The 115,343-nt window shown below is 56.8% G+C and carries 96 protein-coding genes and 6 pseudogenes (2 of these 102 only partly in view); 50 read left to right on the top strand and 52 right to left on the bottom strand.

Annotated elements, in window-relative coordinates:
* From ACODTO_RS01790 to ACODTO_RS01780, 3 genes are all read right to left on the bottom strand, one after another.
* A protein-coding gene (locus ACODTO_RS01790) for a nitrilase family protein (RefSeq protein WP_489105870.1) crosses the window boundary here: on the bottom strand, window positions 1–242 show its beginning. Its footprint begins 655 nt before the window's first position; 242 of the gene's 897 nt are visible here — the first part of the coding sequence; it begins with the start codon at window positions 240–242; the stop codon falls past the left edge of the window.
* Between the two features lie 379 nt (window positions 243–621).
* The gene (locus ACODTO_RS01785) at window positions 622–1,857 is read right to left on the bottom strand and encodes an aromatic ring-hydroxylating oxygenase subunit alpha (protein WP_139642053.1); all 1,236 of its coding nucleotides are present in this window, start codon (window positions 1,855–1,857) and stop codon (window positions 622–624) included.
* A gap of 257 nt (window positions 1,858–2,114) precedes the next feature.
* The gene (locus ACODTO_RS01780) at window positions 2,115–3,083 is read right to left on the bottom strand and encodes a LysR family transcriptional regulator (RefSeq protein ID WP_139642051.1); all 969 of its coding nucleotides are present in this window, start codon (window positions 3,081–3,083) and stop codon (window positions 2,115–2,117) included.
* A 331-nt stretch (window positions 3,084–3,414) separates the two neighbouring features.
* Between ACODTO_RS01780 and proV the strand changes: the two genes are divergently transcribed.
* From proV to gbdR, 9 genes are all read left to right on the top strand, one after another.
* Window positions 3,415–4,575, top strand: coding sequence for a glycine betaine/L-proline ABC transporter ATP-binding protein ProV (gene proV / locus ACODTO_RS01775; protein ID WP_489105869.1), 1,161 nt, complete (start codon window positions 3,415–3,417; stop codon window positions 4,573–4,575).
* A gap of 96 nt (window positions 4,576–4,671) precedes the next feature.
* A complete protein-coding gene (gene proW, locus ACODTO_RS01770; RefSeq protein ID WP_489105868.1) occupies window positions 4,672–5,625 on the top strand; it encodes a glycine betaine/L-proline ABC transporter permease ProW in 954 nt (317 codons plus the stop codon).
* Between the two features lie 55 nt (window positions 5,626–5,680).
* A complete protein-coding gene (gene proX, locus ACODTO_RS01765; RefSeq protein ID WP_139642046.1) occupies window positions 5,681–6,709 on the top strand; it encodes a glycine betaine/L-proline ABC transporter substrate-binding protein ProX in 1,029 nt (342 codons plus the stop codon).
* Window positions 6,710–7,021: 312 nt separating this feature from the next.
* On the top strand, window positions 7,022–8,341 hold the full coding sequence (locus ACODTO_RS01760; protein WP_175361455.1) for an NAD(P)/FAD-dependent oxidoreductase: 1,320 nt from the start codon (window positions 7,022–7,024) through the stop codon (window positions 8,339–8,341).
* 137 nt (window positions 8,342–8,478) lie between these two features.
* Complete coding sequence (locus ACODTO_RS01755) at window positions 8,479–9,381, top strand: dihydrodipicolinate synthase family protein (protein ID WP_175361454.1); 903 nt, start codon at window positions 8,479–8,481, stop codon at window positions 9,379–9,381.
* 1 nt (window position 9,382) lies between these two features.
* Window positions 9,383–10,873 (top strand): aldehyde dehydrogenase, encoded by a 1,491-nt coding sequence (locus ACODTO_RS01750; protein WP_489105867.1) that lies wholly within the window; start codon window positions 9,383–9,385, stop codon window positions 10,871–10,873.
* Window positions 10,874–11,017: 144 nt separating this feature from the next.
* On the top strand, window positions 11,018–12,364 hold the full coding sequence (gene dddP, locus ACODTO_RS01745) for a dimethylsulfonioproprionate lyase DddP (protein WP_024778802.1): 1,347 nt from the start codon (window positions 11,018–11,020) through the stop codon (window positions 12,362–12,364).
* 10 nt (window positions 12,365–12,374) lie between these two features.
* Entirely contained in the window at window positions 12,375–13,331 is a 957-nt protein-coding gene (locus ACODTO_RS01740; RefSeq protein WP_489105866.1) for a GlxA family transcriptional regulator, read from the top strand.
* Window positions 13,274–14,404: a choline metabolism transcriptional regulator GbdR gene (gene gbdR / locus ACODTO_RS01735; protein WP_489105865.1), complete on the top strand. Its 1,131-nt coding sequence runs from the start codon at window positions 13,274–13,276 to the stop codon at window positions 14,402–14,404. The genes ACODTO_RS01740 and gbdR overlap by 58 nt, the downstream gene beginning before the upstream one ends.
* Before the next feature lie 29 nt (window positions 14,405–14,433).
* On the opposite strand, the gene ACODTO_RS01730 is transcribed toward gbdR, so the two are convergent.
* From ACODTO_RS01730 to ACODTO_RS01700, 7 genes are all read right to left on the bottom strand, one after another.
* Entirely contained in the window at window positions 14,434–15,429 is a 996-nt protein-coding gene (locus ACODTO_RS01730) for an isopenicillin N synthase family dioxygenase (RefSeq protein WP_053193808.1), read from the bottom strand.
* Between the two features lie 279 nt (window positions 15,430–15,708).
* The gene (locus ACODTO_RS01725) at window positions 15,709–15,951 is read right to left on the bottom strand and encodes a ribbon-helix-helix protein, CopG family (protein ID WP_024778806.1); all 243 of its coding nucleotides are present in this window, start codon (window positions 15,949–15,951) and stop codon (window positions 15,709–15,711) included.
* A 46-nt stretch (window positions 15,952–15,997) separates the two neighbouring features.
* Window positions 15,998–16,618, bottom strand: a complete 621-nt coding sequence (locus tag ACODTO_RS01720) for a dimethylsulfonioproprionate lyase family protein (RefSeq protein ID WP_254704919.1) — start codon at window positions 16,616–16,618, stop codon at window positions 15,998–16,000.
* A gap of 40 nt (window positions 16,619–16,658) precedes the next feature.
* Entirely contained in the window at window positions 16,659–17,657 is a 999-nt protein-coding gene (locus ACODTO_RS01715; protein WP_217505281.1) for an Ldh family oxidoreductase, read from the bottom strand.
* Window positions 17,658–17,745: 88 nt separating this feature from the next.
* Window positions 17,746–18,645, bottom strand: coding sequence for a glycine betaine ABC transporter substrate-binding protein (locus ACODTO_RS01710; protein ID WP_024778809.1), 900 nt, complete (start codon window positions 18,643–18,645; stop codon window positions 17,746–17,748).
* A 202-nt stretch (window positions 18,646–18,847) separates the two neighbouring features.
* Window positions 18,848–19,783: an electron transfer flavoprotein subunit alpha/FixB family protein gene (locus ACODTO_RS01705; RefSeq protein ID WP_489105864.1), complete on the bottom strand. Its 936-nt coding sequence runs from the start codon at window positions 19,781–19,783 to the stop codon at window positions 18,848–18,850.
* On the bottom strand, window positions 19,783–20,532 hold the full coding sequence (locus ACODTO_RS01700) for an electron transfer flavoprotein subunit beta/FixA family protein (RefSeq protein WP_024778811.1): 750 nt from the start codon (window positions 20,530–20,532) through the stop codon (window positions 19,783–19,785). Before ACODTO_RS01700 ends, ACODTO_RS01705 begins: the two co-directional genes overlap by 1 nt.
* 212 nt (window positions 20,533–20,744) lie before the next feature.
* On the opposite strand from ACODTO_RS01700, the gene ACODTO_RS01695 reads away from it, so the two are divergent.
* The 3 genes from ACODTO_RS01695 to ACODTO_RS01685 are packed head-to-tail and all read left to right on the top strand — an operon-like array spanning window position 20,745 to window position 24,392.
* Window positions 20,745–22,781, top strand: a complete 2,037-nt coding sequence (locus tag ACODTO_RS01695; protein WP_024778812.1) for an NADH:flavin oxidoreductase — start codon at window positions 20,745–20,747, stop codon at window positions 22,779–22,781.
* A 57-nt stretch (window positions 22,782–22,838) separates the two neighbouring features.
* On the top strand, window positions 22,839–23,963 hold the full coding sequence (locus ACODTO_RS01690) for an S-(hydroxymethyl)glutathione dehydrogenase/class III alcohol dehydrogenase (protein ID WP_033034517.1): 1,125 nt from the start codon (window positions 22,839–22,841) through the stop codon (window positions 23,961–23,963).
* Window positions 23,964–24,008: 45 nt separating this feature from the next.
* The gene (locus ACODTO_RS01685) at window positions 24,009–24,392 is read left to right on the top strand and encodes a VOC family protein (protein ID WP_024778814.1); all 384 of its coding nucleotides are present in this window, start codon (window positions 24,009–24,011) and stop codon (window positions 24,390–24,392) included.
* A gap of 44 nt (window positions 24,393–24,436) precedes the next feature.
* Here the strand turns inward: ACODTO_RS01685 and ACODTO_RS01680 are convergent, their stop codons facing one another.
* Window positions 24,437–25,222 (bottom strand): pyrroline-5-carboxylate reductase family protein, encoded by a 786-nt coding sequence (locus ACODTO_RS01680; protein ID WP_139642031.1) that lies wholly within the window; start codon window positions 25,220–25,222, stop codon window positions 24,437–24,439.
* The gene (locus ACODTO_RS01675; RefSeq protein WP_024778816.1) at window positions 25,219–25,920 is read right to left on the bottom strand and encodes a TetR/AcrR family transcriptional regulator; all 702 of its coding nucleotides are present in this window, start codon (window positions 25,918–25,920) and stop codon (window positions 25,219–25,221) included. The genes ACODTO_RS01680 and ACODTO_RS01675 overlap by 4 nt, the downstream gene beginning before the upstream one ends.
* A 454-nt stretch (window positions 25,921–26,374) precedes the next feature.
* Between ACODTO_RS01675 and choW the strand changes: the two genes are divergently transcribed.
* From choW to ACODTO_RS01640, 7 genes are all read left to right on the top strand, one after another.
* Window positions 26,375–27,223, top strand: a complete 849-nt coding sequence (gene choW, locus ACODTO_RS01670) for a choline ABC transporter permease subunit (RefSeq protein ID WP_024778817.1) — start codon at window positions 26,375–26,377, stop codon at window positions 27,221–27,223.
* Window positions 27,220–28,443, top strand: coding sequence for a choline ABC transporter ATP-binding protein (gene choV / locus ACODTO_RS01665; RefSeq protein WP_053193827.1), 1,224 nt, complete (start codon window positions 27,220–27,222; stop codon window positions 28,441–28,443). The genes choW and choV overlap by 4 nt, the downstream gene beginning before the upstream one ends.
* A gap of 29 nt (window positions 28,444–28,472) precedes the next feature.
* Entirely contained in the window at window positions 28,473–29,411 is a 939-nt protein-coding gene (locus tag ACODTO_RS01660; protein ID WP_489105863.1) for a LysR substrate-binding domain-containing protein, read from the top strand.
* 129 nt (window positions 29,412–29,540) lie between these two features.
* The gene (locus ACODTO_RS01655; protein ID WP_489105862.1) at window positions 29,541–30,797 is read left to right on the top strand and encodes an aromatic ring-hydroxylating oxygenase subunit alpha; all 1,257 of its coding nucleotides are present in this window, start codon (window positions 29,541–29,543) and stop codon (window positions 30,795–30,797) included.
* A 9-nt stretch (window positions 30,798–30,806) separates the two neighbouring features.
* Window positions 30,807–31,943, top strand: coding sequence for an FAD-binding oxidoreductase (locus ACODTO_RS01650; protein WP_489105861.1), 1,137 nt, complete (start codon window positions 30,807–30,809; stop codon window positions 31,941–31,943).
* A 243-nt stretch (window positions 31,944–32,186) separates the two neighbouring features.
* On the top strand, window positions 32,187–33,101 hold the full coding sequence (locus ACODTO_RS01645; RefSeq protein ID WP_139642021.1) for a LysR substrate-binding domain-containing protein: 915 nt from the start codon (window positions 32,187–32,189) through the stop codon (window positions 33,099–33,101).
* 349 nt (window positions 33,102–33,450) lie between these two features.
* Entirely contained in the window at window positions 33,451–34,404 is a 954-nt protein-coding gene (locus ACODTO_RS01640) for a 2-hydroxyacid dehydrogenase (RefSeq protein WP_489105860.1), read from the top strand.
* Between the two features lie 40 nt (window positions 34,405–34,444).
* On the opposite strand, the gene ACODTO_RS01635 is transcribed toward ACODTO_RS01640, so the two are convergent.
* Complete coding sequence (locus tag ACODTO_RS01635) at window positions 34,445–35,386, bottom strand: LysR family transcriptional regulator (RefSeq protein WP_139642019.1); 942 nt, start codon at window positions 35,384–35,386, stop codon at window positions 34,445–34,447.
* Window positions 35,387–35,587: 201 nt separating this feature from the next.
* Between ACODTO_RS01635 and ACODTO_RS01630 the strand changes: the two genes are divergently transcribed.
* Entirely contained in the window at window positions 35,588–35,968 is a 381-nt protein-coding gene (locus ACODTO_RS01630) for a nuclear transport factor 2 family protein (RefSeq protein ID WP_024776544.1), read from the top strand.
* A gap of 303 nt (window positions 35,969–36,271) precedes the next feature.
* On the opposite strand, the gene ACODTO_RS01625 is transcribed toward ACODTO_RS01630, so the two are convergent.
* Genes ACODTO_RS01625 through ACODTO_RS01615 form a run of 3 tightly spaced genes read right to left on the bottom strand, consistent with a single transcriptional unit; the run spans window position 36,272 to window position 38,276 of the window.
* Complete coding sequence (locus ACODTO_RS01625; RefSeq protein WP_489105859.1) at window positions 36,272–36,904, bottom strand: VOC family protein; 633 nt, start codon at window positions 36,902–36,904, stop codon at window positions 36,272–36,274.
* Window positions 36,905–36,912: 8 nt separating this feature from the next.
* Complete coding sequence (locus ACODTO_RS01620) at window positions 36,913–37,731, bottom strand: helix-turn-helix transcriptional regulator (RefSeq protein ID WP_489105858.1); 819 nt, start codon at window positions 37,729–37,731, stop codon at window positions 36,913–36,915.
* Window positions 37,732–37,736: 5 nt separating this feature from the next.
* Window positions 37,737–38,276 carry a kinase inhibitor gene (locus ACODTO_RS01615; protein WP_489105857.1) on the bottom strand — a complete coding sequence of 180 codons (540 nt, stop codon included), beginning with the start codon at window positions 38,274–38,276 and terminating at the stop codon, window positions 37,737–37,739.
* Between the two features lie 410 nt (window positions 38,277–38,686).
* On the opposite strand from ACODTO_RS01615, the gene ACODTO_RS01610 reads away from it, so the two are divergent.
* Entirely contained in the window at window positions 38,687–39,091 is a 405-nt protein-coding gene (locus tag ACODTO_RS01610) for a hypothetical protein (RefSeq protein WP_489105856.1), read from the top strand.
* 41 nt (window positions 39,092–39,132) lie between these two features.
* On the opposite strand, the gene ACODTO_RS01605 is transcribed toward ACODTO_RS01610, so the two are convergent.
* Entirely contained in the window at window positions 39,133–39,345 is a 213-nt protein-coding gene (locus tag ACODTO_RS01605) for a hypothetical protein (RefSeq protein ID WP_489105855.1), read from the bottom strand.
* Between ACODTO_RS01605 and ACODTO_RS01600 the strand changes: the two genes are divergently transcribed.
* A complete protein-coding gene (locus ACODTO_RS01600; protein ID WP_489105854.1) occupies window positions 39,344–39,736 on the top strand; it encodes an ester cyclase in 393 nt (130 codons plus the stop codon). The two genes, ACODTO_RS01605 and ACODTO_RS01600, sit on opposite strands and share 2 nt — an antisense overlap.
* Window positions 39,737–39,810: 74 nt before the next feature.
* Here the strand turns inward: ACODTO_RS01600 and ACODTO_RS01595 are convergent, their stop codons facing one another.
* Both ACODTO_RS01595 and proA read right to left on the bottom strand, forming a co-directional pair.
* Window positions 39,811–40,074 carry a YceK/YidQ family lipoprotein gene (locus tag ACODTO_RS01595; RefSeq protein ID WP_489105853.1) on the bottom strand — a complete coding sequence of 88 codons (264 nt, stop codon included), beginning with the start codon at window positions 40,072–40,074 and terminating at the stop codon, window positions 39,811–39,813.
* 678 nt (window positions 40,075–40,752) lie between these two features.
* Window positions 40,753–46,590: pseudogene (gene proA, locus ACODTO_RS01590) on the bottom strand (anti-phage protein ProA).
* Between the two features lie 363 nt (window positions 46,591–46,953).
* Here proA and ACODTO_RS01585 point away from each other — a divergent pair.
* The 5 genes from ACODTO_RS01585 (at window position 46,954) to ACODTO_RS01565 (ending at window position 50,920) form a co-directional block, all read left to right on the top strand.
* Entirely contained in the window at window positions 46,954–47,781 is an 828-nt protein-coding gene (locus tag ACODTO_RS01585; protein ID WP_489105852.1) for a DUF6216 family protein, read from the top strand.
* A 736-nt stretch (window positions 47,782–48,517) separates the two neighbouring features.
* Window positions 48,518–48,808: a type II toxin-antitoxin system ParD family antitoxin gene (locus ACODTO_RS01580; RefSeq protein ID WP_489105851.1), complete on the top strand. Its 291-nt coding sequence runs from the start codon at window positions 48,518–48,520 to the stop codon at window positions 48,806–48,808.
* A 2-nt stretch (window positions 48,809–48,810) separates the two neighbouring features.
* Complete coding sequence (locus tag ACODTO_RS01575; protein ID WP_489105850.1) at window positions 48,811–49,167, top strand: type II toxin-antitoxin system RelE/ParE family toxin; 357 nt, start codon at window positions 48,811–48,813, stop codon at window positions 49,165–49,167.
* Window positions 49,168–49,269: 102 nt separating this feature from the next.
* A complete protein-coding gene (locus tag ACODTO_RS01570; RefSeq protein ID WP_489105849.1) occupies window positions 49,270–50,460 on the top strand; it encodes a hypothetical protein in 1,191 nt (396 codons plus the stop codon).
* A gap of 292 nt (window positions 50,461–50,752) precedes the next feature.
* The gene (locus ACODTO_RS01565) at window positions 50,753–50,920 is read left to right on the top strand and encodes a hypothetical protein (protein WP_489105848.1); all 168 of its coding nucleotides are present in this window, start codon (window positions 50,753–50,755) and stop codon (window positions 50,918–50,920) included.
* A gap of 558 nt (window positions 50,921–51,478) precedes the next feature.
* Here ACODTO_RS01565 and ACODTO_RS01560 read toward each other — a convergent pair.
* Window positions 51,479–52,360 carry a restriction endonuclease gene (locus ACODTO_RS01560; RefSeq protein ID WP_489105847.1) on the bottom strand — a complete coding sequence of 294 codons (882 nt, stop codon included), beginning with the start codon at window positions 52,358–52,360 and terminating at the stop codon, window positions 51,479–51,481.
* 490 nt (window positions 52,361–52,850) lie between these two features.
* Here ACODTO_RS01560 and ACODTO_RS01555 point away from each other — a divergent pair.
* Window positions 52,851–53,189: pseudogene (locus ACODTO_RS01555) on the top strand (P-loop NTPase family protein); the annotation flags it as partial.
* On the opposite strand, the gene tnpB reads toward ACODTO_RS01555, so the two are convergent.
* From tnpB to ACODTO_RS01525, 6 genes are all read right to left on the bottom strand, one after another.
* Entirely contained in the window at window positions 53,086–53,337 is a 252-nt protein-coding gene (tnpB, locus tag ACODTO_RS01550) for an IS66 family insertion sequence element accessory protein TnpB (protein WP_489105925.1), read from the bottom strand. The pseudogene ACODTO_RS01555 and the gene tnpB sit on opposite strands and share 104 nt — an antisense overlap.
* Window positions 53,334–53,663, bottom strand: a complete 330-nt coding sequence (gene tnpA, locus ACODTO_RS01545) for an IS66-like element accessory protein TnpA (protein ID WP_489105846.1) — start codon at window positions 53,661–53,663, stop codon at window positions 53,334–53,336. The genes tnpB and tnpA overlap by 4 nt, the downstream gene beginning before the upstream one ends.
* 308 nt (window positions 53,664–53,971) lie before the next feature.
* Entirely contained in the window at window positions 53,972–55,819 is a 1,848-nt protein-coding gene (locus tag ACODTO_RS01540) for a P-loop NTPase fold protein (RefSeq protein ID WP_489105845.1), read from the bottom strand.
* A gap of 109 nt (window positions 55,820–55,928) precedes the next feature.
* Window positions 55,929–56,069 carry a hypothetical protein gene (locus ACODTO_RS01535; RefSeq protein ID WP_489105844.1) on the bottom strand — a complete coding sequence of 47 codons (141 nt, stop codon included), beginning with the start codon at window positions 56,067–56,069 and terminating at the stop codon, window positions 55,929–55,931.
* 211 nt (window positions 56,070–56,280) lie between these two features.
* The gene (locus ACODTO_RS01530; RefSeq protein WP_489105843.1) at window positions 56,281–57,726 is read right to left on the bottom strand and encodes a hypothetical protein; all 1,446 of its coding nucleotides are present in this window, start codon (window positions 57,724–57,726) and stop codon (window positions 56,281–56,283) included.
* Window positions 57,726–62,708 (bottom strand): AAA domain-containing protein, encoded by a 4,983-nt coding sequence (locus tag ACODTO_RS01525; RefSeq protein ID WP_489105842.1) that lies wholly within the window; start codon window positions 62,706–62,708, stop codon window positions 57,726–57,728. Before ACODTO_RS01525 ends, ACODTO_RS01530 begins: the two co-directional genes overlap by 1 nt.
* 716 nt (window positions 62,709–63,424) lie before the next feature.
* On the opposite strand from ACODTO_RS01525, the gene ACODTO_RS01520 reads away from it, so the two are divergent.
* On the top strand, window positions 63,425–63,637 hold the full coding sequence (locus ACODTO_RS01520) for a hypothetical protein (protein WP_043042088.1): 213 nt from the start codon (window positions 63,425–63,427) through the stop codon (window positions 63,635–63,637).
* A 133-nt stretch (window positions 63,638–63,770) separates the two neighbouring features.
* Here ACODTO_RS01520 and ACODTO_RS01515 read toward each other — a convergent pair whose 3' ends face one another.
* The 4 genes and pseudogenes from ACODTO_RS01515 to ACODTO_RS01500 all read right to left on the bottom strand — a co-directional run.
* Entirely contained in the window at window positions 63,771–64,019 is a 249-nt protein-coding gene (locus ACODTO_RS01515; RefSeq protein WP_489105841.1) for a hypothetical protein, read from the bottom strand.
* Window positions 64,020–64,254: 235 nt separating this feature from the next.
* On the bottom strand, window positions 64,255–64,962 hold the full coding sequence (locus ACODTO_RS01510; protein ID WP_489105840.1) for an RES family NAD+ phosphorylase: 708 nt from the start codon (window positions 64,960–64,962) through the stop codon (window positions 64,255–64,257).
* A complete protein-coding gene (locus tag ACODTO_RS01505) occupies window positions 64,955–65,659 on the bottom strand; it encodes a hypothetical protein (RefSeq protein WP_489105839.1) in 705 nt (234 codons plus the stop codon). The genes ACODTO_RS01510 and ACODTO_RS01505 overlap by 8 nt, the downstream gene beginning before the upstream one ends.
* A 299-nt stretch (window positions 65,660–65,958) precedes the next feature.
* Window positions 65,959–66,225, bottom strand: a pseudogene (locus ACODTO_RS01500) (Arm DNA-binding domain-containing protein); the annotation flags it as partial.
* Window positions 66,226–66,569: 344 nt separating this feature from the next.
* Between ACODTO_RS01500 and ACODTO_RS01495 the strand changes: the two are divergent.
* Window positions 66,570–66,757 (top strand): annotated as a pseudogene (locus ACODTO_RS01495) (IS4 family transposase); the annotation flags it as partial.
* A 62-nt stretch (window positions 66,758–66,819) separates the two neighbouring features.
* Here the strand turns inward: ACODTO_RS01495 and ACODTO_RS01490 are convergent.
* The 7 genes from ACODTO_RS01490 to ACODTO_RS01460 form a co-directional block, all read right to left on the bottom strand.
* Window positions 66,820–67,593 carry a hypothetical protein gene (locus ACODTO_RS01490; protein WP_489105838.1) on the bottom strand — a complete coding sequence of 258 codons (774 nt, stop codon included), beginning with the start codon at window positions 67,591–67,593 and terminating at the stop codon, window positions 66,820–66,822.
* A 176-nt stretch (window positions 67,594–67,769) separates the two neighbouring features.
* Complete coding sequence (locus ACODTO_RS01485) at window positions 67,770–68,216, bottom strand: hypothetical protein (RefSeq protein ID WP_079302855.1); 447 nt, start codon at window positions 68,214–68,216, stop codon at window positions 67,770–67,772.
* 313 nt (window positions 68,217–68,529) lie between these two features.
* On the bottom strand, window positions 68,530–69,750 hold the full coding sequence (locus ACODTO_RS01480) for an efflux RND transporter periplasmic adaptor subunit (protein WP_258632678.1): 1,221 nt from the start codon (window positions 69,748–69,750) through the stop codon (window positions 68,530–68,532).
* 55 nt (window positions 69,751–69,805) lie between these two features.
* Window positions 69,806–71,281, bottom strand: coding sequence for a TolC family protein (locus ACODTO_RS01475; RefSeq protein WP_258632677.1), 1,476 nt, complete (start codon window positions 71,279–71,281; stop codon window positions 69,806–69,808).
* Window positions 71,274–72,491: an ABC transporter permease gene (locus tag ACODTO_RS01470; protein WP_258632675.1), complete on the bottom strand. Its 1,218-nt coding sequence runs from the start codon at window positions 72,489–72,491 to the stop codon at window positions 71,274–71,276. Before ACODTO_RS01470 ends, ACODTO_RS01475 begins: the two co-directional genes overlap by 8 nt.
* Entirely contained in the window at window positions 72,484–73,203 is a 720-nt protein-coding gene (locus ACODTO_RS01465) for an ABC transporter ATP-binding protein (protein ID WP_258632673.1), read from the bottom strand. The genes ACODTO_RS01470 and ACODTO_RS01465 overlap by 8 nt, the downstream gene beginning before the upstream one ends.
* Window positions 73,204–73,386: 183 nt before the next feature.
* Entirely contained in the window at window positions 73,387–73,821 is a 435-nt protein-coding gene (locus tag ACODTO_RS01460; RefSeq protein WP_258632671.1) for a DCL family protein, read from the bottom strand.
* A gap of 571 nt (window positions 73,822–74,392) precedes the next feature.
* Between ACODTO_RS01460 and ACODTO_RS01455 the strand changes: the two are divergent.
* The 5 genes and pseudogenes from ACODTO_RS01455 (at window position 74,393) to ACODTO_RS01435 (ending at window position 78,916) form a co-directional block, all read left to right on the top strand.
* Window positions 74,393–75,162, top strand: a pseudogene (locus ACODTO_RS01455) (SDR family oxidoreductase).
* 151 nt (window positions 75,163–75,313) lie between these two features.
* Window positions 75,314–75,583, top strand: a complete 270-nt coding sequence (locus ACODTO_RS01450; RefSeq protein WP_258632669.1) for a hypothetical protein — start codon at window positions 75,314–75,316, stop codon at window positions 75,581–75,583.
* A gap of 16 nt (window positions 75,584–75,599) precedes the next feature.
* Entirely contained in the window at window positions 75,600–77,351 is a 1,752-nt protein-coding gene (locus ACODTO_RS01445; RefSeq protein WP_258632667.1) for a monovalent cation:proton antiporter-2 (CPA2) family protein, read from the top strand.
* Window positions 77,352–77,385: 34 nt separating this feature from the next.
* Window positions 77,386–77,937, top strand: a complete 552-nt coding sequence (locus ACODTO_RS01440; protein WP_258632665.1) for a DUF924 family protein — start codon at window positions 77,386–77,388, stop codon at window positions 77,935–77,937.
* Window positions 77,938–78,007: 70 nt separating this feature from the next.
* Window positions 78,008–78,916 (top strand): LysR family transcriptional regulator, encoded by a 909-nt coding sequence (locus tag ACODTO_RS01435; RefSeq protein WP_258632663.1) that lies wholly within the window; start codon window positions 78,008–78,010, stop codon window positions 78,914–78,916.
* 138 nt (window positions 78,917–79,054) lie between these two features.
* Here the strand turns inward: ACODTO_RS01435 and ACODTO_RS01430 are convergent, their stop codons facing one another.
* Window positions 79,055–79,972, bottom strand: coding sequence for a LysR substrate-binding domain-containing protein (locus ACODTO_RS01430; RefSeq protein ID WP_258632661.1), 918 nt, complete (start codon window positions 79,970–79,972; stop codon window positions 79,055–79,057).
* Between the two features lie 195 nt (window positions 79,973–80,167).
* On the opposite strand from ACODTO_RS01430, the gene ACODTO_RS01425 reads away from it, so the two are divergent.
* From ACODTO_RS01425 to ACODTO_RS01400, 6 genes are all read left to right on the top strand, one after another.
* Window positions 80,168–80,917, top strand: a complete 750-nt coding sequence (locus ACODTO_RS01425) for an SDR family NAD(P)-dependent oxidoreductase (RefSeq protein WP_258632659.1) — start codon at window positions 80,168–80,170, stop codon at window positions 80,915–80,917.
* A 99-nt stretch (window positions 80,918–81,016) separates the two neighbouring features.
* Entirely contained in the window at window positions 81,017–82,315 is a 1,299-nt protein-coding gene (locus ACODTO_RS01420; RefSeq protein WP_030141715.1) for an MFS transporter, read from the top strand.
* Window positions 82,316–82,332: 17 nt separating this feature from the next.
* A complete protein-coding gene (locus ACODTO_RS01415) occupies window positions 82,333–83,181 on the top strand; it encodes a transketolase (protein WP_258632657.1) in 849 nt (282 codons plus the stop codon).
* Window positions 83,178–84,200: a transketolase family protein gene (locus ACODTO_RS01410; RefSeq protein ID WP_258632655.1), complete on the top strand. Its 1,023-nt coding sequence runs from the start codon at window positions 83,178–83,180 to the stop codon at window positions 84,198–84,200. Before ACODTO_RS01415 ends, ACODTO_RS01410 begins: the two co-directional genes overlap by 4 nt.
* A 64-nt stretch (window positions 84,201–84,264) precedes the next feature.
* Window positions 84,265–85,227, top strand: a complete 963-nt coding sequence (locus ACODTO_RS01405) for an alpha/beta hydrolase (protein ID WP_258632653.1) — start codon at window positions 84,265–84,267, stop codon at window positions 85,225–85,227.
* 138 nt (window positions 85,228–85,365) lie between these two features.
* Complete coding sequence (locus tag ACODTO_RS01400) at window positions 85,366–87,309, top strand: sigma-54-dependent Fis family transcriptional regulator (RefSeq protein ID WP_258632651.1); 1,944 nt, start codon at window positions 85,366–85,368, stop codon at window positions 87,307–87,309.
* Between the two features lie 105 nt (window positions 87,310–87,414).
* On the opposite strand, the pseudogene ltrA reads toward ACODTO_RS01400, so the two are convergent.
* The 4 genes and pseudogenes from ltrA to ACODTO_RS01380 all read right to left on the bottom strand — a co-directional run bounded on the left by ltrA (window position 87,415) and on the right by ACODTO_RS01380 (window position 94,147).
* A pseudogene (gene ltrA / locus ACODTO_RS01395) lies at window positions 87,415–88,708 on the bottom strand (group II intron reverse transcriptase/maturase).
* A 510-nt stretch (window positions 88,709–89,218) separates the two neighbouring features.
* Window positions 89,219–90,655 (bottom strand): aldehyde dehydrogenase, encoded by a 1,437-nt coding sequence (gene aldA / locus ACODTO_RS01390; protein ID WP_258632649.1) that lies wholly within the window; start codon window positions 90,653–90,655, stop codon window positions 89,219–89,221.
* A gap of 66 nt (window positions 90,656–90,721) precedes the next feature.
* A complete protein-coding gene (locus ACODTO_RS01385; protein ID WP_258632647.1) occupies window positions 90,722–92,899 on the bottom strand; it encodes a PQQ-dependent dehydrogenase, methanol/ethanol family in 2,178 nt (725 codons plus the stop codon).
* A 372-nt stretch (window positions 92,900–93,271) separates the two neighbouring features.
* Entirely contained in the window at window positions 93,272–94,147 is an 876-nt protein-coding gene (locus tag ACODTO_RS01380) for a DMT family transporter (RefSeq protein ID WP_258632645.1), read from the bottom strand.
* Between the two features lie 218 nt (window positions 94,148–94,365).
* Between ACODTO_RS01380 and ACODTO_RS01375 the strand changes: the two genes are divergently transcribed.
* From ACODTO_RS01375 to ACODTO_RS01365, 3 genes are all read left to right on the top strand, one after another.
* Window positions 94,366–94,983 carry a TetR/AcrR family transcriptional regulator gene (locus ACODTO_RS01375; RefSeq protein WP_258632643.1) on the top strand — a complete coding sequence of 206 codons (618 nt, stop codon included), beginning with the start codon at window positions 94,366–94,368 and terminating at the stop codon, window positions 94,981–94,983.
* A 189-nt stretch (window positions 94,984–95,172) separates the two neighbouring features.
* On the top strand, window positions 95,173–96,474 hold the full coding sequence (gene soxC, locus ACODTO_RS01370; RefSeq protein ID WP_258632641.1) for a sulfite dehydrogenase: 1,302 nt from the start codon (window positions 95,173–95,175) through the stop codon (window positions 96,472–96,474).
* Complete coding sequence (locus ACODTO_RS01365) at window positions 96,461–97,036, top strand: c-type cytochrome (RefSeq protein ID WP_489105837.1); 576 nt, start codon at window positions 96,461–96,463, stop codon at window positions 97,034–97,036. The genes soxC and ACODTO_RS01365 overlap by 14 nt, the downstream gene beginning before the upstream one ends.
* A gap of 84 nt (window positions 97,037–97,120) precedes the next feature.
* Here the strand turns inward: ACODTO_RS01365 and ACODTO_RS01360 are convergent, their stop codons facing one another.
* Both ACODTO_RS01360 and ACODTO_RS01355 read right to left on the bottom strand, forming a co-directional pair.
* The gene (locus tag ACODTO_RS01360) at window positions 97,121–98,296 is read right to left on the bottom strand and encodes a sensor histidine kinase (RefSeq protein ID WP_258632638.1); all 1,176 of its coding nucleotides are present in this window, start codon (window positions 98,294–98,296) and stop codon (window positions 97,121–97,123) included.
* 5 nt (window positions 98,297–98,301) lie between these two features.
* Window positions 98,302–98,991, bottom strand: a complete 690-nt coding sequence (locus ACODTO_RS01355; RefSeq protein WP_258632636.1) for a response regulator — start codon at window positions 98,989–98,991, stop codon at window positions 98,302–98,304.
* A gap of 97 nt (window positions 98,992–99,088) precedes the next feature.
* On the opposite strand from ACODTO_RS01355, the gene ACODTO_RS01350 reads away from it, so the two are divergent.
* Genes ACODTO_RS01350 through ACODTO_RS01335 form a run of 4 tightly spaced genes read left to right on the top strand, consistent with a single transcriptional unit; the run spans window position 99,089 to window position 105,582 of the window.
* On the top strand, window positions 99,089–100,570 hold the full coding sequence (locus tag ACODTO_RS01350; protein ID WP_258632635.1) for an efflux transporter outer membrane subunit: 1,482 nt from the start codon (window positions 99,089–99,091) through the stop codon (window positions 100,568–100,570).
* Window positions 100,567–101,379, top strand: a complete 813-nt coding sequence (locus ACODTO_RS01345; RefSeq protein WP_258632632.1) for a MipA/OmpV family protein — start codon at window positions 100,567–100,569, stop codon at window positions 101,377–101,379. Before ACODTO_RS01350 ends, ACODTO_RS01345 begins: the two co-directional genes overlap by 4 nt.
* 16 nt (window positions 101,380–101,395) lie before the next feature.
* The gene (locus ACODTO_RS01340; RefSeq protein WP_258632630.1) at window positions 101,396–102,514 is read left to right on the top strand and encodes an efflux RND transporter periplasmic adaptor subunit; all 1,119 of its coding nucleotides are present in this window, start codon (window positions 101,396–101,398) and stop codon (window positions 102,512–102,514) included.
* On the top strand, window positions 102,511–105,582 hold the full coding sequence (locus ACODTO_RS01335) for an efflux RND transporter permease subunit (RefSeq protein ID WP_258632628.1): 3,072 nt from the start codon (window positions 102,511–102,513) through the stop codon (window positions 105,580–105,582). Before ACODTO_RS01340 ends, ACODTO_RS01335 begins: the two co-directional genes overlap by 4 nt.
* A 72-nt stretch (window positions 105,583–105,654) precedes the next feature.
* Here the strand turns inward: ACODTO_RS01335 and ACODTO_RS01330 are convergent, their stop codons facing one another.
* The 8 genes from ACODTO_RS01330 to ACODTO_RS01295 all read right to left on the bottom strand — a co-directional run bounded on the left by ACODTO_RS01330 (window position 105,655) and on the right by ACODTO_RS01295 (window position 113,820).
* Entirely contained in the window at window positions 105,655–105,963 is a 309-nt protein-coding gene (locus ACODTO_RS01330) for an Mpo1-like protein (RefSeq protein ID WP_258632626.1), read from the bottom strand.
* A 108-nt stretch (window positions 105,964–106,071) separates the two neighbouring features.
* Window positions 106,072–108,039, bottom strand: coding sequence for an SDR family oxidoreductase (locus ACODTO_RS01325; protein ID WP_258632624.1), 1,968 nt, complete (start codon window positions 108,037–108,039; stop codon window positions 106,072–106,074).
* Between the two features lie 24 nt (window positions 108,040–108,063).
* Window positions 108,064–108,684, bottom strand: a complete 621-nt coding sequence (locus ACODTO_RS01320; RefSeq protein ID WP_258632622.1) for a hypothetical protein — start codon at window positions 108,682–108,684, stop codon at window positions 108,064–108,066.
* 10 nt (window positions 108,685–108,694) lie between these two features.
* Window positions 108,695–110,176 carry an aspartate aminotransferase family protein gene (locus ACODTO_RS01315; RefSeq protein ID WP_258632620.1) on the bottom strand — a complete coding sequence of 494 codons (1,482 nt, stop codon included), beginning with the start codon at window positions 110,174–110,176 and terminating at the stop codon, window positions 108,695–108,697.
* Window positions 110,173–110,850, bottom strand: a complete 678-nt coding sequence (locus tag ACODTO_RS01310; protein WP_258632618.1) for a class II aldolase/adducin family protein — start codon at window positions 110,848–110,850, stop codon at window positions 110,173–110,175. The genes ACODTO_RS01315 and ACODTO_RS01310 overlap by 4 nt, the downstream gene beginning before the upstream one ends.
* Complete coding sequence (locus ACODTO_RS01305) at window positions 110,847–112,475, bottom strand: xylulokinase (protein WP_258632617.1); 1,629 nt, start codon at window positions 112,473–112,475, stop codon at window positions 110,847–110,849. The genes ACODTO_RS01310 and ACODTO_RS01305 overlap by 4 nt, the downstream gene beginning before the upstream one ends.
* A gap of 10 nt (window positions 112,476–112,485) precedes the next feature.
* The gene (locus tag ACODTO_RS01300) at window positions 112,486–113,367 is read right to left on the bottom strand and encodes a TorF family putative porin (RefSeq protein WP_258632616.1); all 882 of its coding nucleotides are present in this window, start codon (window positions 113,365–113,367) and stop codon (window positions 112,486–112,488) included.
* A gap of 27 nt (window positions 113,368–113,394) precedes the next feature.
* Window positions 113,395–113,820 (bottom strand): DUF2147 domain-containing protein, encoded by a 426-nt coding sequence (locus tag ACODTO_RS01295; RefSeq protein WP_258632614.1) that lies wholly within the window; start codon window positions 113,818–113,820, stop codon window positions 113,395–113,397.
* Window positions 113,821–113,982: 162 nt separating this feature from the next.
* On the opposite strand from ACODTO_RS01295, the gene ACODTO_RS01290 reads away from it, so the two are divergent.
* The gene (locus ACODTO_RS01290; protein WP_258632612.1) at window positions 113,983–114,657 is read left to right on the top strand and encodes a TetR/AcrR family transcriptional regulator; all 675 of its coding nucleotides are present in this window, start codon (window positions 113,983–113,985) and stop codon (window positions 114,655–114,657) included.
* 149 nt (window positions 114,658–114,806) lie between these two features.
* Window positions 114,807–115,343 carry the 5' portion of an amino acid deaminase/aldolase gene (locus ACODTO_RS01285; protein WP_258632610.1) on the top strand. The gene runs 684 nt beyond the window's last position, so 537 of the gene's 1,221 nt are visible here — the first part of the coding sequence; it begins with the start codon at window positions 114,807–114,809; its stop codon lies beyond the right edge, outside the window.

Raw genomic sequence — 115,343 nt, 5'->3', positions numbered from 1 at the left:
AGGCCTGCCGGTACGGATTCGGCTAGTTCAAATGCTTCTTCGCGACAAGAAAAGACATATCCGCTGTTGACCAACTCGGGCAGAACAATGATCTGCGCACCGGCGCCGGCCGATTCAGCTATCAGGCGTAGCGACACTTCCAGATTTTCAGCCTTGCAGCCCACTCGTGGCTCCATCTGCACGGCTGCCACGGTAATGCTCGGAAATACTTGGGTTTCATCAGAGGATCGCAAAGCAGGCATTTTATTTTTTCCAAAAAAAAGCCCCCGAATGCGCTACTCACGCAAATCGGGGGCTTCTATAGCCGATATGTACCCAGCACTACTGCCGGGGGTCTGCGATTTCGAGTACGAAATGGCGACCTATGGCGCTCAACCTACAGAGACATGTCGAATGATGTCAACGTTTTTTTGAGTGAATAACGTGAGGAAGCGACGCTCATCGTCGGCAGGTCCGTTCGAATCAGCGAGGCTTTGGCGACGAGATCCCCCTGCTGTCCTTGACCGGGATGAAGTTGGGAAATCTCGCTCAAATGGCAAAACAGCCGCACCAGTAAGCCTTTCCTGGCTGTATACATGCAGTTGTGGCCAACGCAGAACCGCTGGCCGTTGTCTCACGAAATCAATCCACCGGTTTGAGTGGTATCTGAGCCGGCAGACGCGTCAGCATGGTTTCACAGTACCAATCATCGAACTGGCATACGCCGTTTTCTGCGATGTCCGAAAAAGGACCGGGTTCGTAAGTCGGAGAGGTAACACCGGCCTGCGTACCTTCAACCAAACGACGGTCTTGATCGTTGGTGGCGAGCCAGACTTTTGTCAGCCGGTCGATATCGTAGTCAACACCTTCAACGGCAGTACTGGGTACAAGCCATTTGGTCGTCACGAGCGTTTCGCCAGGGCCGATTGGAAGTACGCGAAAACTCAATGCGTGATCGCCGAGAAAATGGTTCCAGGTAGACGGGTAGTTAAAGTAGAGCAACGCACCGATGTCCGGCTCCCCGCTTTTATCCAGGCGTCCCGCCACAGCAGGCTTGCCATCCATTGTGTAACTTACGGCGCCCGCGGAAAGAGGAATGCGCGTCATACGGAAACGCCCATTCGGATCCATGACGAGTTTGCTCGGCATACCCGCGCTTTCGCAGCGTTGCCAGTGCGCAGTCAGTTCAGGATCATCTTCGCCCCCGACTCCTGCCACCGACAGATTCTCGACAAAGGAATTCATCAATTCAGGATGCGTACCGTCACAATGGAAGCACTCGCGATTGTTTTCAAAGACGAGCTTCCAGTTACCCTTTTCCACGAGATTGGACTCGAAAGCAACTTTGCAGTTATCCAGGAAATGGGGGGCAATGAAAGGACTTACAGAGTTCCTGAAACTATCGAACTCCGGCGCCTTATCAGCGACGCATACATAAATGTAAGTGTGGACAATTTCACAATGTACCGGCTTCAGATCATATTGAGTCCTGTCGAAATCGGCCCCCATGTTACCGGCAAATAAAAGACTGCCATCCAGCTCGAAAGTCCACTTGTGATAAGGACACACCAGCTTCGCGACTTTGCCTTGGGCGTGCTCGCAAACTTTAGAACCACGATGACGACAGGCGTTGTGAAAAGCACGGACCTGGCCGCTCTTATCCCTGATGATTAAGATCGGATAGTCGCCGATCTGCAACGTCAAGTACTGTCCGGGTTTTTCAATTTCAAAGGTATGACCGGCAAAAATCCAGTCTTTGTGCCAGATCTGCTCAAGATCCTGACGAAACACCTCAGGTTCGATATACAGTTCACGAGGTAGCGCGTGACGTGCTTTGCGCTTTTGAATCAGGTCAATCACGGATGTTGGCTTATTCATTATTATCCTCTACACATCAACCTGACGGTTAACGGCAAATATGTCCGGAAAACAGCGTCATGACCAACGAAGCCTGCGCGCAGAATCGTCAACTTAGACGCCGATACGCATGTCCCAGCCATGTTTAACAAGAGGGTACGACGGCTCACTCAGTCGGCAAAACTACATTTTCGTCGCTCAACTGATAACTTGCCGTTATGAGCCATCAAATCCGGACAATTCCATGCTTACAGCTGCTCTGTAATCAGAGGGAAAACCTACACGCTCCATCTGGAAAACTTCGAAAGGATCCAGTCCCGTACTCGCCGACAGGCATCTTCATATTCAGACCTTTCATTGCAAGCCACGTAATGAAGACTGTTTCGAAGCGTCACTTGGTGCTCGACGGGACGAACAAGCTGGCCCCTTTCGACCATTGCCCCGACAAGCTGATTCCAGCCCAATGCGACACCTTGGTGGGTCAAGACCATATTCATGATCAGGTTGTAGTCATTGGCATGAAAAATAGGCGGACAGTCGGCAGGACGCTCATCGATATCAACGTTCAGAAAGGCCAGCCACACCCCCCAGTCCACATGCTCAGCCACGCCCGAGCGTCCATATGGACTTAGATTAAGCAGCGAAGAATCGCGTACCCCTTCAAGTGAGGTCAGTTCGGGATGCGCTTCCAAAAATGCTGGAGAGCAAACAGGATAAATAATATCGTGGCACAGCTGGTAGCTTTTATACCCGTCCCCCACCTTGCGAATTTTTGAAATGATGATGTCCGGCTCTACGCCAGGTTCCATATTCACGAAATTCTGAGTGGTGATCAGATTGAACTCAATATCCGGGTTGGTCGCACGAAACTCCGGAAGATGCTCGGTTAGCCATAACGCAGAAAAAGCAGGTGAGCAACAAACGGTCAGAATATGCTTCTGCGTCGGAGCGGTTCTAATTCTTTCAGCTGCCTGCGCGATATTAACGAACGACAGTTGCGCCGCCTCAAAAAAAATCTTTCCTTCGGCGGTTAGTTCTACTGTGCGTCCGGAACGCATGAACAGTTGAGCGCCCAAGGAGTCCTCAAGCTCTCGAATCTGCCGGCTGATTGCGGCTTGTGATACGCACAAGGCCTCTGCTGCCCGAGTAAAGCTTTCATATTTAGCGGCGGCGACAAACGCTCTGACAGCCCGAAGGGAAGGCATCCTAAGCAGTAATGTATCGGGGTCAACGTGTCTGCTGAGCATGGTAAGCCCTCATCCTCCTATCATCCGCGAAAGCGGCGGAGCGTAACTCAATAGCCTAGCCCAGGCCATAAGAAGCGTCGTGATTGCGCCAAGGCAGTCGCTTCAGCCAGCAACGATAACGTTAGGTTATCCAAAAAGCCCTGTAAATGTTGTTGGATTTAAGACCCGGATCCCCATAGATTTAAAAAAAGCCCGACCACAAGGGCAAACAATAAAAACCAGGTACAGGTCATGCGCATATCCATCTTCTATTACTGCCCGCCTAAATTACCAACGCTCGATCTCAATTTGGTTTCGTGCGCTGTAGCGTTACACGCAAAGGAGGGACGCAATGACTAATCCAGACGAAATAATTTCCGTTAAGAATGTTTTTAAAATATTTGGCGCACAACCTGATGCGGCGATGAAAATGCTTAGCGTCGGAGCAAGCAAAAAGGATGTTTTCGAGAAAACGGGCCAAGTAATTGGTGTTTTCGACGCCAGCTTTGCCGTCAAGCGCGGTGAAATCTTTGTAATCATGGGACTTTCAGGCTCTGGCAAGTCCACGATGGTGCGATTGTTCAACCGCCTTATCGAGCCGACGTCCGGCAGTATTTATCTGAACGGTCGAGAAATTACCGGGCTGGATGACAAAGCGCTTCTCGATGTTCGCCGCAAAGAGATGGGCATGGTGTTTCAATCCTTTGCCTTGATGCCCCATATGAGCGTTCTCGAAAACACCGCCTTTGGGCTGGAAATTTCCGGCATCAGTGAAAAGGAACGTCATGAGCGCGCCAGGGAAGCCCTCGCCCAGGTCGGGCTTGCAGGGCAGGAGCACAGTTATCCGCACCAACTTTCCGGCGGCATGCAACAACGCGTAGGCCTGGCCCGTGCGCTTGCCAACGACCCGACTATCCTGCTGATGGACGAAGCCTTTTCCGCTCTGGACCCGCTTATCCGCAGCGAGATGCAGGGTGAGCTCATTCGCCTGCAAGCCGAGCAAAAGCGGACCATTATCTTCATCTCCCACGACATCGAGGAAGCCGTTCGCATCGGCCATCGCATCGCAATCATGGAAGGGGGACAGGTGGTGCAAATCGGCACGCCTCAAGAGTTGATCAGTCAACCAGCCAATGACTATGTGCGTACATTCTTCAAAGGATTCGACAGCTCCCGCATTCTCAAGGCAGGCGATGTGGCCAGGCTTGATCCGGAATCGGTTCGCAAGGCAAATGGCCAAGCACCACGATTCAAAGCTGGCCTACCGTTTGGTTATTTGATCGACGAACTTGGACAACTACTCGGGGTCGTCGATATCGATACGAGCGGCGCGGGTGGCAGCACGCATTACACCCTCCATAAACACCAGCCCGTATTTACCGATACTCCCCTGCACGAGGTGCTGGAGATTGCAGCCCACCTGCCCTATCCGGTCCCTGTACTGGACCGTTCGGGCGCGCTCACCGGGACGCTGTCAAAGAGCGAGTTACTGCAAACGCTCAGCCGCCATTAATACAGCCGCGCCCCGCCAAGCTGGCGCGTCCCTGATGACCTGAAGTATCCGCGGCCCTTATAGCGCCGCTACGGTGATATGAAGAGGTAAGCCCTGATGTCCGAGTTCAGTTTTCTCGATCCGTTTCAAGTCGCCACTATCCCACTGGGTGATTGGGTTGAAAGCATCCTCAATTTTCTGGTGCACAACTTTCGCGATGTGTTCCGCGCCATCCGTTGGCCGATTGACCAGGTACTAAACGGCATCGAATACATTCTGCAAAGCATTCCACCCAGCATCGGGATCCTCCTGTCTTCTTTGCTGGGATGGCAACTGGCCGGGAAACGCATGGCCTCACTGTGCTTTGTGACCCTCACGCTGCTAGGCCTTATCGGCGTCTGGTCCGAGTCGATGACCACCTTGGCACTCGTACTGACATCGGTATTCTTTTGTGCATTGCTAGGTGTACCGCTGGGGATTCTCTGCGCCCGCAGTGACAATCTGGAAAAGGTCCTGCGCCCCGTACTCGACGCCATGCAGACGCTGCCGGCGTTCGTTTATCTCGTGCCCGTCGTCATGCTGTTCGGCATCGGCAACGTGCCGGGCATCCTGGTGACCATCGTCTTCGCCCTGCCCCCTCTGGTGCGCCTGACGAACCTGGGCATCCGCCAGGTACCTGAGGACAAAATAGAAGCTGCTCGCGCTTTTGGCTGCACTCCACGGCAGATGCTGACCCGCGTTCAGTTGCCACTGGCGACGTCGACCATTATGGCCGGACTCAATCAGACCTTGATGCTGTCCCTGTCGATGGTGGTCATCGCTTCAATGATCTCGGTGGGTGGTCTCGGCCAGATGGTCCTGAGGGGCATCGGCCGCCTGGACATGGGCTTGGCCACGGTCGGCGGGACAGGCCTGGTGCTGCTTGCCATCTTCCTTGACCGCCTGACCCAGGCCATGGGCGCCCGCACCGGAGCCGACCCAAGCCTGAGCTGGTATCACACCGGTCCCGCAGGCCTTCTGCTACGCCTGTGCGGCGCGAGACAGCCTGCGGGGCGGAGCAAGACCGCCTGACCCTTCCATTCGATCTGCCGCAATGAAGATAAAACCCCAAAAAAGGTACGCGACGATGTCTGAATTCAAGCTTTCCCGCAGCATGCTCAATTGCGCTACAGCCCTCGCCATTGCGGCCATGTCGCTTTGTGCCAACGCTTCGGTGAACCAACCGGGAGACGGTGTGAAGATCACCCCTATCTTCCCTTCTATTGCTGAAGAGCGGTTTCGCGGTGAAGTGGCCGTCGAGGGTCTTCGAGAGCTGGGTTACAAGGTACAAGAGCCCAAGGAGACAGAGTACAGCGTCATGATGATGGCCTTGGGTAACGGTGATGCAGACTTTACGGTGCACTTGTGGGACAAGCTGCACGACAAGTTCTATCAGCAGGCCGGGGGCGACAAGGTCATGGTCAAGGCGGGCGACATCATGCCCGGCGTACTCCAGGGTTATTTGATCGACAAGAAAACCGCGGACGCGTATGGCATCAAATACATCACTGACCTGAAAAAGCCTGAAATCGCCAAATTGTTCGACACCAACGGCGACGGGAAAGCAGACATGACAGGATGCAACCCTGGATGGGGCTGCGAGCTGGTCATCGCCCATCACATGAAGGCCTATGACCTGGAGAAATCGATTAACGTAAACCAGGGTTCCTATTTTGCACTGATGGCCGACACCATCACTCGCTATAAAGAAGGGCAGCCGATTCTCTACTTCACCTGGGTCCCCCAGTGGATCGCCACTGTTTTGGTAGAAGACAAGGATGTGGTCTGGCTGGAAGTACCGAAAACCGACCTGCCGGATGGCAAGAATGATGTCGACACGATGTACAAGGGCAAGAACCTTGGCTTTGCAGTAGACAAAGTCGAAGCCGTGTTGAACAAAGACTTCGCCCAGAAAAATCCGGCGGCCTTGAAGTTCCTCTCAGTGATGCAAATCACCACCGCTGACGAAAGTGCCCAGAACTTGAAGATGCAAGAGGGCGAGAAAAAGCCTGCCGATATCCGTCGTCACGCCAAAGAGTGGGTAGCCGCACACCGGCAGCAGTTTGACGAATGGTTGCAAACCGCTCGCGCTGCGGCGACACAAGCTAACAATTGATATGAATACAGCGGTGGGGCAAGTCGATGACGGGCTCCACCCTGTAGATTTTAGCCAAGTTTGGGATGTAGGCCGGTATAGATTCGATAACCCAGGCAACTGCAAAAACACTTCAATACCGTCAGACCACATAGTCGTTTGAAACTTTAAAAGCTTGATAGCGACGTCTATTGAATACTCGCTCGCATGAATTGCCAACTTTCGCTGGCGCATACGGTGGTTCAACGGTTGATAGGACGATGACCGCACTCCTTGGCGCTCGGTCGTTTTGCATGACTGGCGTCGGATCGGTTGAATGAACAGGATCTTGAAATGTTGAAAGTATCTTCGTTACCTGCCGATGACCAATCCTGCGGGTGGTACCACTTGAGCAAGGGGCGCCAGATCAAGCCAGCCCACCAAGGCCATAGCCACGCACGCTGGGTCATTGTCGGTGCCGGCTTCACAGGGCTTGCCGCCGCCCGTCAGCTGGCGGCTCATTTTCCCGATGACACCATCCTGTTGATCGAAGCTCAGGAAGTGGGTTTTGGCACCTCCGGTCGCAATGCCGGGTTCGCTATCGATTTGCCGCATGACATCGCCGCGGAGGATTACATAGGCGATATCGCCACGGCAAAAACAACACTTAAACTTAATTTGAGTGGCCTGAATTATCTAAAAGAGTTAGTTGAACAACACAGCATCGATTGCCAAATGAAGCATTGTGGCAAATATCAGGCCGCCGTTGAACCAAGAGGCATCGCCGTTCTGGATGCCTATCGCCGCGGACTCGATAAACTCGATCAGCCCTACCAGATGATTGAGGCTGGTGAATTACCCGAACATATTGGCACGCATTTCTACCGTAAAGCATTGTTTACCCCAGGGACTTCTTTGCTTCAGCCTTCGGCGCTTGTCAAAGGCTTGGCCGACAGTCTTCCCAGTAATGTGACGCTGTACGAAAACACTGCAATCACTCATGTGGAATATGGCACAAAGACGGTACTCAAGCATGCCGCAGGTTCAATCACCGCGGACAAACTGATCCTGACCAATAATGCCTTTGGTATGAGTTTCGGCTTTCTCAAAGGACGAATGCTGCCGGTGTTCACTTATGCCAGCCTGACCCGCCCCATGACCGAACAAGAGCAAGCTCGCCTCGGCGGCCGACCTTATTGGGGTGTCATCCCTGCGGATCCATTCGGTACTACGGTACGTCGCACACCGGACCACCGTCTTCTGATCCGTAACAGTTTCAGCTTCAATCCGGACGGCCGCAGCGATTCAAAATACTTGAAACGCTTTGTCGCCAGGCATCAGGCATCTTTCGAGCAACGCTTTCCTATGTTGCCTGAGATGAAGTTCGAATATACCTGGGGAGGCGCATTGGCGCTTTCACGTAACCACATGGGGCATTTCGGCGAACTATCGCCCAATGTCTATGGAGCACTCTGCTGCAACGGGTTGGGGGTTACCCGTGGGACAGCCACCGGCAAGCTCTTAGCGGACTGGCTGGCCGGGGAGCACTCTGAACTCATCGATTTCGTCTTGAAATCGCCGGGGCCATGCCCTAATCCCCCTGCTCCACTGGTTTCAGCAGGCGTCAATATAAGTTTGCGCTGGGGGCAATACCGAGCCGGTAAAGAAAGCTGACCCGCCCCATATTTTAAGAAGTTCCAGTCCGCTTGTTCGTTCTTCTGCAGGCGGCTTCCCATGGTTGAAAAACTGGCGGCGCTGACCTATCGAGCGGCGCCGCTTGAAAGACAGTGATACTAATTGGAGCGAGATTGATGAAATTTGAAGGCATTTACACACCGGCCATTACGCCCCTGACCTCTGACGGCAGTATCGATAAGACAGCCTTTGCCGAAGTCCTGGAGTATCTGGTCGACTCCAAAGTGCACGGTGTCATTATTGGCGGCTCAACCGGCGAATATTACGCCCACACTCCTCAGGAGCGTTTCGACTTGGCCGCCCAGGCCAAAGACGTGTTGCGCGGTCGTCTACCGCTGATCGTGGGTACCGGGGCCATTCGCACTGAGGACTCGGTCGCCTACGCCGAAGCGGCGAAGGCCATCAAGGCCGATGCATTGTTGGTTGGCTCGCCCCCCTATGCGCTGCCAACGCAAAAAGAGATCGCATTGCATGTCAAGGCTGTGGACCGCGCGGCCTCGCTCCCCATCATGCTTTACAACTATCCAGGCCGCATGAGCGTAAGCATGGGCGAGGAATTCTTTGATGAGGTCAGCGATGTGACAAACATCGTCGCCATCAAGGAAAGCTCCGGCGACATGGCCCAGTTGCACCGTTTGGCCTGCAAATACCCGCGCATCGCCCTGTCTTGCGGATGGGACGATCAGGCCCTGGAGTTTTTCGCATGGGGCGCCCGCAGCTGGGTGTGTGCCGGTTCCAACTTCATCCCTCGCGAGCACGTCGCCCTGTACGAGGCCTGCGTCGTCGAAAAAAACTTCGACAAAGGCCGTCGCATCATGGCGGCGATGATGCCACTGATGGACGCTCTGGAAGGCGGGAAGTTTGTCCAGTCCATCAAGTACGGGTGTGAACTGAATGGCTTGAGCACCGGTGGCCTGCGCGCCCCCCTGCAGGGCCTGGATGTGGATGAAAAGCAGACGCTGCAAGGCGTCGTCACCGAGCTCAAGCGCAACATCGCGCAGATCACTGGAGGTGCCTGAAATGGCTGATCTACTGACCAAGGAACAGTACGCGGCCATCGCCGCCAAGTTGGAATTTCCTACCCAGGCATTCATCAACGGCGAGTTCCGGGATGCCCTCTCTGGAAAAACGTTCATCACGACGAACCCGGCCACGGGTGAAAAGCTTGCAGAGGTTGCGGCATGCGATACCCATGACGTCGACGTTGCCGTGGCTGCCGCCAAGCAGGCGTTCGAGGATGGGCGCTGGCATAAGCTGTCACCGGGCGCACGCAAGCAAGTGCTGCTGCGCTTCGCTCAATTGCTGGAAGACAATGCACACGAGCTCGCCGTGCTGGAAAGCCTGGACAGTGGCAAGCCAGTCAGCGAATGCCAGAACGTCGACGTGCCCGATACCATCCATACCCTGCGCTGGCATGCGGAGCTGATCGACAAGGTGTACGACAGTACCGCGCCGACCGGCCACGGTGCGGTAACCCTGGTGGTGCGCGAAGCGATCGGTGTCGTCGGCCTGGTCCTGCCTTGGAACTTCCCATTGCTGATGCTGGCCTGGAAGATCGGCCCTTCCTTGGCCGCTGGCTGTTCCATCGTGGTCAAGCCGGCCAAGGAAACCACCCTGACCGCATTGCGTGTTGCCGAGTTGGCGCATCAGGCCGGTATTCCGGCAGGCGTATTCAATATTACTCCTGGCGGCGGCCGGGAGGCTGGCGAAGCGATCGGTCGGCACATGGATGTGGCAATGGTCAGCTTCACCGGTTCTACCGACACGGGCCGGTTATTTCTCAAGTACGCGTCCGAGTCGAACCTCAAGCGCGTGGTGCTCGAACTGGGGGGTAAGAACCCCGCCGTGGTGATGAATGATTGCGAAGACCTCGATCAGGTTGCCCAGTATGTGACCGCAGGCGCTTTCTGGAATATGGGCGAAAACTGCTCGGCCTCCTCACGGCTGATTGTCCATGAAGACGTCAAGGATGAACTGCTGAAACTGATCGGCAAGCATTTGCGTGATTGGAAAATGGGCGACCCCCTGGATCCTGAAAATCGCCTCGGTGCCATGATCAGCAAAACGCATTTCGATAAAGTGCGCTCGTATCTGGAATTGGCCGCCGAGCAGCAACTCAACGTGACGCAAGGTGGCGGGACTGAGTCCGGCGTCTTCGTCCAGCCGACGATCATCGACGGAGTCGAACGTGAAAATCGCCTGTTTATCGAAGAGATCTTCGGGCCGGTACTGAGTGTCACCAGCTTCAGTACTCTCGACGAAGCCATAGAACTTGCCAACGACACAGTCTACGGCCTGGCGGCATCCGCCTATACCGGCAGCCTGCGTAATGCCTTGCGCCTGTCGCGGGAGATTCGTGCGGGCGTGGTCACCGTCAACTGTTTCGGGGAAGGCGACGCCTCTACACCGTTCGGTGGCTACAAGGAATCAGGCTTTGGTGGTCGCGACAAATCCGTCTGGGCGCATGACCAATACACCGAGCTGAAAACCATCTGGATTGACGCTTCGTAATCTGATCAGGCACGTGCTGTATTGACGACGCTCAGTAGCCCGGTCACCGCTTCACGCAAGCGGTGACCGGGCTATGGACGCCCTTCGGCTTGTTGGTCGCCTGGTCAGGCAGAACCTTTCACAGATTGAACTCTGGACGCCATCATGACTTCTTCACCTTTTTCGATTCCAGCCAACGCCCGACGCATCGACCCAGCCAGACAACGTGCAACTGCATTAAAAAAAGATGGCTCCGCCGAGGACAACGACCGCGTCGAAATAGGCCCCACGCCGCTGGCTTTTGCGGAGTGGGAACGTTTGGGCCTGGAACCGCCCCATCTGCCCACCCTGCGTACATACCGATTGCAACGACTGGTTGATCAGTTGGTAGCCCGTGACCTGGGCGGCATTCTGTTATTCGATCCACTGAATATCCGCTACGCAACCGATACCACCAACATGCAGTTATGGACGACCCATAATCCCGCACGGGCATGCTTCGTCGCCGCCAGTGGACATGTTGTCCTGTGGGACTTTCATGGCTGCGATCACCTGTCCGCCCACTTGCCGCTGGTGACAGAGTTGCGCAGTGGCGCGTCTTTTTTCTTTTTCGAGACCGGTGAGCACACCGACCGACACGCCAGACATTTCGCCGCGCAAATCGACGAGTTGCTGCGCCAACACGCCGGTGTCAATCGTCGGCTTGCGGTGGATCGAATCGAAGTCGCCGGCCTGCGCGCCTTGGATGCATTGGCGATCGAAATTTGCAGCGGCCAGGAAGTGACTGAATTCTCCCGCATGATCAAGGGCCCTGATGAGGTCAAGGCGATGCGCTGTGCGGTGGCCGCGTGCGAAGCTTCGGTAGCCGAAATGCACCAGGCCATGCGTGCCGGCGTGACTGAAAACGATGTCTGGGCCGCCCTGCATGCCGGTAATATCCGCCGCGGTGGCGAATGGATCGAGACCCGAATTCTCAGCTCCGGCCCTCGCACCAATCCCTGGTTCCAAGAGTCTGGCCCACGGGTGTTGAGCGACGGCGACCTATTGTCATTCGACACGGATCTGATCGGCACCTACGGCATGTGCGTGGACATGTCCCGCAGTTGGATCTGCGGCGGGCTGGAGCCTACGGCCGAACAGAAACGCCTGTATCGAATTGCCCATGACCATATCACCCACAACATCGAGCTGATCAAGCCAGGCGTGCGCTTCACGGAGCTGACCAAGCAGTCGCATCGGCTGCCCGAACTCTGCCGCGCCCAGCGATACGGCGTGCTGTTCCATGGCGTCGGCCTGTGCGACGAGTACCCCAGTATCCGCTATCCGGAAGACTTGGAATCTTACGGATACGAGGGCGAGCTGCAGCCAGGCATGGCCCTTTGCGTCGAAGCGTACGTGGGTGAAGTGGGTGGCCGCGATGGCATCAAGTTGGAGAACCAGTTGTTGGTCACCGAAACCGGCTATGAACTGCTGACGCACTACCCTTTCGACGACAGTTTTCTGCAAGCATGAAACTTGATCGATGAATCAGTTAACCGTGTGTCATCAAACATCAAGCATCGGCTTTCTCTTGCTTGAGAACTTCTCACTGACGTGCTTTACGCAATGCCTGGACGTGCTCGTGACGACCAATCTGATTCGGCCAGGCTCGGTAAAAGTTCATACATTCAGTTGCAACGACTCCGAAGTCACGAGCGACCTGGCCATCCCTATCAGGCCGGATACCCCGCTTACCGACATTAGAATCGCCGCCCTGGATCTGATGATTGTCTGCGGTGGGTTGCGTACGCCAAGAGTCGTGCCTGACGGACTGGTGAAACTCTTGAACAAGCTCGCCAGCATGCCCATTGCGCTCGGTGGGTTGTGGAATGGCGCCTGGTATCTGGGTAAAGCCGGGTTGTTGGATGGCTACCGCTGTGCCATTCACGCAGAACAACGGATCGCTTTATCCGAATGTTCACCCAACACAAATGTAACTCTGGACGCCATGGCAATTGATCGAGACCGGCTCACGGCGGCCAGCCCCGCGGGGGCATTTCAAATGATGATCAAGTGGCTTTACGCAACGCTTGATCAGGATGTCGTGAATGCGGTTTTTGAGCTGCTGGATCATGACCAGTCCAGGTTTCGTACATCAGTGCCGGTTCAAGATGGCAAGGTCAGCGCCGCGCTACGAGAAATCATCACATTGATGGAATGTAACCTGGAAGAGCCGTTGAGCCAGGATCAACTCGCCGAGTGTGTTCGGCTATCAAGACGCCAAGTGCAACGCCTCTTCCAGGAACAATTGGGAATTCCTCCACAACGTTACTACCTGGCATTGCGCCTTAAAGGCGCCCAGCGCCTGATACAGAACTCAAGCCTTACGATCATCGATGTTTCAATCGCCTGCGGCTTTGCCTCGACCCCCCATTTCAGCAAATGCTACAGCTCTTTTTTTGGTTATCCACCGTCGAGGGAAAGTCGCCACGAACTGTGAGAGCTGCACGGGTACGTAATATCCAAAAGGAGCGCAACATAGTGTCCACTTCGCAGCCCCCTGTCCCACAATCCGTCGGATTCCTGCTGTTGGATGGCTTCACTTTCATTTCCCTGGCATCAGCGATAGAACCCTTGCGCATGGCCAATCAGCTCTCCGGTAGAGAGTTGTACCGATGGTTCACCCTGGGCCAGGACGCAAAGACCGTGCGTGCCAGCGCCGGCTTGCAAATAACACCCGACACCAGCATGCAAGAAACCCCTCCGTTATCCACCGTGATCGTGTGCGGCGGAATGCATATCCAGGACAGCGTCAGCCATGAACATGTGCTTTGGCTGCAGAGCCAAGCCCGCCTGGGTTGCAAGTTGGGGGCCATCTGCACAGGGAGCTGGGCGCTGGGCAAAGCCGGACTGTTGGAAGGACACCGATGCAGTGTTCATTGGCAATGCCTGGAGCTGATGCGCGAAGCGTTTCCAGTGGCAGATATCACGCCACACCTCTTCTCCATCGATAGAAACCACTTGACCTCATCGGGCGGCACCGCACCGATGGACATGATGTTGCACATCATCAGAAGCGAGCATGGCCGTGAATTGGCCGCGGCAATTTCCGACATGTTCATGTATGAACGTATGCGAGATGATCAGGATCAGCAGCGCATACCGCTCAGGCATACACTGGGCGCCAACCAGCCCAAACTGCAAGCGGCCATCCTGTTGATGGAGGCCCATCTGGACGCGCCCCTCGAACTCAAGGTGCTGGCATACAAGGTCGGGATTTCACGGCGCCAACTGGAGCGGTTGTTTCAAAAGTACTTGGACATTTCTCCGTTGCGCTATTACCTCAAGCTGCGCTTAGTCCGGGCGCAGCAGTTGTTGAAGCACTCCCCATTATCCATCCTGAAAATAGGTACGCTGTGCGGCTTTGGTTCAGCAGACCAATTCACCAGAAGCTATCGAGGGTATTTCGGCGTCACGCCACGTCATGAACGCACTTCGTCGAATACCCATGGGACAACCCCTGCACATTCCCAGGCAGCCACCGCCTCCACGCAGACGGTGACCGGGTTTTAATGGGCTCAGATAAACGGAACGTAGATCAACTAGTGGCTGGCGCCTTCGATAGGCTGCAGATGGGCATAGCTGGCGACAAAGCGGCTGTATTTGTGTTGACCGCAGGTGTAAGGCGCGTACTTGGCCGGGTTATCGGCACTGATGCACGTGGCGACGGTCTCAACCGGCGCGTCAAAGTCCAAGTCAATGAAGAAGGGAATGGAATACCGTTCGACGCCGCTGGTATTGATCACGCGGTGCATGGTCGACGTGTAGCGATCATTCGTCAGGGTTTGCACCAGATCACCGATATTGACAATGAATGTGTCCTCCACCGGTGGGGCGCTTACCCATTCTCCAGCGCGATTGCGTACTTGCAAGCCGCCGACCTTGTCCTGGAAAAGAATCGTCAGAAAACCATAGTCCGTGTGCGCCCCGATCCCGATTTCCTTTTGTGAAATTTCGCCACTCTGCGAGGGGTAGTGCAACAATCGCTGAATGGTGATCGGCTTGCGTTGCAGTTTTTCAAAGTAGTCCGCGGGCAGATCCAGGCTGAGGGCAATGGCGCTGATGAGCTTACGAGCCAGGTCAAGCATCGCACGATGATAGGCCTCGCAGACGTCGGAAAATTGCGCGGGCTCTGACGGCATCAGGTTCGCCCCGAAGAACGGAGACACTTCATCATCATGGGCGCCGTAGTCGAAGCACTCCTTGAAATCGCGGGTGTTTTCCGGATCGACGTTTTCCGCGTACATGGGAATGTAGCCGCGAAGCGTGGGACCTGAATGAACCACGTTCAGCTCATTCTTTTTATCAAAAGGCAGGGCAAAGAAATTTTTTGTCTGAGCGTACATCGCGTCTATCAAGGTGCGAGAAACGCCGTGATTCCTGATATAGAAAAAACCGACTTTCTCGCAAGTTTCGCCGATCTGGCGCGAAACTTTCAGTGGATCGCTCCCATCCAGTAATGGCGCGATATCAATAAAAGGGATTTCTTCAAACGTAGTCTGTTTGCTTGCAAGCCGGGCATCGGTCAGCTGAATCATCGGTATTCCTCAACAAAAGCGCCGCGTTTTAGTTATTCTGAAAAAGTTCCAGCGTACGAAATCAAGAGCGTTGTTCTTGACCCTTATGCTGAAATCATTGTTCAGGACTGAGCGGACACCAACAAACCATTTTTCATTCAATACTCATGAGAAAAAATCAATCATGAAAACTGAATCAAGCCTATAACTCCTGATGTTATATGCATGTCATTTCAGGGTTTGTTTAAGTCAGGTTTCGTTGATCGTTAGACTTGGCAGATTCAGGACACGTTATCAGATTCATTCATCCGTATTGCAATCTTTGCGAAGCCGTCGTGCAAGGCTGTGGCGCCTCGTATCTTTCTCCAAAAACTCAACCGCTATGAACGCTTCGATACCCGCTCCAGCTTCAACTTTCTCGATAAAACTCAGAATCGCCTTCCTCATGAACCAGTGGGAGGTGCGATCCAGCTTGGCTGATGCGGACTTCAGCCTGGCCCGCGTTTCCTCGTCCAACTTGATGCCCTGTGTGGTCACTGCCATATTTCTTTCCTCAATCATTAACCGAGTTCGTTCTTATAACGAGCCACTAATGCATCAAGCTCCACAGGGCCAGAAGCGGAACGTTTGTCGATTTCATGGCATGGACACAGGATGGAAAGTTGAACACGACGCCCCCAGCCCCGGGCGTCCACCACCCCACATCCTCGCGATACCAGTCGCCCGGCGACAGAACGAGATAGAACTCGGCAGGCGGGTGCTGGTGATAGGGATAGCAGGTCTGCGGCATCATGAGCGCCAACCCCAAGGTCAAGGTGGAACATTCCAGCAATCCTCCCGGCCCGGCGATTATGCCGTGACGATGTCGCTCCACGAAAGCGCTGTCCTGGTCGGCCTGGGCCTGGCGGTTTATCCAAGGGACATGGGGCAAGAGCGTGCCTAACGCGTCCCATATCGATACCAGGTCATCATCGCTCCTGGGCGCCGCGTGAAGGGCTTCGGCTAAATGAGGCGCCAAAAAACCTGGCAACGCGCTTGAAGTTTTCGCCGGTTTGCGAATTGTCCATTGGGCCGCATTCAGAGATGCGGCGTGCGCCTGCGCCTCATCGCAAAGGCTGCCCGACAGGACGTTTTGCAGCGAACGCTTCAGCCGTTCGCCGCTGCGGATAATGTCCCGCTCCCACGCCATATTTTCAGTGCTGTTCATCATCGTTTTCGCCCCCTTTTCCCAAGCGATGTATCGAACGAGCTTACAAACGGCTCAACTGTTCCAGCAGACCAACAGAAACACGGATCCCATCATTCTGGGCGTTGACCGTTGCGTGTTGCCGCTCCCATCCCGGTCTGTGAACGCCCATTTGCGTCAAGCGAGCCATTTGGTTGGCAAGCCGCTGCTCGAATCCCTCTGAAAAATACGTCGGCGCTAAAAGCAGTATCAACAGGCCACAGCCAGGCGACTGGGCCCCCTGGTTGAACGCCGGCGCATCCAGCGACCAGTTGGCGCCCGTGAGCCCCGCTGCCAGTACTTCGACCATGAGCATCAGGTTGGCCCCGCGATGACCACCAAAAGGCAGCAACGCACCACTCAGCGCTGCCAGGGCGTCACGTGTTCCGTTGCCATACTGGTCAACCGCCCATCCCTCGGGAATACCGCTGCCTGTCGAGGCGGCATGGGCGATGTTCACGAATGCCGTGGCACTGCATGCCTGGTCGAACAATAGCGGGACGCCATCGGCCGAGGGCGCGGCAAATGAGATCGGATTGGTCGAGTAGGTCTTGCCCCTGGCACCAGGAACGGCAACCAGGGCCGGCCCGTTTGCGACCGCCAATGCGATCAGTCCGGCCTGGGCAAACCGCAGCGTGTAGTCGCCGAGTTCACCGCTGGTGAAACTATTGCACTGGCTCAACGTGGCCATGCCATTGACATGCGCGGCATGACACAACGAATCGAAACACCGGTCGACGCCGAGCTGGGCAATTCCACCTTGGGCATCAGATTTGAAGATGATTGCGCCGGCGCGGCTGATGCGTGGCTCGACACATGGATTAATACGTCCGGAGGAAAAGCCCGGTAAATAGTCGGCGAGGTGTCGAAACCCCACGGCCTGGTTACCACGCGCTTGCGCCGCAACGGTGGCGTGGGCTAATGAATTGGCCACCGCTGGGGAGCAGCCCTTCGATTCGCAGAGATGCTTCACCCAGTCGACCGCTTCATCAAGGGTAAAGCGACGATAGGCTGTGGTATTCAAGGGTATCGCCTGGATGTTCGTTCGAAGAATCCGGAGCCCTTTGCGAAGGGCTCCGGACGGCAACACAACTATTGGCTGGCAGCAGCCATTATGGGGCTGGTGTTGCGGAGGCGGTCTGGCTGCCGAACATCGCGTCGAAGCGGGGCTTGTTGGCGGCGTAGTACTCTGCAACTACCTTGTCTGCCGAACTGTCACGGGCGGTCGCCATCAGCTTCTCGAGGTCGCTCTTGGGAATCTTGAAGTTGGCGAAGAACCGGGCGACATCGGGATGTTCGGCGCTGAAGCCTTTGCGGGCAATCGCGTGAATTTGCTCGGCACCACCAAAGATCTGCTTCGGATCGTCCAGGTAGCGCAGTGGCCACTTGGCGAACATCCAATGTGGACTCCAGGCATTGATCAACGCCCATTTGTCACGCTTGAGGTTGCGATCCAGCTCGCTCAGCATGCCCGACTCCGAAGAGGCAACCATCTTGTAGCCATCGAGTTTGTATTCCTTGATGGCCTTTTCCGTCAGTTTGTACTGACCGTTGCCCACTTCCGATGTCAGGATCTTGCCGCCGAGTTTTTCCCGCACCTCTGGCTTGTTGAGGTCCTCGACACTGGCAATCTCGCTGGTGGGAATGGACGTTGGCACGGCCATGCCGATCCGGCCTTCATACAGCACGCCGAGGTCTTCGAGCTTGTCCTGGTATTTGTCGTAGAACGACTTGTGGGTGCTCGGTAGCCAGACCATCGGGATCAGGTCGATATTACCGTTGGCCAGGGCCTGGAACTGAATGCCAATATCGGCAAGTATCAATTTGACCGGTTGTTTCAAGTGGTCGCGCAATGCTGTATCTGCCAGCTTTACAGCAATTTCCGTATCCGACCAGTTCACCCATCCGATGCGGATTGGCGTGGGCTCCTCGGCGTGGGCCATCAGGCTGCCGGCGGCCATCGCCAGGCCCGCAAACCAGCCGATACAAGTTTTGCTGGACAACGTCATCATGGTGCATCTCCGCGTACTGTATTAATAGTTATTGGCAGGGCAGAAGAAGAATTAACGCTCCCTCATCAGAGCAGAGTGTTATTACGCTCCTCAAAGGCTTTAAAGTCGTGCATGAATAAATTTTATTATGCGAAAAAGCTTCCAGCTCGTTCGGTCGCTCGGCCCTCCCCCGCCCTTTGGCGGAACTCATCAATGTAAGCACTCACAGTGCTTTTTCGAGTGCCGGTAGCGCCTCGAACACATCCGCCACCAACATGTAGTCCGCCACCTGGGCAATCGGCGCTTCGGGATCCTGGTTGATCGCAACGATGACCTTTGAACCACTCATGCCGGCCAGATGCTGAATGGCGCCGCTGATACCTGCCGCAATGTAAAGCTCTGGTGCGACGATCTTGCCCGTCTGCCCGACCTGCAAATCGTTGGGGGCAAAACCCGAATCGACTGCGGCACGCGATGCGCCTACGGCACCGCCTAGCTTGTCTGCCACTCGCTCGATCAAGGCGAAATTTTCTTTGCTCTGCATCCCGCGTCCACCGGACACGACGACGCGGGCGCTCGACAGATCAGGCCTTTCGCTGGCCGTCAGTTGCTCGCTCACGAAGCGCACGTTGCTCGCGTTTTGTCCGCCCTCTACCGCCACCACTTCGCAGCGATGCTGCTGGGACGAAGCCTGGGCGAACGCCGAGGCGCGGACCGTGAGCAACTTGATCGGATCGAGGGACTGCACGGTGGCGATGGCGTTACCGGCGTAAATGGGCCGCTGGAAAGTGTCCGCCGAGACAATGTGGGTGACGTCGGACAGCATGCCGACATCCAGGCTGGCCGCGACCCGGGGCAGCACGTTGCGGCCCATACTGCTGGCGTCGGCAACGACGTGCGTATAACCGCCGGCCACCAGTGACGTGATCAGAGACTGGATATTTTCGGCCAAGGCATTTTCGAATATCCCCCCCTGCGCCAGGAGCACCCGATCCAGACCCTGGATCAGCACCGCCTGTTGCGCCACTGCCGATGCGTCAGCCCCACCCATCACCAGCAAATCCATCTTGGCGCCCAGGGCCGTGGCGGCGGTCACGGCACTCCACGTACCTGCCGTCAGTTGACCGGCGCTGTGCTCGGCGATCACCAATGTACGCATCAAATCACCCCCGCAACGTTTTTCAATTTATCCACCAGTTCGGCCACCGAACCGACGTTGATTCCCGCTTTGCGCACGGCAGGCGGGACAACTCCTAATAATCGAGCGTGTTCCTTCACGCTTGCGCCCAAGGTGTCAGCGGCAATGATTTCAAGCGGCTTTTTCTTGGCTTTCATGATGTTGGGCAACGAGGCGTAGCGCGGTTGGTTCAGCCGCAAGTCGCAGGTCACCACCGCAGGCATGGCGAGGGCGAGCACCTGGCTGCCACTGTCGACCTCTCGCTCGACGACCCATTGACCATCCACCTGATTGATGGCTGAGGCGTAGGTGGCCTGACCGCTGCCGATCAACTGCGCGACCATTTGCCCGACCTGGTTGTTCTCCTGGTCGATCGCCTGCTTGCCGAACAGGATCAATTGCGGCTTTTCCTGATCGATCACTTTGCTCAGGTACTTGGCGACATTGAGCGGCTCAAGCACTGCATTCGTCTCGACCAACAGCGCCCGGTCCGCGCCGAGTGCCAATGCCGTGCGCAGTTGTTCCTGAGCGGCCGACGTACCCACGGAGACAACCACCACTTCGGATGCCACCCCCTTCTCCTTGAGGCGTATCGCCTCCTCCACCGCGATTTCGCAGAACGGATTCAAGGCCATCTTCACGCCACCGAGCTCGACGTCTGAACCGTCGGCTTTCACCCGGACTTTCACATTCGGGTCGATGGCGCGCTTTACCGCAACGAGCACTTTCATAGTTCTTCGCACTGCCCCCTGGCACTTTGGATCGATGCGGGATGGCCGGACGCACGCGCCGTACCACCCCTGTTTCGACTGGATGGTAATCCCGGTTTTTCCGCCACGCAAGAAAAATGTACACCTATGTCTTAATCATTGACACACATGAACATTCAACATACCGTTATGTCAAAACCAAGCCTGATGTTCTGTTCTCGGAGCGCAACACCATGTCCAGCGATCCTCTGCTGCAGCCCTATAAGATCAAACACCTGACCCTCAAGAACCGGATCATGACCACCTCTCATGAGCCGGCTTATCCTGTCGACGGCATGCCGAAGGATCTGTACCGCGCCTATCATGTCGAACGCGCCAAGGCTGGCGTGGCACTGACCATGACGGCGGGCTCCGCCGCCGTTTCCCGTGACAGCCCGCCAGTGTTCAACAACGTGCTGGCGTACAAGGATGAAGTGGTCAAATGGATGAAGGATCTGACCGACGAATGTCACGAACACGGCACGGCGGTGATGATTCAACTGACTCACTTGGGGCGGCGCACACGCTGGGACAAGGCCGACTGGCTGCCGGTCGTCTCACCCTCCCATCGCCGCGAAGCGTCCCACCGGGCTTTCCCGAAAAAGATGGAAGAATGGGACATCGACCGCATCATCAAGGACTATGTGGACGCCGCCGAACGCATGAAGGCCGCCGGGCTGGACGGCTTGGAACTGCAGGCCTACGGACACCTCATGGATCAGTTCTGGTCGCCACTGACCAACGACCTTGATGGCCCCTACGGCGGTTCGCTGGAGAACCGGTTGCGCTTTACCTTCGACATCCTGCGCGGCATTCGCCAGCGCTGTGGCGAGGACTTCCTGTTGGGGGTTCGCTACACCGGCGATGAAGATCTGCCCGGCGGTTTCGGTGCCAAGGACGGCATCCAGATCTCGCACATGCTCAAGGACAGTGGCCTGGTCGACTTCCTCAACGTCGTTCGCGGCCACATCGATACCGATGCCGGCCTCACCGACGTGATTCCGATCCAGGGCATGCGCAACTCCCCGCACCTGGATTTTGCCGGCGAGATCCGCTCGGCCACCGGCTTCCCCACCTTCCATGCCGCGAAGATTCCCGACGTCGCCACCGCCCGCCATGCCATCGCCTCTGGCAAGGTGGACATGATCGGCATGACCCGGGCGCACATGACCGACCCGCACATCGTGCGCAAGATCATCGAGAAGCGCGAAGAAGAGATCCGCCCCTGCGTCGGCGCCAACTACTGCCTGGACCGCATCTATCAGGGCGGTGCCGCGTACTGCATTCACAACGCCGCCACCGGGCGCGAAACCACCATGCCCCACGAAATCCCCAAGGCGTCGGTCAAGCGCAAAGTGGTGGTGATCGGCACCGGCCCGGCGGGCCTGGAGGCGGCACGGGTAGCCGGCGAACGCGGCCACGACGTCACGGTGTTTGAAGTGGCCGATCAACCCGGCGGCCAGATCCGCCTGACAGCGCAGAGCGAGCGCCGCCGCGAGATGATCAGCATCATCGACTGGCGCATGGCGCAATGCGAACGGCTGGGCGTGAAATTCCATTTCAATACCTGGGCCGAGGCCGAGACGGTGCTGGCTGAAAATCCGGATGTGGTGATCGTCGCCACCGGAGGCTTGCCGCACACCGAAGTGCTCAAGCACGGCAATGAACTGGTGGTGTCTACCTGGGACATCATTTCCGGTGACGTCAAGCCGGGCCAGAACGTGCTGATCTTTGACGATGCAGGCGACCATGCGGCCCTGCAAGCGGCCGAAGTCATCGCCAACAGCGGCGCGAAACTGGAGATCGTCACACCGGACCGCTCGTTCGCACCCGAAGTGATGGCGATGAACCTGGTGCCCTACATGCGCAGCCTGCAAGACCTGAACGTCACCTTTACCGTCACCTATCGGGTCGACTCGGTGGAGAAACGCGACGGGCAATTGGTGGCTAACTTCGGCAGCGATTATGGCCAGGTGCATAAACAGCGAGTGGTCGATCAGGTGGTCATCAACCACGGCACCCTGCCCCTCGACGATCTGTACTTCGAACTGCGCCCCCATTCGCGCAACAACGGTGCGGTTGAACAGCATGATCTGATCGCCGGGAAAACCCAGAACATCGTGACCAACCCCGAGGGCCGCTTCCAGCTGTTCCGGATCGGCGACGCGGTGTCGGCACGCAATACCCACGCGGCCATCTACGATGCGTTGCGACTGGTCAAGGACATCTGAAGTCATGCCCCTGATCCTGGATCAGGGGCAATTCACTATTCGAAACGAGGCTCTACCATGTCAGCACAGACCTTGAAATCAAGGGCTGCGGTCGCATTCGCGCCCAATGAACCGTTGCAACTGGTCACCATCGATGTCGCACCGCCCAAGGCTGGTGAGGTCCGGGTGCGTATCGTTGCCACCGGCGTCTGCCACACCGATGCGTTTACCCTTTCAGGAAGCGACCCGGAAGGTATCTTCCCTAGCGTCCTGGGCCATGAAGGTGGCGGTATCGTCGAAGCCGTCGGCGAAGGTGTCACTTCGCTGCAGGTCGGCGACCATGTGATTCCGCTCTATACCGCCGAATGCGGCCAGTGCAAGTTCTGCCTTTCCGGCAAGACCAACCTCTGCCAAGCCGTCAGGGCGACCCAAGGCAAAGGCCTGATGCCCGACGGCACTTCACGCTTTTCCTATGAAGGCAAACCGTTGTTCCACTACATGGGTTGCTCGACATTTTCTGAATACACCGTGTTGCCGGAAATTTCCCTGGCGAAGATTCCCAAGGAGGCGCCGTTGGAGCAGGTCTGCCTGCTCGGTTGCGGGGTGACCACCGGAATCGGCGCCGTCCTCAACACCGCCAAGGTCGAAGCGGGCGCCAGTGTGGCGGTGTTCGGGCTGGGCGGCATTGGCCTGGCAGCCATCATCGGCGCAAAAATGGCCAACGCCGGGCGTATCCTCGCTATCGACATCAACCCTGCCAAGCGAGAAGTCGCGCTGTCGTTGGGCGCGACGGACTTCATCAATCCCAAGGAATACGACAAGCCGATCCAGGACGTCATTGTCGAGCTGACCGAAGGCGGCGTGGACTACTCGTTCGAATGCGTCGGCAACGTGCAACTGATGCGTGCGGCACTGGAGTGCTGCCACAAGGGCTGGGGCGAGTCGATTATCATCGGCGTCGCCGGCGCGGGCCAGGAAATCAGTACCCGCCCTTTCCAGCTCGTTACCGGTCGCGTGTGGCGTGGCAGCGCGTTTGGTGGCGTGAAGGGCCGCACCGAGCTGCCCAGCTATGTGGAGAAGGCCAGCCGAGGAGAGATCCCACTGGACACCTTTATCACCCACACCATGCCCCTGGAAGATATCAACAAAGCATTCGAGTTGATGCATGACGGGCAAAGCATTCGTACCGTCATTCATTATTGATTCGGCCGATCCTCATTTCCCCCCCCCCACAAAAAGGAAGCAACGATGTCCGTTTTTACCCATGTAACCGTCGGCACCAATGACCTGGCAAAAGCCCGTGCGTTCTATGACGCAGCGCTGAAAGAAATCGGCCTCAAACGCGTCGCCGATCTCAGCGAGAATGGCTCCATCTGGGGCGTCGACAAGCCTTCGTTTTTCGTACTCAAGCCGGCCAACGGCAATCCGGCGACTGTCGGTAACGGCGGTACTGTCAGCTTCGAGGCACCGAGCCGTGCTGCGGTCCACGCCTTCCACGCCGCGGCGCTGGCAAATGGCGGCGTCTGCGAAGGCCTGCCAGGCACGCGTGGCTGGGCTGAAAACGCCTATGCTGCCTACGCTCGGGATCTGGACGGGAACAAGCTGGCGGTCTACTGCTTCAAGGCAGAGTAAATAAGACGCTTATCGAAGCCCCCTTGACCGGGGGCTTCGGTTTATCAGGCATGAAGCCCTTTGCGGGCAACCGCAGCACCGGCCTCCAGAGCCCTTCCGATGTGCGCTTCGAAACGACTATCGATCATTGATTGCAACGCCGCGGCCGTGACACCTCGATAGGCGACCAAGGCCTCGATCATCTCCTGCGCATCGTGGTTTTCCAAAAGCTGGCTGCCATTGACCACAACGTTCTTCGCAGCCAATTGTGCGATATCGGAAGGAATGCCGGCAGCCTTCGCCTGATTAGCCAGTGCGGTCATCAGCAACGCAGGAAAAGCCGGACCGGTACCCGAGAGCGCCGAGAGGTAGTCGATGAAGCCCTCCTCCTGAACCTCGGCTGCAGTGCCTACCGATTCGAACAGCCGCTGTACCAGCTCCCTCGCGGCCGCGTTCACTTCCCCCCAGCAAAACCACGGGGTAAAGGATTGCCCGATTTCAACCGCCGCGTTAGGCATCGCCCGCACGACTGCCGACGCTGAGGTTTGTGCGGCAATCGTCTGCGCCGTAACCCCAGCCATCAAGGACACGACGGTCTTGCCCGTCGCGTCAATGTCCAGGCTGGCGAAATGCTCGGGGCGCACCGCGATGATTACCATGTCGCTACGTGTCACCAGCGCCTGATTGTCCGTGACCAGGCAAACGCCTTGTTGTGCCAGCGGATGACTGCCGGTGCGATTGGAAATGATCAGATTGCCAGCCGGCAACAGCGACTTCGCCATGAGCGCTTTCGCAATCGCTCCACCCAACCAGCCCGTTCCGCCGATGATACCGAGCGTTTCGCTGATCATTTTGCAGAGACCTCTTCGAAAGTGTCCGCCAAGGGAACGAAAAGCCCTGGCTCTTTCTCGGCGTAGCCAAATTTCCCATAGAAGCGATCCAGCTCGCGTTGCTTGGGAACCTTGCCGGTGAAGATGCTGACGTAATGGGGAATACGCTGGAAACGCGTGGTGATCAGCTCACTGGTGTTCATGCTGATATAGCCGATCTGGGTCAGGTAGATCGTCCGGGCGCGCGTATCGGCACCCTGACTGTCATAGCCAAAACGCTTGAACATGTTTGCCAGGGCGCTCATCCGCTGTTCGTCCACGGTCGCGACCTCTTGAGCCACTTCAGCCGACTGCAACGCCCAACTGCGCACGGCAAACTCGAATTGCGAATCGAACAGTTGCGGATTGAGCCAGCACTCGAACACATTCAGGATCGCCTCGGAAATGCTTTCGGCATAGCTTTCGCACTGCCGGATCAAGCCCCCCGTGTTGGTCTCCCGCCAACGGGAAAGCAAGGCGGCCAACAGCTGTTCGCGATCCTCGAAAAACCAATAGAAGCTGGTGCGTGACAAACCCAGGCGCTTGGCCAGCGGCATGACACGAACGGCATCGATGCCCGATTCCTTCAAGGCCTCGTAGGCCGCTTCCAGCCAGCCCTCCGTCGACCCCCGCCAGCCTGCGTCCTGGGCCTTGCCACGTGCCTTCCCTACCTGGGGCATTCTGCTCACCTTCTTAATAATGCGTAACGCGAATGTACTCGGATGACCCTCCAATGTACACCCAAGTACATTTAGTTGACTTTCTCGGCTCAAGAGTGAATGAAGTCATTAATGATAAAAACTCATGAGACGCGGACATAAAATGGTTTGTCGGTAAAAGACTCCTGACTGACCATACCCCACAGGCAACGGACTCCATACCAAAACAACAACGAGCCGCCATCATGAATCTTGCAGCGCACACCTTTGAAAGCCTTTCGACGTCCGGCCAAAGAATACCGGGGCGACTGGCATTGCCTCACGCTACTTCTGTTACTTATCCCCTGCCCAAACTTCGATAACTGCTGAAGCGACGCCCTGCGCAGTCGCTTTGTGCGCCTGCTAACCCGGCGCGCGAAGCGCTGCCCGGACGGTTGCTGGCGTGCGATTTCTTTCTATCAGTCGGATTAGTGATATGTGGATAACACAAGAAAAGCTTCCCCTGGGCGAACACATCGCCCGGTATGTCGAATGGTTGACTCAGCACGGCGCAGGTATTTTCGATGCCATCTCGCTGTCGCTGTCGGGTGTCATCACCGCATTCAGCGGTGTGCTCCTTTGGTTCAACCCCTTGGCGTTGATCGCTGTATTTGCCCTGCTGGCCTATTACATTCAGCGCAAGGTGAGCCTCACCCTGTTCATCACCCTCGCCTTCCTGCTGATATTCAACCTCGGTTATTGGCAAGAGACCCTGGAGACTCTCGCCCAAGTCACCTTCGCCACACTCGTCTGCGTGGTCATCGGTGTACCGCTAGGCATCGTCGCGGCACATCGACCCTGGTTCTACGCGACCTTGCGGCCGGTCCTCGACCTGATGCAGACCGTACCGACCTTCGTTTACCTCATTCCCACCCTGACCCTCTTCGGCCTGGGCGTGGTCCCGGGCCTGATCTCCACAGTGGTATTTGCAATCGCCGCACCTATTCGCCTGACGTATCTGGGCATCAGTGATGTTCCCGAAGAACTGATGGATGCTGGCAAGGCCTTTGGCTGCTCGCGCCGCCAATTGTTGATGCGCATCGAACTGCCCCACGCCATGCCCAGCATCGCCGCCGGAATTACCCAATGCATCATGCTGTCACTTTCCATGGTCGTGATCGCTGCCTTGGTGGGGGCCGACGGGCTTGGCAAACCCGTGGTCAATGCGTTGAACACCGCCGATATCTCGATGGGTTTCGAAGCGGGCCTGGCGATTGTGCTGCTGGCGATCACGCTCGACCGCATCTGCAAGCAACGCGAGACCGCGAAAAGAGGTGACGTATGAGCATCATCCGTTTTGAAGACGTCGACGTGATCTTCTCCGCTCGCCCGAAGCCTGCCCTGGATTTGCTTGACCAAGGCTTTTCACGTCCGGAAATCCTGCAGAAAACCGGCCTGATCGTCGGCGTGGAAAAGGCCAACCTGGAGATCAACAAAGGCGAAATCTGTGTATTGATGGGCCTGTCCGGCTCCGGCAAATCCAGTCTGCTGCGTTGCATCAACGGTCTGAACACCGTGAGCCGCGGCAAGCTCTTCGTGGAGCACGAAGGCCGCCAGATCGACATCGCTTCCTGCTCCCCCGCCGAGCTGAAAATGATGCGCACCCAGCGCATCGCCATGGTGTTCCAAAAGTTCGCTTTGATGCCCTGGCTGACGGTTCGCGAAAACATCAGCTTTGGTCTGGAAATGCAGGGCCGTCCGGAAAAGGAGCGGCGCAAGCTGGTGGATGAGAAGCTTGAGCTGGTGGGCCTGACCCAGTGGCGCAACAAGAAGCCCAACGAACTGTCCGGCGGCATGCAGCAGCGGGTTGGCCTGGCCCGTGCACTGGCTATGGACGCCGACATCCTGCTGATGGACGAACCGTTCTCGGCCCTCGACCCGCTGATCCGCCAAGGCCTACAGGACGAATTGCTCGATCTGCAACGCAAGCTGCACAAGACCATCGTTTTCGTCAGCCATGACCTGGACGAAGCCCTGAAGCTGGGCACACGCATCGCCATCATGAAAGACGGCAAGATCATCCAGTACAGCAAGCCCGAAGAAATCGTCCTAAACCCGGCCGACGACTACGTGCGCAACTTCGTCGCCCACACCAACCCGTTGAACGTGCTGTGCGCGAAGAGCTTGATGACACCGCTGGACCAATGCGTTTTCGCCCGCGACGAATACTGCCTGGATACGGCTCAGAACCTGTGGATGGCGCTGAGTGCGCAGCGTCATTTGACCAGCGTTCGAAAAGGCGCCACCACCGCACACGTCCAACCCTGGAATCCGACCAAGGCAATCGAGACCTTGGCTCGACAACCGACGTGCGTCCCCTGCGCCACCACCATGCGCGACGCGCTGCAGATTCGCTACGAAACCGGCCACCCCCTGATTGTGCAGGACGAGGCTGGCGTCATCTTGGGCATATTGGGTGACAGTGAACTGTATCGGGCATTGCTGGGGCACAAAATGTCCCGGCCTGTTCCTACGGAACCCGAACGAGAATCTTCGGTGGCGTGAGTCACCTGGCACGGCGTTGGAACACACCTATGCAACCCAGCGATATCGATAAGAAGGTCAAGGGTTACCGACGGTTGATACCGTCGATGACGGCCTTGCTGGAATTCGAAGCCGTGGCACGGCTGACCAGCTTCACCCTGGCCGCCCAAGAGCTGGGCGTGACGCAGGCCGCCGTCAGCAAACAGATCCGCTTGTTGGAGGACGCCCTGGAAACCAAGCTGTTCCATCGCCTTCATCGGTCGATCAAGCTGACTCACGAAGGCTATGTCCTGCATCTGGTCGTCGCAGAGTCCATTCATCGCATGGCCAGCGTCTTCGACAAAATTGCCGAGGGCATTGGTGAGCAGGAGATCACAATCGCCTGCACCGAGGCGTTTTCTCACTTGAGGATACTCCCCCGGTTGACCGCGCTGCGCACCCTGCAACCGAAGTTGAAGTTGCGCTTGATGACTCATCAGGTCTCGCCCAGTACCTACCGGGATGATATTGACCTGGCTATCCGTTTTGGCGATGGGAAATGGGAGGGCGGGAGTTCGGTTTTCCTGTTCGACGAAGAAGTGTTTCCTGTTTGTTCGCCGGCCTGGCTTGCCGCCAACACGCCCCCTTCATCCATTACCGATTTTCTCGACACGGCGTTGATTGACTCCGATTCCACCCTGGAAGGCTGGATGACCTGGAACCGTTGGTGCCGGGAACTCGGCGATATGCGCCCCAAGCTCAATTATTCATTTCGCTGCAGTTCCTATAACGACGCGATCCAGGCGGCCATTCAAGGCCATGGCATTGCATTGGGATGGAGTCGGTTGATCGCACACCGGCTCAATAGCGGTGAGCTGGTCAGAATTACGCCCTATAGGGTCAAGCCCAAGGACGCTTATTACCTGGTCATTCCGAGCGGCCGAACGGTTGAGCCTGTTACCCAGGCACTGATCGACTGGCTGCGCGACGATAGTTATTTAACTAACTGATTAGAAAGAAATTTTACGCATAACTAGAAGTTATGCGAGCGTGAAAATAAAGCGCGTTGACGGTCTTATTCCACCTTTCCAAACTGTACTCGCCGCCTGATCAACTTTGAGTTTGAGCGAGACCTCATAATGACTATTAATGCCGTGAAAACCCATCGTGAACTTCTGACCGACCGCACTCCCGGCCATGGCATGCCGGGTGATTTATTTGGTCGCCCGGATATTTTTGAAACCGACGTCGATATCTTTTTCACCAAACATTGGATTCTGGTGGGGGTCACCAGCGACATTCCCGAACCCGGTGATGTCTCCACCCTCGACATCGGCAAATCCTCCATCCTGCTGGTGCGCGACGATGACGAGCACGTGCAGGCATTCCGCAATGTCTGCCGTCACCGCGGGGCTCGCTTGAAACAGGCTGGCAAGTCGACGGTGGGCATGCTGGTCTGCCCCTACCACCAATGGAGCTACGACCTGGATGGCAGCCTGAAACATGCGGCGCACATGGGCAAGGATTTCGACTCCAAATGCAAAAGCCTGATACCTGTGCATACCCGGGTCATCGGCACCCATGTCTTCGTCTGCCTGGGCGACGAACCACCGGAAGACATCATGTACCTTGAGCAGGTCATGACACCGCGTTTCGCCCAATACGATATTGCCCACTCAAAGATCGCCTACGAATCGGAAATCATCGAGAACGGCAATTGGAAACTGGTCATCGAGAATAACCGCGAGTGTTATCACTGCGCTGCAACTCACCCGGAGTTGACTGCTTCTTTCCTGCCCGAAGATTTCGGATTCTGTACCGACGGCCTGGGGGAGGATTCTCTTCAAGCGCTGGCGGAGTATCACCAACGCAATGCAGACACCAAGGCCAACTGGGAAAACGAAGGCTATATCTGCGATGCCGTCGAACACCTGGGCGAAAACGCCGTGACCCAATTTCGCTCGCAGCGGCTGGCCATTGCCGGCAATGGCGAATCCCAGACCCTGGACACCCGCGTAGCATGCACCCGCCTCTTCGGTGACCTCACCCGCCGCGACTTGGGCGACATGCATCTTTGGACACATAACTCGTGGACCCATGTCATGAGCGACCACGCCGTCGTCTCCTACATCATCCCGCTGGCACCCGATAAAACCCTGGTCCGGACTAAATGGCTGGTCCATGCCGATGCGGTCGAAGGCGTCGATTATCAAGTGGATAAGCTGACTGAAGTCTGGGTCGCAACCAACCTGCAAGACGCCAATCTCGTTGGTATTACCCACAGCGGCACCCAGGACCCTTCCTACACGCCTGGACCGTTCTCGGCCTTTACCGAAACCTATGTCGACCAGTTCTCTCGCTGGTACGCGGCGCGTCTGGCCGCCCATGGCGTGTGAGGAATGAACATGACGACTTACGAAGAACTGACGCGCCCTGAAAACATCGGCGTAGCCCAGCACTTTACCAACCCGACCACCTGGGGCACGTTTGGCGCGCAGTGGCACAGCGGAGAACAGAAAACCCTGCACTGCTGCGCTGTGCGCCAGGAAACCCATGACGTCAAGTCCTTCATTTTTCGTTGTGCGGACTTCAGCGCCCTGAGCTTCGAGCCTGGTCAATTCATCACGATCTCGCCAGTCATCGGTGGGCAGACAATCGCTCGTTGCTACACCCTTTCGTCCTCTCCGACCCGGCCTTTCGCGTTTTCCATTACCGTCAAGCGCGTGCCAGGGGGCGTGGTGTCGAACTGGCTCCACGACAACCTCACGCCAGGCGATAGCCTGAAAGCGTCCGGCCCCGCCGGCAGCTTTACGCCGATCGGCCATCCGGCAGGTAAATTGTTGTACCTCTCGGCCGGCTCCGGCGTGACCCCCTTGATGTCGATGACTCGGGCCGCCTATGACATGGCCGCCAACCTCGACATCGTTTTTGTGCACAGCGCCCGTACGCCGGTCGACATCATCTTCCACGCGGAGCTGACGCGCATGCAATCCGCCATGCCGGGACTTCGAGTGATCAGCATTTGCGAAGGACTTGGCGAAACAGCGCAATGGCAGCAACCCATAGGCCGACTCGATTTACCGTTGTTGAGCCAACTGGTACCGGACTACAAGGAACGGGAAATCTTTACCTGCGGCCCCCAGGGTTACATGGAAGCGGTCAAATCGCTGCTCATGGAAGCGGCGTTCGATTTCGCCCACTATCATCAGGAAAGTTTCGACATTGCCGTACTGAATGAAGAACCATTGATCGAGCAGGCCACTTCGCTCGACCCGCAAGCGGTATTCACGGTGACCCTGGCTCGCTCGGGCAAGACCTTCAGCATGCCGGGCAACCAGACGGTGCTGTCTGCCGCAAAGAAAGCCGGTGCCATCGTGCCCTCCTCCTGCAGCCAGGGCGTCTGTGGTACCTGCAAGACCACCTTGGTGCAAGGTACGGTCGAGATGAATCACAACGGCGGTATCAGGCAGCGGGAAATCGACAAAGGCCTGCGTTTGCTGTGCTGCAGCAAGCCCACTTCTGACCTGGTCCTCGATCTCTAGACTCTGTACGAAAAGTCTTGAGACGAAGGTCAGGCAAGGCGAAAACAGCCGAGGAACGCCCGGGGTCGCGTCCGACTGTACTGGAGTACATGAGCATTCCGAGGCTGTTTTCAACGCAGCATGAACGAGTCTCAAGGCTTTTCGTACAGAGGCTAGACTTGCCTCACTAATTAGATAGTCACTGCACACGGGCTTCTGCACAATATCTGTGCGCCCAACACCTATAGAACAGTGACCAGCCTGATGAAACTGCAACCTTTGCCGCCGCTCAACAGTCTGGTGGCGTTCGAGTCCGCAGCCCGCCACTTGAGTTTCACCGTGGCGGCTCGCGAACTGAATGTCACACAAGGCGCCATCAGCCGCCAGGTACGATTGCTCGAAGATTACCTGGGCGCGGCGCTGTTCACCCGCACAACCCGGGAAATCAACCTCACCGCCACCGGCAGCCAGTATTACGAAAGTGTGCGCGACACCTTGCAACAAATCGCTCAGGCCACGGCGGGCGTACGTCACTGGCAAGGTGCCCAGCAAGTCACGGTGGTCACCAGCACGGCAATGGCCTCGTTGTGGCTGCTGCCGCTTGTATCGGAGTTCCAGCGCCAGAATGAAGAGATTGACCTGCGCATCATCGCGACGGATCAAGTCAGCGATTTTTCCCGGCTGGACTGTGACCTGGCGCTTTATTACTGCAGCACGCCGCCGAAAAACATGAAAGTCACACCGCTGTTCAACGAAGAGATTTTCCCGGTATGCAGCCCCACCTATCTGGCGCAGCACCCAGGGATCGAGACGCTGGAACAGTTGGGGGGGTGCACCTGGTTGTGGCTGGAAGATCAGCACCGGGACTGGATCGGCTGGAGAGAATGGTTTCAACGCCTCGGCTACCCGGCGCCAGAACCCAGGCGCCGCATCAATATCAACAGCTACGCCATGCTGATCCAGTCAGCGCTGGCGGGCCAGGGGATCGCCCTGGCTTGGTCGGGCCTGCTGAGTAACCACTTGCAGACCGGCAACCTGGTGCGGCCGACACAAGCAATATTACGCACCGATGCGCAGTTCTGCCTGCTGGAACCCCAAGGCCGGGCCCAGAACAGGCAAAGCGTCAACCGCTTCCGTCAGTGGCTGATGGCACATCTTGCCAAGACGATTGATACCTGAGAGACAGTCTTGGGTGGGCATTGAAACGCTGGCGGGCGAACTCGGCTGCGTCCAGGCAACATTTATCGGTCGTCCAACGGAGCAAACACATGCCCCCCCATTCGACGAACAGCCGAACCTTTGCGCTGAGATGCCTGTTGCTCGGAAAAATCACGCTCAATCGATGTCGCGGCCGACTCCAATCATCGAGCACGGTGCACAGCCAACCTTTCCAAGCCTGCACATTTCTATGCGAATCGCAGCCTATCGTCACCTGCTCTGACATTGATCATCGACGCCCTGCGATATCCTAATCGAGCATGCAAAGTAAGCAGATAGCGTCCAGACGCACCTACAGAGATGCCTTCGTATGAGCAAGCCTGCCGCACGCCCTCACAAAGTTCTTATGCTTCTGACATCGGACTTCGTCACTGCCCGCTACGAAGCGCTGCGTACCCGAGCGCCCGATCTCGACATCGTCACTGAACTTGGCCCAGGACTCGACCCCGACATTACAGCCCTTTTCGCCTTCAAGCTCCCCACTGGCATCGCGTCTCGCCTGCCTAACCTCCAGTTGGCCGCCTCGGTAGGCGCGGGGGCCGACGGAATCATTTCTGCGCCAGACCTCCCAATGCACGTCAAGGTCACTCGAGCTGTTGAGCCAGGGCTAGGCTTGAGCATGGCGCAGTTTGTGTCCTTGCAGATCCTGCGGCAGTTCCGCTCGCTGCCCAAGATGGAACAGCAGCACGCAGCGGGTGAATGGAAGCGCCTGCCGGTACCCGACGCGCGCCAAGTTACAGTCGGCATCATGGGACTTGGCTCGATCGGCGCGGTCGTGGCCGACGTAGTCGCCTCGCTGGGCTTCAGCGTCATTGGCTGGACACGCTCGGATGGGCGCGAGTCGCGCGTGCCCGTCTTCATCGGGAAGGCAGGCATGGACACATTCCTCGAGCGCTCCGATTTCCTGGTGTGCCTGCTGCCAGGTACTGCGCAGACCGCCGGGCTGCTAGGACGATCATGTCTTGAAAAACTTCCCAGAGGCAGTTTCGTAATCAACGTGGCACGCGGCGGTATCGTGGTGGAAGAGGATCTTCTGGCCTTGGTCAACGAAGGGCATTTAAGCGGTGCTGCCTTGGATGTCTTTGCGACCGAACCCTTGCCCCCGGACAGTGAGCTCTGGAGGCATGACAAGATCCTGGTTACTCCACACATCGCAGCACAACCGTCGATAGGCCCCGTAGTCGAGCAGTTCATCGAAAACCTGGACCGCCTTACCGAAGGGCAGCCGTTGCTTCACGAGGTCGACCGAAATCTCAATTACTGACGAGTTGAGTTTCGAGGCTTTCGGCTGCGATCAGGCAAATCTATCGGTCGTCGAACGGAGCAAACACATGCGCCACCCATTCGACGAACAGCCGCGTCTTTGCGCTGAGATGCCTGTTGCTCGGATAGATCACGCTCAATCGATGTCGTGGCCGACTCCAATCGTCGAGCACGGTACGCAGTTTTCCGCTCTCAAGATGCGGGGCGACCATGAACCTGAACGCCTGACCAAGGCCCACTCCACTGAGCAGCGTGCTCAAATACGCGGAGCTGTCGTTGACCCCGACCACCACCTGTCCTTGGACCAGAACCTGCTCGGCTGCCTTGCAGAACTCCAATGGGAAGGGCCTCCCGGTGAGTGATGAGAAGTAGCCCAGGATTGCATGTCCCGGCCCGCCAGTCGTCTTCTTTGCCGCTGGCCCAGGGTGCATCAACTCGGAAGGATGGATGGGAACACCGTGCACGGCAAGATACGACGGACTCGCACAGGTGACCCAGTCCAGGTCTGCGAGTCGTCGCGCGACAAGTGAGGTGTCGGCCAACTCTCCGCCGCGAATGACGCAATCGACACCCTCGCCGATCAGATCGATTGGCCGGTCACTGACACCGAGGTCGATATGGAGCTCGGGATATAGCGCGCGGAAACTTGGAAGCGCCGGAATCAGGATCATGTTCGCCAGCACCGACCCGATATCGACGCGGATGCGGCCACGCGGCTGGGCCTGTGCACGCACCATACTCTCGTCCATGTCATCAAGGTCACCGATAAGCCGCGTCGCACGCTCGTAGTAAGCCGCCCCCTCCGAAGTCACGCTGACGCGTCGCGTCGTTCGGTGTAGCAGCTTCGTGCCGAGGTGACGCTCCAGGTCTTGCATCAGTTTGGTAACGGTCGGGCGCGGAATGTTCATCGAATCCGCGGCTTTTGAGAACGCGCCTGACTCGGCTATACGGATGAAAACGCGTAAGGCAAGCAATTGATCCATGGTCAAAAAGGGGCCGGGGGTGTAGGAAAGATGGGCGAGAATTATTCATCATCATGAATTAACAAATAGCTTTTTGCACATTTATTCACCGAAGTGAACTCTCTAAGCTCTCATCCATCGCCAGCCTCGATCACCCATAGACAGCGATACCGGGCAAGACTGACGAATCCACACCACAGATCCAGCCCCCAAGAGGACACTATGAAAACTGCTCTCCAGTTGCTTCAAGCCTATCAAGACAACATCCAGGCGCCGACGTCAGCCGCGGCCTTGTTTGCCGAGGACGGCGTGCTGGAAATACCGACTGTTCATGTGCACGCGCAGGGACCTGCCGCCATTGAGCAACTGGTCGCCGACCTGCTTGTGAAGATTCCGGACTTCCGGTTCAAGGATTTCAAGGTTTGGATCGACACGCCCGACAAGGTCTTCGGCGAATACTCGGTCGAGGCGCTGGTCGTCGGCACGGGCAAGGTCTATCGGCAAACCTATGCAGGCTTGCTCATCGCAGAGGGCGGGAAGATCAAACTGCTCAGGGAAGCGCTGGACACAGCTGCCGGAGCGCGGGCATTCAGCATGGACTGAGAGTCAGTGCGGCGGCCGTCCCGATGGCCGGGCGACGCAACGAGCGGCTGTGGCTTGGGCACGTCTGGCGTCGACTCGACCGGGTTTCATAGCGGCTACAGGGCCGAGCCGGTGCGTGCTGTTGATGGCAACCCCGGTTGGTAGACCCGTCCCAATTCTTCAATGCCTTGATGAATGTGAACCAGGGTTTGGTAAGGGACGGGGATATCAAGCCACGCAGCCACCGGTCGAAACCTCTTCCATTCGCGCGATCATTTCCTCCTGCAGATCAGAAGGTGTAAACCTTATTCAGGACGCGACACCCTATAAATTCCTGAGCCCCGCTGGTGTTTCGATACAGGAAACCAAGCGTGACGCTTCAATGCTATCGCATCGATGAAGCCGAACTGGCCCGGAAAAATTCATGGCATCAAGCAGGTGGCTGATCCTCTCTGGCGCAGGATGGAAAATATCGAGCATCTGCAATGAGCAACCTTTATCTTCAAGCATCGCTGCAGGGTGCGCCGGCTGTCCCCATTGAATCAGGCTGGGGGCGGCTCCCCCCAAAGGCAATCCACCGTCCGCCAAAATCGTAATATCCCAGCACAACTCACCTCGGCTCATCGGCTGTACCTGGCCGACGACCTCCGCGAACATCGAGCCAAGCGATTTCAGGCTGTCGGTTCTAGCAACCCAATGGGCCAGCCGAGGAGACGCATTGTCTGGTAACCCGTCCAGGGCGAACCAGCGAGGCCGCCCTACAGGCGGAGCCGCCGGGTTGATCGCGATCACTTCCAGATAGAAACTCGTCCCCAGTCGCAGCAGCTTGTTGTGGGTTCCCATAAGCGAATGACAGCCGCCTTGTTGAAGCTCCACACCCAATCGTTGACTCACAAAGCGCTCACCCGCCTCCAACGTAGGCGCCACGACGACTAAATGGTCCAGTGATGTCTGCATGACGGCTCCTAAATCCCTGCCCGCAATTCACGTGGCGACAGACCATAGTGTGAGCGAAAGCGCACGGCAAAACGTGAGGCCGAGGCGTAACCGCAGGCCGCAGCAATTTCCCCGATAGGGCGAGACGTTGTTTGCAACCCTTGCAACGCCGTCGCCAGTCGAACGCTCTCCAGGATATTCCTGAAACTGTCCCCCTCATTCGCCAGTTGGCGACGCAACGTCGACTCACCCAGGTTCAGGCGTTGTGCAATGGTCGCAACTGTCCAGTCTTTCTCCGGACTGCCCATGACGATCTGCTGCACACGTTCGCGAATTGGATCGTTGCGCCCCATCAGCAGAGGTCCGACCTGGCCACCCAGGCACAGACTCAGAAGAACCGCTTCCCCGTAGAGCGCGCGTAATGCGTCCGGGGAGTTCGCATGGATAGAGGCCAACAATTGATCCCACGCCTGTGTGGTGTGCCTGTCCAGAGGGACGCATAGATCGGTCTTCAGTACACCCTGACGGCTCATGATCTGCTGGCTATACCGGGCGCTGAAGTTACGCAATATCGAGATGGGAAAGGTGACTGCATCGGCGATGTAGTGACCGTGAAGTCCGGGGAAGTTTGAGAAGCCCAGCTCGCGTCCGGCAGGCATCAGAATCAGATGTTGCGGCCCGGCGCGCATCTCCCGATCATCCCATTGCAACAGCTTTTCCCCTTGTCGCACCCGACACAAGGTGGTCACGAACACCGGCATCCTTGGCAAGGTCAATGGCTGTCGCGCCCGTATGACACACGCATCGATAATGTTTTCCCGGTGCTGTATGCCGTCACAAGGGCGCATCGTTCTTAACGTCCGTAAGTTGAAGTAATAGTCGCTTTGGCAAGGGCGTTGGCATTGAGCATGTAGCCAACCAAGGCACCACTGGCCTCACTGTCGAGCGGTAGCTTATCTACTTTCAACGCCCATACGGTGAATTGATATCGATGGGGTTTATCCCCTACAGGTGGGCAAGCCCCGCCAAATCCCGGCCGGCCATAATCGGTCCGCCCTTGTACTGCGCCGGCAGGCAGGTTCGCTCCCACGCCTCTTGGCAAGCTATTGGTGGAAGTCGGCAGGTTGACCACCGTCCAATGCCACCAACCGCTACCGGTCGGCGCATCGGGATCATAGACCGTGATTGCATAACTTCTGGTACCGGCGGGAGCGTTTGCCCAGGAAAGCTCAGGAGAAGTGTTGCCACCTTCGCAACCGAAACCTTGGAACACTTCGCGTTTGGTCAGCGGACGGTTGTCAGCAATATCCTGGCTGGTCAGTGAGAAGTCGGCGGCATATCCACTGAATGCTACTGCCATGGAAAGTGCAGGCAGGACTGATCTGATGTTCATCGCGGCTCCATCTGAGTCTTAGAGTGAAGCTCGAGTCTAGGTTGAACAAAGCGTGGCTACTGTGCCGAAATGCTCGATAAGCGTGCCGAAATGCTCTTTTTTGTTTGGGAAGCGATCCCCTGGCTTCCGTGGGCGATTTCGCCTCTAACCCACAGTTGTGCTCAACCTCAACACTACCCGTTTCGCGCCGCGCAAACGCCAGTCGCCCTCGCCGCAGTGAGTTCCGCCCAGATACCACGGCCATCGGTCGAAACTGCGTGTGTAAGTGGTACTACTCCCCTCCGCGCTTTTGGTAGCAGGCGCTTTTGGACAATTGACGCTTCTGGTCAGCCCTCGCAACACTTCACGCCGCTCACAATAATAATTACTGCCGGGCGCCTAGGCGTGCGGATGAGACAAGGAGTTCTTAAATGCTTGGTTACTATGCGCAATACAGCAAAGAATACATCACAACCCTGATGGTGGTGACCACCCTCTTCTTTGCCTTGCCCATCTTTTTCGCCCCGCTCCAATGGGCCCGGCTTATGCGCTGGAGCGTCCCCGAACACGAACATCTGGCTATCTATTTCGGCCGTTGCCTCGGTGCATTCATCCTTGTCGTTGAAGTAGCGATGTTGCGTTCAGCCACCACCGGCACCAGTTTCAGTTATGCCTTCGATATTCTTTTCGTGGTCTTCACGCTGATGTTCTTCGTGCATGTCTACGGCGCAATCAAACAGATCCAGCCTATTACCGAAACACTCGAAATCGGTTTCTGGATGATCCTCTTCGCACTCAATATTCTGTTCTACCCCACCACCAGTATCACGCTGTAAAACCCTCACCGGACCGCGGCGGGAAGTTCGCCAGTCGCCGTTCAACCCCATTGGAAGTCAGCATTGCCTGGCGCCTTCGCGTCGGCGGACCCGTGTCCGCCGAACGTTCCGCCATGGTTCTTCAGCGACGTGATGACCATTGTCAATGCCTGCGCCGGCGACTTTCTGTTCTGCTCACTGCCTTGATGAGACATGACAACAGGACCTAGGATCGCAAAGGCAAGAACAGACATGATGAGGAGAATCAGCCCCATGAGCCCGAACCTCGCCGATCTTTATAGCGACTACATCGCCTGCCTGAATGCACGGGACTGGGAAAACCTGGGCCATTTTGTGCACCCGGATGTGGTTCACAACGCGAGACCATTAGGGCTGCACGGCTATCGAAGCATGCTGGAAGCAGATTATCGGGCCATTCCCGACTTGCGCTTTGCAATTGCATTCCTGATGGTCGACCCACCGAAGTTGGCGGCTCGCCTGGCGTTCAATTGCACGCCGGTTGGGGAATTCCTGGGCCTGGCGGTGAATGGGACACGCATCTCCTTCGCCGAAAACGTCTTCTACGCGTTCGAGGACGGCAGGATCCGCGAGGTCTGGTCGGTCATCGATAAGGGAGCGATCGAAGCTCAGCTCCGATCAACGTAGCATCAGCTCTTCACCCAGGCCCTGGTGCAATCCCTCAGGCTCGCAGCCGCCCTGACGATCGCGATCAGCCAGCGCTACTCGTCTGCACTCTTCATATGAAAAATCGTGTACGGCAGGATCAGCGTATCGGCGACGAAACTGAACGGCAGGTCAATGACTGCAAAGGGAGTCAGGGCACTCATGGCCCCAGCGTTGTCGTGGCCTTTGATAATCTCGAGATCGACAGTAACGCCGCAGTAAGGATGGAGGCCACACATGTGCCCGTAGCTGGAGCTTTCGTTGACAGTCGCGCACCCTGTCAGCAGCACCATGGTCAAAACCGTTAGCATCAACCGCATGATGTACCCTCACCCCTGGAAGGGCGAGACTGTAGCACTGAAACCGGCCCACCTCTTATTGTTGCTACGGAAGATTTTGCAGCGCGTCTTCTACAGCGCAGAACGTTCCCACTCCTCGCCGTGGCCGCCCTCTGCGAATGGGTAATCACTCCAGCATGGATCAACAGAGGACCAACCGAGATCGCCACCCACAAAGGCCTGCAGACTTGCTAAACAGATGAATATCGTTGATGGCGAGAACGATTGATCAAAAACCCGAGGGCCCACGTTTCATCCTACAAATCTCAGGCACAAAAAAAAAGCCACTCATCTGAGTGGCTTTTTTCTGAATCCTGGAGCGGGAAACGAGACTCGTATCTGGTGTCCGACCCATTGAAATTTAAGGGGTTTCTTTTCTTGACGAAGCAGGAAAAGACTTGATTCTGGACTTGTTTTAAAAGCACATCAACGGGCAAGAAGGGACATCCAAACCTAAGCGTTGACGACGCTACGCGCCAACCCACATCCTGAGTGTCCGATAGCGCTTGGCTTTCATCGGACAGTCCCTGTCATACGAAACGACCCATCACGCTCTCCCCATTCCTGATGGCCAATGCGGCGATTGTCCGCAGGCCCTGCAGGGAGGCTACGTATTCAACAGAATCGTAGGGTTGGACCTTCGCCATGCCGCATTTCCAATCATGTCCCGAGGATGCGCTCCAGCCGTTCCCGTGCCGTAGTCGTCAACCTTTTAACTCTCATCAGTCGAGCAATCTCAAGCGCACGGTCACCAATGCCGACCACTTCCGCAGCAATACGAAGCTCTTCAGCCGCGATTTCCTCGATGGAACGACTATCCGAATCCGACGCAGGCACTCTATAAGTCGACCAACTCGCAATGTCCGATTCCGAATGCCAGACAAACGCCTCGTCTGCCGCCGTAACTTGCACGTGGTGATGTTGCTCTGCGAGGTCAAGCACACGATCTCGGATGAGTCGCCCCGATCGCTGAAAGCCGTGGGCACGAGCTACGCGTTGAACCAGTACAGCATCGAGCATGGGAGCCTCCTGGCGCAACACCTCAGCAATAACCTCGCTCAGAACAGCCACATAATCCGGCTGGTAAAACTGAGCCGCATCGATCAAGGGCTTAATGCCAGAGAGATCCGCGATGCGATATTCACCACGTTGCGGAATCACCATCGACCCCACCGTAGCTAAACGGGCGATGCGAGCCTCCGACGCAGTCGTAACCTGGGCAACAGGCTCAGAAACTAGCGACTCGCCATTCTCTTCTTCTAACTCCCGTCCTACAGGAAACTCGATGATCGCCGCGACAGTTGGCGAATCAGGAGCCATAGAAGTCTCACGATTGGCCCGTGACTCATCCAACAGACTGTTCAGCGCCGCATGCAACCGCTGAAGAGCCCCCTCCTTGTCTACCCACCATTCGGTAGACCACAGGCGGAGCAAGCTCCACCCGAGTCCGCGCAGGATGGCGCCCCGCACCTTATCCCGGTCCCGCGCGGTAGCTGCGCTGTGATAAGTGGCGCCGTCGCACTCCACTCCTGCCAGATAATCACCTGGACGATCAGGATGGACGATGCCGAGATCAATGCGAAAACGCGAAACGCCTATTTGCGGTACCACTTCCCAGCCCAGTCGACGCAAGCCCTTCGCCACGGCTTCTTCGAAAGGCGAATCGTAGCTGCCCACAGAGCCGTGTACTGCCTCCGCAAGCGCTTTTGGCCCGCGTTGAGCGAACTCGATGAAATGCTTCAGATCCCGAACGGCTCGTGCATTGGTACGGTTAAGGTCGATCATGAAAGGATCGAACGATGAGAACACCAGCATCTCGCGGCGCGAGCGGGTAATGGCTACGTTCAGACGACGCCAACCGCCGTCCTTATTAAGCGGACCAAAGTTCATCGACATGCTCTGAGCTCCCGCCTCGGTGGGGCCGTAACCGATACTCAACATGATCAGATCGCGTTCATCCCCCTGCATGGTTTCAAGATTTTTCACCACCACTGGCTCAGTCTGAGTTTCCTGGAAGAACGGCTCGATTTGGGGATGTTGAGCCCGAGCCACGTCGAGTAGATCGTTGATTAGCTTTTGCTGATCGGAGTTAAGGGTGATGATTCCTATGGTATAGCCCGCCGCAATAAACGCAGGGTCCATCAGCCGTTTAACCGTTTCCGTGACGATAGCCTCTGCCTCGGCCTGGTTATATCTGCCCTTTCCTTTGGCGTAGGTGCCCTCCACTCGGCGCCACTCAACGGCACTGGCGCGCGTCTCTGACGCAGGGAAGATTATGAGATTGCTGTCGTAATAACGATGGTTCGAAAAGGCAATCAGGCTTTCATGCCGGCTGCGGTAGTGCCAGCTAAGGCTGTGGCTCGGTACGCCAGCCCCAAGACATTCATCCAGGATGCTTTCCATGTCTTCTTCGGTATCGTCATCGGCAGCGCTAGCGCCGCGGTTGAAGAAATTGGTGGGCGGCATCTGCCGAGGGTCACCTGCAATGACTACCTGCTTGCCCCGGGCAATTGAACCAATGGCATCCCAGGGGGCGATTTACGAGGCTTCGTCAAAAATCACCAAATCGAAAGGCGGCAGATCAGCCGGAAGAAATTGAGCGATCGACAACGGGCTCATAAGCATGCACGGTGCTAAACGGTTCAACGCATCGCCCATCTCAATCGCCAATTGGCGAACGGGCTTGTGCCGACGAGATTTTTGCAACTCATGCTTGAGTGTGCCGAAACCGCTGCTTTTGGAGACATCATTCTTGGACGGAATCTGCCCGCACAGTTTGGCACGGATGTAGCGCACGGTCAGTTTCGCCAGTTCGTCGTCAAGTCTACTGAACGCCGCAATGTCACTCATGTGTTCTGCGGCCACGAAGGTGCGCAGCAGTGGCTCTTCGTCGATGCCCTTTCTTGCGAACCAGTATGCATATCCAGTCTGGAACGCATTAATAGCGGCCTCAGGCAGCAGGCTACCCCGCTCTAGCGCATTGGCGATAGGCGCCAGGCCTGCTTCATCGGCCTGCTCTTTCACCCGGCACCAATCGCACCAAGCTTTAAGCTGCCCCTCTTGGCTAACGATCTGAGTGGAGATATCGCGCAACCCCGCGATAGACGAAATGACGTTGCCCCGTGTAGCAGCTAGCGCACTGAACTGGTTCGATATTTCCTCATACTCGGAATAAGTACGTTGCAGCTCAGCGATCGCGATACCGATATGAGTATCGGGACCAAGCATCTCATTAGCCTCCACAACTACGCGCTGGATCGCAGCGCGCAACGAGATCAGTGCGTCGGGTGATTCAGCTAGTGCACTGATTTCGCGGCGCAACTGCTCGGCCAGCTCAGTCGCTTGCGCGAGTCGGGCCCGGTCGCTGTTGGTACCCTGCCAGCCGGGAACAGACTGCAAGTCCACCGCCAAACCGTCCAGCTGCAGCAGAAGGGCCTGTTGCTGCTCCAGGATTTCCAAGTCGTTGATCGTATCCGGCAGTTCCGTTGCACCGCCGAGAACCGCCAACCGCTTGGCGACTTTCTTTTTTGCGAGTGATGCGAAAAACCAGAACTTACCCGCGGCCCCATGCCATGCCGCACGAAGCTCCTCAGCTGGAACACGACGGCATGCTTCGTCGGCGTAATTTACCGAAAGGCTTTGCTGAAGTACCTGATAGCGATCGACCCAACCAACCGCTCGGTGCGCGGACTCGATACGTACCTTTGCATCCGGAGCAAAGGCAAAGGAAAGGTTTACTCCATGACACTTACCGAGCAGCGATGCTAATTCCGAGATGTGCTGATAATGAATGGCCTCAGTCTTCGGAATAGACGCGTTCATCAGTCCCAGGAGCCGATCACAGGCGTTGTTCAAGGCATCTAGCGCCAACGGTAATTCGCGTGCGCAGGCCGCAATCTGGGACTGCCAGGCATTGGACCACTGCGTCTGCGCCAAACTGCTAAACGCAGGAGAAAGATCTCTGGCTGCCGCGCCATTCAACCCGAGTCGACGAGCAAGATCCTGGAACTCATCGTATTGAGTTGCATCGTGTTCGGCCGCCTCCGACCACTGAAGTTTTGGCGTCGCACTGGTGTGATCACGTATCACCCGGCCGATGGCCAGGTGTAGCGAAAGTCCGTTTGCATGACGTCGATGCAACACTTCAACCAATTGATTCAAACGTGAGCGCAAAACCTGCAACCGGCCTGCTTCGCGCTCCCAATCTTCTGCTGTCAGAGCATCGCGAACATCCCAGGCACGATCCAGCTGTTTTAGAACCTCCACCTTCGATGCTTTGCTAGAGTGAAGTTCAAGGCAGAACTCCCCCAAGCCCTTTTCCGCCAGTCGTCGATATACCACCTCTAGCGCAGCGCGTTTTTCTGCGACAAACAACACCCTGCGACCCATTGCCAGGTTTTGCGCGATCATGTTGGCAATGGTCTGAGACTTGCCGGTACCGGGTGGTCCATCGAGCACAAAACTGTGGTTGCCTGCTGAAGCGACCACCGCCGACAACTGCGACGAATCGGCCGGCAGCGGAGTAAACAGCTGCGCCGGTGTCACGACCATATCCAACTGCTCGGGGCGAGGAAACTCATCGCTACCGATCAAGCCTTCGCCCCCAGGGCTTCGCTCTAGCAAATGTTTGACCATCGTGCTTTGCATAAGCTGAGCGGAGTGAGTCGCTAGGTCCTTCCACATCAAGTACTTGGCAAATGAGAACGTTCCCATCACCACATCGGCGACCACCTCAAAACCCGGTATATCACGCACGGCGCGGCGCACCATGTTCCAGATGCTAGCGACGTCGATCCCACTTTCATCTGCGGGCAGCTCTCCATCCAATCCTGGGATCACCAATTCGAAGTCGTGGCGCAACAACTCAAGTAACGTCAGGTTGAAACGAGGCTCTTCGTCGAGCATGCTCAGAGTCACCCCCGACAATGCGCTTTTGCGTTCAAGTTTTATTGGCAACAGAACCAATGGCGCGGAGTAGGTTTTGGGATCATCCGCGCTTTTCTTCCACTTCAGAAACCCAATAGCCAAAAACAGCGTATTCGCACCACCTTCCTCGAGATCAGTCCGCGCCTTTCGATAGAGCTCGACCAAGATGGCATCCAACTTAGTCTTTTCCAGGTTCGCTAGCACCTCACCACGATCCAGCGCTTGCCGGGCCACCTCTTCCAAGAGGTTTTCTCTGTTTTGCTGCTCATACAACGCTGGGTCACGACCGCCACTCCTGAGGTCAGGCACCGGGACTACCCGGATACGCTTGCCGCTAGCTAGTAAATCCTCAAGCCCCGCAGGGTCCGGGCACATCAAACGAACACCTTTCGCGCTGTCCGGAAGGTGTAACAAGCGATTGCGCGTAGTGAGATCCAGCAATTTACGCTGCCACAAGATGAGCTTACCTGCGGCACCATTGGTCTCCACAACGATCTCAACGTCGAAGCCTGGCAACGACGGAGCCTCTTCTAACACTTCACGTTGCCGTGGCTGTTGTCCCGACTCTACGGGAACATCGTAAGCCGCTACGCTCGCCGAAAGTGGACGGATCTTTTGCATGCGCGCGCGATGTACATCAATTGCCATGACGAAGTCGTCATCGCTCAGTTGGCGCTCGGCAGCAGAAACGGCATGGCTAAAACTCGGAAACGGAGATTGCGTAGCTAATGTGGTTTCAAAAACCACGAGTTCCTTAAGATCGAGACGTTTACGAACGGCCGACGCTTCATCGGTCAACAATTGTGAGAATTCCTGAGGCTGTAGCCAGACTCCGGTGAATGCGTGCCCCTTGGTCATGATTACTAGAGGGTTAAGCCCGGCTTGCTCTAATGCCGCGGCAAACAACAGTGCGCTGTCCAAGCACGTGGCAACACCGTTCTCCAGAACCTGACTGGGCGTGCGGATTTTCTGCCCCTGCTGCTCAAAACTCGCCGGAGGCAGCGCATAGCTCAGCTTAAAGCTGCACACACCTGACCAGATAGCAGACGCAAGCTCCCAGGTCCGCGTGCGAGATTTTCCTTCATAGCCATCAATGCCATCTTTTTTTCCTGCACCGCGTAGTACGTCTGACGCCGCCTTCAACAACCGATCGACGGCTGGATCGTTAGGCATACAGAAGGCGGGCAGTAGCTCTGGCATAGCATTGAGGCCACCCCACTCTGCCCGCGCCAAGAGCTCAGTCGGCAAGCGTTCTTCAGCAAGCAGCTTATCGCCCTGGAATAATCGCAATATTACTTCTGCGGCCAAGCTTTCGCTCAAACCAGCCAAGTAATTCGCATTTAGCCTGATATCGCGATCGCTAACGGTGAGTCGATCACCAGGACTGACCCGGTCGATGTGCCAAGTACGGGTTTCAACAAACTCAGGATCAGTGGTGAGCGTAAGTACTAAGCCCTGCTCAGGCACGTCTCCTTCGTTGCTGATACTAAGCTCACGCAGCAGTGGAACAGCGTTCTGGTGCGAGGCAAAGCCGACTTTTCGGGCGACAACCGCCTCGATCTTCATGCTCATCAACGTCTCCTTGAGCGATACGCCTGCATTCCTGGCAAAGGGAGGGCGGCTGGATATAGCGCCGAGGATACATTGCCTGAAAAGCATTCGCACCGAAAGCGAACGCAAACCGGATTTGAAGCGGGAGCGGCTGGTACTGGAGGCAACGACCTGCATGCACGTTACAATATCGGCGAGACACTATCCCAGGATCACGTCGCACGGTAATTCCAACGCAACAATGATCCTTGGGGCTGCCGTAGCAGTGACTACTGGCCTTATCATTTTGTTGTTGATATAGATTTCAACGCCGGCATGTCCAAGCACCAAAAAAATAGTTTATGCTTTTCGACAGACCTACATTGCCATACAGGAAGCAGCGCATTGTCAGAACCGCTCGCAATTTCTCCATTTCAATTAATCGATGCTGGAATTAAAATATCTCCATACTTCGGAGCGCTCATCTTGGCGATATATGTTCTAGGAAGAACGAATGCGCTTTTCTATATCGTATACCGTGGCCATCAAATTTTAGGGGGAGCAAAAGACTTTCATAGCAAGTCCGCCCAACGTCATTGGAAAGCGCATGAAGATTTCCAACGATTTAACCTGTGGTTCGGCATGAACCTCCGAACCTCACGTAATATGACAAAATTCTTGTCTTGGTTAGATCACCATGAATTAACTATCGAGGAACTCTGCCGTGCGCGACGCTACTTCAACGCAAACAAACTCGAATTTGCGATCCCTACACCGTGGCACCGGTGGACGATGCGCGCCAGCATCTTGGCAGGTATCGCAATACTGACTGCGGTCTGGGCGGTATTTGTCGATGCCAGACTGGCTTTTTACACCGTGAACAAAACCAAGACTAGTTTCTGGGTTGAAGAGAACCAAGCCAGGAGCTCTACCGGAAAAGCTTTGGATTGGCTCTCAGAATCTTGGACAATCAATACAGAATATTGCCTATTTTCCACAGATACCGCCCCGCTCGCCAATGAATGGGACAAAGAGGTTATCTGCGATCTAGTGTTGGGAAACCAAAATCCACAAATAGAAGAAGCCATTAAGTCTCAAAGATTTATCGCTGTAAGTGCCGGCATTCTGGGAGCGGCTTGGTTTATATTCTTGCTATTCATCGTTGACCGTGAGCGCAACGCTAAAGTACTGCTGCAAAAGGTGGACAAAAACAATACAGAGCCTACACGTTAGTCGTATATATTTTACGAAAGACAGCAACCGAGCTCATTAACTATGGACAACCCATTAACTAGAAACTAATAACAGACTTGATTATGGCCTAATGATGAATCCAAATGCAGTCACTCACAAAACGAAGCATGAAAATAATTCCCTCTTGAGGCGCGCAAGGAGGGTAACTTCAGGGCGCTGCTCGGTCATTTGATAAACCTTTTCTCGGCAATAATGGCAACACCAATCCGGTCTGCCAGAAATAGCACCGTGTCGAATATACTCGAATCCTTGGTCAAGCTGCGTAGCGCCCCCCCTGCGGGTGGAGCGCACCGTCAGGAATCCGGTCACCGAAGAGCACCACCGCACGTGCCGAATCATCTTGTCACGACACCCAAGACAGCCCTCGCGCATCTGGGCATTGGCGGTGGATCGCCTCAGCCCATTTGCGCGTTGCGGGGGTATTGATCCTTCTCAGTGTCGATCAATTACCTGCGCGTGATTGCCCATTTACGGAGGGGGACAGTGGACAGATCGACCAAGTGCAGCGGCTCCGTTTATGTCTTTCAGGTTAGCTTTGGAATACGCTTGGCTTTGGCCAAATCCTGAACAAGCCTGCCACACATTAGTGCGCGGCGGGTGAACCTGTACGACTCAGTTCGTCAGATACAGCTCTTAAGATATGTGCTCCTCGGTAAAAATGGCATATTATGCCAATGGTCGAAAAAAACCTGTTTGCCCAAAGCTGGAGCTAATTATGGCAACGCGAAACGTTGTGCTCACCCCTCACCAGGAACAGGTTATCCAGGACCTAGTGCAGTCCGGCCGTTATCAGAATGCCAGCGAAGTGATGCGAGAAGGTTTGCGCCTATTGGAACAGCGCGTCGCCGAAGACGCTGCCAAAATTGAGGCTCTGCGTCAGGATACCTCGATCGGCATTATGGATCTTGAGCACGGGCGCTTCACGCAGTTGAACGAAGGGGAGCTGGAGCACTACCTCGAGGGCTTAAGTCTGGAGGCCACCCTCCCCGCGCGCGAGAAACACTGAGCATGCCGCAATATCGGATTTCCAACGCGGCGCGTGCCGACATTGTCGACATCCTTACGCTCTCCCAGACGAAGTTCGGCGATCAAGCACGCCAACGCTACCAGGCGCTGATCCTCTCCGCATTACAAGCTATCGCCGATACGCCCTATCGCATTGGCAGCCACGACCGCGATGAGCTTGCATCGGGCCTTCGCAGCTATCACCTCATCTACTCACGCCAGCAGGCTAAACACCCCCATGGAACGGTCAAAAGCCCGCGCCATGTCGTGTTCTATCGCGTGGCAAACGACGACGTGATCGAGGTCGTCCGACTCCTTCATGACGCCATGGAAATGCAGTTGCACTTGCCTAATGATTGACCACCGAGCTGGCCCAAACGCTTACCCCGACTTCTCCGAAATTTAACATCGGCTCCGACCGAGTTGACCTAAACTCGCGGCAGATTGAGAGTGGCGGGCCGCATGTACACATTAGTGACTTTCTCCGTTGCAGAAATGTTCGAAAAGGTATGGGAAACGCCGATGGTCAAATTGGCTCATGACATCGGTGTGTCTGACGTCGCCATCGCCAAGGCTTGCCGCAAAGCTGGCATCCCTCTCCCTGGCCGTGGCTATTGGGTGAAGCAGGAAAAGCAGCGTCAACGCAAACCCAAGCCTCCTGCAATCAAGGGCGAGATTCAATTCCAAGTTCTCGACCGTGCCCCCCTACCCGCTGCGAATAATGCAGAGACAAACTCACCTACAACCCAGCGAATGATTGAAGTCCCGCCTCAATTGACCGAGCCCCACGCTCTGGTGAGTCAGTGGTTAAAAAGCGCAAAGGCAGCAAAGCTCAAAGATGGCTACCTCGATTACGCAGGCAAGCGTGTCTTGAATGCAATGATCTCCTCGTCATTGATCGAACGCTGCGCAATCCTGTTTGATGCACTGATCAAAGAAGGTGAAGCTGAAGGTTATGCATGGAAGCTCAATGCTGAAGGAAAAACCATTGTCAATGTTAACGGCGAGCCCATAGCCGTGCGACTCGTGGAACGCTTAGACAAACATCCGATACCGCCCCCGCCTCCCCCCAAGCGCCGCCCCGGTGCTCCTTGGGAACCTGATTTTATGTCTCTGCGAAGGCCACAGTTTGAGTGGACCTCAACGGGTGAGCTGACCTTTCAGATTGAAGCGCGGATGGATTATGGAGAACGGAAAAATTGGAAGGACACCAAGACCGCACCGATCGAGAAAAAACTACCTAGCATTTTGTCGGGCCTCACGTCCGCCTCGGTTTCAATAAAAGCCCTTCGGAACAAGGAGGAGGCGAGAAAACGTCAATGGGATGAGGAAGAAAAACGTCGCCTTGAACACGCCCGAGGAGCGGAAACACAACGTCGTCTCAGGCGGTCACTCGTTAAACATACCGAATGCTGGGAACGCGCCGAGCGCTTACGGGCCTTCATAAAGGGCGTTGAAGATCGCCTTAAATCTGCTTCTCTGGTGCATCCCGAAATGGCCAAGAGATGGATTGATTGGGCTCACAAGCAGGCTGACCTCTTAGATCCACTCCAGGAGAATCTCGCACAGGTCACCAGCTTGGACGTGCAGCTGGAAAGCTGGTTCAGTGGCTTACAGTACGGCCAAGTGGAAAAAGGTTGGTGGTCCGAGTAAGCGCTGAAAGGAGCATCCCGATCATACCCGCCGGGTTTAAATTATTGATTCGCCCATTCACCAGCATATCAGCCTCTTACATCTCAACCTGTCATCAGACACAAGCTCGGGCCAAAAGCGGCCATCTTGTGAATACGAACCAAGGGGCAATTTATTTGTTCGGAGCAAACGTCGGTGTCAGGGAAGGTGTGCTATTCGGACGGTTACTTTGTTCTCGAGTACACATCGGTTTCACTATTGGCGTTGCCATGACTATGCTGCCTGATACAGCTGAGCCACACGGATGTCAAGTATGGAAGACATTATCAAACGCTACAGCAACGTTTGGGGCGATGACCCTAGCAGTCTGATCAAGCAGTATCACTTTCAGCCTGAGCTAACGGAGAAGCTTGATGCGTTAAACGCTAAAGATTTTGATCATCAAGCTTTGCTAGAGATCGTACTGTGGAAACTGATATAGATTTCCGCGATTGGAGCCCGGCCTACTGGATGAGCTGAAAGGTATAGGGGACGTCAAGCCCAAGGCGCACAGGGAAGCAGATGCTGTGCTTCGGAAACTGCTGGCATCTCCAGGCATCCGTCTCCCTATGACATCGACCATCCTCCGATTTCTCAATCCTGAAGTGTTCCAAATTATCGATGACCGGGCTTATCGCGTACTTCGACCAGGCGAGCCCTTGTACCCGAGCAAACCCGCGAACGGTGCAAGCCTTGATCGATATCTAGCAAACTCAATCGATATCTATTTCAGGTACCTCGATGCGATGCACGAGATAGTATCGGAACGCCTGCCATTCAACCTGGCAGACCGAATTCTTTACCAGCTAGACATTGCGCTAGGGAACAAAATTGGTGACCGAGAGTAGTAAAAAAAGGGGACAAGTAAAAAGAAAGGGACATAATTATTTAGAGCAAAATCAATAAATTCGTCCCCTTTCCTGTGCAAACAAATAAATCAATCCCCTTTCTCATTTCCCTCTGTTGAAGACAAATCCCGAACAAAAAGGGTGCTTTCTGCTTACAAAGTTTTGCAGTGGTATTCATAGCCCAGCCGGAGCTGCAGCGAACCCAGCACATCGTCCTTAAGGAGTCGAGGATACTTAAGGAACTCTGCGAGTTGGGCAACTCGCAGATTACTTAAAAACCGCGTGCTGTCAATCAATTCTAGACCTAGGCCCCGAGCTGATGCAGCTCTCACCACCTCTGGACCGCCAGCCTGAAATGTAGACGTGGTGACGAAGATCCCTTTTGTATAGCCTTTAAGCACCATGGCCCCGAGCAACTCGCGAATAGATCCCACTTCGATTGATCCCCTGTGGCGCTTCACCTGAACGGCTATCGGGCGATCGAGCGCGTCGCGAAGAATGACGTCGATTCCACCATCTCCAGAGTAAGACGTCACCTCCGATCTGAAGCCGTGGCTCGAGAAAACACTTGCGACTACTTCCTCGAATCGACGTGGATTAATGTTGAAACGACTCTCATATTTTGCCACTAAATACTGGCGCACCTCTTCCACCGGAATTGTAATGTCAACTGTATCAAATCTATACAGGGCTGCACTCGCTCCGAACTCAACAAACCAAATCTGGTTCCTAGTACAAAGGTAAATTTCCTTTGACACGTGCCACCAGCCGCATAGGGGGCAGGTGGAAAGGTATGCCGCTCCCTCATCCGGTTCACAAACCAGTTCCATCTCCCTGAGTATGAAGTCGCCATGAACCTTTTCCATCTCAAGCACTGTTTCTTTGTGCAACTCATCGATTTGCCTTGAATTGCAGGCCCAGCGATCTTCGATTTGCTCTTGAATAAGATGGCTGTCACAGAACCTGCATCGTATTCCGGCTATCTCTCCGATAGACGGTACCTCTCCGATCTCGCTATGCACCCAGATGCTCATGACGATGCCTAACTATTAAGTGGAACCATAAGTAAAGTATAGTTTTCTGCCATTTTGATCACAATACACCGTATCCAGGGTAACTCCTCAAGCGCGACATGCAGCGGTCAAAAAAACGGGACAGATTTTATGTCCTGCGAAGGCCACAGTTTGAGTGGACCTCGACGGATGAGCTGACCTTTCAGATTGAAGCGCGGATGGATATGAGGAACGGAAAAATTGGAAGGACACCAAGACCGCACCGCTCGAGAAAAAACTACCTAGCATTTTGTCCGGCTTCACGTCCGCCTCAACCTCCATCGAGGCGCTTCGAGAGAAAGAGGAGGCAAGAAATCGTGAATGGATGAAGATGAGAAACGTCACCTTGACTGGGTGGCGACAGGCAGAAAACGGCCAGAAGCGGTCATTTACAGTCCAGAGAGAAGTGAGACTCAGACGGTATGGGGTATCTTGCCTACCTTGAAACCGACTTGTATTCATGGAGGAAAAAATGCGGATCTACATTACAGGTGCTTCGTGTGCGGGGGTGACCACTTTGGGTCATAATCTCGTAACTCAGCTCGGTGTACGACATGTCGATGTCGATGATTTTTACTGGATGCCCACCAACCCTCCTTTTACAACCAAGCGACCTGTCAGTGAACGCGTGTCATTGATCCAACAAAAACTCGGTGACGACGGTTGGGTGATGACCGGTTCTTGTATTGGTTGGGGAGATGCGCTGATTACCCATGCCTATCTGATTGTGTTCGTTGTGACCGCAACTCCCGTTCGCCTTGAACGGCTGGCCGCTCGTGAAGAGGAGCGCTTCGGAAATCGGATAGCGCCATACGATTGGCGCGGCGGTTGGCGAACAGATAAGCATAGTGCGGCTTCGCCGCACCGAACACCGCGACAACTCGCGCCAGCGCGGTTTCAGTACCGGCGCGCATGTCCATGGGCTCGATGGCGAGCCAGATGGTGTCGATGCGAATCATCGCAGCAGGTCTCGCAGAAAAGCGGAACATGCCGCTGCATTTTCTGCCGGCCAACTCACCACGACTTCGCCTTTTGAATGAGGTACTTCGATTCGAATCGTGGCCGCAATTTGAGGAGCCGCTGTCGAAGACAATGCCTTGACCGGTACAAAGGCAGTTTGCAGTGCCAGGTTCTTCTGCACATGCACCCGAATCCATTTATGGACAAGGTTTGCGTTGAGGTTGTGGGTCAAGGCGACATTGGCAATCGAGGTGTCAGCCTGCGCACACTCGGCAATGACCTGGGCTTTAAAGGATTTTGAATAGGAACGGCGTTCTTGTGGCATGGGCGTCCGCTTAACAAGGCTAGAAATGGTGTCCACTTAAATTTAGGTGGACACCATCGCCTTAAGCGATGGCGTCAGGAAGGTGTATTGCCCGGACGGTTACGATGTAATCGCCGCAGTCGTAGAGACGAAGATCGCTCAGTCCGACTAGGCGCTCCTCCCGCAGAGATTGGTCGAGGAGGTTGCCCAGATGGCTGACATCCAGTGCAGCGATAGACTTTCGTTGCTCAGCCGGAACATTGATTTCGCTAACTCCCTTTCCTTTTAAAAACCGGGCGGAGAGCATCCGCCCGAATTAAACCAGAGGGTTAGCTGGCGGTTGCGGGCCGACCGATTCCCTCTCCAATTTTTTCGAAATAGTAGCTCACACGATCACGGAGCATTTTTGCAAACGGCGCAGTGTCAGCATCGGCCACTGTCAGTAAATGAGTCTTCAAGTTTTCGATCCACTCGTACTCATCCTTCAGGGGTTGGCCAATTTGGAAATTATGCTCGTATCGCTTTGCGAGCGACGCGAAAAGCTGGTCATTGGTGCGAGAATCGGCGATCAGGAGATCCGCCAGATCCTCCACATTTGTATGGTGAAGAAATGGTGTACTGCCATAGTTTTCGTCCTCAATGCCGTACTCATATAACGAAGAATAGGTATCAGGCCCAATCGCCAAGCGCGCAACGTAGCTGTGCGCTTTTACCTTCAACTGCCTACGTAAAACTTCTGCACTGGCGTCCTTCACCATCGTGTAGACAGCAGTGAATTCTGGGTTTGTATAAGAAGAATATCCAAGCCCAACAGCGCTCATGCTGTCGAAGCCATAGACACCCTTGTTTGGTATTAACGTACCAGCGTCTACCAGCCTGGACACATACTCAGTGAAGTACTTCAGTAGGTCCCCCTCGCCGCCTATCAACTGGTCACCATATCCACGTAGGGTAATGGCGATTCCTGCCACATGCAGAATCACACCTGGATGAGTAAGCTTTTCGTCAGCCAGTTCACTCAACAGCTCAGCCTTGGCTTTCTCATATCCCGATTTACTCATGCGTGACCAATCCCAGAGAAGCCGCCATGCCGGGATATGAGCGTGCCCGACTACATCTGGATGGCGGGCTAACTCATCGTTGATTGCATCTACAGCGATTTTGCCGCTGAAGAACAGATCGGCCAGATGTTTCAGGCTGACGATGGGGTCCGTCCAGCGGACCTCGGGGTAGCGGTTCTTGAGCATCTCGAAGGCTTGCTCGGTAGGAGTCTTTTCTGATTTCGAGAACAGCCCTCCTATTGAGAAAGCGGTAGTCGGAAGCTGCCGGAGCATATCCTCGTTCAATTCTGCACTGCGGGCGTCACATCCTGTCGCGATCATGTACAACAAGAGCTGCTTCAGTGCATCTGGAGCATCGCTCAGCCGCTTATCCACTACCCCCACCAGGCGCTGGAAGTCCGCTAGCACGGCGCGCAGATTGCGATAATTGGGCTTCTTTGAAGCGTTGAAAGTGGCCAGCAACGCAGTCTTTTCAGCAGACACGATCTCCTTGGCAGCGCCTGACTTCAGGTCGCTCGTTAGCTTGTCCAGGACCTCAGCAGGATCTGCCTTCACCTCAATGGTCTTGCCTACAAGCTTCTCTTTCTGCTTGTCATAGTCTTCACGCTGGGCTTTGGGGATCTCGCTCTCGTTGGCGAGGATGATCACTTTAAGTTTCTCATGCTCGACGAGAGTATTGATGAAGCCCAAGACATCCGAGATTTTCATCGAGCAGCGTTCTAGGTCATCGATTACCAGAACCTTGCCGTCCAGATTCAGTAACAACTCCTTCAAAGCCTGAGTGCCACCCTTAGCGCCGGAAAACTTTTCCAGAACCCCAGAGGCCACATTTCCGAAAAGCTGAAAACCTTTTGAGTTGAGCTGAGGATGAATCTGGGCGAAGAATTGATCTTTGATCGCACTAATAGCCGTGACGCCGAATAGGCTTGCATACAAGTAGTAAGGTCCTTTTTCCTCGGTCATACGAGCCGAACGGTGGTCCAGATATTTCCTGATGAAGTGGGTTTTCCCAGCTCCCCATGGGGCAGAGAGCATGATTGCGTATTCTGTATCGACAGAATCATCAAGGTAATAGTCCAGCAGTTTGGTCGCTTCGGTGGATTGGCTGCTCGCCATGGCTAAAACTCCGGCATGCTTCGTAGCGGGTCTGGGTTCTCAGCATTCTGGTGCGGATTGTCTTGCGGGTTACATTGGCGAAGCGTATCGACGATGACGTGAGCGTCGTCTACGCAGGCAACCACCCCATCAACTCGTCTTGGGTGATGTCGGCCAGCAGTTCCTCCTCGACGTCAGGGAAGATTGGGTCAGGCAGAATCGTGAGTCGGTGCACTACCCTCATGCCAGGCGCAAGCATCAGCTCGAACATGTGATGAATCCTGTCCCCTCGGAAACAAAAGGTGTTCATGAAGTGATCGAAGCCTGAAGGTAGAAAAAGAGTCAGATGAAAGCCTTGTGCCGTCATTTTCAGTCCTCGAACTCTATCAGATGCTCATTCCTGAGAGGGACTTCAACTCTCTAAATCAGGCGATACCGGGTAGCGCCGCCGAAGATCTTCGGCTAATTTGCATGACGATAAATTAATTTGATTCATCAGGTAATTCAAAATGGCTTTCATTCGGCCGTACAGAAGGGGTCTCGATATTTGTAACTGTACTAAGTAGTTCTTCTGCTTTAATAATGACGGACGCGTCAACGCTGACAAAACCAAGTGGTACGGCGTGACCATGTGCGGCCTCAACAGGTAGATGTACTAGGACGGCAACCAGTAAACCTGGAACTAGTAATATTTCGACAGAGCGAGGCAGCTCTCCTGTTGTAAGTTGGATAGTCTTACGGAAAGCTTTGTCAGGTGCGCGATGAGTTTCGTCACGAAGTAGAATTGCCGAGACAGTAGGGTCATAAGTCTCCGACTTGCTGGATAACAACTGCGACAACCTATCGATTAACTCCGGCAAAGTTCTGGTTCGACCCCAGTGCCAAGTATAAGGCGCACGCCAATAAAATTTAGTAGGTAGGCTTTCCGTCGGTGTGTTGGCAACACCTAAAGCTAATCCATTTAATATTAATCGTATATTTTTTGCGGTGAATAGCGGGCCAACTATAGGAATAGTAGTCCTATTTTTTCGAAATCCCGCTGATTTTAATGATACTACCTCTTTATAGAATTTTTTTACAGACACTACCTCTTTGCTAGAATACTCCCCCATTAAATTTGGCGCCAAATCAAGCAAAACTTTATACTGCTCTTTCGCATCCCTCGGCAAGGAAAAGCGTAATTCGTCCACGAATCTAGCTACAGCAGGAGTTATTTTTGACCTATGATCCAGCTCGTCTTCCGAACGCCAAATTGTTAGATCTGGCTCACCTCGAGAAGGTAGAGTTTTTTGTGCTTTTACTACTACCGGAACTACAGCAACAAATCGGTCTCCTGGGGAGACGCTATCAATTGAGTAAAGTGACTTTCTAGGACCAGATTTAAATTCGCGTCGAAAAGCAATCTCACTGAAGTGTTTTTTGAACGAAATAGTAACTTGTTCTGTGCCCTTGCTAGCAGTAGCGGGGTCAATGGCAAGTTCTGGCAATGCAGGGTCGAAATGATCGGTCCAACCTTTCTCTTGTGGTGCAAAAGATATTTGGTCAAAACCAATGTCCAGCGAGCTGTTATCAACATTGAAAATTTGAGGGCTATCATTATCAGGAACAAAAAGATTTCGTCCTGCGCTTGTTAGCCACAGTCGTCCAGAGTCACGATTTATGTAGCCAAGACTTACAGACTCATTCAGCAAATAAGTCATCTCAACCGCAGAGAAGTCGAAAAATTTCGAAACCTCAGATTCATACATGCCGTCTATGGAGTGGATTAATCGAAGTAAAAACTCGGTGGTTAATGAAGCTTTTCCAGTCTCGGCGACCTTGAAATTTATCCGATAACGACGGCAAGGAAGGAAAACATCATAGATACCTATCTCTATGTTAGAGTCTTCTTTCTCTAGCTCAAGTTTATTTGAAGTAAGCTGATCCATCACAGACTCTCCTCGCTACTAATTTTTTTGCGAATCGACGAAATACCATTTGTTTGATGTTCTCGCTGCTTCTCAATAAGACCTACTGCGTCAACGAATATTCCATTACCAAATTTTACCTCCCCACTGAAATGATCTACCAGTTCGGCCATGGGGCCACCGGGCATCCATCGACTCTTTGCTCCAACAATAATTAACCAATCCATAGCCCGGCTTACAGCTACGTTTATTCGATTTGGACGAGACATGAATCCTGGCCTAATTGTGGCTCCATCATTGTTGCGAGTGCCATCAGCATTATTTCGTACAAGTGATAATATGACTATACGGTTTTCCTTGCCTTGATAACTATCAACAGTATCAACTTTCAGAGAGCTTAGAATTTCTTCATTTAAGTTGGCTAACTGGATTTTGTGGCGAATAGCAACCGCCTGAGCACCATATGTGCAAATCACCCCAATCGCGGGTTCCAAATTTCCTCGCTCGCGCAACCAATGTAGAAAGTCCTCATCATTACTCCATTCGCTGAGTATTCCTACAATTAGATCAATTTCAACTTGGTTAATTAGAGATTTTCGCCCCCTGCCAATATGTGGCTTTTGGAATGCGGCATCACCCATTTCATCCGTGTAAATCCATGTTAAAGGATGGTGAATTCCTAAAGGATTAACCTTTTCTTCATCGTCCGTATGTGTTCTGCCAGGTTTCAAATCTTTGTCATAAAAGGTATCTGCAACAACCCTTCCGATTGAAGGTAGCATTCGATATTGGACGTTAAGCTTTTGACTGATTTTCGCTCCCAACGGAGTTTCGAACACCTGTTCGAAAGCGCTTTTGACAATATCCTCAGCCGGATAGCCAGTTTGATCAGCCACCATCGCGACCACTTTTTCCTGACTCCGTGGTTCCAACTGGCGTTGATCTCCAACGAGAACAATCCACCGTCCGGCTTGCATAGGAACGGCCAGTTCACTGGCAGAACAGCGTGCAGCCTCATCAATAATAACGAGGTCAAAAGCGGTTGATGTCAAGCCAAGAGACGAGCGTCCCAGACCAACACAGGTACCAGCCACAATCTGCCGCGTGCCTGCGAGAAAAGTTTCGAAACTCCGATCCGCAGTAGAAACGCTCCCAATTATGTCTTGAGTCAATCGGGAAACAGATCGAAGTTTCGCGATCAAATCAGGTGCGCATCGAAACTTACGGGCGACTACAGAGTAAACATCGTCCATAAAAAAACTGTCAGGAAGAGATTCCAGCTTAGGTGTTTCAACATCTAGATCCAAACCAGATAGCAAAGTATCTATTGTTTGCAACAAGCTTTTAACTCGAACTAGCACCCCTTCAGGAATAACATCTACGGATAAGGCATTCAATTGCTCGAAAACCGGGCTTAGCGTTGTTTCAACTTTAATTAGCACATCAGCAACTTCTTCCGGCAGGCCGATAGAAACGGAAGCCGCTGTAAGTCTTTGTTTGAGTGTTGCCCGGAACTTGTCTTTGTATAGTTGCTCGACCTTTGCCACATGATAAGGGAGAAGTTGTTCGGAAACCTTTTCTTCTTGACCAATGCGGATAATGCTTGGGGCATCTTCTGTACTTGGGAAAAGTTTTAAAACAGCTTGGGCTGCATTGTTGACAGCTTCATGGGATTGGCTTGCGATGAGTACATTTCGTACAATGTTTTTTGACAGCGCATAGTGAACTAAAGCTCCAATCCATCGTGTCTTGCCGGTTCCGGGCGGCCCTTGAAGCAGACTCATTGGTCTTACTTGAAAGGCGCGGATTAATGCTTCAGCTTGGCGTTGGTTAAGACCATACGTAGCTTGAACCTCTAATACATCTATATCAATTTTTTGCTCTACAATTGGGGGGGATACATCAGGGTCAAAATAGTCTATTAGATTTCTGACTACTGACTCCCGGTTTAGGATGCGTTTAACCGCGGCGTCGCGACGAGTAATATCAGAAAAGTGCAGTTGACTCTGAAATCGCAATCGTTGTTCTGCATCCAGTAGGTTTCCCATGAATGTGCTTCTGCCGCCGTCATCTATGTGGATAAACTCTGCACTTGATTTCGACACATCTAGTAAACCAACCCGTCTCCAACGATTATCATTACCCAGCTTTTCAACAGTTACTTTGTCGTGACGAGAAAACTCGAACGTTCCACACTCTAGAATTATTGGTACAGCATGTACTTTTGTCTCTTTTCTGAAAGTACTAGGTCCCAATGTTGTGGCCTCGTTTGTTAAACCGACCTCCACATCTACTAAAGCGCGCCAGAGATCAGGCGTACTCGACCTTGACCTACCGTAGCTTTTCTCAATTATTTCGGTGACAGCGTCTTCGTCCGTTTCTGCCTGAGTTACTTCGCCCTCGGCTTCTGGATCTTCATTTTCGACCGAAATATCTAATTCATCATTCGTCTGATCACTTTCGGTAAATTTACTCTCGATCAACTCAATAAATGGGCTCTCTTTGAAAAGCTCAATAAAATCCGCGTACGAGTCCTGTACACCTCCAATGACAGCGAGAGAGGCAGAAAATATACCTTGCTGCATCCGCAGCAGACGGCGATGTTCTGCTTGGGGAGCACTTGAAAGTTTCACCTTGTTTAGTGTTTTGTTGGAGAAGCTAAAGTATAAAATATCCGAAACACCTCGGATAAAAAGCTTATTTTTGTTGAACCCGTACCCAAAAAAACCCTCGTCAGGCAAAATATCGCCCGACCTAGATTCAGATAGTGCAATTGATAAACTACGTTTTGCTTGTGAGCCTTCTGGTCGTAAAATGCTAACCACAGCATCTCGAAGAGGGAGTAGAGTGGCGTTGGCTAAGATAGTGCCGCGATACTCGGCGAGCGCACCATCTAGCACCTTGCGCACGCCATCATCAATACCGTCATTAACTAATAGTTCTTCAACTATTTTTGTAACTGCATACCTATCACGCTCTAATGTGCCACCCGAAGAAGGTGAATATGCAGATGTACTTATTTCCCCATCAGCCAGACAACTAAAGTCGAGATAATCGATCAGTTTAGGCTCCATGCCCTCACCACACACCAAAATATTATCTGGTTTCAAATCTCCATGAACGTAACCTGAATCATGAAGCTTTATAACGCTTTCGATCAATGCAAGTATAAAATTTAGTCGTTGTGTTTGGTGTAGGGAGGCAGAGTCAGCCATTATTGCATGCGAGCTTAAACTAGGTGCATCAACGTAGTCTTGGATAAGTGCAAATGAATCTGACAACCAATACGCGTCGCGAAGCTGTACGCATCCCGGCGGAGGTGAGTTAGCATATTGTCTCGCTTTTTCAAGAAAATCAAGAATGCGAGGTTGATCTATTCCTCCATCACTCCAAGAGGCTCTTTTCCACAGTTTCCCAAGAAATCTCTCTTCGCCTTTTTCAGCAATCCATATCGTTTTGAAATCATCATCAGAAATAATAACTTCATCAGGATACTGTCTGAATAGCTGTCTTTGAGAGCCGATCGACTTAAATGTTTCTAGTCTCTTTAGAATTGCAGCGCCTGTATCTATAGGCTTTAGTGCATTGTTGAATTCTTCTAGGAACTTTGACGCATCTGCATATCTCGAGTTGTCCCAGGCAAGGGCGCGCTCTAGGACATGGTGCAGGTGTCTGAATTGATTCCCTACATCTATAGAGTTTTTCCACTCAGGAGGCTCCGACTTTGGAATAGTGCCAAATAGCACCAAATGTATCAGTACTCCAAGGTGAAAAACATCTTTCTGCTCTGGTGTTGATTTGAAATCGATAATGTCATCCGGCAGGTTCGTACTAGATAGAAACTGGTATCGATTTTCGCCGAGCGACTCTGCCTCCGGATACTTAGCAGCCATCAAATGTGATAGTTTTACCTCACTAGGTAATCCAATCCAAACACTATGCTCACCTATGTCAAGATGGGCCGTCTGATAATTATGGAGGCAGTTGGCTTGATGAATCAGCTGCCTTGCAATCTCTATTTTTTCTTCCGATCTTAAACGAGGAAGCTCGCTTCTGGCGAATTCGGAAAGCCGCTTCATTCGCTTACGTAGATCGTAAACCTCCCAATATTCTACACTTTTTTCTGGGTCTTCGGCCTTAGGTTGAAGTACAGCATTTGCACAGTTTTCACTTCTATCGTTGAGCCAGCCGATAATACTCCTTTCCCGACCGGCGATCTCGAAGCGACCACTTTCCGTTTGAAAACGGGTATCAGCTTTTGAAAAGTCCCAGCGTCTCAGAAGTCCCACTGCCTGAGCTGCTGAAATATCGTTTACTATAAACTCCTGAAAGATCTCATTTTGATGTATATAACTCGCACTACTTTGCTCAGTAGCAATATACTCACCGTAGCGACGCACCCCGTGTTTGAAGTGGCCCGAGCTAACATTAAAAAACTGATTTAGCCATCTCCCCCACTCGGACGAGCAAATTGGAGTAGTTACAAAGTCCGATGCGACTCCTCCGAAGCGCTCTATTCGCGCGCTAGTGTCCTTCACTGTGGTTACGAATTGCTTTGCGGTGAAGACCGAATTTATTTCTGTGGGCGCGATACCATTCAAATCATGGCTACTTGTTAGAACCACTACCCCATAAAGCCTCGGAGTAAGAAGTTTTGGATATCCTGTACGTTTGGAATGCTTGTCCAAAAAATCTGCTAAGAGAAAGCTAGTCTCCCGAGTATTGTCCAGAATTTTCTGAACAGGTGATTGTCCCTCAAGTGGTTTCCCATTGAGTGTCCATCCACCATTAGCACTAGCGTATTTTCCATAACCATCTTTAAGATCAATCAAAAAAATTCTATCTACCGCAAAAAGAATTAAATCTATTTCACGGGCTCCAAGTGGCAGTGAGAGCGCCAGATTGGTGTGGCCAATCCATTCATCAGGCAAATGCTTTTGCAAATAGCTGATGCCAGGGATCTCCCGCTGGTGAATTCCTTTCCCATGATTGATAATTCTCATTAACGTCCCTGATCCCAGATTTGACTTAGGGCTAAATTAAGCGATATCTAGCCATTGTGCCACTACGATCGCCCCCAATATCGTAGCGGCCTTTCATTGGCTACCCTTAGCTGTGGATTTAATCGGTCAACGCAACACGACTCTAAGGCCAGAAAAAGCTGATACGGGGTCGCTGGTAGAAAAGTGACCCTGTCCTGCAGATCGCCGAGATGCCGATCTGGAGAAGGCAGTACTCGAACAATTGGCAGCTGCCTTTGGTAGGTGGTCGCGCAGGCAACAGTCAAGACGTTAGAAAACCAATCGTAATCTGCCCACACCGACCATTACCGTCGAATGCTTGCTAATCGCCCTACTGACAGCCCAGAAAGGCTTCAGCGCCATGATGACGCAGATACTAGAAACGCTCAGGCCACCGTTAGCGAAAACACGCTCGTATTGCCTTTGAATTCGATTCATTGACAGGCCCGCTGAAGCTTACGCTTGAGCAGTTTCAGGCGCACGTAGAATGCACGCGGCAGGTGTGGTTCAGCCACTTCGTACCATTGAACCAATCACAGCGCTGGAATATCAGCAGTACGCTATCCGACTTGCGCGTTGGTTGGTGACTCACTCCGCCGATTGCTGCCACTGAGTCTCAGCAAGTACTCTCGGCCTATCCTCTTTGGTTTCCGTCCTTCCGCTGCTACGCTCATGAGTCCTCGATTGGAGTCGAAACAATGCCCACCGAATATTCACTTTCTGATGTGCTCGAGCGGCTGTACCAAAATCAGCTCGCCTTGGAGGCCGCGGTGATGGAGCTGACCTTGAAGGTAGAAGACCAAGGTGCAGCGGAGATTGGTGCCAACGTCCGAGGTGCACTTCACACCATCGGAGAAAATGCCGGACACATCAAGCAGGGCTTGGCTAAGCTGAGAGCCCAGGGTCACTGATTTGACGGCCCATGCGATGGCGAGCTTGGCGACTATCTTTCGCGCAAAGCACAAAGACTGACATGACGAATATGCAGATTTCCCGCGCGCTGCGCGGCGAAATCGTGAAGATACGGGCGCTCTCAACCTCCCATTATGAAAGGTGGCGCACCTTGATAATCCTGCCCGAAGCTACCTTATGCTTGGGCTTGGCCATCCGAATAACCGTGTGCGGACCATCGGCCGTTGTTTCAACGAGCATGCCACCTCTGATTTCCATCACCCTGAGTCCGGCCGCCAGCGTATTGATATAAGCAGCTTTGATCGCGACTTTCACCATGGCTGGAATTTTTTCTTCCAGCCGGCTCACCAGTTCATCATTCATCGGTTGGTTGGCGATCATAACGAGCTCCGCTTAAGGCCAGCACGGAGCCAGCCATCATGTCATTTCTGAGTTCAGGGATAAGCACCGCCCTTCCTTGGGATGCACGCAAGACGTATTTGGCCGTCGACGCTGCATAAACCTTCTACGGAACCCCCGACACCCCACAGAAGCCCGCCCTCCTCAGCGAGTTCTAATGAATGGCAATTCCGGCTTCAGAGAGCGAATTTTAGGGGTACTGTTCGGCCAATTTGACTCAGCTTTTTCCCGCGATGATAACGACCCCAATCCGCTCTGCCAGATTGAGCACCGTGTCGAACACAGTCGGGTCGCCGGTCAAGCTGCGTGACGCCCCCTGCGGATGGAGTGCGCCGTCAGGAATCCGATCACCGAAGAGCACCACCGCACGTGCCGAATCATCTTGTCGCGACACCCAAGACAGCCCTTGGGCATCTGGACACTGACGGTGGATTGCCTCGGCCCATTTGCGCGTCGCAGGATATTGATCTTTCTCAGTGTCGATCAATTGTTTGCGCGTGATGCCTAGTTTCCGCAGTGGCACGCTGGACAGATCAACCAGGTGCAGCGGTTGGCTAACCTGGACGGCAGAATGCACCTGTCCAGTCAGCTTGCCTTTGTCGAAGCTCTTAAACCCAGCCGTATGGGGAACGTCGTGGAAGACGGTCTCCATCAAGGCGCAATCGACTGTCGTGCCTCCATACAAGGTGGGAATCGCCCGCCCCTGATCATCCTGGATCGGGCTGAAGCGTGCGTTGCCGTGCACACCAGGATTGAATTGATCAGGCTGATACTTATCCTGGTGCACACGGTGAAGCACATCGCCTTTGGCGATCACGGTGAAAGTGACGTGCAACGTAGCCGTAAGCACTGGGGTAACGGACGCCGCCAAATCCGTGGTAGGCGTCGCCCTACCCTCACTGAACTCGGTACGCTGCTTAGCCATGGACAATGCCTTGGATTTCATCCTGTGCGGCAGCAATCACCCGATCAGGCGCCGATGCCAACAGGTCCTGAGGTCTTTTGCCTCCCAGAAAACTATTATCGGACCAAAACCAGTAAGCCATCCCCCAGCCGTCCTTGTGGCCAGCGAAAGCCTCAATGATTTTGGCCAGTGCCTTGAACGGCCGATAGCCCGCGTCCGGGTCCAAGCCGTAGCCAGGGAAATAGTCGACCCCACCGTGGCTGATGGCAAAGATCTGCCCCTGCTTTTTCCATTTGTTGGGCTGGGCACTCGGGTTTCTAGTACTCAACTGGGCCACCTGGGCGATGTCTGCGGCGGTCAGCCAGTCACCGCTTTCCAACACCGCTTTGCGGGCCTGTACCAGCATTGCCGCTTCCTTGAGCAAGCGAGGCGAAGGCGGCTTACGCGTCACAAACACCTCGGCCAGTCGCTCCAGCGACTTCGGGTCCTGACGCTCCTGCAGCACCTCGTACATCGAAGAAGCCACATTGGCGAAGTTTTCCGCCAACGCCTCAAATACGCTGAGGTTGACCTGATCAAAAGACACGACCAGCACTCGGTCCGCATGCGAGCGGCTTAAGCTCGCCCGAGCCTCCTTAGGCGTACCGACCAAAGTGGAGACGCCCGACTGCTCTGTAACGCTCATGGAAATCTCCTCACCAGTTATCTGCGCTATCAAATACTAGCATATCTTTGATAACCCCAGCCCTGGCCTAGCCTCCATTCATCCGGATACATAGGTAGGATTGAGGGGAGCACGCCATGCCGTCGATCAGCACGGTGACTTCTGGGACTAAAAGTCTAAGGATACGATCTTGGCTTTCAGGCGTGGCGAGCGCGCTAAAGACCAGCAATGGTGGACCGAGAGTCGGCACAACCCAGTTCAGCACTGCTTGAATTCCCAGCAGTCCACGACGTCAGAACGGGCGGTCCCGCCCCTCCCTAGGGCTGAAGATCTGCATCACATCGTTTGGCATTGCGCTCAAGGCGTCGCGGATCGCGGGGGTCGAGACCCATCGCGACCAGCGCCCTGGCGATATCACGCAGAGCGCGAGCATCGCGTAGGCCTATTTCAGGATAAGTACCGAGCGAAATACGAGGCTGTTTGCCCGCCCAAGAAAAACGGAAGTGCCAGCTTTTGGTGCCTTTCGTATTGACGAAAAGCGCAAGGCCATCAAAGTCAGGGAGGGTATAGTTTTTGGCGCGAGGCCTGGCGTGTCGGACCGCCGTATTGGTAAGGACCATTGTACTAACTCCACTCATATGGATGAAGGAGGGTTGTACCGTTTTCGGAGTGCCAAGCAACTCTAAAAACTGATTTACCAAGCGTCGAATTGATGTACTAAAAAATGTACTAAAAAATTGCGGCTATTGATGTATCAGAGTGGACTTTACTGGAACTAAAAAAGAGGCCGAAGCCTCTTTTTTTGGTTTCTACATACTTCAATGGAAGTCTATAGAAAAATAATTGGAGCGGGAAACGAGACCCGTATCTGGTGTCCGACCCATTGAAATGTAAGGGGTTTCTTTTCTTGCCAGGGCAGGAAAAGACTTGATTCTGGACTTGTTTTTTGAGGGTATCAAGGCACATCGCCGCTCAGTTAATCGTCATGGCAGCGGCGAACCCGATATCAGCAATGGGCAGACGTTGGGCGGAGTTAAGATCGAGGATTGGAGGGATATTTCTGGGTCACCGTCCAAGGCCTTAGGGCCAAGGACGGTGAAGATTTCAACGACCCGGTTTCCGGCGGATCATAAAACTGCTCCGCTTAAGTGACCAGCATTACGACGATGCGGCGCATTTTGTTTGGACAGCCCAATCTTGGGTGAGTGCCACACTCAAACCGTATCTGCTCCAGCGTCATCAAACAGTTGCTTGTCGAGATTCAAGACCTTGCCCATCACCTCTTGAGGACTCCCCTTACCCTCAACGGTATGGGTCTTGTAGTTGAAATCGAGTGCTATCCAACCCTGCAACTTTGCCTCATAACTATTTGGGTACTGTGCCTGCTCAATAGCGGGCAACTCCTTATAGTGCTCAAGAGCTGCAGTAAAGAATTTCGTCAGCTTTCCGGTTTCATTATATTCAGCGATCGAATTGGCAACAATCTTTTGGCGCCAGGCATATTCCTGATCTGACGATTCACTCCACGCCGCGCGACGCTCGTTAGTCGTAAAACTTCCACTGTCATCATAGATAATCAATGAGAGCTGATCGCTCGACATGCCCGCAAATGGATTTTTGCCACTGCCATTGACAAACTGCGTTGCATTGGCCGCACGAGCCAATAACACAGGATCCTGAGTGTCAGGCACCTCAGCATCATTAGCTTTTTTGTTGATAAAATAACCATCACCGGAAATCTTGCTCAAAAGCTCATTCGCTTTCGCGCCAAGCTCTTTCCTGCTCATACTCGAATCTCTAGCCGTTGCACGGGCGGCACTCTCACTCAACTGTAGAGAGAGTGAAGAAAGGCGACTGGTATCCTTATGACTACCAATACCAGCGCTTTCAGTTGCCACCTGAGTTTTCGTCAGCGATTCATTTTGGCTCGCCGCCACATTGGAAACCTGCGAACCAGAAAACGCATTTGAATTAATTGAACCGACCAAGATAATGTCCTCCCTGTTATCAGCCATTCCTGAAAACGTGGCTAGTAAGTTTATTATCGGCAGCACTCAAAAAAACTGTAGTGCTTCACGATGAATGGACGAACAAAACCGGCGCAGGCCCAGCGGCATGGGCAGCCTTTGCGCAAGCAGCCAAACCGCCAGGCCCGGCTTGGGCCTTACTTCATGGTAAATTCAACAGACCAGGCGTAGGTGGAGATATTGGTCGAAGTTACTTTCGCCGTACACACTGCGCCACCGCTAGGTGTTGCCGTATTGTTCCATTTTGGAATAGTCGAGCCTCCTGAGCCGACTGTCCCAACATAGGTTGCCAGGAACGTGCAAGTCTTCCCGCCAATGGTGTAGCGCAGGTTCGCATAGTTGGCAATAGGCGAAAGATTGCTCTGAACAGTATAGGTATCAGCACCACCCGCCTTGACAGTAGTCACTGGCTTCGGGACCGAATTTACATTAGTCGTGGCTTCATTATTTGTAATAATCGTGTACGTAGCATCGGCGGTTCCAAGATTTTTGAAAGTAACAGCTACTGGAGGACCTGCCAGCGCTGAACCTGCCGCCAACATACCAACAGTCAGCACCGACAAAACAGATTTCGACATCTTCATGCACTTATTCCTTTTGGTTTAAATTCCATACATACATTTTCATGGCGCAGCGAAACCCCTCCACACCACAACAACTCGGTAAAAAGCAAAAACTCGCACATTATAGAAACATGAAAGTCCAGACACACCCTTTCCACCGAAGAAGATCAGCTTTGCCATCTAGACAATGAGAGAAATAATGCGTAAGGCGCATGACGTGCTCTTGCATCCCGCAAACACGACAAATCCTAGTGACACACACTATGACATCCCTATCAACAGCAGGACTGTATCATAAACTTTATATTTGCAAACACTAACCCCAGCAATTTTGTTAAAATAACGAGGATCTCAACTCAACATATCCCGGCGCCAGATCTTCTACCTCAATACCACCAGGCATGGCCCGCCCTGTCTTTACGACCACCTGATTTGCTCTCTCAGACAAGGTAGGGCGATAAGTCACAATCGATTGCCCATGGCTGTCGCTAGACAGTGCCTCAAGCGGCACCACCAGACCACGATCACGGTGATAGGTGACAATTTGCAGCCTCGCACTCATACCAAGTCGCAATCGCTGCAGTTGCTCGCTCGCGATACCTTGAATAGAGGCGATCACCTCATAAAATGCGCCACCAGACGTGGCCTGCGCATCGATCCCCTGTACACCGACGCTCTCAATCTGACCATGCAGCACCATGCCACCGAAACCATCACCGGTAATTTCCACCGGCAGCCCCGCACGGAGTTGGTGAACATCGCTTTCCTCGACCCGTGCAACAACCTGCACCTGCTCGATATTGATCAACTCGAACAAGGGAACGCCTTGGCCGACACGCTGGCCTTTTTGTACAAACGGCAGATTAGCACCACTTCCCTGAGGCGTACGAGAACGGATCACCACGCCCGCGAACGGTGCGAGCACTTCTCGCTGTGCCTGCTGCTCAAGTAGCGATTGATAACGTGACTGGGCGTTGGCCCATTGCATCTGGACTATCCGAAGGTGTTCTTCTCCACCTTTCTTCAGGACTTCGCCGAGTTCCGACTGGGCAGCGGACAGATCCAGACGTTGCGACCTGACCTGCTGCTCGACTGCCTCCAGCTCCATCCGCGGTACAATCCCCTGGTCCAGAAGAACTTTGGTTTCTGCCAATCGGCGCTCGTTATCTGCCAAGGTGGACTGGACGCTGTAAACCGTCCGTTTTGCCCGAGCAACATCCTGCCCCTGAGACCAGCTCTCGACTTCCAACACATTGCGCCTGGCGATCAACTGCTCGGCCAAGGCAGAACGCAACTGGATATCCAGTTGCGTCGTATCAAGGCTAAGCAAGCGTTGTCCACGCTCAACACGTTGACCTTCTTTTACCGCAACGTCCGCGACAAGCCCCTCGAAAGGTGACGACATGGTTTGTTGCATCGCAGCCTCAATACGTCCGACAAGCCCCAGTCGATTTTCCAAAGGTTGATAGTCCACCTTGAGCCAACTGGCCGCCGCGACCTGCTCTTGAGGAAGCCGAGATATTGCAACCACCACCGCAACGACCGCCAGCGCCATACAAGCCGCCATTAGGAGCAAACGTACGTTGCGCCGACAAGCCAATCCGATTCCTTTAATCATTAAGGGCAATATCCCAGCTCGACAATGTGGTACCCAATGCCTGATCCAGCAGCGTTCTTGCATTCAAGTAAGCTATGAGTGCATCAAGGCTCGTATTTTGTGCGTTACGAAAATCTGTCTCATAACTGATGACTTGAAAATTGCTGGAGCGACCGACCTGTAACTTCTGTCGTTCGATATCAAGCTTTCGGCGCGATAGATCCCGCGCACGCAATGAAATTTCATACTGGCGCCAGCGCGTGCCTACCGTGCGAACCGCGTTCGTGACATCTCGCTCAAGCGTCTGTCGAGCCTCGACTGCCTCAATCCCCTGGTTCTCCAGATTCACCTGAGCACGAACCACCTCCTGTCGACGGTTAAGATCGCCAATCGGAATCTCAACCTGAAGCCCCGCATAGCCCTCCCAGCGACGATCCGAACGCTGCCCCTCTCTATCAGGGTAACGGTCACTGACCTGGCTTGCTCCGCCGACCAATGAGACATCCCATAGCTGGTTATTGCGGGCGACCGCCAGGTTGATGCTGGCTTGTTCATGTGCGATCAACTGCCCAAGGTAAGCAGGCTGCTGCTCCAACGCAGTATCCAGCGCCTGCATTCGACTGAGCTGAACAGGCGTCGCATCCATTGTTTCTACCGCCTGAATACGCGACTCCAGTCCTAATGCCAAAAGCTGAAGCAACTCCAGGCGATAGGCATCCAATTGGTTTTGGGCCTCTTGAACACCCAGCTCCTGAGTGGCGTAGTCGGCCTCGGTTTGCACAATCTCAAATTCAGCCATACGGCCGGCAGTAATCATGGCTCTGTTGACGTCAAGTAACTGCTGTGAACGGCTTAATGCCTCTGTCGCGATACGCAACTGCTCTTGCGCGCGAAGTACGTCCCGGTAAGACGTGATGATTTGCGTGACGGTTTGAGCCACCGCCGCTTTCAAGGCAAGACGGTTCGTCAGCTCGGAAAGCCTTGCTGAACGCATCGGCGCTGTCGTGACCTCCACTCCAGCCCCCCGAAGCAAGGGCTGTATGAGCGTAAACGTCGCACCATCGCTGCGGGTACGCCCGTCATTATTGCTATCGGTCAACTGATTGGCCCAAGAGAGACTTAGCCGTGTACCGAACTCCCCCAACAGAGTGGTCGTTGGCGACAACTGCCGATAGCGTGAACCATCGCTTTCACTGCGCTCACCCCGATAGTCACCCCTCAATACCAACTTGGGTGTGAACAGGTCCTCTGCGACGCGCAAATCGAACTTCTGCGCAACACGCTCAAGGTAGGCACTCCGGATGGAGCGGTTGCTTCGCAACCCCAGATAGACAGCATCGGCCAACGTCAGATTGATCGTTTCAGCCCGCAACGACACTGCGACACCTGGCATCGATGCCTGAGACGGCGTGAGCGCGGCGAACACCGTCGACGCAGATAGCGTCCACAGCAGCCCCAGCAAGATCGAAAATCGGTTGTGCTCAATCATCTCGCAAGGCCTGAACCGGTTGCAGGCGAGACGCGGTCACGGCGGGATAGAGGCCGAAGAATAGGCCGATCAACAAGGAGCTTCCCACTCCCAGCGGCAGAGATTCAATGGCCAAGGTAAATCGCCACCCTGAAAACCATACGAACAAAAAAGCTGAAAGCAGTCCGACGGCCGCCCCGACCAGTGAGCCCGTCACTGACAAACAAGCCGCCTCCAGAAGAAACAACATCCGAATGTCGCGTGCCCGGGCACCGAGTGCCATTCGCACGCCAATCTCGCGACGACGCTCAGAGACATTCATGAGCATCACATTCATCACGCCGGCCCCTCCGACCAGGAGGGAAATCCCCCCAAGACCGGCCAGCAGATAGGAGAATGTGTTGGATTGATGTGTAAGGCTGTCGATCAGCTGTTGTGGCACCAGAACCTCAATGTCATGCCCCTTGAGCACCCCTTCCAGATAAGTACGTAAGTCCTGTGCACTTTCCGTGATCACTGCACCATTGCGCACCTTGGCAATCACACTGCTGAGTTGTGGAGACGGCTGGAGCCGCCTCATGCTCTCTATCGGTATAAACAACGCTTCATCTACCTGAATCGGGATCAAGGGGTTCGGAGCCTGAGGTCGTGCAATACCGATCACTTCAAACAGATACCCTTCGATCTGAAGCTGCATACCCGCGACCAGCGGCCTGCCCGGTCCACCGACTCCCAACTCATGAGCAACCTTGGCCCCCGCGACGATGTAGGTGGCCTGTTGATCGAAATCGGAAATAAAGCGCCCTTGAGCCAGTTTGAGATCCAGAGTTTCGGCCAATCCTCCGGTCGTTCCCAAAACGACCGCGTCGACCGTTCGCCCTGCGTAACGAACTTGACCAGAATGAAATGTCGTTGGGGCCACTTGAGCGATGGCAGGGAGCTTTTTCAGGAGCGAGCGAGTATCAAGCGTGGGCGGCAGCGCTCGACTGTTGAGCGGCGAGAATGGAAACGACGCCACAATGGTCTCAGCCCCCATCCCCTTGAAAGCTGTCATCGCTTCATTCGCGGCGTTCTGACCGATGTTCAGCAGCGCAACAATCGCCGCGCAGCCAACTGCGATGCCCAGCATCGCCAACCACGATCGCCGCCCCAAGAGGCGCAGACTGTCCAGGGACTCAATCAGTGTTTGCAGAAGGCCCGGACCTTGACGATGAAGCGAACCTTCAAGCATCCGTCATCGCTCGCCTGTTCGCAGTTTCTTTCAAAATCCCATCCTGCACCTGCAAACAGCGCTCAAGGCGTTCGGCCAACTGCGCATCGTGGGTCACCATGACTAATGTCACCGCTCTCTCATCGTTGAGACCGAGCAGCAGATCTATCACGTCATGGGCCGTTGAGCGATCCAGGTTACCCGTTGGCTCGTCGGCAAGAATCAAGGAAGGACTGCCCACTAACGCTCGCGCAATCGCAACACGCTGGCGCTGTCCACCGGATAGGTCGGCGGGCCGATGATGAGCTCGATCACCCAACCCGATACGCGCTATCTGGATCCTCGCGCATTCACGCGCTTCGCTGCGCGTAAAGCCCCGGTAGAAAAGAGGCAGGGCAACGTTGTCGAGCGCAGTCAGGCGGGGAAGCAGATTGAAACTCTGGAACACGAAACCGATCTCACGGTTGCGTAGATGAGCGCGCTCGTCAGCCGTCGCCTCGATCATGTTACGGCCAGCGAACCAGAACTGGCCGGATGCCGGACGGTCAAGGAGTCCCAGGATGTTCAGCAGTGTGCTTTTGCCGGACCCGGATGTACCGAGAATCGCGCACGTTTGCCCACGTCGAATACTGAGCGTCACATCGCGCAGAACGGGCATATCTTGCCCTGCCATAGGATAAGACTGGCAGACATCGTTCATGGCGATGAGCGTATGTGTCGACTGTGGCTCCATGCCTGACCTCTTTACTCCATTGATCTGGCCGTCTAGCCAGAAGCTTCGCGAAACGACAGGGGATGCGCTTCTTGAGGCGAGAGTATTTACCACAGAAATCGGAAAGAAGGAAAAAGCATCTCAACGGCACTGGCGCAGCGCGCACTCGCATACCTCAAACCATCTATCCACTCGTCAGTGCGCTCAATCAATGTGCAAATCTTTTCGCTGCGTGATGATCACTCCACTCGCCGCACACATTACAGGCAGACCAAGTGCATCCCGAAATGCGACCAATTGCGGGCGCACTGCAAACCTCAGTGCTTCGCATACCTTGCCTTGGGATGATTGAACGACGCCTGTGATACACCGCTTGTAGGAAAAGGTATCTTCACTGCCATCCACGCGGACGAGCCAGATCCCCTTACCCGCCCCCAATGCATTTCTTTCAATCCTGAAGTGGTCAATTCCGACGCCAACTTTTCTGTCCGCGTCCGGGTGCATCGCAAGTAACAGGTGCAGTTTCTTGACTGCAAGCTTGTTGGTGATCACACCGACTGATGCTTTTTGTAGATAGTCCTTGAGCCGATCCAAAAGCTCTTTTTCTGATTTGTACTCGAATGGCCCCAGCCAGAACATTCAGAAGCCTCCCTACCTCATCAGTAAACTCAAAGCCGCAACCGCAGGGCAACGCCTCCAAGACCCACCAGAATATCTGCAGCTATAAATGAAACCTTAGGCCAACGTCTTGCAGCACTTGTCAAACTGCGAGTACCACATTTTTCCCCGAATATTGTTTAGGCGAATTCAAAGCCCAGCGCAGTGAGCACTTCTGCTTGCACAGGTTTGAGCCTTTTCACCGCCCAGATGAGCACGTGGTGCGACCGTGAACTCGCCATATACGCAGACCTGGCCGCCTCAGATGTTGGATCTTCCAGCCATTGGTGTCCACCACCCGGACGCGAGGAAACCACCACGGTTGCACACGTCGCTGAGCTCAAGTTAAAACTCTGGTCCACTTCGCCATATCAATCAGATTGAGAATGCACTGGCCACAACGGACACCAGATGGCGCGGCCCTCGTCGGCAATGTTTGAGCGACCGTACGATTAGGCGGATTCTATGGATAATCCATCCAGCCAAGCCTGATTTATCCAACGCATATGGGCGCCTATGCTGAAACTCCTTCCACCCGTGCAGGAGATTTACCATGGCAGACCATTCCATCAAGGGCAAGGTAGTACTGATCGCTGGCGGAGCCAAAAACCTTGGCGGCCTGATCGCCCGCGACCTAGCCGCGCAAGGCGCCAAGGCCATCGCCATTCATTACAACAGCGTTTCTTCCAAGGCCGATGCCGATGCGACCGTCGCGGCCATTCAGGCCAGCGGTGCGCAAGCCGTCGCGTTGCAGGCTGATCTCACCACAGCGGGTGCCGTCGAGAAGCTATTTGCCGATACCATCAGCGCTGTAGGCAAGCCGGACATCGCTATCAACACCGTCGGCAAGGTGCTCAAGAAACCCATGGCCGAGATAACTGAGGCCGAATACGACGAGATGACGGCGGTCAATTCCAAGACAGCCTTCTTCTTCCTCAAGGAAGCCGGCAAGGTGAACGACAACGGCAAGATCTGCACCGTCGTACCTCGCTGCTGGGCGCGTTCACGCCGTTCTACGCCGCCTATGCCGGCACCAAGGCACCGGTCGAGCACTACACCCGCGCAGCGTCCAAGGAGTTGGGTGCGCGGGGCATCTCAGTGACTGCGGTCGGCCCCGGCCCGATGGACACGCCGTTCTTCTACCCGGCCGAAGGCGCCGATGCCGTGGCGTACCACAAGACGGCTGCCGCGCTCTCGTCGTCCAGCAAAACCGGCCTGACCGACATTGAGGATGTGGTGCCCTTCATTCGCCACCTGGTGAGCGACGGTTGGTGGATCACCGGCCAGACGATTCTCATCAATGGCGGCTACACCACCAAGTAAGGCACTCGGCCTATTCCTCGTCTCACCGGAAGCTCGCTGGATGACGGGCGTCACCAGGTTCATCAATGGCGGAATTATTTCGCCGATCGATTGACGGGTTGAGGGAGAAGGCGCCCGGATTGAAGCCCATCAACGGACGAGGAAAATCGAAATGCATGTGCTGATGGTAATAGGCGGTGGGTTGGTTCTTTTGGGCGTCTTCGTCCTGTTCGGCTGGCTCTGGGGCGCGAGCGCCTTAGGCATGGCGCTGGCGGCAAAGGTATTCGTGCCGGTGTGGCTGCTGGTGGCGGGCGTGAACATGTGGGTGGGCGTCAACCATGCAGGCTACAGCGCGCGCGAGGAGTTTCCAATCCTGCTGCTGGTCTTTGCGCTGCCTGCCATCGCGGCCGCTATTGCGGCCTGGCAGTTGGCACGCAGCTGACTTTGAGGAACCTAACATGTCGATCGAAGGCAGTGCGGGTGACCTGACCAAGGTCGTAATCTTGCTGGGTGCGGCGGTGCTGGCCGTGCCGCTGTTCAAGCGTCTGGGCCTGGGTTCGGTGCTGGGCTATCTGGCAGCGGGGCTGGCGATCGGCCCGTTCGGGCTGGGGCTTTTCAGCGATCCGCAAACCATCCTGCACACCGCCGAACTCGGGGTCGTGATGTTCCTTTTCGTCATCGGCTTAGAGATGCGGCCCTCCCATCTATGGAGCATGCGGCGCGACATCTTCGGCCTGGGCAGTTTGCAGATCCTGGTCTGCGGCCTGCTGCTGACCGGAGTAGGCGTGGCTTTCGGTTTCTCGCTAGCGGTGTCCTTCGTCAGCGGCATGGGCTTTGTGCTCACCTCCACCGCGATCGTCATGCAACTGCTGGGCGAACGCGGCGACATCGCGGCCCCGCGTGGTCAGAAGATAGTGGCCATCCTGCTGTTCGAGGACCTGTTGATCGTGCCGCTATTGGCGCTGGTGGCGTTCATCGCCCCCATTGATCCATCCGCGCCGGCGGCCGGATCACGCTGGATTGGCATCGCCGTCGCGGCCGGCGCGCTGGCGGCACTGGTTGGGGCAGGCATCTGGCTGCTCAACCCGTTATTTCGCATCCTGGCCAACGCCAAAGCCCGCGAGGTGATGACCGCAGCCGCCCTGCTCGTGGTACTGGGCGCGGCACTGCTCATGCAACTGGGTGGTCTGTCCATGGCCATGGGGGCCTTTCTGGCTGGCGTGCTGCTGTCCGAATCGACGTTTCGCCACCAACTCGAGGCCGACATCGAACCCTTCCGCGGCTTGCTGCTGGGCCTGTTCTTCCTTGGCGTGGGCATGTCACTGGACCTGGCCGCGGTGGGGCGCAACTGGCCCATCATCGTGGCTGGCGTGCTCGCAATGATGCTGATCAAGGGCGCGTGCATCTACGGCGTGGCACGGCTGGCGAAAAGTTCCCACGCCGACGCCCTGGACCGCGCCGTGCTGATGGCCCAGGGCGGCGAGTTCGCGTTTGTGCTCTTCGCTGCCGCGCTGGCCAACCGCGTGATCGATCCGACAGTCAACGCCAACATGACGGCCATTATCGTGCTGTCCATGGCGCTGACCCCGATGGCGGTGATCGCACACCGGCGATGGGGGCCGAGGACAGGGGTTTCCATGGAAGGCGCGCAGGCGCCCGACGCACTGGCCGGCAGCGTGCTCATCGTCGGTTTCGGTCGCTTCGGCCAGATCGCGAGCCAGCATGTATTGGCGCTGGGGGCCGACATTTCCATCATCGACAATGACCCCCAAGTGGCGCGGGACGCCAGTGACTTCGGCTTCAAGGTGTACTACGGCGACGGCACGCGCGCCGATGTACTGCATGCCGCCGGCGCGCACCATGCCCGGGCCATCCTGGTGTGCGTGGACGATGCGCGGGCCGCCACGCGGATCGTCGAACAGGCCAAGGCGGCGTTCCCCCATGCCCGGGTGCTTGCCCGCGCTCACGACCGCGAACACGCCATCGAACTGATCAAGGTCGATGTGGACTACCAGGTCCGCGTCACCTTCGAATCGGCCATGGCTTTTGGCCGCGAAGCCTCGATGGCGCTCGGCGCGACGCCCGAGACGTCCGAAGCACTCGCGGCCCAGGTGCGCCGCACGGACGCCGAGCGCCTGGCCATGGAGGTTTCGGGCGGCATCTATGCCGGCAAATCCCTGATTCAGGGCAATGCGCAACCGAAGGGCTGATGCGATGGCGATAATCCCTTCTCGACACCCGGCGATGCCGCTGAATACCGGCGAACGCGCGACCGACGTGGTCCAATTCTGGCGGGAAGTCGGCGCAGAGCGATGGTTTGACAAGGACCCGGCCTTGGATCAGCACTTTCGCGAACGCTTTCTGGACCTGCACCTGGCGGCGGCCCGACGCGAGGTCGACCACTGGATCGGTGAACCGGAAGCTGCGCTGGCGCTGATGATCCTGCTCGACCAATTCCCGCGAAATGCTTTCCGCGGCACTGGCCACATGTACGCGACCGACCCACTGGCGCGGCACTTCGCACGCATCGCGCATTCGCAACGGTACATGGACGCGGTTGATCCGGAACTGCGTTTGTTCTTCTGCCTGCCCTTTGCGCATTCGGAAGACATCGCCGACCAGGACGTGTCCGTGGCACTCAACACCCGGCTGGGGCCGACCGCCCGCTCCCATGCCGAGGGCCATCGCGACATCATCCGCCGTTTCGGCCGTTTTCCGCACCGCAATCCGCTACTGTTGCGCCAGACCACGATGGCGGAGCAAATCTTTCTGGATCAGGGAGGGTTCGCGGGGTGATCATCCTACCGTCCCACGGATGCCGATTCCGCGTCCGGGATTGGTACCGCTCCCAAGGTTGAATGCAGACATGGACAAACTCGATCAGTACCGCGTCTTCGTGCGCGTAGCCGAAATGGGCAGTTTCATCAAAGCCGCCCATGCGCTGGAATTGCCTCGCGCCAGCGTTTCTGCCGCGATCCAACAACTGGAGGAAAAGATCGGCGCCCGCCTGCTGAACCGCACGACGCGCCAGGTCCACCTGACCGCTGATGGCACACAATTGCTCGAACGCTTGCGTCCATTGCTGGCGGACGCCGAGGATGTCGAGCAATTGTTCCAGAGCAGCCAGCGGCAAGTGGCTGGTCAGCTCAGGATCGATGCACCCAGTCGCATTGCGCGACGCCTCATCGCGCCGGCGTTGCCGGGCCTGCTGCGTCGCTATCCGCGGCTGCAGTTGGCACTCGGCTCTACCGATCGCGCCATCGACCTGGTGCAGGAAGGCGTTGACTGCGCGGTACGCGTGGGGACCCTGCAGGACAGCAGCCTGGCGGTGCGACCACTAGGGGCTATCGCCTTGATCAACTGCGCCAGCAAAGCCTACTTGCATGAACACGGCGTGCCGGAGCAGCCGGGGGACCTTGCCGCCGGGCACTGGGCGGTTGGCTACGCCTCTCCCACCACAGGGCGGGAGTTACCCTGGGAACATCCTCCTGCCGACGGGCAGGAGCAGACCAGTAACGTGCCTAGTCGGGTCGTCGTCAACAATGCCGAGAGCTACATTGCCTGTTGCCGTGCCGGGCTCGGCCTGATCCAGATACCCCGCTTCGACGTGAAGCACCTGTTGGACAGTGGGGAACTGATCGAGGTCATGCCCGCGTTTCGTGCCGCCGCCATGTCGGTTTCCTTGCTGTATCCGCACCGGCGCCAGAGAACGCGTCGGCTCGGGGCATTCATCGAGTGGTTCGAGGACCTGATGAGGCCGCACCTCGAACCGTGATGCGCGTTCGCACTCCAGGCACTGGATCGCGATTTTGATCCGGTGGGCGAGAACATCGATATCGGTTTCACGGCTGGCAGTGAAGGACAGGCCCCCCGCTGATTCAGGTCCGAGCGAGAACGCTGGAACGCTGGCCACTCAATACGCAAAACCATACCCCAGTTCACTCTCCATCCACTCCAGGAAACGCCGGACGCGCGGGAAGCTGGAGTGGGCTTTGGGGAACACCAGGTGGTGAGCAGCCACCGGCGCACTGAGGGTTTCTGGCGCCACTTCGATCAGGCTGCCGGACGCCAGGTACTTCTTCGCGAGCAAGGTGCTTTCCAAGGCAAAACCCAGTCCATGACTGGCGGCTTCCAGAGACATATACGAGCGGTCGAAGCTCAATGCATAAGGCTTTTCCGGACGCGCCAAGCCATGCTGCGCGAACCATTGCGGCCATTTGAGCAGGGTGGCCTCGGAAAGCACCAGGTCGCGATCCAACAGATCGGACGCACGGCGGATCGGGCATTGCGCGAGTAATTTCGGCGAAGCGAGCACCGCAAACGTTTCGTTTTGGACGGTGCGAACTTCATAACTTGGCCAGTTGGCAGTGCCGTGACGGATGTCCACGTCGATCTTGTCCCGACTGAAATGCAGCGACTCGTAGGAGCACGACAGATTGATCTGAATATCAGGATTGGAAGCGCGAAACGCTTCCAGCCTGGGCATTAGCCACAACAATCCGAAGCTCGGCGCCGAGTGCAACCGCAAACAGTCCAGGCTCACATCGCTGGCCGCACGCTCGGTGGCAACGGCCAGGCTGTGGAGCAACCCGGAGACCTCCTTGAGGTACTGCTCTCCCACCGGAGTGAGCGTCACGCCGCGGGCGGCACGAACGAACAGTTGCCGACCAATCATCCCTTCAAGTTTCGCCAGTTGGTGACTGACCGCAGAAGGCGTCAGGTCCAGCACTTCCGCTGCCCGGGCGACGTTGCTAAACCGGGCCGTTTGTTCAAACGCCTGAATTGCTTTCAGCGGTGGGAGTATCAAAGGGGCATCGACATCGGTACGCATGGCAGGTCGCTCCGTAAAAAATCCCATGATTGTTGAGCTTTTTCACCCAAGCTGCCAGCCATGAACGAATGAGTGCTGAATTTTTTTCAGCACTGAATGATTTTTAGACCATTGCTCAGCCAGGGAGCAGAGAAGAAGCTGAGTTATCGGTTTTTTTCGAACCGACCCAATAAAAACAATTCGAGGGAATCCTCCATGCTTCTTCAAGGCAAAGTCGCAATCATCACCGGCGCCGCATCGGCCCGTGGCATTGGCCGCGCCACCGCTACGACATTCGCGCAGCACGGTGCCCGCGTGGTGATTCTGGACCTGGATGAATCTGCCGCACGCGATGCCGCCAATGCCCTGGGCGAAGGTCATCTCGGCCTGGCGGCCAACGTCGCTGATCAAGTCCAGGTGCAGCGGGCCGTCGCCCAAGTCATCGAGCATTTCGGACGCATCGACATTCTCGTCAACAACGCCGGTATCACCCAACCGCTCAAGACCCTCGATATCCGTCCGTCCGATTACGACAAGGTACTGGACGTCAGCCTGCGCGGCACCCTGCTCATGTCGCAGGCAGTGATCCCGCTGATGCGCGAGCAACAGGGTGGCAGCATCGTCTGCATGTCGTCGGTGTCCGCCCAACGCGGCGGCGGCATCTTTGGTGGCCCCCATTACAGCGCCGCCAAGGCCGGGGTGCTGGGCCTGGCCAAGGCGATGGCCCGCGAACTGGGTCCGGATAAGGTACGCGTCAACTCCATCGCTCCCGGTCTGATCCACACCGATATCACCGGCGGCCTGATGCAGGACGAACGTCGGCACGCAATCATCGACGGCATCCCGTTGGGCCGCCTGGGTGAAGCCCAGGACGTCGCCAACGCCGCCCTGTTCCTGGCCAGCGACTTATCCTCGTATCTGACTGGCATCACCTTGGATGTGAACGGCGGCATGCTGATTCACTGATGCACCTGGGCGGGCCGGCGCGGCCCGTGCGGTTCTGGATCGACGATGCAGCTGGGCCCCGTGGCCTGGCGGTCAATAAAAACAAGAGATCAGACCATCATGACAACTCTGTCGCTCGAAGCGGTTTCGACCGTGCGCTCCAATGCCTATCGGAAAACGGCCTGGCGGCTGATGCCTTTCCTGATGCTGTGCTATTTGTGCGCCTATCTGGATCGGGTCAACGTCGGTTTCGCCAAGCTGCAAATGATGAACGACCTGGCGCTCAGCGAAACCGTCTACGGGCTCGGCGCGGGCATGTTTTTCATCGGCTATTTCCTCTGCGAAGTCCCCAGCAACGTCATCTTGCACAAGGTCGGCGCTCGCGTCTGGATCGCGCGGATCATGATCACCTGGGGCATCATTTCCGCGCTGTTCGCCTTCGTCGAAACTGCCTGGCAGTTCTATGCCCTGCGTTTTTTGCTCGGGGTCGCCGAAGCAGGACTGGCCCCCGGATTGCTGCTTTATCTCACCTACTGGTTCCCGTCCTATCGGCGTGCGCGCATGACCGTGCTCTGGTTCATCGCCATCCCCTTGTCGGGCATGGTGGGCGGCCCGCTCTCCGGTTGGATCATGAACCATTTCGCCGGCGTGCACGGCTGGGCCGGATGGCAGTGGATGTTCGTGCTCGAAGCCATTCCCACCGTTGTCGTCGGGCTGCTGGTGCTGAGTTATCTCAAGGACGGCGTGCATCAGGCCCATTGGCTGGACGATGAAGAGAAGGCCCTGGTCAGCCGTGAACTGGCCGAGGACAACCAGCAGAAGGTCACCCATGCCTCGGTGGGCGAGTTCGTCCGTGACCGCCGCCTGTGGCTGCTGGCCGGGATTTATTTCTGCGTGGTCATGGGCCAGTACGCCATCACCTTCTGGCTGCCGACACTGGTGCGCAACGCCGGGGTTTCCGATCCGCTGCACATCGGTTTCCTGACCAGCCTGCCCTACCTCTGCGCCATCGCAGCCATGTTGTTGATCGGCCGCAGCGGCGACAAGCATCGCGAGCGGCGCTGGCACCTGATCGCACCGATGATCGCCGGTGCCATCGGGCTGACGCTCGCCGCGCTGCTGGGGGGCAACATCCTGCTGTCCATCCTGAGCCTGTGCCTGGCGGCGTCCGGCATCCTCTCTGCTTCCTCGATGTTCTGGATGCTGCCAACGACCTTGCTCGGCGGGGTATCCGCCGCCGCAGGCATCGCGGCGGTCAACAGCTTCGCCAACCTTGCCGGCTTCTGCTCGCCCTACCTGATTGGCTGGATCACCACGCAGACCGGTTCCAGCGCCATCGGCATGTACCTGATCACCGGCGTACTGCTGGGCGGCGCCTTGCTGGTGCTGCGCATTCCCGCCGCCCTGGTCAATCGTTAAGTCACCGGAGTTCCACCATGACTCGCTCGCTTTCATCTGCTTCATCCACGTCCCTGGCCGACCGCGCCCATAACATCCGTCGCCACGCACTGCGCATGGGACAGGTGCAGGGCCAAGGCTACGTCGGCCAGGCCCTGGGCGCCGCTGACCTGCTTGCCGTCGCTTACTTCCACGCCATGAACTATCGGCCCGAAGATCCTGAGTGGGAGGAGCGCGACCGCTTCTACCTTTCCATCGGCCACTACGCGATTGCCTTGTATGCCGCCTTGATCGAGGCCGAAATCATTCCGCTCGACGAGCTGGAAACCTATGGCGCGGACGACAGCCGGCTACCCATGTCGGGAATGGCTACCTACACGCCAGGCATGGAAATCACCGGGGGTTCCCTCGGCCAGGGCCTGGGCATCGCCGTAGGTGCCTGCCTGGGCCTGAAGCGCAAAGGCTCGCCCGCCTTCGTCTACAACCTGCTCTCGGATGGTGAATTGAACGAAGGTTCGACCTGGGAAGCCGTAATGTCGGCGTCGCACTGGAAGCTCGACAACCTGATCGCCATCGTCGACGTCAACAACCAACAGGCCGATGGCTACTCCAGCGAAATCCTCTCGTTCGAGCCCATTGTCGATCGCTGGCAAGCCTTCGGCTGGTTCACCCAGCGCGTCGATGGCAATGATCTGGATGCGCTGGTCGCCGCCTTCGACGCCGCGCGCAACCATTCCGCCGGCCAACCACGGGTCATCATCTGCGACACCCGCATGGGCAAGGGCGTGCCGTTTTTGGAAAACCGTGAAAAGACCCATTTCATCCGCGTGGAAGAACACGAATGGGACCAGGCGCTGAGCTACCTTGAAGAAGGAAAAAACCAATGAGTAACGCCGCCAACACGCCAACCTCAACGGGCGAACCCGCGAAAAAGCGCCTCACCACCTCGGCGATGATCGCCTCGATTGCCGCCGAAGGACAGGCGACGAAAACAGCACCATTCGGCCATGCGCTGGCCGCATTGGCGGACCAGCGCCCGGACATCGTCGGCCTGTCCGCCGACCTGTCCAAATACACCGACTTGCACATCTTCGCCAAGGCCCATCCGGATCGTTTCTACCAGATGGGCATGGCCGAGCAGTTGCTGATGAGCGCCGCGGCGGGCATGGCCCGGGAAGGTTTCGTGCCGTTTGCCACGACCTACGCGGTGTTCGCTTCCCGTCGGGCCTACGACTTCATTTGCATGGCGATCGCCGAGGAAAACCTCAACGTCAAGATTGTCTGTGGCTTGCCAGGCCTCACCACCGGTTACGGTCCGAGCCACCAGGCTACGGACGACCTGGCGATCTTCCGCGCCATGCCCAACCTGATGATCGTCGACCCCTGTGACGCGTTGGAAATCGAGCAGGCCGTACCGGCCATCGCCGCCCACCAAGGCCCGGTCTACATGCGTTTGCTGCGCGGTAACGTGCCCTTGGTGCTGGACGAATATGGCTACACGTTCGAGATCGGCAAGGCCAAGACCCTGCGTACCGGCAATGATGTCCTGATCATTTCCACCGGGTTGATGACGATGCGTGCCTTGGAAGCCGCCAAGCAACTGCAGGCCGACGGCGTCGATGTCGCGGTCCTGCACATGCCGACCATCAAGCCGCTGGACGAACACACCCTGCTCGCCGAGGCCAGAAAGCCAGGGCGACTGGTGGTGACCGCGGAAAATAGCTCCATCATCGGCGGGCTGGGCGAAGCGGTTGCCGGGGTCCTGCTGCGCAATGGCGTGACCCCGACATTCAGGCAAATCGCGTTGCCAGACGCCTTCCTCGACGCGGGTGCGCTGCCGACGCTGCATGATCGCTACGGCATTTCCACCCAGGCCGTTTGCGCGCAAATCAAAGCCTGGCTGTAACGGCGAAACACAGGGCACCAGGCAAAAGGTGCCCTGCCGGCACGACGCAAAGAGGAGCGTAATTTTGAAGCCAGATGAACTGCTCGATCCTGCACGCCAGGACCTTGTGGCCTCGGGCGCGGAGCAATGGTCGCTGAGCACGCTGCCGGCCATCCGCTCCCGAGTACATTCAACCTTCAAATCCGGGCACAGCGCGCGGTGCGAGGTGTGCTGGATCACAGGCACCGATGCCAAACGCCTGCGCTTGTGTCTCTACAGACCGAAAGAACGCCCGCAAAACACGGTCCTGCCTGCGATCCTGTACATACATGGCGGAGGTTTTGTACTTGGGAAACCCGAGATGGCAGACGACTGCCTGGCCGACTTGGCCGAGGAGTTGGGCGCGATCATCGTTGCGGTGGATTATCGTCTGGCGCCCGAACATCCTTTTCCAGCGCCCCTCGAGGGCTGTTACAGCGCCCTCGCCTGGCTGTTTGCAAACTACCACGACCTGGGCCTGGATCCCCCGCGCGTCGTGGTCATGGGTCATAGCGCCGGCGGCGGGCTTGCCGCCGCATTGGCCATCATGGCCCGCGACAGAGGCCAATACCCTCTCGCCGGCCAAGTGCTGATCTACCCCATGCTCGACCACCGCACAGGCTCGGTGCAATCGCCCTACCCGAGCCGGGACACTGGCACGTTCAGCTGGTTGCCGGCGCCCAATCAGTTCTGCTGGGATTGCCTTCGCGGTGACTACACCCTGGACGATGATCGTGTCGGTCTGTTTTCACCGGCCCTGCAACCCGACCTGCGCAACCTGCCCCCTGCCTTCATCTCGGTCGGTTCACAGGATCTGTTCCTCGAAGAGGACGTTGATTACGCAATGAGGTTATCTCGCGCAGGGGTGGCCATGGCACTTCACGTCTATCCTGGCGCACCGCACATGTTCGACCAGGTTGCAGGACCCATCACGGATCAATCGGCGCTCGACATCGTCCGCGCGTTGAAAGAGTTCCTGAGAGGAATGAACAGGGAACCTAGCATGTAAACCCTCGTCGAAACCTATTGTTCCAGGAGCTGAAAATTCACGTTCCAGCGTCTATGGTAGATACTTGCAACCGCAGCCATCTCTAAGAACAAGATCGCCGTGAAAGCCGTTTCGGTTTCACCGCTGATGGAGCCTTTCATGCCCCTGCACAGCACGCAGATGATCCCCAGCGAACTCGCGGCGTTCGTCAACGACCACTTCTCCGGGCGCGGCCTCAGGCCCGACGAGGTCATTGCGCAGTCCTGGTACCGCAGCGTCGTGGAGCACCGGCTCGATCCGGGCGCGGCGAGCCGCAAGAATATCCTAAGTGCCGAGGAAATCCGTCGTCATCAGGAACAGCATCAGCAATACCTGTCCATCGCCAGCCAAGGTGTCAGCGGCCTGGCCCAGCGGGTGGTGCCCGCCGGTTTTGCCGTGTTGCTGAGCGACGAACGCGGCATCACCCTGGATGCCCGGCTACCTAGCCAGAACGACGCCTACACCCAATCAGGGCTGGTGGTGGGCGCGCGGTGGGACGAGTCCGTGGTCGGCACCAACGGCATCGGCACGACCCTGGCGGCGGCGCAGCCGCTGATCATTCATCGTGAGGAGCACTTCCTGGCGTCCAATTTCCGCCTGAGCTGCTCGGTGGCGCCGATCTTCGACGCCCAAGGTCTGTTGCGCGGTTGCCTGAATGCGACCTGCATGAACAGCAACGGCCCGCGGGAAAGCCAGTACCTCACGCTGCAATTGGTGCTCATGTACGCGCGCCTGATCGAGAACGCAGACTTTCGCCAGAGCTACCGCGACCGCCTGACCTTGTCCCTCAAACCGATCGATGAGATCGCCGACCTGGCGAACGAGCAATTGCTCGCCCTGGATGAAAGCGGCCGCGTCATCGGCGCCAACCGCGCCGCGTTTGTCGCCCTGGCGTTGGCCGACAAGCCAACATTGCTCGGCGCGCCCATCGACAGCCTGCTGCCGACCACGGTGGACGAACTGCTCCAACTCACCAACGGCGGCGCCCAGGGCGTGCGCCTGCGGGGTCGTCAGGACGAAGCCTTGCTGGACGTCGGCCTGCGCATTCCTTCCGAACGGCACCGCCCGCTCCCCGTCGCCCGTCCCGCCCTCCAGGCTCACCCGGACCTGCAGCAACTCGCCGGCCAAGATGCCCGCCTGCAACAGAACGTGCGGCGCGTGCGCAAGGTGATCGACAAAGGCATCCCAATCCTGATCACCGGCGAGACCGGCACCGGCAAGGAAGCCTTTGCCCGTGCCATTCACCATGGCAGCAGTCGTCGCGCCGGGCCTTTCGTTGCGTTGAACTGCGCGGCGATCCCCGAGACGTTGATCGAGAGCGAACTGTTTGGCTATCGCGCCGGCAGCTTCACCGGTGCCAACCGAAAAGGCATGAAAGGCAAGCTGGAACTGGCGAACGGCGGCACGCTGTTCCTCGATGAAATCGGCGACATGCCCGCCCACCTGCAAACCCGCTTGCTGCGGGTGCTGGCGGAGCGCGAGATCTCGCCACTGGGGGCCGAGTCGCCGGTGACGCTGGATGTCCAAGTGATCTCGGCTACCCACCAGGACCTGCACAACATGATCGGCGAGAAGCGCTTTCGCGAAGACCTATTCTACCGCCTCGCCGGCATGAACCTCGCGCTGCCGGCGTTGCGCGAACGCAGTGACCGAGCCGAGCTGATCGACAAGCTGCTCGCCGCCCAAGCCGGTGCCCGCGGGTTGCGGCTGGACATCCATGCCCGCCAATGCCTGTTCGACTATCCATGGCCTGGCAACATTCGCCAGCTGCTCAATAGCCTGCGTTACGCGGTGGCCCTGGCCGAAGACGGCGTGATTGATCTGGACTGCCTGCCCTGCGAATTGCTCGCACCGCAGAGGCTGCCACTGCCTACCGGCGCGACGCCGCAGGCCGGCAACCTGGAAAAACAACTGGGCGGCGAAGAGTCCCGCCGCCTGCTGGGCACGTTGCGCCGGCATCGCTGGAACATCAGCGCCGCCGCGACGGACCTGGGCATCTCGCGCTCGACGCTGTATCGCAAGATGAAAAAACACGGCGTCGTCGCGCCCAACGACCAGCCCTGACACCGGATCCGCGCCAATCGGCATAGGGGACGGCCTTTCACGGGCCATTCCCCTGCCACACCACCCGGCATGCGGGTCCGCACCGGGCGGTTCGAGAGATTGAGGTCAGGAGAGGCGCGGTAAACCCATTCTGTCGAACCACGCTATATCGAGTACTCGGTTGAGTTCAAAGCGGCTGTTGCGCCACCAACAGCGGGAGTTTCCCGCCACTTTGCGTGCAGCAGCCTCACTTGCTCCCAACTTGCGTAACTCCCGATAGATCGTTGAACTGCGCCGCCACTGCTTGAGCTGGATCGCTCGGAGTCGATGTCGCATCCATTCGTCCAGCTCTCGCCAGAATTCGAGGGGTTTGCGACAAGCCAAAATAAGCCTTCCAACCCAGCAGGTAGGGCCTCAATCGATCGACAACCTGCTGCAAGCTGCGGCCACCTGAACGCCGGGTAAGCCAGCGGATACGTTGCTTGAACTGCTTACGCGCCTTGACCGCTACCGATCTCTTGACGCCTTTGGGGGACGCCCAAAAGGCATAGCCTAGAAACTTGCGACCAAACGCGCTCGCCACGGCACTCTTGCTCTCGTTGACACTCAAGTGCAGCTTTTCATACAGACGCTTCAGCAGGACCATCACTCGCTGCCCAGCCTTCTTGCTGCGAACGTACACATTCGCGTCATCGGCATAACGCACGAAACAATGGCCCCGACGTTCAAGCTCTCGATCCACTTCGTCCAGCAGCACATTCGCCAACAACGGCGACAGCGGGCCGCCTTGCGGCGCCCCCTGGCGACTTCTCTCGACCACGCCATTAATCAGCGTTCCCGCATCCAGATACGCGCGAACCAGCCGGATAACTGCCGGGTCCACAATCCGTTTGCGTAAACGACCTATCAGAATGTCGTGGTCGACCCGGTCGAAGAACTTCTCCAGATCAACATCCACTACCACCTTGCGCCCCGAAGACACATGTTGCTGAGCCGACAGGATGGCGTCCTGCGCACTGCGCCCCGGACGAAAGCCGTAGCTGTGTTCACTGAAGGTTGGGTCGAGCAGTGGTTGCAAGACTTGCAGCAACGCTTGTTGGATCAGCCGGTCGGTGACCGTTGGGATACCCAACTCGCGTTCGCCGCCGTCAGGCTTGGGAATGACCACGCGTCGTACCGGACTGGGCCGGTAGACGCCTGAAAGAAGCTGTTCGCAGATCGCAGGCCATCGGCTTTGCAAATGTTCGGCGGTCTGTTCAATATCCAGACCGTCAAATCCCGCAGCCCCTTTGTTGGCCTTGACCCGTTTCCAGGCCCGTTTCAGGTTTGCTCTCGCAAAGGCCCGTTCCAGCAGCCCTTGCCCTGCGTTGTCGGTTTCATTTTGCGGGCAATTGACCTCGTCGCTGATGGGGCTTCTCACGGCTTCACCGCTCGCGTCCTCACATCCGCCCCACGTTTGGCAGGCTTCTGACTTCCGGTCTTTCGCATCAACATGGCCTATAACGCTTTCTCTCGTTCGGCCCTTCGTCAAAAAAAAAAAGACTACTACGGCCTCTGCTGACTTCTCGCTCCGGTTTGCACCGTCGCCCTTTCAGGCACAAGGCGAGATCTCCCCAGGTAAGAACGCAATCCTTCACCACACAACCGCCGGATTTACGCAGCCTGATCCTTGACCACAAGAACTTCGCGGTTTTATGCCCGCTCGCCCTGATCGGCCTCGCCTTTTATCCGGTTCTTGTACATCGGCTCATGGCTTCGATCCACGCTTCCTCCCCACACTCGGTCGCCCTCATGCAGTTGCGCTTCACTTCGTTCGCTGTGGTCAGCTTACGGCGGGACTTTCACCCACAAGATTGCGCCCATGCTGGGCGCACATAAAAATGCCGACACCCTCACGGGTGCCGGCATTTCTCCGGGCATGGGTCAACGATCAGATCTGAATGTAAACCACGTGGGTGTGCGTGTATTCATACAAACCATGCTTGCCGTCCGCGCCGCCAATGCCGGACTTGCGCGCCCCGGCATGGAAGCCCTGCATCGCTTCGAAGTTCTCGCGATTGATGTAGGTTTCGCCGAAATCCAGTTCATGGCTGGCCCGCATGGCCGCGCTCAGGCTGCGGGTGTAGATCGATGAAGTCAGGCCGTATTCGCTGTCGTTGGCCAGGGCGATCGCTTCGTCCAGGTCTTCGACGATTTGGATCGGCAACACCGGGCCGAAGATCTCCTGGCGCATGATCGCCATGTCGCTGCCACAGCCGGCCAAAACGGTCGGCTGGTAATGGAAACCCTGGCCCTTGTCGGCCCCGGCGCCGCCAGTCACCACCTCAGCGCCCTGCCCCGTGGCGGTCCTGACCATCTGCGCGACCTTGTCCAGCGCCGCCTGGTTGATCAGCGGCCCCATGTCCAGGTCGTCCTCGGCCAGCGGGTCGCCGTACCGGGTCGCGGCCATCGACGCGGCTATCTGCTCGATGAACTGATCGGCGACCTTGCGTTCGACGTACACCCGCTCGGCGCAGTTGCAGACTTGCCCGGTGTTGATCACACGCGACGCGGTGACGGCCTTGACCGCCAGTTCCAGGTCGGCGTCCGCGAGCACGATAGCCGGCGCCTTGCCCCCCAGTTCCAGATTGAGTTTAGTGATGTTCGGCGCCGCCGCGGCCATGATCCGCGAGCCGGTGCCGACGCTGCCGGTGAAGCTGATCAAATCGATGCCGGCATGACTCGTCAGCTGATGCCCCACCGTCGCCCCTGTGCCGCTGACCACGTTGAACACCCCGGTAGGCAGGTCGGTCTCGGCCACCAGGCGGGCAAACTCGAAGCAGTTGATCGGGGTTTCTTCGCTGGGCTTGATCACGATGGTGTTGCCGGTCACCAAGGCCGGCGCCATTTTGCGAGCGATCAGGAAGAACGGGAAGTTCCACGGCAAGATGCCGGCTACCACACCCAGAGGTTTGCGCAGCAGGAAGATGCTTTCGCCGGCGCGGTCGCTGGTCAGCACCTCGCCTTCAAGACGCCGTGCCCACTCGGCCATGTAATCCAGGTAATCGGCCGTGAAGTTGACCTCCACCCGCGCCAGCCCCAGCACCTTGCCTTGCTCGGCGGTGATGATGTGGGCGAGTCGTTCGGCGTTGTCGCGCACTTTGCTGGCAATCTTGCGCAGGTAGCCGGCGCGCTCGATGGCCGGCCGCGCTGCCCAGCCTTTCTGCGCCTTGCGCGCCGCGGCGATAGCCGCTTCAACGTGCTCGCCGCTGGCTTCGGGCACCCGCGCCAGCAGTCGGTCGTTGGCCGGGTTGCGCACTTCGATGCGGGGATCGCCGGGAACGAAGGCGTTGGCGATGAAGTTCTGATACTCGATGATTTCGGTCATGTGCTTGCTCTCGCGGACAGTGTCGAAAACGCTGCAGAGGCGGCCCCGCCCCTGCAGCGCGGGCGTTCATTTGGCGCTGAAGGTTTTCCAGACGCCGCCTTCCTGCTGCAGGTCGTGGGCGCGCTTGATCAGGTATTGATGGATCTGCTCCACCTGTTCCGGCGTGAAGGCGTCGGCGAAGGACGGCATGCCATCCGGCACTCGACCGCCGTAGAGAATGCCGAGGAACATCTGGTGTTTTTCCGGCGTCAGCTTGCGCAGGTCCGGCAGCACGCCGCCGCTGACTGCATGAATGCCGTGGCATTGGGAGCAATAGCCGTCGTAGAGCTTGGCGCCGGCGTCCACTGCGGCCAGGTCGCCGGTCAGGGGCGGCGGTTTCGGGGTGTCGGCGAGCGGTGCCGGCTCGTTGAGTTTCGCCGTGCCGCCCAGCTTGTAGGTCAACACCTGGGAGAACGGCCGGACCCCGGCGCGCAAGGACAAGGCACCGGCAAAGGTCGAGAAGGCGCCGCCCCATCCGGCCATGAACGTCACGTACTGCTCACCGTCCACGCTGTAGGTAATCGGCGCCGCCATCACACCGCTGGCCGCCGGCTGCTCCCAGAGTTTCTTGCCACTGTCGGCGGCATAAGCGATCACCCGGCCGTCGGCGCTGCCCTCGAACACCAGGTTGCCGGCGGTGCTCAAGGTGCCGCCGTTGAAGATCGTCACATAGGGCACTTCCCAGGCCGGTTGCTGCTTGACCGGGTCCCAGGCGATCAGCTTGCCCGACCAGCCCTTGGCCATTTCCAACAGCCCATCGGCGTCCTCCGGCATCATCCCGGTGCGCAGGCCCAGTTGGTACATGCTCTTGAACGGGTTGCGCTTCGGCGCCTCGGGAATGTGCTCGTAGTAGGCGGACATGATGTGCGCCGGGATATACACCAGGCCGGTGTTCGGGTTGTAGGACATCGGCTGCCAGTCATGGGCGCCCCAGAACGCGGGCGTGACCAATTTGCGCTTGCCATCCTTCCAGTACGCGGCGTTCTCGTCATCGACGATGGGCCGCCCGGTCTTCATGTCCATGCCTTTGGTCCAGCTTTGCGGCACGATGCCCTTGGCCGACAGCAGCTCACCCGTGGCTCGGTCAATCACGTAGAAGAACCCGTTCTTCGGCGCCTGCATCAGTACCTTGCGCGGTTTTCCATTGATTGGCAGTTCCGCAAGGATCATGTGCTGGGTGGCGGTGTAGTCCCAGGCGTCTCCCGGCGTGGTCTGGTAGTGCCAGGCGTACTCGCCCGTATCCGCGTTGACCGCGACGATCGAAGACAGGAACAGGTTGTCGCCCTTGGCCTGGCTGCGCCATTTCGGGTCCCACAACGAACCGTTGCCCACGCCGATGTACAGCAGGTTCAAATCCGGATCGAAAGCGAAGGAGTCCCAGGCCGTGCCACCACCGCCTTGGGCAACATAGGCATCGCCGTGCCAGGTCTTGGCGGCGATGGCCATGGCTTTGTCTTCCGGCGGCAATTTGGGATCGCCCGGCACCGTGAAGAAGCGCCAGGCTTGCTTGCCGGTTTCGGCGTCGTACGCGGTGACATAACCGCGTACGCCGAACTCGGCGCCGCCGTTGCCGATCACCACTTTGCCGTTGACCACGCGCGGGGCACCGGTGATGGTGTAGCTGCGCGTGTGATCGGCCCGGGTGTCCACCGACCAGGCGCGCTGGCCGGTCTTGGCGTCGATGGCTTCCAGGCGACCATCGAGCACGCCCACGTAAACCTTGCCCTTCCACACCGCGACGCCCCGGTTGACCGCATCGCAACAGGCCTCGCCGGCGCGGTTGCGGTCGGACTTGGGGTCGTACTTCCAGATCAACTTGCCATCGCGAGCATCCAACGCGTAGACCACCGAGAACGGGCCGGTGGTGTACATCACGCCGTCGACCACGATAGGCGTGGCCTCGACGCCGCGATCCAGGTCCAGCTTGTAGCTCCAGGCGAGCCCCAGCTGGCCGACGTTCTGGTCGCTGATTTTCTTCAATGGGCTGTAGCGCTGCTCGTCGTAGGTGCGGCCGGTGCTCATCCAGTTACCGGGCTCCTGATCGGCGGCGATGATGCGCTTGCCGTCGACATTCGCCGGCATGTCCTGGGCCCAGCCCGGCGCCGCATTGAGAGTAAGCGCCAGCACGACAAATAGCGTCTTGAGAGGAACGCGAAGGGGGGCGCTCCGAGAAGCAGTAGGCACGGCGAGACCAATCTGTGACATAGGGGACTCCTGGTTCTTATTAGTAGCGAAGCCATTGCGCTGCGCACCAAGAGAGGAGCAACCCCCATGCCACCGTCTGAAAAATCGTTGTAGGCCCCGTTGTACGCGGCTTTCACTCCAGCCTATGGGTTGCGCCGACGTGCGACAGTTGTCGCATTCACCGCGACAGCTGTGCCAGTCCTGACGCGCTTCGATTTGACCTGGCTTGGGTCCATAAGCCAGCGACACACGCTCGGATGACCCGCCCGAGCGCTCCCATGGCGCTGATCAAAGAAAGCTGATGGATTTGCTTCTACCCATAGCTAGTCGAACAAGTGCCCATCAAGCTAAAAAGCAGCGGCGGTTTCCCCCGGCTTCGTCATCCGGTGACCACTAGCCACGCTGTTTGCTACCCAATACCAACGCAATGCCGCCTAGCACAGCCACGGATGCTACGACCATCCTTACGCTCAGGCTTTCACCCAGAAAAACGATGCCAGCCAGCGAAGCCAGAATGGGCACGCTCAACTGCACCGTCGCTGCTTGAAACGAGGCAAGCTGACGCACGGCGATATACCAGACCGCGTATCCGACGCCTGAGGCCAGCGCTCCGGAAAGGACGGCATAAATCATCCCCAGCGGATCCCAACGCAGCCCTGATAGAAACGGCAAGCTTGCAATCAGGACCAGGGGAATCGCGCGGATGAAGTTGCTGGCAGTGGTCGCCAGAGGATCCATGACGGTTTTGCCGAGCAGTGAATAGATCCCCCACGCGAGTCCCGACAACAGCATCGTGAGTGCGCTAAAAAGGTCGGGGGCCGCCGCGCCTGGAAGCAGCAGGCTAAGCAGGCCGCCCATCGCCAACACAAATCCAACGATCGCCAGCCTGTGCATCCGCTCGCCTTTGAACAAGCCGTACAGAACCATGCTCAGCTGAACCGCCCCAAACAGCAGTAGCGCTCCCGTCCCGGTCTCCAGATGAAGATACGCGAAGGAAAAAGCGAAGACGTAAATGAACAAGGCTGCGGCGCCCTTCCAGCTTCCCTTGACCAAAGTGGGGGATCGTCTGAATGCACACATCAGCCATAGCACCAAGGCGCCACTGGCCAGCCGGACAACGCTGAAGCTCGCGGCATCGATATCGGTGTGTTTTAACGCAAGGCGGCACAGCAAGGAATTCGCGGCAAATGCGACCATGGCGAAACAGGTCAGAACGATCAATCCCGCCGAGGTTGACGGGGTGGAGGCCTGAGTGGAATGACTGTTCATCGTTGTCTATCGGTCCCAATGCCTTGGTATGGCTCTCAGAATTCTCGACGCTACCGCGCCATTTGGAACACGCTCGGCTACGGATGGCTTATAAACGCTTCTGTACCGATCGGTCAATACAACTACTTGGTTGCAACTATGGGATGCCCATCTCCCCTTTGTATCCTTCGACGCGCACGCATGGGTATGATTGGCGCTCAACCGGTTGGAATTGACTCATGGGAAAAAAGAACGCCGTCGTCGCTGCCGAACCTGCTGAAACAAGCACCAAGGAGCGGATACTGAAGATTGCTGCGCAGTTGTTTTCGACGCGCGGCTTTCACGCGACCGGCATGGCTGAGTTGGAAAAAGCCACTGGCCTGGCTCGAGGCGCGCTGTATTACCACATCGGCAGCAAGGAAGAGCTACTGTTTGAAATCACCAGCCGGTATTTGCGGGTGCTCATCGCAGAGGGCACGCCTCTTTGTGAGAGCGATCTGTCGGCGGAAGCTAAATTTCGCCAGTTCTCCGCCATCGTGATGCGTACGATAGTCACCCACCTGGCCGAAATGACGGTCTGTTTCCGTGAAGTGTATTCCGTCATTGGCGAGCGCCAGGCCGAATTGCTCGACCTGCACCGTCAGTACGAAAAACTCTGGTCGCAGATCCTCAAGGCGGGCGTGAGCGAGGGTACTTTCCGCACATCTGACTCGTTGGCCGTCAAGGCCATCCTTGGCATTCACCACTACAGCTATCTCTGGATCAAGCCCGGAGGCCCGCGTTCCCCGGAATCTATCGCGACGTTCTTCTGCGACACCCTCCTGCCCGGACTGAAGGTTGAGCCAAATCTGGCTTGACTGGCATAAGCGGCGCATCGAATGCGCCACCTCCCCAGCTCCACCCCCTCATTCAAGTTTCCGCCACATGGGTGTTCCTGCGACTAGACCACACGGGTTTTTCGTTCTAGGCTAAAGTACAGACCGACCGATCAGTCTACGACCAAGCCGTCAGGCCTGCCCTGACAAAAAGATCCAGAGGGAACAACAATGACAAAAAAATCCATGGTCCCCGCCCAGCAAGACACCTCTCAAATAGCCCGCAGAGATTTTCTGATTAAAAGCGGGGCAGTTATCGGCACTGCCGCATTGGCCCTGGGTGACAGCAAACTCGTTAACGCCGAGACGACCAACACCGCCTCCCTTGATCCGAACCTGCCCCTTGAAGTCCCGCAATGGACTCATAGCCTTGGCTCACCCACGGCAACCCCTTATGGCAAACCCTCAACATTCGAAACCAAAGCCATCAGGAATTTATATCCCGGCCTGAAGGACACGATGTCCGCCTACAGCACCTCACCACTTCAGGAGCTGGACGGCATCATTACACCGAACGGTCTGTTTTATGAGCGCCACCACGCGGGCGTCCCGCAAATCGATCCGGCGGAACATCGATTGGTGATCCACGGCCTTACCGAAACAGCCTTGATCTTTACGGTGGATGAGATACGCCAATTCCCTGCTGTGTCGCGGGTGCACTTCATGGAGTGTTCGGGCAACCCATCGTTTCTGCCACCCTGGGGTAAAACAGCCGCCGAAGTCAGTGGCCTGGTGAGTTGCGCTGAATGGACGGGCGTCACCCTGAAAACCCTGCTGGATGAAGCAGGGCTGAAGCCGCAAGCCAAGTGGATCGTCGCCGAAGGAGCTGATGGCGCGGCAATGACGCGCAGCATTCCCATCGAAAAATGTCTGGACGATGTGATGGTCGTCTACAGCCAGAACGGCGAGCGTCTAAGACCGGAACAGGGCTACCCGCTGCGCCTTTTTGTCCCCGGCTACGAGGGCAATACCCACATCAAATGGCTGCGCCGACTGCACGTCACCGACGCCCCCGCCTACAGCCGGGAAGAAACCGCCAAATACACCGACCTGATGGCGAACGGCAAAGCTCGGAAGTTTTCCTTTGTCATGGAATGCAAATCGCTGGTGACCTACCCTTCCGGCACTCAGAAACTGACGCGCAAGGGCCTTCACGAGATGCGAGGTATTGCCTGGAGCGGCCACGGCAAAATCACCCGTGTCGATGTTTCCGTCGACGGAGGCAACAACTGGACGCAAGCCAAGTTACAGGAGCCCATTCTGACCAAAGCGCTGACCGCCTTCAGAGCCCCTTTCGAGTGGAACGGCCAAGAGTTGATGATCATGAGTCGTGCCATCGACGAGACCGGATATGTCCAGCCGACGCTGGAACAACTGATCGATGAGCGTGGCAAGGTCTCGTTTTATCACAACAACTCAGTACAACCGTGGCGCGTGTCCAACAATGGGGAGGTGACCAATGGACGGGCTTAAAGGTGGTTCGTTTGTCATAGGCTTGCTTTGCGCCTGTGCGCTGACTCATGCCTCAGCGCAACCCAAGTACGGTTTGGGCACCAAGGCTACCGAAGCGCAGATCGCCAGCTGGAACATCGATGTAGCCCCCGACGGCAAGGCTTTGCCTCCAGGGCGCGCGACGGTGGCCGACGGCGAAAAGGTCTACATGAACAGCTGCGTCAGTTGCCATGGCATGAAGCTCGAAGGCGGCGTCGGTCCGGCGTTGGCAGGGGGAGAAGGAACGCTGACCACTGACAAGCCGCTAAAGACAGTCGGCAGCTATTGGCCCTATGCAACGACTCTTTTCGACTACATCCGCAGAGCCATGCCCTTCCAGGCGCCACAGTCACTGACCAACGAACAAGTCTATGCGGTGACCGGCTACGTCCTGCACATGAACAAGCTGCTTGACGCCAACGCGACCGTTGATGCATCGGCCTTGGCAGCCGTGAAAATGCCGAATCGAGACGGTTTTTACACCGACGACAGGCCTGATAGTAAGGCTGTTGCCTGCATGTCTGACTGCCTGAAAACTCCCTAACGGATCACACAATGAAAAATCATACCTAGTTGAGTACTCCGGCGTGGTAGCGATCATTGAGCAAATAGACAGATAACTGAAGGTCTACACCGGAAATTCAGCCCTGATCAGCGTACCGCCCTGGGCGCGGTTGCTGGCGGTAATGGTTCCGCCATGGGCCTGGCAGATCGCACGGGCGATGGACAGGCCTAACCCGCTGCCGCCCGAATAGCGAGCCCTGGAGCGCTCCGCACGCCAGAAACGGTCAAATACGCTGTCCAGATGCTGTGCTTCGATGCCCGGTCCTCGGTCACCGATCTCAATGACGACCCGATCTTCGATCCGACGCGCCATGATGTTCAGTTCGCGACCGCTGACCGCGTAGCGTAATAGGTTATCGACAAGGATGTTCAGCACTTGGCCCAGGCGATCACGATCGGCATAAACACCCAATCCATCCGCGATATCGACTTGCGGCTGGACGCCGGCCTCCTCCAGTTGCGGCTGGAACCAGGCAAGCCGTTCGGCCACCAATGCCGCCAAGGAAAAAACGCTGCGCTCCAGCACCAGTTGGCCCGCCCTGGCCATCGACAACAGGTGCAAGTCATCCACCAGTTTTCTGAGTTGGTCGAGCTGACGCTTGACCATGCTCAACTGCACGGCGTCGCTGGGGAATACCTCATCGAGCATGCCCTGCACACGCCCCATGGCCGCATTCAAAGGCGTGCGCAGTTCGTGGGCGATGACCGCGCTGGACTCACGCACATCTCGCTCGTAGCGCTCCAACTGCGTGGTCATGCTGTTGAAGTCGCTGATCAAGTTTCGCAGTTCCTCCGGCGCTTGCTGGTGGGACGGCAGGCGAGTGAGAAAATCCCCTCCAGCAACTCGTCGCGCACCTTGTGCAATCGCCGAGAACTGGCTGGACAAAGGTCGCGAAAACCACAGGCCACAGATGATGATAATTGGAATAGCAGCCATCACCAGGCAGGCCAGAACCAGCCAGTCGCGATTCGCGATTTGCGGCTGGAAATACTCCACCGGGTAATAGTCGGCGATCAATTGCCTCAGGCGCGTCTCGTTGAGTTGCGGCTCGGCGCGCAGTTGCAGCAGTTCCTCCCGGGGCCCTGGCGGCAGATGCTGAAGAAAATACCAGTCCGACAGGTTGAAATTGATCCACATGCATAATGCGATCACCACCACGGCGCCGATCGCCAACAGACTCATGCGCATGCCGAGCCAGCGCCACAGGGGTTTGTCGTTAATGGGCGATTTATCAAGCATGGCGGTTACCTGAACCGATAGCCAATGGAGCGCACCGTCACCAGTACCCCGACAATGCCATGGGTTTCCAGCTTACGCCGCAGGTTGTGCACATGGGCGTCGACGACACGGGCCAGGGCTTCGCTTTCCGGCAGGCAGATTTCCAGCAGCTCCTCACGGGTGAAGGCTTTGGAGGGCGTCTTGAGCAAAGTGACCAGCAGCTTGAATTCAGTCGGAGTCAGGTCCAGCAACTGCGGTTGCGCATCGCGGTGTTCAATGGCCGCCGTAAAGGCGCCGAGGTCCACTCGCAGGTTCTCATGGCGCAGCAACTGTTCCACTGGTTGGCTGCCCGCGGTACGCCGCAACACTGCATGCACGCGCGCCACCACCTCGCGGGGGCTGTAGGGTTTGACCACATAGTCGTCCGCGCCATAGCGCAAGGCGCCGAGTTTTTCCGGTTCGTCGCCCATCGCCGTGACCATGATTACCGGCGTGTCACTGCTGCGGCGCACGGCAGACAGCACCTCGGTACCACTCAAGCGCGGCAGCATCACGTCGAGCAATATCAGATCTGGCTGCCAACTCTTGTGCAGGTCCAGACCGCGTTGGCCGTCTTCGGCCAAGGCCACCTCAAAGCCATCCCGGCACAAATAGGCTTCGAGAATATTGGCGCTGTCGGCGTCGTCTTCGACAATGAGGATACGTTTTCCTGACACAAAGAAGCCCCTTGATGAAACCTTGATAATTCACGAACGGTTTATTGAAAGTCCGCTGCCAGTATTGCCCTACGCCCGACTTTCGCGAACCGATCCTATGCCGACCACCGCACCGCTGTCCAAGCCTATCAAGCTGCCCAAACGCCTCGGCGCGGTTTTGCTGCTGGTCGGCATGCTGGCCGGTTGCTCACTGGCGCCGGCGTACCAGACGCCCGTGCCGCCGGTGCCGCAAACCCTGCAAGGCGAACCTACGACGGGCGCGCCCTCCTCCGCGACCAATGAGGTCGAGGGGCTTTCCGAGGAAGAGCAACAGCTGCTGGCCGGCCTGGATTCATCGGCGCAGTTGCTGCATCGGGTTGAACAAGCCCTGAACTACAATCGCGACCTGCGCCTGGCATTGCTGCGTGTCGAGCAAGCCCGCGCCCAGTACGGCATTTCCCGCGCCGATCGCATGCCCACCGTGGCCCTGGGCCTGCAACGCAACCGCCAACACCTGCACGACAAGACCACCGACGAACGTTATGGACAGGACATCGCGGTGGCGTCCGTGGGGGTATCGGACTTCGAGCTGGATTTTTTCGGCCGGGTCCGCAGCCTGTCCGAGGCGGCGCAACATGATTACCTCGCCACGCGCTACGGCGCCCTGGCCGCACGCAAGGCGCTGATCGTTGAAGTGGCGCGCCTGTATTTGCAGGAGCGCTTGCAGGCGGGCGTGCAGATCGACACCCAATCCATTCTTGACAATCAAAACCAGCTGCTGAGCGTACTCGACGGCCAGCAAAAAGAAGGCCTCGTCGCCCAGGACGCGGTCGACACCCAGCGCATGGAGGTTCGGCGTGCTGCCCTTCAATTGCAGGATGCAAGCGCCGAACACACCCGCGCACAGCAGGCGCTGGCGTGGGTCACCGGCTATCAGGTCGCACCTTCGACCGCCGCCACGAAAGATTCGGTCATCGACCTTGGTACCCCGCCATGGCTGGTCGAACTGCCGTCCCAGCGGCTGTTGCAGCGCTTTGATGTGCGCCAGTGCGAACAAGCCCTGCGCGCAGCGAATGCCAATATCGGCGCCGCGCGTGCGGCGTTCTTCCCTTCGATCACCTTGAGCACCGGTGCCGGCATCGCCAGCCCGCGTTTGAGCAACTTGTTTTCATCCGGCAGCGGCGCGTGGCTGTTCACCCCCCAACTGAACCTGCCGCTGTTCGACGGTGGCCGCAACAGGGCCAACCTGGACTTGGCCACCGCCCGCCAACAGTCAGCCGTCGCCCAGTACGAAAAGACCGTGCAGGACGCCTTTCGCGAAATTTCCGACCTGTTGAGCCAACGCCAGCAAGCGTTGGCCGACGCCACCACGCAAATGGATCTGACGGCGTTGACGGCGCTGAAGTCCAAGCGTCTCGACCAGCAAATTGCCGCCGGTGCGGCTGCGCGTTCGGAGCACCCGGTGGTTTCCATTCGCCTGGCTGAATCCGCCATCGAATTACGTAAGGCGACCTATCAATTGTTGTTCAACCGCCTGGCGCTGTATCGCGCGCTGTCCGGCGCACCGCTGTTTTCCTCCGCAGAAAGGGTTTCACCATGAACTTGACCACTCCCCTCAACCGCGCCGCGCTCTGGGGCGCCGCCGCTTTGATGTCCTGCACGCTCGCGAGCCCGGCGCAGGCGGCCGACGCCAGCCCGACGGCCGACAAAACCACCGCGACCCTGGGCCTTGGCATGGGTGTCACGCCTCGCTACATGGGCGCCGACCGCTACCGCGCGCTCGTGCTGCCGATGTTCAGCATCCAGCGCGGCGTGTTGTTTGCCGACACCACCCGCGGCCTCGGTGTGCAGTTTCAATCCGACAGCGGTTTCGGCGCCAGCGCGGCGATCAACTACGACCTGGGCCGCAAGGAAAAAGACAGCACCACGCGCCCGGGCGGCCGCGAGTTGGACGGCATGGGCGATATCAACGGCGCAACCGTCGCCGACTTCACCCTCAGCCAGCAACTGTTTGACTGGCTGTCGGTCAGCGGCGAAGCCGAACTGCGCGTGGCCGGCGAGCACCGTGGCAACCGTTATCGATTTGGCCTGGAAGGCATCCTGTTCCATTCCGACAGCGACACGCTTGCCCTGGACATCGACGCCCATGCTGGCGATGGCCGCTACAACCAGACCTTCTTCGGGGTCACCCAGGAACAGAGCCAGCGTTCCCTCTACGGGCGATACAGCGCCGATGCCGGGATCTATGCCTATTCCGCGGCCTTGAACTGGCAGCACACGCTGGATGCGCATTGGTCGACGCTGGCCAGCCTGACGCTGTCCCGTTACACCGACCAGGCCAGCAACAGCCCGCTGGTCGCGCGTGAAAACGCAGGCCTGGGCATGTTCGCGATCAACTACACCTTCTGATACCGAGGTCCCAGGCATGCGTCGTTGTCCTCAGCTGTTTCGTCCTTGGGCTCTTCACCTGATGCTCGGTCTTGCCTGCCTCATGATGGCCGCCTGCTCACGCGAGAATCCCGTGCAGGAGCAGGCCGTAAGGTCCATCAAGGTCACCGCCGTGCGCACGGCAGAGGCCTATGCGACGCCCTTGACCGGCGTTGTACGCCAACGCCAACGCGCAGAGCTGGCCTTCGAAGGTGCGGGCCGCTTGGTGGCGTTGAACGTCGACGTCGGCGATGCGGTGAAACAAGGCCAGGTACTGGCGAGCGTTGACACAGCAGTCGTCCGGCTGCGCCTGAAACAGGCGCAGGCCACCTTCTTCGCCAGCACGGCACAGACGGGCGAACGCAAACGCAACAAGGTCCGCCAGCAACAGCTCTATGCCCAAGGCAGCGTCGCGGCCAGCGCCGTGGAGCAAGCCGAAGCGGCGTGGCAGGCGGCCGTCGCGCAGCAGGCAACTGATGAAGCGGCGCTGGAGCTGGTGCGACGTGATCAGCGCCAGGGCCAACTGATTGCGCCATTTAACGGTGTCATCGTGGCCCGACGTGCGCAGTTATACAGCGAACTGTCTCCCGGCCAGGTGGTGATGGAGCTGGAGGCCAGCGGCGCGTTGCAGGTCATCGTGCAAGTCCCGGTGGAGCAGGCCGCCGGCCTCAAACCCGGAGACCGTGCATTGGCGGCCGACCCGGCCGCGCCCGCTTCTGTCATGCCGATGGTGCTCGAAGGCCTGTCGATGCGGGCGCAGAACGGCTTGCTGCAAAGCGCACGCTTTCGCCTGATCGCCAGCGACCTCACGCTACCCAGCGGGGTGAACCTCAACGTCAGGTTGGCGTCCCCTGCCCCGCTTCCTCTGTCCATTCCAACCCAGGCACTGCGAATGGGTGGTGACGCCAGCCAGGTACAGGTATTCGTCTATGACCCGGTCCAGGGCAAAGTCGCACTGCGTGATATTACGATTGGCCTGATCGAGCAAGGTCGCGTAGCCATCGACAAAGGCCTCAAGGACGGCGAACTAGTGGTCGTCACCGGCGTCGCGTTTCTCAATGACGGCCAATCCGTCAATCTGCTTCAGTCCTCCAGCCGTTTGAGCACAACCGAATGATCAACCTGACCCGTCATGCGCTGGGTGCGAGCCGCCTGACGTTATTCACCGCCCTGTTGATACTGGTCGCAGGCGTGGCGACGTTTCTGAGCTTCCCGACCCAGGAAGAGCCCTCGGTGACCATTCGCGATGCCCTGGTGAGTATCCAATTTCCCGGACTTCCCAGCGAACGCGCCGAAGAATTGCTGGCCCGGCCTACGGAAGAAAAGCTGCGTGAACTGTCGCAGATCAAAAATATCGTGACCACGATCCACCCCGGCAGCGTGGTCATCCAAGTGACTGCGCGCGATGAAATCAAGGACCTGGGGGTGCTGTGGCAACAGGTACGCAATAAAGTCGCCGAAGCCGGCGCCAGCTTTCCACCCGGCACCCAAGGGCCGTTTGTCGAAGACAATTTCGGGCGTGTCGCTGTCGCCTCCATCGCTGTCACCGCGCCCGGCTACAGCATGAGCGAGATGCGTGGGCCGTTGAAGCGCCTGCGCGATCAATTGGGCGGATTGCCCGGCATCGGCCAGGTCACTTTGCACGGCGTGCAGGAGCAACAGCTGTCGATCGATTTCAACCCGCAGCGCCTGGCAGGGCTGGGCTTGTCTCCACAGCAACTGTTCCAGCAATTGCAGCAGCAGAATGTGCTGGCGCCCGGTGGCATTGCCGACATTGGCGGGCAGATCACCACCCTCACCGTGACCGGCGAAGTCCTCAGCGTGGAGCAACTGCGCGAGTTGCCCATCCAGCTGCCTGGCTCGACCAGCGCCGCGCAATCGGTACCGCTGGGCGCCATTGCGCACATTTCGGTGATGGCCACCGACCCGCCACAGACCGCCGCGGTGTACCAGGGCCAGGACGCGGTGGTGCTTGCCGTGTCCATGGCTGCGGGGCAGAACATTCATCAGTTCGGAGCAGCACTGCGCGATCGCTTGGCGCAGCTGGAGCAGCAGCTCCCGTTGGGCTTTGCCGCGCATGTGGTGACGTTCCAGGCCGATGTGGTCGATCAGCAGATGGCCAAGATGAAGCATGTGATGATCGAGACAGTGGTCATCGTCATGGCCGTGGTGATGCTGTTCCTGGGGTGGCGTACCGGGCTGGTGGTGGGTGCCATTGTACCGCTGACCATCTTGGGTACGTTGATCGCCATGCGCATGCTCGGGGTCGAGCTGCAAACCGTGTCGATCGCCGCGATCATCCTCGCGCTCGGCTTGCTGGTGGACAATGGCATCGTGATCGCCGAGGACATCGAGCGCAGGCTGCACGCCGGCGAGCCGCGACGCCAGGCCTGCGAAGAGGCTGGACGCACCCTGGCCATTCCGTTGTTGACCTCATCGCTGGTGATTGTGCTGGCGTTCTCGCCGTTCTTTCTCGGCCAGACCAGCACCAATGAATACCTGCGCTCATTGGCCGTCGTACTGGCCCTCACTCTGCTCGGCTCGTGGTTATTGAGCATCACCGTTACGCCGCTGCTGTGCCTGTATTTCGCCAAGGCCGCGCGCGACGAGGCGTCCGGTGAAACGTATGACACCGGTTTTTACCGAGGCTATCGAGCCATCATCCGCCGGGTGCTACGGCACAAAGTCTTGTTTCTGATTGCCATGCTGGTGTTGCTGGCCGCCGCCGTTTTCGAATTGATGCGCGTACCCTATGACTTTTTGCCCCAGTCGGATCGGTTGCAGTTTCAGGTGCCCATCACCCTGGAACCCGGCAGCGGCTCGCGCAAGACCCTGCAAAGTGTGCGCGAGATCAGCCTGTGGCTGAGCAAGGAACCCCAGGTGGTCGACAGCATCGGCTACGTCGCCGATGGCGGGCCACGTATCGTGCTTGGTCTCAACCCGCCTTTGCCGGCTGCGGAAACCGCTTACTTCACCGTCAGCGTCAAGGTCGGTACGGATATCGATGCGGTCATCGCCAATATGCGGCGCTATCTGCTCAAACAGCACCCTGAATTGCGAGCCGAACCCAAACGGTTTTCCCTGGGCACCACAGAGGCCGGTGTCGCCATCTATCGAGTAGTGGGGTCGGACGAGCACGTGTTGCGAACGCTGGCCGGCCAGATCGAGACAGCGCTGCGCACCTTGCCGGGCACACTGGATGTGCGCGATGACTGGAGCACGCGCTTGACCCGTTATACCGTCGAGGTTGACCAGCAAAGTGTCCGACGCGCCGGTGTGGATACCCAAGCCATCGCCCAGGCCCTGCAGCTGCACTTCGGCGGTATTCAAGTCTCGTCATTGCAGGACAACGAAACCCGTGTGCCGCTGGTGGTACGCGAGCTCGCGACGGCGAACAGTGCCTCTCCCGACCTGCGCGGGATCCTGGTCTACCCAGCCGACGGCTCGACACCCTTGCCGCTGTCGGCCCTTGCCCACATCGTCGCGTCCAGCGAACCGTCCACACTGATACGCCGCAATCAGGAGCGAGTCATCACCGTGGTCGGGCACAACCCGTCGCTGACGGCGACATCCATTGTCGAACAGCTGGCGCCCCAGGTGGCTGCACTGGCCTTACCGCCGGGCTACCGCATTGAGCTGGGCGGCGAAATCGAAGACTCGGCAGACGCCAACCAGGCGCTGTTGCAGTACCTGCCACACGCGCTGATCGCCATGCTGTTGCTGTTCGTCTGGCAATTCAATTCGTTGCGCAAGCTGCTGATTGTGGTCTCCGCGATCCCCTTCGTATTGATCGGCGTTGCCGTCGCGCTGCTGATCACCGGTTACCCGTTCGGCTTCATGGCCACGTTCGGCCTGTTGTCGCTGGCGGGAATTATCGTGAACAACGCCGTGCTGCTGCTGGAACGTATCGAGGCGGAAATCCATGAAGGCCTGCCGGTGTACGAGGCAGTGGTGAATGCCGCCGTGAAACGCCTGCGCCCCATCGTCATGACCAAACTGACCTGCATTATCGGGCTGATCCCCCTGATGCTCTTCGCCGGGCCACTGTGGGAAGGCATGGCGATCACGCTAATGGGAGGCCTGGCGCTGGGGACATTGGTGACACTGGGTTTGATCCCTGTGCTCTACGTACTGCTGTTCACGCCGCGCACCTGGGGCATGGTGTCCCGGCAACAAAAACCTTGAACACTGGGCGTTTCACGCAGCGCAGACGGACGGGGCCGTGAAGGTCCATCGATGAACGTTCACGGCCGCGATTCAGAACGGTAGCCTGCCGGTCAGCATGTCCCACCACATTTTCCAGTCTCCCCTGAAACTGCTCAGGGGATGCCGTAAGGTTGCAGGCCGGTTGTGTTCATAGAAAAAATGCCCCACCCAGGCGAAGGCATAGGCTTGTACGAACGCCAGAAGCAACCAGCCCCAAGATTGCGTCGCCAGCGCCGTAGCAGCCAATACCAGCGCCAGGGTAGACCCTGCAAAATGCAGGCGCCGTGATGTCCGCTTTGAGTGTTGGCTCAAATAGAACGGGTAAAACTCTGCAAAGTTCTTATAGTGTGTCGTGCGCATCGTCTTGGCTCACTGTCGGTTGGGATAACGGTCATTGATTGGCCAGGAGAGCAGCGACGGCTTTGAGGGTCAACACGTCGCCAATCAACTCGAACTGATGCGCCGGATTCAGATCGTTTTATTCAACGACATCGCCTGCTCGCTTGGTCTGTCTGGTTGCGATCCTGGCAGCTCCTTTCGCAAGACCCACAACGTGACTGATTTGGGCAGGACCCTTGCCAACCGGATCAGCCATCTCATGGGCCAGGGAAACAGGTAATCCCAGCGCTGGCTGCGCATGGCGTAAAGCATGTGGTTGACGGCGGCCGCTTCTGAGATTTCCAAGGGTGCCGGCATACCATCGTTTGCGGTTTGCGCTGTAGCGACAAAACCCGGGTAGAGCGATAGAAACCGAATCCCCCGGCCGCCGAACTCGATGCGACAAGTGTCGATCAACAAGCGCAGTGCGCCCTTGGCGGCGCTATAAGGGCCTTGCAACGTCACACCCAGAAAGCCCGCGAGAGAATTGGTTTGCACCACCAGTCCATGCCCCTGCCGACTCATCTGTTCCAAGGCCGGGAATAGGTAGTTGACCACCACATCGTAGTTCGAACGCATGTACGCGGTGACATCCGCGGCTTTCATTTCGCGCATATCCAACGCGGGGGCTCCGCCTGCGTTGAGCACGACCACATCAAGGCGACCGTACAGTTCGACGATCTCCTCCACGAGGCCGGCCGCCGCCTGCTCATCCAGCGCATCCGCGGCCAGGGCCACGCACTTTCCACCTTGAAGCGTGATTTCCAGTTGCAGGGCATTCAACAGCTCCTTGCGCCTGGCCGTGGCCACTACCCAGGCGCCTTCCTGCGCCAGACGCACTGCCAGGCCGCGCCCCATGCCTGAAGACGCCCCGACTACCAGGACCACTTTGCGGGCAAAACTGACGCGCTTGCTCGTCGGGCACTGTCGAAGCAAGCCAACCAGGATCAGCGCAATCAGCGAGAACACAGCACTGACCAGCAAGACGTACTCGGCGTTCTCACCCACTACCCACTGCGACGCTATCAAGGGCCCGAAAGCGCACCCCAGCAATTGCATGCCTGGCACCAGCGCAGCGATTCGTCCCGAGGGATCTATCTGAAGCGCGATACGGACTTGGAAAGGCGTCAGCATCAGCCAAACCAATCCAAACGATCCGCACAGCACCAGGAATACGCTGACGCCCATATCGACAGAAAAATACATGCCCAACGCAATGCCGCCCAACAAGAGCGCAGCGCCCGCCAACAACGAAAAGTCCGAGATACGGCGCACCAGGAGGATACCCAGGCACCCACCCAATACCTGCATCAGTAGCGTGCCGGAAATGAGTAATTGTGCGTTTTGTGCGTCAAGCCCCACGTATTTGCTTAACGGCTCGAGATAGGCCCAAAGCCCGCCGATGGCGGAAAGCTGCATAAAGACCAGTCCCAGCAATAACAAGTGTTTGAGACTCCAACCAAAACCGGAATCATTAGCTCGCTGTTCTTGCTGGTTTGCCAGGCGGCTGGGCTGCCACCGGACCAATACCAAGGAAGCCGCCGTCAGTACACCTAAAAAGACAAAGCCATAAGACGCGCTATGCATGGGCAGTATCCAATACGCCAACACCGCCGCTACCAGCGCCTGGCCCAGTGTCTGCACGACCATGAATACGCCCGCCACACGGTCTGGTGCAGGACCCTGAACAATCAGATTCACGGTTCCCCATAACAGCAGGCCCTCAGCCAACCCGGCCAACGCCCGTATCAGCGCCAATGCGCCGTCCCCGGTGGTACTGGCTGTAACCAGATCCATAACCGATGCGCCCAGGATCGCGACAATCGTGATCAGACGCAGACTAAACACCGAACGCAGTAAATCGCCCAGGACAACGCCCAATCCCAGCGAGAGGATTTCTCCCATTGCGACCAAACCGACACCTTCGAGCGAAAGTCGGTTTTGCGCCAGCAACTCTCCCAGCAGCAAGGGTTGCAGGCCTACCATCAATACGGCGATTGAGCCCAACGTCAAGGCTGCACTCAAGTGTTTACGGGAAACAGCGGACAACACATGCATGGCGCTACACCTCTTGAAGGGTTTTCAGTAACCACGGTTTTCCGGCGGAATTTCGCCTCGGGCGAAACATTGCGTCGCGCGCTGTTCATCTTTCATCAATCGGCTGTTGGCAACCCGAACCACCCACCAGGGCAGCAGCGTCATCTTGATGCCAGACGCCTTGGCAAGGGTGAATGCCTTGGCGCACTTTTCAAACAGCTGCGCGTTGAGTGCCATGCGGGTGCCGGTGGTACCCAGGGTCGCCGGCACGCCCTTGATCAACACTGCATTGCCGCCACGCTGCAGTGCGGTGGCGATCTCCTGGTCTGAAGCCGCCGGTGCGCCCATATGACCAATATGCCGAGCTTGCTCATCGAACAGGATCGGCATGACCCCACCAAAATCCCCCAGACTCCTGGTGTAGTCGCCCCCACCCAGAAGAACGGCGCCCACATCGGCCCGTGCGCGGTAGATCGCCTGGTGGGTCTGGCTGTCACCCTGCACATGCACCGGCCAGTCGATGCAAGTGGGGACCGGATCATCCAGCTGTCCCCACCACATGCGTTCCTTGCCTGGGATGCGCAAGGAAAAGCTGCTCCCTGCCTCCACCAGGCTGACCAGCCGTTGCTGAAGTTCCAGCCATTGTTGTCGCAGTACTTCTTGCATCGCGCTCACCTCACACCAATTGAAAAACGGCGTCGAATCGCTCGAGCGCGTCGTCGATGACTTCGTCGGTATCGGCCAGGCTGGTATAGATCCGACTGCCGGCCAGCGTGATCAACCCGTGCGCGGTATAAGCGGCGCCCATCTCTTCCATCATGTGCTTCCGCGACTTGGCTTCATTGCGCGCGCGCAGCAGCTTGAGAGGGTTGCTGGTGTCAAGCAGTAGCACGCCCGAGGTTTGCAGGTGCACGATCGAGCCCATGTTATAGGCCACGTAAGGCAGGCCACGACGGTTGATGATCTCGTCGAGTCCCTTGCGCATGCGGTCGCCGGCGCGTCCCGCCAAGGCAGGCGCATCCAGTTTGCGCGCCTCAAGCAAGGCGTAATAACCGGCCACGCAGGACAGCGGGTTGGCCGACAGCGTGCCACCGACAAAGGCCCGTCGTGCAGAGGTGCCGATGCCGCCCGCAAGCAGCTGCATGACATCCCGGCGCCCGCCGATCGCACCCGCCATGGGGTAGCCACCGGTCAGGCATTTGCCTAGCACGGTGATGTCCGGCATCACGTTGAAATAACCTTGAGCACCGCCCAAGCCGGCACGGAAACCGGTGACCACCTCATCGAAAATCAGCAGCGTATCGAACTCGTCGCACAGCTTGCGCAGCTGACGGTTAAAGTCCGGGTGTACAGGCCGCGTACCGCTTTCCGGACCAAAAGGTTCCACCATGATCGCCGCCGTGCCACCGCGCAGGCGATTGATCTGCAAGCGACGGCGCAACGCATCGAGGTTATTCGGCGGGCTCTCCTGGGTGTGCGCCGTGGCGCCGCGTGGAATACCGACGGCCTCCATACGACCGGTGCCCGGCAATCGCATGCCATACACCAATTGGTCGCTCCAGCCGTGATACGCACCGCCGATCTTGATCACCCATTTCTTGCGGGTATAAGCACGCGCCAGACGCACCGCCGCCATGACTGCTTCAGTGCCAGAGCCCAGCAGACGCACCATATCGACGCCAGGCATTACCTCACAGACCAACTGCGCCAGCTTCACCTCATACTCATGCAGCAGACCGGTGACCGGACCGCATTCATCGAGAATCCGATTGACCTGCTCACGAATGGCCGGATGGTTGGAGCCCAGCAGGGTCGGTCCACCCGCCTGCAGAAAATCGATATAGCGGTTGCCGTCCACGTCGGTTAGGTGCGCACCCTTGGCCTGGGCGATGGCGAGCGCAAATGGATGGTTGAACGCGAGGTTGTGCTGCACCCCCCCCGGTATGAATTTTTTCGCCTCCTCAGCGAGCCGCCTGGAACCCTGGCAGCGTTCGTCGAAGTAGCCCATGACCTTGCTCAGCGCTTCACGCTTCAGGGGGCGAATCGGTTGCTTGACCAACGCATCGAAACGTCGATACAGCGAGTCGACATCCGGCCATTGCGAAACCGCTGAATTTGTCACCGCAGGCAATGTGATGGGATCAAGAGGCTTGTTCATAATGGGGTCTCGGAAGAAGGGTGAGCATCGACAGCGCTGGAACGCATCAGGGCGTCGACCAGGCGTGCCACGGCGGCAGGTGACTGCGCCTGATGACGGGACTGTTCGTTGATATGACGTAGCAGGTAGTCGCGGCAGAAGGTCTCGAGATCCTCGAGGCGCGACAGGGTCGTCTCGATATCCGGACCACAGCACAGCACGCCGTGGTTGCGCATCAGGTAGGCGTTGTAATCCCAGCGAATGGTCCTGCCGAACTTGCCGGCCAACCAACTTGAGCCTGAGGGTGCGTACCCTACCAAGGGTATGTGTTTGCCCAGGGACGCCCACAGCTCCGGGTTCGGTACATCCAGCGGCTCACCGAGCAAGGTGCAGGCACTGGCCACGGGCTGATGGGTGTGGATACTGCACTGCACGTCCGGGCGCGCCCGCAGAATTTTTGCATGCAGCCCGCTTTCGACCGTGGGCGCGCGGTCACCGGAGAGCTGTGCCAGATCCTTGAGACGCAGCACACAGACATCCTCCGCACGCATGGTGAAATAGTCGGTAGCCGACGGCGTGACGGCGATGTGCTGCGCATCGATGCGCAAAGCGAGATTACCGCCAGTCGCCGCAAAAAAGCCGCGGTGACACAGATGCTGCGATAGCTCGACGATTTGTTGTTGGACATGACTCATGAGGCAGTCTCCTGTGTGGGGTTCAGGCGCCGATAAAGCGGCGCGAGACGCTTGCGTACCTCTTGGAACGTGGCGAATTGATCGTCGTACAGCGCACGGGTGGCGCCGGACGGTTCAAACAGGCGATGCGGACGTTTCAGGCTCGGAAGGTCGTGAAACTGCAGCTTGCCCAACGCCACCGCCGCTATGAACGCAGCCCCGCGGGCATTGGTCTGGATCGCGTTCTGCGGCTGCTGGATAACGCGCCCGCAGACGTCGGCCATGATCTGGCACCACACCTCCGATTGGGCGCCGCCACCGGTGGCCACGATCACGTCGCTGGGCTGGCCGAGAAAGCGCGAGAATGGTTCGAACATCCAGCGCGTGTTGAGCGCGACCCCTTCCATGAAGGCGCGAATGATGTCTTCCCGTGAGTGCTCCAGCTTCAGGTTGAACAAGCCGGCTCGCAGGCTGGGATCACTGATCGGCGAGCGTTCGCCGCACAGCCAGGGCGTGTAGATCAACCCCCTGGAACCTGGCGGCACCCGCGCGGCGATGCGATCAAGCAAGGCGTAGACGTCTGGTTGCTGTTCATCACTCAACAGCTCGTCGGGGTGGTAAAGCACCTTGTCGCGCAGGAATGAAAGGTTCGCGCCCGCCGCCGACTGCATGGCCATCGCCAGGTAGCGGCCGTTGACCGCGCTGGGCACCGCGGCGATGTGGTGACGCACGCTGGTTTTCTTGAACGGGACGTGTGCGCCCACCCATGACGAGGTGCCCAGATAAAGGTGCGGGGCAAAGTCGCTGACGGTGGCACCGACAGCCACTGCCGAGGTGTCGACGGCGCCTGCCACAACTTGCGTGGTAGGCGACAATCCGAGGGTCTCGGCAAGCTCCGGGCGTAACGTGCCAATAACATCAGTGGACCTGACAAGATCGGGCAGTTTGTCGACCTCGACCCCCAAGGCCTTGACCAGGCCGCCGTCGTAGCGAATGTGGTGAGGGTCACGGTTGTCGGTGATCCATGCCGTCAACATCGAGTCGCTGGTGGCGCAATAGCGGCCCGAAAGGCGCAGGTTCATGTAGTCGAGCACGTTGAGGAATTTGTAGGTTCGCTCATAGCGCTCCGGCTCGTGATCAAGGATGTAGGCCATGTGCCCGGCGGCGTCCATGCCGGACAACGAGGCCACGCCACCCGTCAGACGCAGTGAACGCCAGAGCTTGAGCGGCCCGTACCCGGCCAGGCTGAACCGCCCTCCTCCCATGCGTTTTTTGACCGCCCCGGCCCCCCGCTTGTCCAGCCACAACATCGCACGCCCAATGGCCACGCCGTCCCGATCCACGCACACCGTGCCTTCGCCCTGCGTGGAGCAACATACGGCGATCACCTGGCGCCGCCTGACGGGATCAGCGCTCAGCAATTCGTTGGCTCCTCGCAAAAAAGCATTCCACCAATCTTGCGGTTCCTGCTCGACGCTCAACCCGTTCACATGCAGCGGCACACTGTGAAACGCCCAGGCCCGGATATCACCCTCAAGTGAAACCAGGGCGCACTTGCAACCGGAGGTGCCGAGGTCCACCGCCAGGATGAGTTGCTCCAGACCGGTGGCCGCCTGAGGCGTCCGGGATAAGAAAAGCGAAGTCATAAAGGTCTACTCAGAAAGTACGCGAAATCGATGCGACCCAGCGGTTGTCATCCGTGGAGCGCACATGGCCGTCGTCTTCAACCATATATAGCTCGCGCGCCCGCGTTTTGGCGGTCACCCAGTCAAGCCCCCAATCGAAGCCCCACAAGTGATGGACCAGGCCAATGTCGTAGTCAGCGACGTTCGCTTCGGAAAAGTTAACGATTTGCTGATAACCCGCATGCAATTTCAGCGTGGTATTCATCCCGAGCGCGTATCTGTAGTCCAGGTCATACAACATGCTGCCGCGGGAGTTGCGATCCCCTTTGGCATAACACTCCAAGCCTTTGGTGGGATCGTCGCGAAATTGCAATTGGGCCCCGCATACACCGCCGGTGTTGGCGCCACGGTAGGTTTTGGACAAGACTCGGGCGACTCGACCTTCAAGGGCGCCGTAGCCAATTTCCAATACCGCGAACTGGCCGTTGAAATTAGTGGTGCGTTCGTCTGCCAGCGTAAAGGTTTCAAAGTCGAATCGGTTCGGTGCCTTGAACTGCGCACCGGGGAACATCTCTGCCGCCAGGCCAACCCCGTAATGCCAGGCTTCTGGATCGCCGAAGCGATAACCGCCAGCGAGCAAGACGCCGAGGCCATCCCCTTCAGGAAATTGCTTCTTGTTGACGGTCGTAAACTCGGCAAGTGCCACTAATCCTGATTCATGGGCGACTTGGATGGTGATTTTGGCACCCGGTCGGTTCAACGAATCAGACACGCCTCGAGTTCTGACATCGGACACGGCCTTGGCCGTGATGTCGACCGCATAACTGGCCATCTCGTCGGCGAATGCCAAGGATGGGCTAACGATAGGCCACAGCAAAACGGCCATTACATAACGGTGTGTCGTTGCACGCATGAGGCTCTCCCACAAGAAGGGTCGGATTTACAATGTGCAAACCGGTGCAGGAGGCAGTGAGGCAATGCGTTCGAATTGCTCTGTCTTACCGAGGACCTCGGTGCCGACAAAAGCCCGGACATTGAGGTAACCCCCTTTGACCCGAACGACGCCTTTGTATTTTTTATGGTCGCGGGGATCAAACACCCAACCATCACGCCACGCTTCCTGGTCATAACGATCCAGTTGCATGATCTGTACGCCGCAATCGCTGGTGATTGAGGCCACGTCCTTGACCCAGACGACCTTTCCACACAACGCGCCGGGTTTGTCGGCGCAATCGTCAACCTTGACCACCGCATCCTTTTCCGAGGTGAGCCACAGACCCTTGGCCTCCTGTGGACCCGCCGCCGCATAACCGCTGGAAGAGCAAACCACTGCCAGTGAAAGGAAAAGCCATTGCCGCGCTTTCATAGTCGCCACCTGTATTTTTTGTTTTAAGAGACCGTCACACTAACGACGCATCAGTTATGATAGTCATCGCTACACGATAGTTATAACTATCATTAACAGCCTCAGCAACATTTTTTTTCATTTTGATAAGCTGACTCCTCAACCTTTTTTTGCTAGGTACCTATGGTCAAGCCCAACACTGCCAGCGTCCGCGCCGCTACCGCCGGAAAAAGCCAGGAACACAAGAAACAGCCTGCACAGCAGCGCAGCACTGAAACCTACGAGCGGATATTGGTCGCGACCGCACAGACGCTGTGCGATGTGGGAATCGAGCGTCTGTCCACCAATCTGGTCTGCGAATGTGCAGGACTCACCCCGCCAGCGCTGTACCGCTACTTCCCGAATAAATACGCGCTACTGACCGTATTGGGCGAACGCTTGCTGGAAAAACAGAACGGCCTGATCGACCACTGGATCACACCCGAATTGTTGTCAGGCCCGCCCGAGGCATTGGAGTCAGCGCTCGCCGAGCTGATCCTGGAGACCTATCGGATCACCGACGCAACCCTGGGCGGCATGTGGATTCTCAAGGGACTGCGGGCGGTACCGGCGCTGGAACACGTGAGGATCGACTCCCACCGACGGGTATCCGGTGCACAGGCGAAGATCCTGGCGGCTGTTTTTCCCCAGGCGGATCCGCAACAGCTCGCTACCGCCGCCAGGTTGGCAGTAGAAATGATCCACGCAACGATCGAGTTGCTGTTCGACGAATCCCTTGATCCCAAAAGCGTCTGCGCCATGGTGGCGTCAATGATTGTCAGCCACCTGGATCGACTGGCCCCTGCTCCAACGATGTGACTGGCAGCGCGTGAAGAGGGGCGAACTTGGCCGTTCCGGCCCCGTTGACCGGCCGGATCGGACCTTCACCGGCCCTCACGCGCCCCTTTACCCTCTTAACAGCGAGACCACGCGTCACCTCATTTACCGCTGAACTCATTGGGTCCCTCATGCACCGCGTAGAAACTCCCCCACCGCTACCTGCTCGCGATTACGCCTATTACCATCAGGTGCTGGCCGGGGTGCAGCTACCGGCCGCGTTCATTGACTTGGATGCACTGATGGTCAATCTCCAGCGCCTCGGCAAACGCGCCGGGAACCTGCCGGTGCGGCTGGTGACCAAATCCATCCGTTCGGTGGAGATGATTCGCACGATCATGGCCGCGGGGTCGTTCATACAAGGCCTGCTGTGCTACTCCGCCGCCGAGGCCGCCTGGCTGGCAGGCCTGGGTTTTGACGATATCGTTGTGGCTTACCCGTCGGTCGATGAGCGCAGCCTGGTAAAAATCGCCTGCCAATTGCGCCGAGGACGCTCGATTACGTTGATGGTCGACAACCGGGCCCAAGTGCAGGCGATCAATGAGATAGCCGTGAGCGAAGGTGTGGTCATTCCATTGGCAATCGATCTGGATATGTCATCGGATTTCCCAGGGCTGTATTTTGGCGTGCACCGCTCGCCGATCAATGACGTGGCGAGTGCACTCGCA

Source organism: Pseudomonas sp. FG13, from assembly GCF_057809755.1.
The sequence above is the reverse complement of the archived record's forward strand: the minus strand, read 5'-3'. Positions and strand labels throughout refer to the sequence as shown.

Coding starts and splice junctions, on each gene's coding strand:
- ACODTO_RS01785 (WP_139642053.1), bottom strand. CDS start 1,857: ATGAATAAGCCAACATCCGTGATTGACCTGATTCAAAAGCGCAAAGCA.
- ACODTO_RS01780 (WP_139642051.1), bottom strand. CDS start 3,083: ATGCTCAGCAGACACGTTGACCCCGATACATTACTGCTTAGGATGCCT.
- proV (WP_489105869.1), top strand. CDS start 3,415: ATGACTAATCCAGACGAAATAATTTCCGTTAAGAATGTTTTTAAAATA.
- proW (WP_489105868.1), top strand. CDS start 4,672: ATGTCCGAGTTCAGTTTTCTCGATCCGTTTCAAGTCGCCACTATCCCA.
- proX (WP_139642046.1), top strand. CDS start 5,681: ATGTCTGAATTCAAGCTTTCCCGCAGCATGCTCAATTGCGCTACAGCC.
- ACODTO_RS01760 (WP_175361455.1), top strand. CDS start 7,022: ATGTTGAAAGTATCTTCGTTACCTGCCGATGACCAATCCTGCGGGTGG.
- ACODTO_RS01755 (WP_175361454.1), top strand. CDS start 8,479: ATGAAATTTGAAGGCATTTACACACCGGCCATTACGCCCCTGACCTCT.
- ACODTO_RS01750 (WP_489105867.1), top strand. CDS start 9,383: ATGGCTGATCTACTGACCAAGGAACAGTACGCGGCCATCGCCGCCAAG.
- dddP (WP_024778802.1), top strand. CDS start 11,018: ATGACTTCTTCACCTTTTTCGATTCCAGCCAACGCCCGACGCATCGAC.
- ACODTO_RS01740 (WP_489105866.1), top strand. CDS start 12,375: ATGAATCAGTTAACCGTGTGTCATCAAACATCAAGCATCGGCTTTCTC.
- gbdR (WP_489105865.1), top strand. CDS start 13,274: ATGCTACAGCTCTTTTTTTGGTTATCCACCGTCGAGGGAAAGTCGCCA.
- ACODTO_RS01730 (WP_053193808.1), bottom strand. CDS start 15,429: ATGATTCAGCTGACCGATGCCCGGCTTGCAAGCAAACAGACTACGTTT.
- ACODTO_RS01725 (WP_024778806.1), bottom strand. CDS start 15,951: ATGGCAGTGACCACACAGGGCATCAAGTTGGACGAGGAAACGCGGGCC.
- ACODTO_RS01720 (WP_254704919.1), bottom strand. CDS start 16,618: ATGATGAACAGCACTGAAAATATGGCGTGGGAGCGGGACATTATCCGC.
- ACODTO_RS01710 (WP_024778809.1), bottom strand. CDS start 18,645: ATGATGACGTTGTCCAGCAAAACTTGTATCGGCTGGTTTGCGGGCCTG.
- ACODTO_RS01705 (WP_489105864.1), bottom strand. CDS start 19,783: ATGCGTACATTGGTGATCGCCGAGCACAGCGCCGGTCAACTGACGGCA.
- ACODTO_RS01700 (WP_024778811.1), bottom strand. CDS start 20,532: ATGAAAGTGCTCGTTGCGGTAAAGCGCGCCATCGACCCGAATGTGAAA.
- ACODTO_RS01695 (WP_024778812.1), top strand. CDS start 20,745: ATGTCCAGCGATCCTCTGCTGCAGCCCTATAAGATCAAACACCTGACC.
- ACODTO_RS01690 (WP_033034517.1), top strand. CDS start 22,839: ATGTCAGCACAGACCTTGAAATCAAGGGCTGCGGTCGCATTCGCGCCC.
- ACODTO_RS01685 (WP_024778814.1), top strand. CDS start 24,009: ATGTCCGTTTTTACCCATGTAACCGTCGGCACCAATGACCTGGCAAAA.
- ACODTO_RS01680 (WP_139642031.1), bottom strand. CDS start 25,222: ATGATCAGCGAAACGCTCGGTATCATCGGCGGAACGGGCTGGTTGGGT.
- ACODTO_RS01675 (WP_024778816.1), bottom strand. CDS start 25,920: ATGCCCCAGGTAGGGAAGGCACGTGGCAAGGCCCAGGACGCAGGCTGG.
- choW (WP_024778817.1), top strand. CDS start 26,375: ATGTGGATAACACAAGAAAAGCTTCCCCTGGGCGAACACATCGCCCGG.
- choV (WP_053193827.1), top strand. CDS start 27,220: ATGAGCATCATCCGTTTTGAAGACGTCGACGTGATCTTCTCCGCTCGC.
- ACODTO_RS01660 (WP_489105863.1), top strand. CDS start 28,473: ATGCAACCCAGCGATATCGATAAGAAGGTCAAGGGTTACCGACGGTTG.
- ACODTO_RS01655 (WP_489105862.1), top strand. CDS start 29,541: ATGACTATTAATGCCGTGAAAACCCATCGTGAACTTCTGACCGACCGC.
- ACODTO_RS01650 (WP_489105861.1), top strand. CDS start 30,807: ATGACGACTTACGAAGAACTGACGCGCCCTGAAAACATCGGCGTAGCC.
- ACODTO_RS01645 (WP_139642021.1), top strand. CDS start 32,187: ATGAAACTGCAACCTTTGCCGCCGCTCAACAGTCTGGTGGCGTTCGAG.
- ACODTO_RS01640 (WP_489105860.1), top strand. CDS start 33,451: ATGAGCAAGCCTGCCGCACGCCCTCACAAAGTTCTTATGCTTCTGACA.
- ACODTO_RS01635 (WP_139642019.1), bottom strand. CDS start 35,386: ATGGATCAATTGCTTGCCTTACGCGTTTTCATCCGTATAGCCGAGTCA.
- ACODTO_RS01630 (WP_024776544.1), top strand. CDS start 35,588: ATGAAAACTGCTCTCCAGTTGCTTCAAGCCTATCAAGACAACATCCAG.
- ACODTO_RS01625 (WP_489105859.1), bottom strand. CDS start 36,904: ATGCAGACATCACTGGACCATTTAGTCGTCGTGGCGCCTACGTTGGAG.
- ACODTO_RS01620 (WP_489105858.1), bottom strand. CDS start 37,731: ATGCGCCCTTGTGACGGCATACAGCACCGGGAAAACATTATCGATGCG.
- ACODTO_RS01615 (WP_489105857.1), bottom strand. CDS start 38,276: ATGAACATCAGATCAGTCCTGCCTGCACTTTCCATGGCAGTAGCATTC.
- ACODTO_RS01610 (WP_489105856.1), top strand. CDS start 38,687: ATGCTTGGTTACTATGCGCAATACAGCAAAGAATACATCACAACCCTG.
- ACODTO_RS01600 (WP_489105854.1), top strand. CDS start 39,344: ATGAGCCCGAACCTCGCCGATCTTTATAGCGACTACATCGCCTGCCTG.
- ACODTO_RS01605 (WP_489105855.1), bottom strand. CDS start 39,345: ATGGGGCTGATTCTCCTCATCATGTCTGTTCTTGCCTTTGCGATCCTA.
- ACODTO_RS01595 (WP_489105853.1), bottom strand. CDS start 40,074: ATGCGGTTGATGCTAACGGTTTTGACCATGGTGCTGCTGACAGGGTGC.
- ACODTO_RS01580 (WP_489105851.1), top strand. CDS start 48,518: ATGGCAACGCGAAACGTTGTGCTCACCCCTCACCAGGAACAGGTTATC.
- ACODTO_RS01575 (WP_489105850.1), top strand. CDS start 48,811: ATGCCGCAATATCGGATTTCCAACGCGGCGCGTGCCGACATTGTCGAC.
- ACODTO_RS01570 (WP_489105849.1), top strand. CDS start 49,270: ATGTACACATTAGTGACTTTCTCCGTTGCAGAAATGTTCGAAAAGGTA.
- ACODTO_RS01565 (WP_489105848.1), top strand. CDS start 50,753: ATGGAAGACATTATCAAACGCTACAGCAACGTTTGGGGCGATGACCCT.
- ACODTO_RS01560 (WP_489105847.1), bottom strand. CDS start 52,360: ATGAGCATCTGGGTGCATAGCGAGATCGGAGAGGTACCGTCTATCGGA.
- tnpB (WP_489105925.1), bottom strand. CDS start 53,337: ATGATTCGCATCGACACCATCTGGCTCGCCATCGAGCCCATGGACATG.
- tnpA (WP_489105846.1), bottom strand. CDS start 53,663: ATGCCACAAGAACGCCGTTCCTATTCAAAATCCTTTAAAGCCCAGGTC.
- ACODTO_RS01540 (WP_489105845.1), bottom strand. CDS start 55,819: ATGGCGAGCAGCCAATCCACCGAAGCGACCAAACTGCTGGACTATTAC.
- ACODTO_RS01535 (WP_489105844.1), bottom strand. CDS start 56,069: ATGTTCGAGCTGATGCTTGCGCCTGGCATGAGGGTAGTGCACCGACTC.
- ACODTO_RS01530 (WP_489105843.1), bottom strand. CDS start 57,726: ATGGATCAGCTTACTTCAAATAAACTTGAGCTAGAGAAAGAAGACTCT.
- ACODTO_RS01525 (WP_489105842.1), bottom strand. CDS start 62,708: ATGAGAATTATCAATCATGGGAAAGGAATTCACCAGCGGGAGATCCCT.
- ACODTO_RS01520 (WP_043042088.1), top strand. CDS start 63,425: ATGCCCACCGAATATTCACTTTCTGATGTGCTCGAGCGGCTGTACCAA.
- ACODTO_RS01515 (WP_489105841.1), bottom strand. CDS start 64,019: ATGATCGCCAACCAACCGATGAATGATGAACTGGTGAGCCGGCTGGAA.
- ACODTO_RS01510 (WP_489105840.1), bottom strand. CDS start 64,962: ATGGCTAAGCAGCGTACCGAGTTCAGTGAGGGTAGGGCGACGCCTACC.
- ACODTO_RS01485 (WP_079302855.1), bottom strand. CDS start 68,216: ATGAAGATGTCGAAATCTGTTTTGTCGGTGCTGACTGTTGGTATGTTG.
- ACODTO_RS01480 (WP_258632678.1), bottom strand. CDS start 69,750: ATGGCGCTGGCGGTCGTTGCGGTGGTGGTTGCAATATCTCGGCTTCCT.
- ACODTO_RS01475 (WP_258632677.1), bottom strand. CDS start 71,281: ATGATTGAGCACAACCGATTTTCGATCTTGCTGGGGCTGCTGTGGACG.
- ACODTO_RS01470 (WP_258632675.1), bottom strand. CDS start 72,491: ATGCTTGAAGGTTCGCTTCATCGTCAAGGTCCGGGCCTTCTGCAAACA.
- ACODTO_RS01465 (WP_258632673.1), bottom strand. CDS start 73,203: ATGGAGCCACAGTCGACACATACGCTCATCGCCATGAACGATGTCTGC.
- ACODTO_RS01460 (WP_258632671.1), bottom strand. CDS start 73,821: ATGTTCTGGCTGGGGCCATTCGAGTACAAATCAGAAAAAGAGCTTTTG.
- ACODTO_RS01450 (WP_258632669.1), top strand. CDS start 75,314: ATGCATGTGCTGATGGTAATAGGCGGTGGGTTGGTTCTTTTGGGCGTC.
- ACODTO_RS01445 (WP_258632667.1), top strand. CDS start 75,600: ATGTCGATCGAAGGCAGTGCGGGTGACCTGACCAAGGTCGTAATCTTG.
- ACODTO_RS01440 (WP_258632665.1), top strand. CDS start 77,386: ATGCCGCTGAATACCGGCGAACGCGCGACCGACGTGGTCCAATTCTGG.
- ACODTO_RS01435 (WP_258632663.1), top strand. CDS start 78,008: ATGGACAAACTCGATCAGTACCGCGTCTTCGTGCGCGTAGCCGAAATG.
- ACODTO_RS01430 (WP_258632661.1), bottom strand. CDS start 79,972: ATGCGTACCGATGTCGATGCCCCTTTGATACTCCCACCGCTGAAAGCA.
- ACODTO_RS01425 (WP_258632659.1), top strand. CDS start 80,168: ATGCTTCTTCAAGGCAAAGTCGCAATCATCACCGGCGCCGCATCGGCC.
- ACODTO_RS01420 (WP_030141715.1), top strand. CDS start 81,017: ATGACAACTCTGTCGCTCGAAGCGGTTTCGACCGTGCGCTCCAATGCC.
- ACODTO_RS01415 (WP_258632657.1), top strand. CDS start 82,333: ATGACTCGCTCGCTTTCATCTGCTTCATCCACGTCCCTGGCCGACCGC.
- ACODTO_RS01410 (WP_258632655.1), top strand. CDS start 83,178: ATGAGTAACGCCGCCAACACGCCAACCTCAACGGGCGAACCCGCGAAA.
- ACODTO_RS01400 (WP_258632651.1), top strand. CDS start 85,366: ATGCCCCTGCACAGCACGCAGATGATCCCCAGCGAACTCGCGGCGTTC.
- aldA (WP_258632649.1), bottom strand. CDS start 90,655: ATGACCGAAATCATCGAGTATCAGAACTTCATCGCCAACGCCTTCGTT.
- ACODTO_RS01385 (WP_258632647.1), bottom strand. CDS start 92,899: ATGTCACAGATTGGTCTCGCCGTGCCTACTGCTTCTCGGAGCGCCCCC.
- ACODTO_RS01380 (WP_258632645.1), bottom strand. CDS start 94,147: ATGAACAGTCATTCCACTCAGGCCTCCACCCCGTCAACCTCGGCGGGA.
- ACODTO_RS01375 (WP_258632643.1), top strand. CDS start 94,366: ATGGGAAAAAAGAACGCCGTCGTCGCTGCCGAACCTGCTGAAACAAGC.
- soxC (WP_258632641.1), top strand. CDS start 95,173: ATGACAAAAAAATCCATGGTCCCCGCCCAGCAAGACACCTCTCAAATA.
- ACODTO_RS01365 (WP_489105837.1), top strand. CDS start 96,461: ATGGACGGGCTTAAAGGTGGTTCGTTTGTCATAGGCTTGCTTTGCGCC.
- ACODTO_RS01360 (WP_258632638.1), bottom strand. CDS start 98,296: ATGCTTGATAAATCGCCCATTAACGACAAACCCCTGTGGCGCTGGCTC.
- ACODTO_RS01350 (WP_258632635.1), top strand. CDS start 99,089: ATGCCGACCACCGCACCGCTGTCCAAGCCTATCAAGCTGCCCAAACGC.
- ACODTO_RS01345 (WP_258632632.1), top strand. CDS start 100,567: ATGAACTTGACCACTCCCCTCAACCGCGCCGCGCTCTGGGGCGCCGCC.
- ACODTO_RS01340 (WP_258632630.1), top strand. CDS start 101,396: ATGCGTCGTTGTCCTCAGCTGTTTCGTCCTTGGGCTCTTCACCTGATG.
- ACODTO_RS01335 (WP_258632628.1), top strand. CDS start 102,511: ATGATCAACCTGACCCGTCATGCGCTGGGTGCGAGCCGCCTGACGTTA.
- ACODTO_RS01330 (WP_258632626.1), bottom strand. CDS start 105,963: ATGCGCACGACACACTATAAGAACTTTGCAGAGTTTTACCCGTTCTAT.
- ACODTO_RS01325 (WP_258632624.1), bottom strand. CDS start 108,039: ATGCATGTGTTGTCCGCTGTTTCCCGTAAACACTTGAGTGCAGCCTTG.
- ACODTO_RS01320 (WP_258632622.1), bottom strand. CDS start 108,684: ATGCAAGAAGTACTGCGACAACAATGGCTGGAACTTCAGCAACGGCTG.
- ACODTO_RS01315 (WP_258632620.1), bottom strand. CDS start 110,176: ATGAACAAGCCTCTTGATCCCATCACATTGCCTGCGGTGACAAATTCA.
- ACODTO_RS01310 (WP_258632618.1), bottom strand. CDS start 110,850: ATGAGTCATGTCCAACAACAAATCGTCGAGCTATCGCAGCATCTGTGT.
- ACODTO_RS01305 (WP_258632617.1), bottom strand. CDS start 112,475: ATGACTTCGCTTTTCTTATCCCGGACGCCTCAGGCGGCCACCGGTCTG.
- ACODTO_RS01300 (WP_258632616.1), bottom strand. CDS start 113,367: ATGCGTGCAACGACACACCGTTATGTAATGGCCGTTTTGCTGTGGCCT.
- ACODTO_RS01295 (WP_258632614.1), bottom strand. CDS start 113,820: ATGAAAGCGCGGCAATGGCTTTTCCTTTCACTGGCAGTGGTTTGCTCT.
- ACODTO_RS01290 (WP_258632612.1), top strand. CDS start 113,983: ATGGTCAAGCCCAACACTGCCAGCGTCCGCGCCGCTACCGCCGGAAAA.